Here is a 115,343-nt window from a genome sequence, read left to right on the forward strand (position 1 = left end):
TAAATTACTTAATTCTGTCTAATAGTTCCTTAGGGAGTTTTGGCATAGCACCATTCTGCGTACAGACATACGCACTAACTTCCACTGCCAACTTATGAGCATCGGTGATTGGCATGCCTGCAAGGATGGCTGAAGTGAAAGCACCCGTAAAGGAATCACCTGCCCCCACGGTATCAGCAACCTCAACCGCTGGCGTTTCTTGGAACGACTTGAGGTTTGGCGCAAAGACATACGAACCGTTGACACCACAAGTCAGCACGAGCATATCAAGGTGATACTTTCCTAAAAGCAGCCAACACTTATTCTCTATATCAAGACCTGGATAACCGAAAAGACGACCAATCAACACAAGTTCCTCATCATTAATCTTGAGGATATTGGCATGCTGGAGCGAATTAGTGATAATCTCCTTTGTATAGAAGTTCTGACGAAGATTGATATCGAATATTTTGAGACAATCCTTTGGCGTTGCTTCGAGGAATTTCTGTATTGTCTGGCGGCTTACACTACTACGCTGTGCAAGTGAGCCAAAGCATACAGCACGACAGTTCTTGGCTGCTTCTTCAACCTCGGAAGTAAACGGTATGTTATCCCAAGCTACTCCCTCCTTGATGTCATAAGTAGGTATACCTTCACTGTCGAGTTCTACCTGCACCGTTCCCGTCTGATAATCCACCTCTGGCATCAAGTACTTTACACCTTTTTTACCGAATTCATCGAGGGTTTCCTTACCCAAGACGTCATTTCCGACAGCACTAATAGCCAACGAATCATACCCAAACTGTCCTGTATGATAAGCAAAGTTTGCAGGTGCGCCACCCAGCTTTCTACCCTCAGGAAGACAATCCCACAATGCCTCTCCGAGGCCAACGATCAACTGTTTCATATCTGTTTTATTTATTATTCATTTTTGGAATATACGAAAAAAGGTAGAGTACACCTATCGCCATTACAATAACTGCTCCCACTTGACCGAACCCATCGCTGGCAAATCCCATCAAGAGAGGGAAGATAGTACCACCGAAAAGTCCCATAATCATCAATCCACTCACTTCGTTCTGCTTATCTGGAACACTCTGTAAAGCACGTGCAAAGACCATTGAGAATACATTACTGTTACCATAACCAACAAGAGCAATCGCCACAAACAGTACAGTCTTTGACGTTCCCACAGCCATTCCACACATAGCAAGTGCCATCATCGTAACCGAAATAATAAAGAAAAACTTATTATTCATCACACGAAGGAAGAACGAACCTGTAAGACATCCAATAGTACGGAAGATAAAGTAGAGAGAAGTTGCAAAGGCTGCATCATTCAATGACATACCTAAACGCTCCATCAGAATCTTTGGCGCCGTTGTGTTTGTACCAACATCAATACCAACGTGACACATGATACCAAGGAAACTAAGCAACACAATAGGTTTACCCAATAGGCTGAAACATTCTGCAAAAGAGCTTGCTTTGCCTTCAATAGGTTCTTCTTCTATAGGCGTTGAGAAGAGTAACAGCGTAGCAATTGTACCAATTATCAGATAAATTGGGAAGAGAACGCGCCATCCGAGACCAAAGGCTGGAATGCTTGCCTGCGCTCCCCATATAGCAAGATAAGGTGCCATAAAGGATGCGATAGCCTTAACAAACTGTCCGAAAGTAAGTGTTGAAGCTAAATTTCCACCTTTCATCACCGTTGAAACCAATGGATTTAACGATGTTTGCATCAAAGCATTGCCTATTCCAAGCAATGAGAATGAAACAAGCATCAAACCGTAGGACTCACCGAATATCGGTAAAAGCAGAGAGAACAAGGTAACAATAAGACTAATAAGAACCGTTTTCTTACGTCCAATCTTATTCATCAACATACCAGTCGGTACGGAAAAGATAAGGAACCAAAAGAAAACAAGGGACGGAAAAACATTTGCTGTTGAATCCGACAGTTGCAAATCGTTCTTTACATAATTGGAGGCAATACCCACCAAATCAACGAAGCCCATCGCAAAGAAGCAAAGCATTACGGGCAGTAGTGCGAGTTTATTGGTTTTCGACATAATCTTTAAATTTTTAGTTTGTGTAGTTCTATTATTTTAATTATACTTGCAAAGTTACTTTTTTACGAAGAAAGAAACCTTGAAATTCCGTTCATTAATATCAACAAATATATCTCTAACAAGATTACATATAATTAATAGACAGAATTAGTATTTTTTCTTTTATTACTTTTGACCCTTCAATTCATAAATCTTTACTTTGCATCCCTTTACTATTATCTTATCATAAGGCTTTGACGGAAAAACGAGGTTAGTCATTGCGACTTTACCTTCAGTATCAAATGCTTCAATACTACAACGGTCTATAAATATTTGCATTGATTTAATAATACCATTAGTTGGAGCTACCGTCTTAGCCTTAAAGTCACTATGGAAATCAGTAACACCACTCTCTGTACGATCCATACTGAAAGTAGCATTCTTTCCATCATAAACCATCGTAACTCGTTCTCCCTTGTCATTACTTAACACTATAGAAGCATTACTCTTAATATTGGTCACTTCTATATAAGCAGCAGATTGGAGGCGTCCAGACGGTTTCTTCTCAAAGGCAGCAAAGACTTCAGGTGATGGCTTTACGCTAACATAATCTTCCCCATTGTAACTATAAAGCCCCAAGTCTCTTGGCAAACCATTGGCTGAACGGAACTGCTGTGTAGGTACTTGATTAGCATACTGCCAGTTACTCATCCACGGAAGAACGACAATTCTACCATCAGGAGCGTTACTGAACGATACGGTTGCATAGTGATCTTTTCCATAATCCATCCACTTTGTTACCTCAGGTTTTGATTCGCAAGTGAATTTATGACCATCAAATGAGCCTACAAAGTATTGAGTTGCACTACCACCAAAGGGACCTCCAGGGTTAATATTACAGATAAGCACCCACTTATCGCCCATCTTCAAGAGGTCAGGACACTCCCAAACACCTCCATGATTACCATATCCCTCTCCAAAAGAACTTTCATACTTCCAGTCTTTCAAGTTCTTTGAGCTATATATATTCATCTGCTGTCCTGCTGCAAGAATAAGATTCCATTGCTTCACTTCTTCATTCCAAAAGACATTAGGATCACGGAAGTCAGGTACATCACTTGTAAGAATTGGGTTGTTTACATACTTCTTAAAAGTCTCACCATTATCCGTACTATATGCAATACTTTGTGTTTGCGCTGCTCCTGCAGAAGTGTAAAAAGCAACAACAGCATCCTTTCCAAACCCTGCGGTATTTTCTTTATCAACGACACTACTACCACTGAAAATAGTTCCAAGTGCATCTGGTTGTATCACTTCTCCATGATTTTTCCAGTGTATGAGGTCTGTAGAGGTACTATGCGCCCACGTCATATTCTCCCACTGCGAACCATAAGGGTTATACTGATAGTATAAATGCCATACACCATCTTTGTAGAACATACCATTAGGATCGTTCATCCAGCCATAGACTGGAGTATGGTGATAGATAGAACGGAACTTTTCACGATTCTTGGAATCAAACACATTTGTTGCTTTTATATCTTTCCAGCAAACGAAATTATTGATTAAACCGATACTACGCTTATCTCCTGAGAACTGGATATCAAGCAACACATCACCACCATATTCACTGACATCAAGTGGTACATTATAATCAGTCTTGTTTATAGCAAGCTTACAATTGAATTCTTTTACAACTTGATTATCTTTGATAACGCGAATATGTGCATAACCTTCTTCCTCCTCTACAGGAAGAAGAATATACTTATCTGCAGTTTTCACACGCTTCATAGCATGATTTGAACTTAAGAATGTTTGTGCATGCATAAATGTTGTAGTTATAAAAAGGCAAATAGCCAATAATTTAATCTTTCTACTCATTATAGGTTGATTCATTATATTTTTAGTTTCAGATAGACAAAGATAGACATTTTATTGATAAGTTAGAAAGAGTAGTCGCCCATTCAATGATATTATTTGCGATAATAGGCAATTTCTCACAGAATGAACGACTATATCTTTTATTCTATCTTTAGTAAAGAAAGGGTTTAAATTCTTAATACTGACTTACAGTGAGATTACTGATGGTGATATTACCTCCATAATTATTGATACTCCAACAGTTCTTCTGTACTTCGTAAATACGATTGGTATAGCAACATACATCATTAATATACATTACGGCTATACTGTTGTCCGTATAGATAGTGACATGATAGACATTGTCGGTTGGTCGAGCGAAGTTGTAGCCATCAATACCATTTATGAAACCACGACCCGCAGAACCTTCTTCCTCAAAGTTTATCTTACGTGTCTGTTCATTTTCAGGATTTACCACCAAAGAATAATACTTCTCAGAATCTGTGCCACGTACGAATGAAACACCAAACTTATCCCAGTTATTAGAAGTTGTTATCGTGAAGGAAATTTTATTGTGATAGCCAAGACGATTGAAAAGTAGGTAAGAATCACCAGAAAGCTTATAGCCATCAGTTACATTCTCAACACCATTATCACTCTTTGCCATAACCTTTACTTCTTGTTTTTTGCCGTATTTATCGCTAATCCCTTTTACTTCTCCTAAGGTAAGACTACCATCAGCGTGTTGTATGAGACGGTGGACAACAAGGTTGCCAGCCCACTCAGGTTCATTAGGAGCAGCACCAACAGCAGCATTATCCTTACCTGGACGTGTTGGACACCAGCCCCAGATATAGCGATTCTGACCATCACTCGCAGTTTTACCTGCATAGAAGCCACGACTATCTAAGAATCCCTCATGTCCATCAGGCCATAAACCAGCATCATTCTGTGTACAAGCCTTGAGTTCATTAAGAGTCTTACCTTTGAAATACTGCACACGACGGATAGCTGAATGCTTTTCACTATAAACAAGATACCACCAATCACCCATCTTGAACACATCAGGACATTCATAGAATCGGTCCCACATCATGGTCATAAACGTTCCGGCATGGGTCCACGTCTTAAGATCATCTGATGTAAACTCAGCCAAATGACCTTTACTTCCCTTCAGAGTAGAAACAAGCATATGCCATTTATTATCATCGCCCTTGAAGACAAAGGGATCACGGAAATCATCTTTACTATATCCGTAATCATCACCTTTCAAGCGGAAAACACGATTCTTAGTCCATGTTTTGAAGTCGGATGATGTTGCCATCATCACCATCTCACCATTATTAGTAGAATTTGTTTGATATCTATGACCTGTATAGAAGGTATAATACAACCCATCAGCATCATTATAAACGGTAGAACCTGTACCCAGTGCCGCATCCTGCTCATTGATACCACCACAATGAATCAACTCTCCAAGTGATTGGTAGTTGGCTCCATCAGTTGTTTCAACAGCCCAGATAGGATGATAAGTACCCGCCTGATTAGGACGAAAGTCCTGTAAATACATAACTTTAAAATTCTTTGTTTTAGGGTCAAAGAAAGGCATTGGGTCTCCAACAAATCCAACAGTTGGCTTATAAAAGGTAGCTTGCCCCATTTCATCTGTAGACTTGAAATAAGTTGTTGTATTCCAATCTTTTTCCTCTATCATGGTCTTATCATCGCTACAGCTCGTTAGTGAGACTGATAAAGATGCGATGAGAGCGAGAGAATATATCATAGTTCTCATATCGATTATACTTTATTTAATGATTCATTAGATAGTTGAATGCGTTCTGTGTCATCTTGGCAATGTTATTGTGGTAAAAGGCTGGGACATCATCTACACTGTACCAGTCATAACATCCAGAACCAATACAGAGAATCTTGCCCTTTGTTCCAGTTGCAGGGAATTCCCATGCAACGACAGCACCATCACCACCATAGGCCAAATCTTGTGCTCCAGTCTCTGTACGCCATTTATTTAAGTTATCATATCCACCCCAATCAGTACCAATATGCCATTGAGCAGTTGAATTGGTGATACGGTAATTTGCATCACAAGTATAAATAGCGTTAGGCTCACCACTCTTCATTATAAGATTTTGGAAAAGAGGATGACTCGTATGCCCTTGAATAAAGAAGTTCCAAGGACCACTTACTCTCTCTGCATCAGCTTCATTCTGCCCCCAACAATTATTTGGAGCAGCATTGTTTGCTACTGCACCAATCTCAGCTGGCATGTTTGTTGCATATCGAGTGAAGAGGAAAGAACCACCATTATTATAATAGTCTCTTAAGGCAACTGCTGCATTGACAGCCTCAGGCGCACTTCTTTCGAAAGCTTCTTTTCCATCTACTCCTCCATCCTTATGATAATGCCACCATATCACTTTACACTCGCTAAGATCTACTGTGCCATTTTTAATATCAGTAAATGATGCATATAATGAATTTGGAATATTCTGAAGCATCCACTTACAAGCAGTTAATTCCTCTGAATTGAGTTCATTCATCGAAGCAGGCAAGCTAACAAAGACTGCAGTAGGCTTACCAATAGCTGTTACTTTTACTGTATAGATTGCAGAAGCAGTATTATTAGTGACAGTGAATGTAACTGGATTAGAAAAGTCTGTTGCAATACCATTAGATGGACTAACCGTTGCATTTGTGCTCAAACCTATTGTAGGGATTAGAGAATGGAGGTCAAGTGTATTTGGCACATAGACAGAAATAGTCTTATTCGCTTCATCAATAACACCATTATATGTTCCATTAATCTTAAAAGAAGTGATTTTTGCCTCATCTCTCAACACATTGATAGTCCAATCAAGGAAGACGTCACCATTCTTAACACTGAGCACCTGAGCCGTAAGCATATTAAGTTTGTCACCCTCTTTGATATTACTGATGGCACCAGCACCTACCTTAAGTGTGCTAACAGTCATGTTTGTGACATCGTAAGTCTCAGGGACACGCACAGTGATTGTACGTGAAGCCTGATCTACGACACCTTTATAATTATCCAATACGATAGAATCGACTGAACATAATCCGTTTAATTGCAGACCAGAAATATTATTCTCGTCGCTGCAGCTACCTAATGCAAAGAAAGCAATAAGTGCAATGAATATTGTTGTTATATTTGTTTTCATACTTTACCACTGACCAATATTTTGTTTATAATGTCCGTTTGAAGCTGCTATTTGTGCATATGGAATAGGCAAGTACTCATTCTTATTTTTAGTGAAGTGAGCACTACTATAGATAGAACAGTCATTAGCCTCTTCTGCATAATACTTGTTGAGTACGCGTTCTGCCTCTCCCCATCTTACAAGATCAAAGAATCTTTCAGATTCCATACCCATCTCTATACGACGCTCCATTTTAACAATATCAAGCGCCTCTACCTGACTGTAGGTTCCAGTATATGGCATAACATTCATTCTCACACCATAATCACTCTGATAATTGCTGATAGCACTTGTACTTTGTTTAGCACGATTACGGATTTGATTGATGATATTGATTGCTTCGTTAATACGACCATCGTTTAATTGAATCAAAGCTTCTGCACGCTCAAGCAGAACATCAGCATAACGGAAGACAATACGATTCTCTGATGTACCCCACCATGCACCTTTCTTCAGATAAGGACTTTCTGGGTCTACATTCTGCTTTAAAGTTACATAATAGCCATACAATCCATTACTTCTACTCCATGTAGCAGTCCTATCCATCATGAACTTAGAGTTAAATTCATAAGGTAAACCAGGAATACCAATGGTAAGGAATAGACGTGGGTCTGCATAATCTGTTGCTTTATTATAGTCTTGATTGTTAAATGTACCAATATATGGATGGCCATTAGCATCTGTACGATAAGCATTAACAAGGTTTTGACTTGGCTTATAGAAATCACATCCTCCATCTGTTACACCAGGAATATTTGGAACAATCAGTCCGTAACTCCAGTTGAGATTACCATTCTTAGTTCCATCATTAATGGAATATTGCATTGCCCAAAGACTTTCCTTTCCATTCTCGAACTGTGGTTCTGGTCTAAAGTTATTATGGAAATCACTCTCTAAGCCATAGCCTCCAGCAGCATAAATAGATGGATCACTAAACTGAACAGCTTTCAAAAGATCGTCTTTTGATATACTTGTAACTTCATTCGTGTTCTCATTATCTTGATGATAAGCCTTATACATATATACCTTCGTAAGGAAAGCTGCAGCTGATGCTTTTGTTGGTCGTCCCTTGTCTGCTTGATGAACAGGAAGGTTATTGTAAGATTCCATCAAGTCATCAATAATAACTTGCCAACCTTGATCATTCGTATATTCACGATTAGAAAGCATGTTATATTGCTCTGACTTAAGATTAGGGTCTACAACAAAAGGTATATTCTTATACAAACGCTTTAACAAAAAGTGTCCATATGCACGCAGGAACTTCATCTCAGCCAAACGTTCATCCCTTCGAGGGTAGACAGTACTATTGACTTGTTCAAGAAGAGCTATTGCCGTGTTGGCACGTGATATACAATTGTATAATCTTTGCCACATATCGCTGATATTCCAGTTTGTGGTCAAGACTCCTTGTTCTATTTCAAGTTGATGGAACACATCTCCATCACTTGTTCCGTTACCGCCTTTATAGGCATCATCACTGCGGACATCATAATTCCACATTGAAAACGAAGAATTGATATCTTCTGCTGAAATAAATATGGCATAAGCTGATGTTACGAGTTCATCAACATGATTAGCCTCCTTTACTTGCTCATCACTTAGTGTTGCCTGTGGAGTATGTTCATCCAAGAAGTCTGAACAACTTGTCATACTAAGGGTAGCGAGCACAAGTGCTGAATATATTATTTTTTTCATATTATATAGTCAGATGATAATTGTTAGAATGTAACGTTTATACCGAATGTGATATTGAGTGGAATTGGGTAACCATAGTTTGGATTCTCTGGATCAACACCGGTAAAACTCTTACTATGTATAGTTAATAAGTTCTGCGCACTGAGGTAGAAACGTAAACGCTGCATTGCAAGCCGGTTCGTCATACTCTTTGGCAGATTATATCCTAACTGAATAGTACGTAGTTTTAAGTATGAGCCATTCTCCACCCAATAAGTAGAAACACGCTTCTCATTATTATTATCAGAGAGTGAGAGCGCAGGAATATTACTATTTGGGTTGGTACTACTCCATGCGTCTAACAAGCGTTGACCCTTATTTAGGAAACCAATATTCAAACCAGCCCAAATATCAGTCTGCTTCTTTAAATCAGAGATAATATCTACACCTTGTACACCTTGCCAGAACATTGTGAAATCAAAGTTTTTATATTCAAGATACACATTTAGGCCATAAGAGAAGTCTGGAGTTGGATTATAAATCCAGTCTTGGTCTGCTTCTGTAATGACGTTATTGCCATCCAAGTCTTTCCAACGTATACGTCCAAGTTTTGCACCATCCTGTTTCGCATGATTATCTATTTCATCTTGGCTCTTAAAGATGCCATCAGCAACATAGCCAACTTGTGCACCCATAGGATGACCAATAACACTCTTCACACCATTACCACCAAAGGTACCATTGGCAGCAACTGTTGCTGGTAGAGCTGTTATCTTATTACGATAAGTACTAAAGTTACCAGCTATGTCATAATGAAAACCACCATTGGTTGTCTTGCGATAACCCAAGTTGACTTCAACACCACGATTCTCCATAGCACCAGCATTAATCCACTGTGTGCTACCTTCTCCCATAGCTGCGATACCAGCCATCTGTACGAGAATATCCTTAGTCTTTTTATAATACCAGTCAAAACTTCCATATAATGAAGAGTTGAACATAGAGAAGTCCAGACCAAGATTAGTTTGATAGGTTGTCTCCCATTTGATATCATTATTACCGAGTTGGTCACGTTTAAATCCACTTGGCAATTGACGACCACCATTAGTACCTGCTATATCATATGATGTACCATAACTCTGACCACCATTTTCATTTACTCCATAGTTACTAACATATATGGTGTAACGTGCGATGTTAGAAATCTCTTGATTACCAGTTGCTCCCCACGATGCTCTAAGTTTTAAATCATTCAACCATTGTGCACTCTTTAAAAACTTCTCTTGATTAATGCGCCATCCCAAAGAAACAGAAGGGAATGTTGCATAACGATTGTTCTTACCAAATCGTGATGAGCCATCATAACGAAGAGTGAATGAAGCTAAATACTTGTCAGCATAATTATAATTCAATTTACCAAAATAAGACACCAAAGAGTATCCACTTCCTCCACCATAGGCTTGTGCTGTACCAGTACCAGCATCAGGCCACATGTAGGTAGGATTAAGAATCAGGAAGTCTTCTTTATAACCTGAGAAGTAGTTGTCATCTTCACGATTCAACTCAATACCTGCCATTGCGTCTACACGGTGTAAACCAGCTTGCAAATTATAAGTTGCAACAGCATTCCACATCCACTTTGTCCAATGTTCTTGTTTTGCCTCAACAGCATTCTTTGAATTAGCAACCGTTCCTTCTGTTATAGGGTAAGTAAAGAATCTCTGCTGCTTCTGAGCATAATCCAATCCAAAGGTTGAGCGCAAATTAAATCCCTTAAAAAGATGAAGATTTATGTATGCATCACCAAAAGTACGCCAATAAACATAACGATTATCACTGTTACGATACAGGCGTGCAACAGGGTTCTCACGATCAGGATAACCACCGACTGGACCCGCATAAGTTCCGTTCTCTGTGTAAACAGGAAGTGAAGGATTAAACTGAAGCACATTTTCAAGGAATCCACCAGGTGCTTGAACCTCTGACGTACGGCTTAACGTAAAGTGTTCTCCAACGGTTAAAACATCTTTTATCAACTTATATTCAGTATTCATACGAGCTGAATAACGATCAAAATCTGATGTCTTAATGATACCTAAGTTCTTATAATAACCTAATGAGAAATAAGAAGAATGACGATCTGAACCGCTACTTACCGCTACATTATAGTTCTGAACAACACCTGTACGTGTCGTTTTATCAAACCAGTCTGTATCAGCAGCAGGTGTTGTTCCTGCACCATCAAGATATTTACGCATGCTAATGCCATTCAACACAGGATTTCCTTGTACGTCGTAACTCCAGTCGTAACGATACCCTAAACCATTAGTATTTGGATCCATACCATCGTTAACATAAGCTTGCCACATTACTTGTCCGTATTGCTTCGCATTAAGAACTTTCATCTTATGGGCATACATTGACGCCGCAATAGAAGCGTCAATATCTACGTTTACTCTTCCTTCCTTACCTTTCTTTGTAGTAATAATGATAACACCATTAGCAGCGCGGCTACCATAGATAGAAGCAGAAGAAGCATCTTTCAAAACTTGGATACTTTCTATATCACTACCATTTAACTCATGCATACCAGCCTTAGTCGGTACACCATCTATAATATAAAGAGGATCGTTATTATTCAGAGTTCCAATACCACGAATACGTACCGTAGCAGATCCTGAAGGTGAACCATCTGCAGAGATATTCATACCAGGAACCCTACCTTGTAGCGCCTTCATAGGATTGTTCTCATTCTGCTTAGCTAATTCATCTACGCTTACAACCGAAACAGCTCCTGTAAGATCTGCTTTGCGTTGGGTTGTATAACCCGTAACAACGACTTCGTTTAGTTCACTCGCATTTGTTTGTAGCTGTACCTTTATTCCGACACCAGCCTTTACTTCTACACTTTTATAGCCTACATAGGAGACTACAAGTGTAGCACTTTGTGGAGCCTTAAAGGTGAAATTACCATCAATATCGGTGACAGTACCATTTGATGTACCTTTCTGTACCACCGATGCACCAATAACAGGTTCCCCCTGTTCGTCAATCACTTTACCGCTAACGTCTGCTGTTTGTGCCATAACCCCAGCACAATACATCAGAAGTAACAGACTCATGATTACTCGCAATACTTGTTTCATGACTTTCTGATAGTTAGTAATACTAAATAATATTCTTTTGGTTTTATGGCGCAAAGATAAGAAATGGTGATATCCTTTTTCAATAATAATCGTTCTCCGAATGTAATAAATGTTACATAAAAAAGATATTAATAATAAATGAACGATTTGTCTATTCTCACGAATCTGACAAATCGTTCATTTTCTTAAGTGGGCAACACCTCACCTTACAGGAGATTTACACACCCACAAGTGCCTATATCACTTATTTTAAACAGTTTACATAATCCTATTATCACTTCTTGGGATTCTCCCCAAACTCGTCTTTATAGCATTTTGAGAAATAACTGGGCGTAGAGAAGCCAACAGCATAAGCCACTTCAGACACCGTACGCTCAGTCGTTTGAAGGAGATGACGGGCACGAGTGAGACGGGCTTTACGTACAATTTCTACAGGAGAATATCCCGTAAGAGCCTTTACTTTCCGATAAAGTTGTACACGAGAAAGTCCGATTTCATCGCCAATCTGCTCTACACTTAAGTCACTATTTGCGAGGTTTTCTTGTATTATCTTTCGCAATTGCTTGAGGAAAGATTTATCAATTTCATTCGAAATATTACCGATTTCATCGTCCTCAACGCCTTTTGACCATGTTTGATTCAACTTTTTCCTACTTTCTATGAGATTATCAATACGTGAAAGGAGTAGACGAAGTGAGAATGGTTTGGACAAATAAGCATCTGCGCCATGCTCATACCCCTCAGCGCGTTGCTCATCAAGACTACGTGCTGTTAGTAAAATGACAGGTATATGACTGATAGCTTTATCCGTTTTCAGCTGTTGACAAAACGCTAATCCGTCCATCACAGGCATCATAATGTCCGACAACACTATATCTGGAACTATTTTCCGTGCAAGTTCCAAACCAACTTTTCCATCAGCGGCTTCACTCACATTATACTTTTCGGATAGTACCGACCTTAAATAAGTGCGAATATCGATATTATCATCAATGATTAACACCTCTGGTTTATCTGTTTGATAAGGCTGTATAAGTTCATCTATATGACGAGCTTGATTCGGAACTTCTTCTGCGGATGATGGCTCAACCAATTGTTCTATTTTCTCTGTAGGCTGGTTAGTTACCTCTCCTTTCTGTCTAACAGGAATATGAATAGTAAAGGTACTTCCTTTTCCCTCTATACTTGTAGCACTTACTTCTCCGTGATGCAATTCTGTGAAAGCTTTCACAATAGCCAACCCAATACCCGTACCACGTCCTGCATTCTTTGCTTGATAGAAACGATCAAAAATATAAGGAAGCTCATCACTTGAAATACCACAACCATTATCTGCCACACTAATCATAACACGTCCATTCTCTTCTTTAGCTGTCAGAGAGATTTCCCCTCCTTCAGACGTATATTTTAAGGCATTACTAAGAAGATTATAACAGATTCGCTCTATCTTATCTTGATCTGCTCTGAGCATGATTGTATCAGGGGCATCCATACTAATGGCAATATGCTTCTTCTGTGCAGAGACACTGAAAAGCTTAATCCATTGTTTCATACTTTCCGTAAGATTAAAGTCGGAGAGGCGTAGTTCCATCTTACCATTCTGCACCTTACGGAAGTCAAGAATCTCACTGACCAATTGTGTCAGGACAAGCACATTGCGTTGTACTATCTGTAGCATACTTCGTTGTTGTGAATTAAGGTTATCATCATGGATGATATAGTTCACAGGATCAGCTATCAACGTAAGTGGTGTACGCAATTCATGACTTATATTTGTAAAAAACTGAAGTTTTGCTTTGTTGGCTTCTTCCTCTATTCTTCGCTTCATAAGGATGGTTCGATAGATATAAACCATAATACCTATCAGTAAGAGAAGGATTATGCTAAAAAGCACAATATACATCTTTTGATGATTATATTGCACCAAATAAGTATCTACCTTCCCATGAAGTGCATTGAGACGGGCGGTCTGCTTGTTCATCTCTTCATTTTGCATAAGTAAAACATTAGCGTTTGCCTTTGTTACCAATGCACCTTTTAGATAGTTGTCACGCTTATAAGGCTTCTTCTCAAGGATATTCAACGCGAGTTGCATAACCGAATCGCCTCGGGTAGGATAGATATAAGAAGCTTCTAAATTACCATCACGAACATTCTCCATACCTCCTCCTGGTACAGGAAGAGCATCTATTCCAACTATTTTTATTCCCTTAACCTTATGCTTCTTTATAGATTGCAAAGCACCTAAAGCCATGCGGTCATTTTGTGCAAAGACATATTGGAAAGACTCCTTAGACTGCACAAGTATACTATCCATAGCCGTGACACCACTTTCTTTTATCCAGTCTCCATACCCACGAGCCACTACCTTTATATCAGGATAATTCTTCAAAGCATCCATAAAGCCACGGTTTCGTTCGATAGCAGGAGACGATGCTTGTAATCCACAAATCTCTGCAATATTCCCTTTACCCTCTAACTGCTGCCCGATAAAATAGCCGATTTCGTGTCCTGCCTCATAGTTATCAGCCCCTATAAAGGCTGTATACTTTCTTGAATCGGTCTTACGGTCGAAGAGGATAACAGGGATTCCTGCATCGTATGCTTTATCGATGACCGATGAAATCGTATGAATTTGATTGGGAGAAACAATAAGAAGGTTGACCCCTTCCTTTATAAACTGTTCAATCTGTTGTTTCTGTAACCTGTCATTATCATTAGCTGAAGCAAATTTCAGTGTTACATTATCATGCTGATAGGTACTCATCACAAGTTCGTTGTTGAGCTTATCGCGCCAAATATCTTCAGAGCACTGAGATACTCCTATAACATATTTTTTTACGTTGTTATCCGAACAGGCTGAAAACACCAATGTAAGAAAAACGACATATAGCCATTGTTTCATCTGCATAATTATCAAGTAGATTATATATAATCCCAAAAACAATTGAGATAATACAGGTTTACCGCAACAAAGTTACATTCTTTCTTCTGTATTTGCAAGTATAGAAGTAAGTAATTCTGTATCTACTAAGCCAGCGTTGACTATCTTTTCAACCTTTCCGTTCTTGTCCGTTCTTAATAAAAAAAATAGGGTCTTCAGAATTTTGGAGTGATAATAATCCGCCTAAGCTTAGGTCTTTGGCGAGATGTCACACAGAGGAACGGAGAGTACGGAGGATTATCAAAACAAAGCACTGGTAGGCACGGAGGCACCGTCGGTGCGTAGAGCGACGGAGATAGTTTGCCAATTCTGTCAGCAATTTATATACAAAGCGTTCATACCAAAAGGGTTATCAGAAATCTGTACGCTGCACCTCCGTCGCTCTTTGTGCCATCGGCACCTCCGTGACATTGCCTTTAGCTCCGTCCTCTCCGTCCCTCTGTGTGCCTTATTATATAAGCGTTTTAGTTTATCACTCCATATTTCGGAAGAACCAAAAAACATATATCCACAGCCTTTACTTTAACCCCAAATCGATAATTAGAGCAAAATATGCTTTGATTCTGACTACCGATTAGCGTTAAAAGACTATCTATTAACGCTTCAATATTCCTAACTCGCACACCTTTATGTTTTTAAAGGAGGCTCTATTGCCGTCAGAATAGAACTTTATAGAGGTGTATGGTGCGGTTGGGAAGACAAGGTTGGTCATGGAAATACGACCGCCATCGACGAAGATTTCGACAGAACACTTGTCAACAAAGATGTCCAAGTGGTAGGTGTCGGAGTCGCAAAGGCTCAATGGTGCCCATGTACCGAGTGCAAAGTCGTTCTTATAATTAATGGAGTTCACCTTGCGCTTCTCACCTAAAGCCTTCTGTTCCTGACGGTCGTCATAGTCGGTTTCAATCTTATGAGGTTCTGACTTCTCACCAAACTTAACCTTTCCGCTCTCCGTACGGTCCATAACTAATCGCCCAGCTTTGATATCAAAGTAGATATCTACCTTCTCACCCTTATCATTATAAAGGACTATTCCCGTCTTAGAAGTCTTGTTCGGCGTTACATCCATCTCTACCTCAAAGGCGTTCTCCTTACTTACTGTGACGTTCTCTGCGTCCCTTTCCTTAGCAACCAATAGGTCGGGCAGACGCTTATAGGTTCTTCTTAGGTAGGAAACCTCTGGTGCAATATTAGAAGACATATAGATTTGTCCATCTTTACCTGTGAAGAGTTTCAACTCACGTGGAAGCGTATTGGCGCCACGATACTGACGGATAGGCGTAACGTTAGCATACTGCCAGTTGCTCATCCAGGCAATACCCAACACACGATCTTTGACACCCGAGAAGGTAACCGTAGCATAATGATCCTTACCATAATCGAGGAACTTAGCAACAGAAGGGTCGCTATCGCAGGTGAAGTTCGTCCCATCGAAGTCACCTACAAAGTACTCCGTAGCACTACCACCAAAGAGACAACCCGGATTGATATTCACTATCATCACCCATTTCTTCTTATTTGGATTGCCATCAACAGGAAGTTCGAAGAAGTCTGGGCATTCAAACTGGTTAGGTTGCGCACCATAGCCTGCACCAAAAGCACTCTCATAGGTCCAATCCTTCAAATTAGGTGAAGAATAGAAACGCATTTCTTTGTCGGCAGAAACAATCATATACCATTTCTGCAGTGGCTCATACCAGAAGACCTTTGGGTCGCGGAAGTCTTTCACACCATCAAAAGGCTTCAAAACTGGGTTCTTCTCATACTTATGAAAGGTATAACCGCCATCGGTGCTATAAGCCATACATTGTGTCTGGGCATTCTCCTTACTATCGGAGGTATAAAGGGAGATAACCGCATTCTTACCATAACCAGCCGTACCGTCCTTATCTATTACCGTACTACCTGAGAAGATATGTCCCATAGGGTCACGCTGAAGCGTCGGCTCAACCTCTTTCCAATGGATAAGGTCACGACTGACAGCATGTCCCCAGTGCATATTTCCCCACATGGAGCCGTAAGGGTTATATTGATAACAGAGGTGGTAGACCCCATCTTTATAAAACATTCCAACAGGGTCGTTCATCCATCCGTAAGAAGGAGTGTGATGATAAGAAGGACGATAGTAGTCGGTATTGGTCACATCCCACACGTTTGAAAGTTTCAATTGTCCTTTTTGAAGTGCCAGTGCATCTGCCTTTAGGTTCAGAATCTTGACAACGGAAGTCTTACCCTTATTGAGTTTGAAAGAAACATAATAGTCGGTCTTCCCTTGTGCTAATCTTACATCCATCCATGTATCAGTCTTCTTACCATTGTCGAGTATCACCTGCGCCTCGTCTTTCCCCTCTTCAATCGGAAGGAGAAGATACTTTGGCGACTTTGCTATCTTCACAATCGTTGTGTCACCAGCACGTGTAACGTTCATTGTCTGTGCCGTAGCCGATACGGAAAGAGCTGTCAAGGCTGCATAAAGGAAAAGATTTCTTTTGTTCATTGCTACTTTTAGTTATGGTGTTCCCATTAGGATGCTGCGTAATGGTTGCGCCTGAGTTACAGCAACAAAGATACATCCTTTCTTTTGTATTTGCAAGTAATTTGTCCCTTTATCGTCTATATATAACAATGTGTTTAGCCCTCCGCACCATCCGTGCTAAGCCCCCGCACCATTCGTGCGGAGCCTCAACACGATATGTGCGGAGCAACAATACACCAATTAAAGATAGTAAGAGTAGGACATTACAATCATAAAAATAAATAATAGAAAGTATACCTCAGAATGCGAAGAATACGTTACTAAAAATCAATCATTTGCAAAAACCACTCTCATTATTCCTTTTCAAGATTTATTTTTGAAATATTTTATATCCTTATTAATATTTCGTTTACCGCTAAAATTAAACAATAGCACGCACTTTTAAGTTTTATAGATTGACGATAGAAAAACTTTTTATTTAGATAAAATTTGTTTATTTGAGTATCTTTTATTAACTTTGCACCCACTTTCAGGGTAATAAGGCGATATTACTAACACAAATTAAATTGCAGATTTAAAGGACCTTATTAGCTATAACCACCACAAACATCATAAAACAAACATTTAAGGACACCCAAAAAATTGTATAAATATTAAAAAAATGAAACAAGACAAAGAAAAGAAGGCTTATATAGAGCCTCAAATTTTGACGTTTAGCTTGGCTGGGGATTGCCCAATCTTGGCTGGTAGCCCTCCTGTTAATACAACTCCAACGGTACTTGACCCTGATAAGGACGATGATGATACAAACCTCGTACCAGAGAATTAATTAGGAGATGTAGTCTATTTAAATGTAAAAAAAAACAAATTATCAATTCATGAAGTTTAACAATATTCGCAAGTGCAATGCTGGACGCAAATCAACAGCAGCACTCACATTTGCATGTCTTAGCGGACTAACAGCATTGGGACTGACTGCCTGCTCAGACAACGAACTCGACTCTACAAATATTGGGCAGAATGGTACTGCCGTAAGATTTCAGGTAACTACTGCCGACAAGCAAGCTCAGCAGGCAGCAAAGGCTGATCCTAACTTTGCTATGACGCGTGCAGGATTCGCAGAGCAGTTGAAGACACAGGGATTGACACCTGAAGACCTTGCAACACGCAAGATTGAAATCCCTGGTAACAGTGAGTATTGCCTTATAGAGAGTACTGTCGCTGGCATTGACGACGACTTTACAAACGATAACACAGTGGCTACACGTGCTAAGATTACCACAACAGCTACACTTGGCAAGTTCTCTGCCATCGCTTATCGTGGTAGTTCAGCAACAGGCATCAGCACAACTCCTTGGTTCCATAACGCTGAGGTTAATGCTGACGGTACACTCGCAACGACTCAACTTTGGTCATGGAGTGAGCCATACGCACGTTTCTATGCTGTTTATCCACAAGTAACTACATCATACAGCAAGCTAACATTATCTCCAGCATCTAACACTTCAACTCCATACGTAAACATTGAAGTTGAGCCAGGTGTACAGAATCAGAAGGACTTGATGACTGCTTGCACAGGTACAACACCTATTCACTATGCGACACAGGGTACTGCGCCTGCAGTTCCTTTGCAGTTCCAGCACGCAATGACCGCTATCCGTTTCAAGATTGGCGACCGCTTGTCAGGTACTCATAAGATTACAAAGATTGAGATTGTTGGTGCAAAGAGCAAGGGTAAGTTCACTTTACCTTCATCAGTACAGGCTACTACAGGTGCATCTTTCAACAGTGCATGGTCTGATGTCAGCACTCCTGCAACCTTCACACTCGATGGTATCAGCGTAAACACATCAGGTCATGTCAACGAGACTATCGTTGGTAAGGATAATGATAACTTCACATTCTACATGATTCCACAGAGTGCAGCAGGTATCAAGGTAAAGGTTTACTTTGACAATCAGGCTTCTCCAGCTATCGTAGCACCATTCGCTGGTACTTGGAAGGCTGGTACAACAAAGACATACGCATTATCACAGTCAGCTAATAACCTCAAATATACTCTCGAAGCTACTCCTAATCCAACCGAAGCAGCAAACACAGAAGGTGCAACTACAACATATAAAGTTACATCATACGTAGACGATGATAAGCAGCATCGCCCTGTTAAATGGAAGGTAATTAGCTATGATGCTGACGGAGATGGTACCTTCTCTATGAGTGAGAAGCCTGATTGGCTGACTATTCCAGAAGAAGGTAGAACTACAACGCAAGATGTTGAGCAATATACTGCTACATTCAAAGCCAACCAACGTGACGTTTTGGCTGACTTCAACAATGCAATGAAGACTGCGGATCCTGTTACAAACTACAATCTTGCTAATGCTACAGGTGCAGATGCAATAGAGAATACTGCAAACTGTTACATTATCAGTGCACCTGGTAAATACCGTATTCCATTGGTTTATGGTAATGCTATTAAGAGAGGGGCTACTAACGCTTCTGCATATACAAGTACAGCCCCAGCTACTCACTTACCGAAACCAGGTGGCGGATATTATTCCGAAGACCTCATCTTACATACATTCGTTGATCATAACGATGATCCAATTACTTCTCCATATATCAACATACAGAATGCTTCAGACCAAGCAACAAGTGCAAAAGTTATTTGGGAAGATTGCCAGAACATCGTTACAGCCCCTGCCGTTACAGGAAGTGGCGCAGACTCTTACCTTACCTTTACAATCAAGAAAGAGAACCTGCAGAACGGAAATGCTGTTGTTGCAGTTACAAATGCAACAGGTAAGGTTATGTGGTCATGGCACTTATGGTTTACTCCTAAGAGTTCTCTCAAGAAGATTCCTGTTACCAGTGATGGCTCTGAATATAAGTATATGACTGATAACCTTGGTTGGAAATACACCAAATGGACAGGCGGACTTAAGCGTGAAGTTGTTGTTAAGATAGAACAACAGGCTGAAACAGGCGAAAAGAAGACAGCAACGATTACACTTAAGCAGGCTGCAGGCAATAATGTTCGCGAAGGATATGGAAATCTTTATCAGTGGGGACGTAAGGATCCACTGCCTGGTATCAATACAACAGGCTTCGCCTTCGACAACAGCTATGTAGAGATACCTGCTGATAAGGGAGATGAACCTGCTAATGTAATAAAGATGAAGACCCGTAGTATTGGGCATAGTATTCAAAATCCTGGCATAATGCTTCCAAAAGTTGGTGGTGGTAAATTAAGCTGGCAGTATCAGCAGCTTATTAATCTGTGGTCTGCAAACAACAATAAGTATGATGGTTCTATTCGTAACAATGTTAAAACCATCTATGACCCTTCTCCTGTAGGTTTCAAGGTACCTGATGCACATGCTTTCATGGGCTTTAGTTTGACAGGAGCTGTATGGAGCAATGGTTATACATTCAAAGTTGATAACGATAAGGAAATCTACTTCCAAGCAGGTGGAGCTCGTTATGGTACAAGTGGTGCTTTAACTGCTAATGGTACATCAGCTATTTATTGGACCTCTGACGCTAACTCACAGGGTGGGCAACTTGGTTATGCATATCGAGCAAGTATGTCGAATGGTTCTCTAAATGTTCCTATAACTTCATCAAATGGTTATGGATCATACGGAAATGGTTACGGCGTACGCCCAGTAGCAGAGTAAACTGACTTTTTAAATTATATATTACAGCCTCTCAGACGCGAGTTTGAGGGGCTGTTTTGTTTCACTTATTAGAACAGAAAGTGCTTATCAACTCCTGATTTGGAGTATAGGTATATTATAGAATCCTGATTATAATTATATTATAATAACTGATAAAAAAGACTTATGTCTTCATTTCATTCCTTAACTCCATATAACAGCAAAGGAGCGAAAGGGAAAAACTAATATCTTAACTCCATTTCACTCCTTAACTCCTTTAACTCCTAAAAACAGCAAAGGAATGAAAGGGAAAAGACTATTGCCTTAACTCCATTTCACTCCTTAACTCCTTAACTCCACACAAAGGACACTACTCCGGATAGAACTTCACGCAAACAGGGTGGCTGAGGACAATATCCTGATGAGTATTCTTAAGCAAGCCCGTATCCTTATCACGTGAGTAAACCTGTATAGAGTTATCATCACGACAAGCAACGAGGAGGAAGTTGCCATTTGGTGTGATAGCAAAGTTACGTGGATGTTTACCAGTAAGTTGCGCACCCACACGAGTCAAAGTACCCTTGTTGCCTACACGGAAGATAGTGATACCATCACCCTTCAGACGTGTACTGGCATAAACAAACATACCATCAGGACTGACATGGATATCAGCACCACCACCTGCGTTTGCATTATCAGCAGCGATAGACTGAAGTTCCTTTAACTTACCATCGCTATAACTATAAACAACCACCTTACCAGACAACTCGTTCATAAGATAAGCATATCTACCATTAGGAGAGAAAACAAGATGACGTGGACCAGAGCCTGGTTTTACATGAGCAGCGACACCGTGATCCTCTAACTTCTTATCACGCTTGTTATAAGAGAAACAAAGAATGCGGTCGCCACTGAAGTCGGTTGTAAGGATATAACCATCAGGTGCAAAGATAGCACAATGTGCATGAGGTGTGTTCTGACGTGAACGGTTAGGACCACCCTTCACACTACCCAACTGCAACAAAGACTTATCGAGTGTTCCATTCTTAAGAATTGGGAAGACAGAGATAGTACCACCAGAGTAGTTAGCTGTAAGTGCAATCTTACCATCTGTAGACACATAACAAGGGTCGCCACCATGTGTCAGCTGTGAGTTCTTAAAAGCAAAAGTACCGTTTACAGGGTCGTAACCAATGCTGTTAAGAACAGCTGTCGCATTATTCTTCTCGCTAACAGCATAGATATTACGACCATCCTTACTGAAAGTAAAATAAGAAGGATTGTCAACCTTCAACGAAGTGATACCCGATGCCTTACCTGTAGACTGGTCGAAAGAGAAAGAATACAACCCCTGACTACCAGCATCAGTATAGGTTCCGACAACCATCTTGATATTACTGTCGGCAAAACCGAACACAGGACTAACGGCCAAAGCCGCACCTAATAAAATAGATTTAAAATTCATCTTTGTTTAATCTGTTATATTTGTTTATGTTTTATGTTTCACCTATTATAATATAATAAGCCACGGACTTATGCCCTTCTTTTAAGACATAAGAAGTAGCTTTACAGCGTTGCAAAAATAAATAAAACTATGATAAACCTCTATCTTTTTTACCATTTTTGACTTCCCCGCTTTGTTTTTAAGTTTTTAAAAACATTCACAGGGAGATAAGCCTAATATTTTGACTGTTTAGTAAGGCAGAAGTTCAACCATCAACGACAACGAATATTATAAGGTAAGATGCAAGAACAACATTAGAAAAACCTTTGAGAAACACAATAACAGGCTCAAACGAGCAAGCGTTTTAGTTAAATAATCATAAACTACACATAATCCTACTATCCAAAACAATTATATAAGGTTGAAAATAAGTACCTTTGCAGTCCGATTATTAAGGGGGATTTTCTTAGAACCCCATACGATACGTGTTAATAGTGTTGTCTTTGGCCGGGCAGCATGGTTAGGTCAAGCACAGTCGTAAAAATAGAAAACGTTTTTTAGTAGTAAAATTATTAATTTTTTAGAATGGACACTTTAAGTTACAAGACTATTTCCGTAAACAAGGAAACAGCTAAGAAAGAGTGGGTCGTTATTGACGCGAGCGATCAGGTTGTAGGTCGTCTTTGCTCTAAAGTAGCTAAGCTTCTTCGCGGAAAGTACAAGCCAACTTTCACCCCACACGTAGATTGTGGTGACAACGTAATCATTATCAATGCAGCTAAGGTTGTATTCTCTGGTAAGAAGGAGACTGATAAGGTTTACACACGTTATACTGGTTACCCTGGTGGTCAGCGTTTCAACACACCTGCACAGCTTCGTACTCGTAAGAACGGTATTGACAAGATGATTCGTCATGCTGTTAAGGGTATGTTACCAAAGGGTCCTTTAGGTCGTCATCTGTTGGATAACCTCTATGTTATCGAAGGTACAGAGCTCAACGGTCTCGAGGCACAGAAGCCAAAGGCAATTGATATTAACCAGTATAAATAATAAGGAGAAAGATGGAAGTAATTAATGCAATTGGTCGCCGTAAGAGCGCTGTAGCGCGTGTTTACCTCTCAGAGGGCACCGGTAAGATCACAATCAACAAGAAAGATTTAACTGAATTCTTCCCATCAGCTATCCTGCAGTACGTGGTTAAGCAGCCACTGCAGTTGCTCGGTGTAGAAGGTCAGTATGACATTAAGGCCAACCTCGATGGTGGTGGCTTTACTGGTCAGAGCCAGGCACTGCGTCTTGCTATCGCTCGTGCATTGGTTAAGGTTAACGCTGAAGATAAGAAAGCACTTAAGGACCAGGGATTCCTGACACGCGACAGCCGTACTGTTGAGCGTAAGAAGCCAGGTCAGCCAAAGGCTCGTGCTCACTTCCAGTTCAGTAAGCGTTAATATTTTCTTTGTCTTTGAACAGTTGGCATTGAACATTGAACAATAGCCATTGAACATTGAACTTGGAACATTGAACTTTTTGATATGTTTTGTTCGGTAAAAGAATAAAACGAAGCAGAAAGGTAAAAGTTCAAAGGTAAAAGTTCAAACCTCAAAGTTCAAAGTTCAAAGGTAAAGAAAAGGTTTAGTATCTAAACTGACGCGATTCCTTATCGGGGGACTACCCGTCAGTTGATTCTAACAAAGCGTGGTGAAGCTCATTCGCCAAGAAAGAATTAAAAAGAAAGTAAACAAGTAAAAACAAACAAAATGTCAAGAACAAATTTTGACCAGTTATTGGAGGCAGGATGTCACTTTGGCCACCTCCGTCGTAAGTGGAATCCAGCTATGGCTCCTTACATCTTCATGGAGCGCAATGGTATCCACATCATCGATCTTCACAAGACTGTAGCTAAGGTAGACGAGGCAGCAGAGGCACTCAAGGGTATCGCTAAGAGTGGTAAGAAGATCTTGTTCGTCGCTACTAAAAAACAGGCTAAGGAAGTTGTAGCTGAGAAGGCTGCAGCTGTTAACATGCCATACGTAAACGAGCGTTGGGCTGGCGGTATGCTGACCAACTTCCCAACCATCCGTAAGGCTGTGAAGAAAATGACGAACATCGACAAGTTGATGAACGACGGTACATTCTCTAACCTCTCTAAGCGTGAGCTTCTGCAGATTTCACGTCAGCGTGCTAAGCTCGAGAAGAACCTCGGTTCTATCTCTGACTTGACTCGTTTGCCATCTGCACTCTTCGTTGTAGACGTAATGAAGGAGCACATCGCTGTTAAGGAGGCTAACCGTCTCGGCATTCCTGTATTCGGTATCGTTGATACCAACTCTGATCCAAAGAACATCGATTATATCATTCCAGCTAATGACGATGCTAAGGATTCAGTAGAGGCTATCCTCGCTGCTTGCTGCGGTGCTATCGCAGAGGGTCTTGAGGAGCGTAAGGCTGAGAAGGCTGACGAGAAGGCTGCTGCAGAGCAGGCTGAAGAGGCTGCTGAGGCAAAGCCAAAGCGTGCTGCTCGTAAGGCAGAAGAGGCTCCAAAGGCTGAGAACGAGGCACCAGCTGCTGAGTAATTAAAAGAAACATAGTGGGCGCTGGTGAGTGCTAATGAGCTTCTATCTTATTTATAATAATAGGTGAAGTTTATTATCCCTCATCAACGCCCACAATATTTAATAATATTAGAAAGGAAAACAAAAAAATGGCTGTATCTATTGAAGATATCAAGAAGCTCCGCGCTATGACTGGCGCAGGTCTGGCTGACGTAAAGAAGGCACTCACAGAGGCTGAAGGCGATTACGAAAAAGCAAAGGAATTGATTCGTGAGCGTGGTTTGGCTATCGCTGCTAAGCGTTCTGACCGTGAGACATCAAACGGTTGTGTACTCGTTAAGCAGGTAGATGGCTTTGCTGCTATGGTTGCTATCAAGTGTGAGACAGACTTCGTTGCTAATGGTCAGGACTTCATTGCCCTCGTTCAGGAGATTTTGGACGCTGCTGTTGCTAACAAATGCAAGAGCCTTGATGAGGTTAAGGCACTTAAGCTCGCTAATGGCGAGGATGCTGCTGCTGCAGTTCAGCAGCGCTCTGGTGTTACAGGTGAGAAGATGGAGCTCGACGGCTACAACTTCCTTGAGGGTGAGAACTTGTATGTTTATGACCACATGAACAAGCACACTCTCGCAACTATCGTTCAGCTCAATGAGAACAATGAGGATGCTGGTCACAAGGTAGCTATGCAGGTTGCAGCTATGAAGCCTGTAGCGCTTGACGAGGCATCTATTCCACAGTCTGTTAAGGACGAGGAGTTCAAGGTTGCTGTTGAGAAGACTAAGGAAGAGCAGATTGAGAAGGCTGTTGTTGCTGCTATCAAGAAGGCAGGTATCAACGCTAACCTCGTTGACAGTGAAGACCACATCGAGTCTAACATCAAGAAGGGTTGGTTGACACGTGAGGAGGCTGACAAGGCTATCGAGATTCGCAACACTGTTGCTGCTGAGAAGGCTGCAAACCTCAACGAGGATATGATTCAGAACATCGCTAAGGGTCGTTTGAACAAGTTCTTCAAGGAGAACTGTCTCGTTGACCAGGAGTTCCAGTTTGGTGATGGCGACAAGCAGAGCGTTAGCGAGTGGCTTAAGGCTCAGAGCAAGGATCTTAAGATTGTTGCTTACAAGCGCTTCACTCTCGCTGCAGAGTAATCACAGAGCTTCATTAGAAGAAAGATATGGGAGTTGCAGGATAGCCATTAGGTTCCTGCAACTCTCTTTTATTAGAAGTTAGGGCTTATTAGACTAATTGGGCTAATAAGACTAATTGGGCTAATAAGACTAATTGGGCTAATAAGGCTAATTGGGCTAATTGGGCTAATTGGGCTAATAAGCCCAATAATTTCCTAAAACTACCAACAATGAAAATCTTTGCAGTCGGCATGAATTATGCCGAACATAATAAATCGCTAAACGAAACGTTATCTACAAAGGAAGGACCTGTTATCTTCACTAAGGCAGACTCTGCCCTACTGAAAGATAAAAAGCCTTTCTTCATTCCCGATGACTTGGGAAGGATTGAATATGAAACGGAACTCGTGGTACGTATCTGTCGATTGGGGAAGACCATCTCACAGCGCTTCGCTCATAGATACTACGATGCTGTGACAGTTGGTATTGACTTCACAGCTCGCGAATTACAACAAAAACTAAGAGCGCAAGGACTACCATGGGACCTCTGCAAAGGATTTGATGGTTCGGCTGCTTTAGGCGAATGGGTATCAAAGGATAAATTCCTTGATGTACAACGACTCCGCTTCCACCTTGATATCAATGGACAGACGGTTCAGGAAGGATGTACAACTGACATGCTATATAAAGTAGATGAAATCATCAGTTACATTAGTCGCTACTTTACCCTCAAGACTGGCGACATCATCTATACAGGCTGTCCATCAGGTTGTGGACCTGTACATATCAATGACCATATGGAAGGATACATTGAAGAGAGAAAGGTTCTCGACTTTAATTGCAAGTAAACTAAAGAGAGTAAGTGAAAGACTTCTAAACGATTACAACATAGATTTCTATACTCTCCAATTAAGGAAGTCAAATAATCAACCGAACAGAGGGAATAACTGACAAAAAGACTTAAGAAGGAATACATCAATAAAATGACGAAAGGAATCAACAAGCTGTTAATGAAACGTTCAGCAATACTCTGCCTTATACTTCTGTTGGGTTGCATAAAACTATCAGCTCAACAGCAAAGATTTTTCAACCTAACGGTTCAAGATGTGACAATAGACTCGCTATTGCCACATTTCCGTTATGCTATCCCTGTTGGTGAACAGTACGCTGATTCTACCTATGAATTGGAGATACGCTATCCTGAGTTTATGGACATGAGCAAGGCAGACGTTGAACGCTACAATGCATTGACAAGTGTTGTCCCTCCTGCATTACCAGAGATACATCAGCAGATGACTGTGGAACGTAAGCGTGGTGTATTAGAGATATCTCTAATGCCTATCGTTCAGCGCAATGGAAAGAAGCAGTTCCTCGTCAGTTTCATGATAGCGCTTACATCTCGTCCTAAGAAGACAACGACGAAGAAGACAAAAGGTGTTGAGACTCGTACCGGTGGCATATCGGTATCTACTGTCTCAAATCGCTACGCTGCACATTCCGTTCTTGCAAGTGGTAAGTGGGCAAAGATACGTGTTCCTGCTAATGGTGTCTATCAGTTGACCAATGATCTAATCCGTCGTGCCGGCTTCTCTAATATTGACAAAGTCAAAATCTATGGCTATGGTGGAAACTTGCAGAAGGAGGTTCTTACAGCTGACGACATCACTTCATTTGATGATTTAAAAGAGGTACCAACCTATAATAGTAATGGTAGACGGCTCTTCTATGCACGTGGACCTGTTAGCTGGGAAAGCAACACATCGGTAAAGAGAATCCGCAACCCTTATTCTAACTATGGTTATTACTTCCTAACAGAAGACAACAACAGTGCTCCTGCAACAGTTTCAGATAGCACAACCTTCCTCAATAGTTTCTATCCATCAGCAGGCGACTATCATAGTCTGCATGAGATTGATAATTTCAGTTGGTATCACGGAGGTCAAAACCTCTTTGAAGAGACTCCATTAAAACTGAACGAAGGTAAGGTGTTCACCTTGCCAAACAAAGCACGTGCTACAAGTGCAAAACTAACGGTAGCCGTAACAACAGGTACTTACACTTCAGTTGTAAAGGTAGAAGCAAATGGTCAATATCTTGGCGACATAAGAGTCACACCACAAGAATCCTTTGACAAAGGATATGAAGAAGTAAGAACCTATACCCTCAATACCCTCCATGCAGTTGATAGCATCAAACTGACAACCCTATCTGGTGGTCCAGCACGTCTTGACTATCTCATCATGACCTACCCTACTCCTGCGCCAGCACCTTCTTTGAAGGCTTCTTTCCCTGCCCCAGAGTATGTTTACAACATAACCAATCAAGACCATCATGCTGACGAACCAGTCAACATGGTGATTATCATCCCTACAAGTCAGAAGTTATTAGCCCAGGCAGAACGCTTAGCCGACTTCCATCGTACACACGATAATATTTCTGTGCGTATTGTCCCAGCAGACGAACTCTATAATGAATTCTCCAGTGGGACACCTGATGCAATGGCTTACCGCCGTTATATGAAGATGCTTTACGACCGTGCTACCAGTAACAATCTTCCACAGTCGCTCCTACTCTTTGGCGACTGCGTATGGGACAACCGTATGGTTACCAGTGCTTGTCGTAACCTTAACCCTGATGACTATCTTCTTGCCTACGAGAGTGAAAACTCATTCAGCGAGACCGACTGCTATGTCAATGATGGATGGTTTACGTTGATGGATGATGGAGAAGGTGGAGACTTGTTAAGACGCGACAAAGAAGACCTTGGAGTTGGGCGCTTTCCTGTGACAGAGATATCAGATGCAAAGGTATTAGTCGATAAGACAATCGGCTATGCTGAGAACAAGAATGGCGGAAGTTGGGAGAATGTTATCATGTTCATGGGTGATGATGGAAACAATAATCTCCACATGCACGATGTCAATGAGACCGCAGAAGCCATTATGTCGACCTATCCTGACTATCAAGTAAAGAAGGTGATGTGGGATGCTTACACCCGTGTATCGTCTGCAACTGGTAACACCTACCCTGAGGTAAGTGCTCTTATCAAGCAGCAACAGGCACAAGGTGCACTTATCATGGATTATGCTGGTCACGGAAAGGAAGACCAGATCTCTCATGAAGCAGTACTCCGCCTCAACGACTTTGCCAACTTTACCAACACTAATCTACCGCTTTGGATTACTGCCAGTTGTGATATTATGCCATACGATGGTACTATCCCAACTATCGGTGAAGCAGCAATGCTAAACAAGAAGGGTGGCTCTGTTGCTTTCTGGGGTACTACTCGTACGGTATATGCTTATTATAACAAGGCAATCAATACCGCCTTCCTCAAGCATGTACTTAGCTTTACAAATGGTAAACCAACCACATTGGGCGAAGCACAGCGTTTAGCTAAATGTGAGTTGATTAATTCTAACAGCGACCTCACACCAAATAAACTGCAATATGCTTTATTAGGCGACCCAGCTCTCTCACTGAACCTCCCAACATTAGAGGTAAAAGTGGAGACAATCAATGGACAAACGCCAAGTACGACAGGTTCTGTTGTACTCAAAGGTGGCTCCGTTGTAACTGTCAAAGGTTACATTGCAAAGAATGGTAGTAAGCAAGGTGACTTCAAGGGACTACTCACTGCTACCGTACGTGACACAAAAAAACTTATTACCTGTAAGAAGCAAGAGGATACATCCGCAAGTGCGTTCCAATATTACGATCGACAGAAAGTACTTTACAATGGTACAGACAGTATCAAGAATGGTGAGTTTACATTCACCTTCGCCGTACCACGTGACATCAACTATGCAGCAGGAACAGGCTTGATGAACCTATCTGCCATTAACGACAACCATACCCTCATGGCACAAGGACATGAAGATGGCTTCACGATTGATGGTTCAGAGATTGTATACAACGACTCTATTGGTCCATCAATCTATGCTTATCTCAATTCTCCTTCTTTTGTCAATGGTGGTGAGGTCAATAGTACTCCTTACTTCTTTGCACAAATAACGGATAAAGATGGTATCAACGCTTCTGGTAATGGTATCGGACATGACATGCAGTTGACCATCGACGGCAAGTTGACGCAGACCTATATTCTGAATGATAACTTCCGATATGACTTCGGTAGCTATACATCAGGAACAACGGGCTTTAGCCTGCCAGAGCTTTCCGAGGGACCACACACTCTGCAGTTCCGTGCATGGGACATACAGAACAACCCTTCAACCGTTACATTACAGTTCAAGGTTGTAAAGGGACTGGCGCCAGAAATCTATAGTATCAATGCCTCTAAGAATCCTGCCACGACAGAGACGACATTCATTGTTACGCACAACTATATCGGTTCAGATGTCGATATTGACATTGAAGTATTCGATATGAGCGGCCGCCTCCTATGGCACCGTAGTGAGACTGGTGTTGCATCGGGCAATGCCATTACAGCCAACTGGGACCTTACTGTTGAGAATGCTGGAAGACTTCAAACCGGCGTTTATCTCTATCGAGTACGCCTCAGCAGCAATGGTGCTACAAATGTATCGAAAGCTAAGAAACTGATTATCTTAGACAATAAATAACACAGAAAGAACGTTTCAATCCATATAGCAACATTTAATAAGCAATCCAATTAAAATAGAATGATAAATAAGCTTCGTATAGCCATCCTCTCACTGACGGTATTTGCTTCATCTACCGTTTTCGCTCAGGATAAGAAAGACATTTTTAATCCAGTCAAAGCATCAGTTACCTCACAGACAATCGCTCCTGATGCACGTGCTGCAGGTATGGGTGACGTTGGTGTAGCTACCGACCCAGATGTGAACTCACAGTATTGGAACCCTGCAAAATATCCTTTTAATATTTCTCGTGCGGGTGTTTCACTAAACTACACTCCTTGGCTTCGCCAGTTGGTGAGTGATATCGACTTGGCTTATCTTGCTGGTTACTATCGTATCGGTGATTACAGTGCAGTCTCAGCTTCTATGCGCTACTTCTCTTTGGGTGAAGTACAGATGACTGACGGATCAAACATGACCATTAACCCTTATGAGATGTCAATGGACGTAGCCTACTCTCTGATGTTGAGTGAGCATTTCTCATTAGGTGCGGCTGTACGTTGGATATACTCTGACCTTACCTATAACTATACCGATGATACCGCGCCAGGTTCTGCCTTTGCAGCCGACTTGTCTTGCTATTATCAGAACTATATCAATATCGGTGAGCGTGAGTGCCAGTTGGGCTTAGGTATGAATATATCAAACATCGGTTCAAAGATTACCTTCGGTGGTGATAATCGCTCTGAGTTCATCCCAACCAACCTTCGTTTAGGTGCCTCGTTGATGATTCCTATCGATGAATTCAACCGTTTTACCATTGCTGCTGATGCTAATAAGTTATTAGTTCCTACCTATCCAAAGCGCAAGGCTGATGAAACACAGGTAGACTATGATAACCGTCTTCAGAAGGAATACTATGACGTATCTTCTATCTCTGGTATCTTCAAGAGCTTCGGTGATGCACCTAATGGTGCTTCTGAAGAGTTACAGGAGATTCAGTGGAGCTTAGGTGCTGAATATACTTATAATGATAAGTTCTCACTCCGTGCTGGTTACCACCACGAAAGCGAAAACAAAGGTAACCGCAAGTACTTCACTGTCGGTGCAGGCTTCAAGATGAATGTCTTCTCACTGGATGCCGGATATGTTATTGCAACAGCTAAGAACAACCCACTTGATCAGACCCTCCGTTTCTCTTTATCATTTGACATGGATGGTATAAAAGATTTGTTTAAGAGGAGGTAAAGACCTCCCCCAGCCCCTCCGAAGGAGGAGAGAACCTAATGGGAAACTATTAGAGCAGACTTAGTTATCCGCTTCTTATCTTATTCATTAATTATTTAGCATTAACTCTCAATCAACCTTCTGCTTATCTATTTGTATAGACATCCCCTCCTTTGCAGGGTAACAGGAAGGTTCTCCTTATATAAGAATATGACCAATTCTACCCTATCCATCCCATCTTTCCGTGTCGGAATGGGATACGACGTACACAAACTTGTTGAAGGACGCGACCTATATTTAGGTGGTATCAAAATTGAGCATACCCTTGGACTCCTTGGACACAGTGATGCTGACGTACTCATTCACGCTATCTGTGATGCCCTACTCGGTGCTGCTAATATGCGCGATATTGGTTATCATTTCCCCGACACCTCTGCTGACACACTCGATATGGACTCAAAGGTCATTCTTCGCAAGACCATTGACCTCTTGGCTACAAAGGGTTATCGAGTAGGAAACATCGATGCTACGGTATGTGCCGAGCGTCCAAAGATAAACCCACATATCCCTGCTATGTGCAAATGTCTGTCTGATATCATCGGTTGTGACATCGACGCCGTATCTATCAAGGCTACCACTTCCGAGCGCATGGGCTTCGTTGGTCGTGAAGATGGTATGGCTGCATACGCAGTTTGTATGATTATGAAGGCATGAGATAATTGAAGCATAGTATTTTAGCATTATCCTCATCCTATAGGAAAAGACATAAACACCTAATCATACTATCATCTCTCATTGATAATAAAGACTAAAGGCTGAAATCCTTCATTGGGTTTCAGCCTTTTTTTTAAAACCCAAATCAATCAAGATAGAGCTTTTAACTTCTAATTATAACGGCATTTTTTTATTATAACACCCTTTTCTATTATGATGCGGGTGCCCAGCACATATGGTACGGATGGTAAACACCAATGGTGCGAACACCTCGCACCAGACGAAACGTTAATATGATAGAGGCAATTCATACTTAGATCTAAGAGCATTATATACACAAGTTCGGAATAAGAAAAAGCTTGTAAAAGTGTAGAGACAACCATTGACCAAGCGTACTGGGGATACTAACAGCTTTAGAGGTTAGTGTGTGACGTGTAAAAACATGAAATAAAAGTTGCTGTCAATCCATTAACTCTTGCATATGATTACTTAACAAGAGGTTACGAGAAGTGTTAAAAGTGACAGCAAACTAAATAAAAAAGAAATTAGGTTATTGAGATAGAGATTCTATATCAATAACCTAATTTCTTTATGCCAAAGTATTCTCAGCTTAGCTCATAGAAGATTCATGTCTGATTCTTATAACAAACGCTCAATCTCCTGCTCAAGATTCTTAATCTGTGATGGGTTCTTCACAATATTGTTACCTCTATCAATGAGATAGATGATTGGAACCGTCTGTGCAGGAGCTGTATAAGCTTGACTGATACCGGTATCATCATAGACATTAATCCATGGCAGATTAGCCACCTGCTCTTTCCAGAAATGAGCATTATCGTCTAATGAAACCATATAGATTTCTAATCCGCGGTCATGGTACTTATTGTAAAGTTCGCGCAGTTGCATAATGTATTCTGTAGAACCCTTTGCAGCAAAGACATGGAAGTCGAGTAGAACAACCTTACCTTTCAAATCAGTAAGATGGCGTTCTACACCACGGTTGTCACGTAATGGAAGGTCGACAACACCTAATTCCTTAGCTTCTATCTCCACTGGCTTATTCTGTGCCTTCACAATGCGCTCATCCTTCATACCCTTAATCGTGATATTATGGAGATTCTGCGTACGCTCTGAACCCGGATAATAAGTATCCCAACTGGTTGCAACAGCACCGAACACCTTATTGTCAGCTACGTCTCTTGATGGATCAAATATCAAATGTGCTTGATTACCTATTACAATATACTGGAACAAAGCAAAATAGCTATAGGCACGCATTGGCTCCTTGAAGATATAGTTGCGTGATACATCCTGCTTATAGTCGCTCATCAATACTGTGATAATTGAATCAGCAAGATCAGGACGTTCTGCAAGAATAGACTGGCAACGTGCTTGTAAGTCAATTTGCTTCAGTGCCAATTCCTTGATTTTCTCATTCTCATAGGAACCCTTCACACTATAATCGGTAGCCATCTGCGGATAAGTAGCCTTCACATCGACTGTCTCTGTAGAATCAATACCAATATTGATAATCTGTCCAGCAATGCGAAGTCGATAGAACTCTGGATTATCCACCTTATCACCTGAGAACGAAAAATCGCCCTTTTCATCGAGTTTAACAGAGTCAACAGTAGAAAATCCATTAAGTCCGTTATGCTCAAAATAGAGTAAAGAGTCCTTGGCATTTGCAATAGAACCTGTCACATGGAACTTTTCTCCCGCACAACTTGCCAGTGCAGCGAGTCCAACAATCGCAAAGCCTGCCGCCAAAATGTTTCCGATTTTATGCTTCATTGTTTAATAGATATTACGTTTTTATCTTATCTTCCTTGCAAAGGTAACGTAAAATGATAAAACTGCAAAGCAAATATCGTCAAATATTATCAAATTCACTATACTTAAACAAAACTTCCTCCAGCCACTAAAAAGAGATAACATTGATTACTTATAGCCGTATCTTAAACCCAAATCTACTTTTTAAAGAAACGCTGAGATATATGTGCATAGAGGGCTGAACAGACTATTATTTCATCTCTTTTTGATAAAAATTTATCGATTTCATCGAGATTAATCAAATAAGAGTAACACTTATGAACCAAGTACCTTTATAAATAATTGGATACAAAAAGGGCTTGTATCAAATGATAACATTGATACAAGCCCCTTATATTTTTGTATTCATCTACCCTCTTTCACGATATTATCAACATTTGGTAATTACAATGTAACAGCCTATTTGATGTATAACATCAGGGTTTCAGAATACTTTTCTAACGTAGCAAGATAATCCATAGCTCCATGTTATAGATACCTTACTCGTAGTTTTGTTATCTACTAATTTATTTTACCAGAACCTTCTTACCATTAATAATGTAGATTCCTGGATTTAATTTCCCTTTATCGTTCGCATCTCTTACTTTCATTCCATTGATAGAATAGACAGTACCATCATTTTGATTCGCGGAGTCTATCTTGTCTATAGCAATACCTGTAACAGTGTTATTTGACGTATGACTCGCACCTATAATGTTAACACTACGCAAGTAGTACCCCTGTCCAGTTACCACCAAGCCATTCTGTTTTAACTCTTCGATAACCTTAGGTTCGAGGTCAAGACTATAGGTCTTTTCATCTTTTCCACTATCCAAGTTGATAATACTACCATATTGTGCGCTAAACGAGAACTTAGGTCTTTTTGAATCAGTAGGATTCTTTTTATTCTGGCGTAAGAAAATCTTTCCTCCTGGATTAACATCTCTCACCACAAACTCAAGTTTTTGTCCTTCTCCTAAATTCGCAAACAACTCTGCTGGGATAATTGTTTCACCCCACTGGATTTCTTTGAAGCCACTCCATATAGCATCCTTCTTTGATGAATGACAAATAGTGTATAAACGGATGTTCTCACCTTGCAGTACACAGCCTTCACTCTTTAGTAACTTACTAAGTGCTTCTGTCACAACGAAAGTTACCTGTGCGTCATTCTTAGCAAGCTCTGGCTTAAGCGTTGTGATAGCTTTTCCACTTTTATTAAAGATATCAAGACTTGCTTTTTGATTAGGGTCACAGACCTCAAGGTCCATTACCAACTGATCACCAGGCTTTATGTTAGTAAACTTCTCTTTAGCAAGTTCAAGACTTATCTTCTGATTCTGTCTATATTCTGGTAAGTTTCCAATCCATAGTAATTCATTTGCTCGTTTAAAAACGCGCAACCAGTCAATTTCTGTAACGAACTCCTTAGGGACCTTATTAATATCACCTCCATACTTCGGGTTTAATTCCGGGTAGAGAGTACCACCAAATCCTTCATATGGATACATACTTGGTAGTATTTCTGTATTAGCCTTCCATGCCTTACCACCTACTTGTCCTGTGATAGCAACGTCCCAAACACGGTCCTCTCCATACTTTGAAAGGTTTTGTGCTAAGAGTGCATTATAACGATATGGATACTTCGAGTTTTTTGATTTATATCGATCATCCTTTGTACGGAAAACGGATCTAACTCTTCCATCTAAGAGGAAAGTTACGGCTAAGTGCATTGGATCACCTGGCTCTGGGTCAATCTGTGCGCCATAAACATGGAAATCTTTTCCTGGGTCGAAGTCTATTTCCCTTACACGATCTCCATAGTCATTATGGTTATAAGTATTATTGGGGTATCCGTTTTTCCAACCGGCATCGTAGTCCATTCCATGGGTAGTTTGATGCAGATAAAAGCCTTTCTCTTTCATTGCATCTTTTCTGTCCTCATTAACAAAGAACTCTTGTAAATCAATCTCAAATGTACTTGCTCCATTACAGTGACGGAGCCATAGTGCCATCCAAGTTCCGAACTCATATGGAATCTTAGCCTTCACCTCTATACGTGAGTAAAGAGGGTAGTAAGTTCCATGTTCTAACCCTTTAGCTTTCACCAAGTCTGCTCCGTTAGCATTACGACTGGAGAGTGCACCAGACCACCAACCGTATTTACCAAAGTCATGTTTAGGCTTAAAAGGTGGTTGTACCTTTACGCTGTAATCGGTCCCAGCAGGGTCTTTTTTAGCGTCAGGACGACGTCCTGTTAAAAGAGGTTCACGTGAAGCAGTAATATATGCCACACCATTCTTTACCTTAACCATATCGGCACGATAATACTGAACACCTCCCTGCCCTTCTGTATTACCGTAATCATCAAACTTGTAATTATACTTTGGATCACCATAGACGCCCCATTTAGATTCGTCAATCTTGTTTCCATTAAACTCATCGCCACCATAGTAATTCCAACCAGCCATGGACGGTACGGCGTTCTGTGTTACTTGTGCAGATAGGTTAGAGAAGCCTAAACACAATCCACAAAGTATTAGTCCTGTTGTTTTCATGTTGATTTTGTTTTAAAAGTAGCCTTATGCCACTCATGTTATTTAATTAGATAAAGGTAGCTTGATATTAAACAGGGATACTAAAACATCTTGTAAAGCTATCCTGTTATAATTCTTGAATCTGATCATTAGCTAACCTTCGGCTGCAAAATTACACTATTTACCGCATATTTACATGCTTTGTGGCTCAGGTAGAGTGCAAAATAACTGTAAGGTATTGTAAACGTATTCATTTTTTGTTGAAGAATATGAAATGAACACGTCTATTGTTTATTTATGTTTCTTTTTTATCTCAATGCGTCTCAACGAAATAATCCTTTGAAAAATAGTTACGTATTAAAGACAAATCTCTAAATTTGCTCCATGAATTGCAAACTTAGAGATTCGGGTTAAAAGTCGTCTATATTCTTAATCTCTATATAATCATGGAGTCTACCACGCATCATACCTTTTTCTTGTTGGTCATTTAGCAGGGCAATAAGACTATCCCAAAAGCCCTTCACGTTGACTAAGGTAACCTTCTTATGATGATAACCAATAGAAGCAGAGGCTGCAACAGTGAAAATTTCATCAATTGTTCCAATACCACCTGGTAAAGCATAGAACTCATCAGAGCGTTCCATGATGATTGCCTTGCGATCAGTAAGGTCCTCACAAGGAATCTCTACATCTACATAGTCGCTAACTCTACGTCCTTCCTCTAAGATACGAGGGATAACCCCGATAGTACGTCCACCAGCTTCGTGTACAGCTTTACCAATACACTCCATCAATCCACTGTTGGCTCCACCATAAACGAGCGTATGTCCGTTCTCTCCAATCCATCGTCCCAACTCTTCCGCAGCACGGAAGTAGTCGGAAGCAATGTTATTATTTGCAGAACAAAATACTGCTATATTCATTTTATTCTTCTAAAAGTTTTGCAGCCATTTCGCGTCCTAAGCGATTGCACTCTTCCTTTATTTCAGGTGTCAGTGCCTGCTTCATCTCTACTGGCTCACCCACTTTTTCAAAGTGGAGATGGTTCTCATTCCATTCGCCAATGGCAGCAACAGCCTTTGAAGCCCAAGAGTAAGAACCAAACCAACCAATAAGATGGTTCTTGATATCGCGATTAGCAACCTCCTGCAAGAGTACATCCATCTCGTGATAGAGTCCTGCATTATAAGTAGGAGCACCAACTATCAAGCCACGGAAGCGGAAGACGTCTTGGAGAATATAGCTGTGGTGTGTCTTAGAAACGTTGTACAAACGAATATTCTTCACACCAGCAAGCGATGCTGAACGTGCAATTTGTTCTGCCATACGCTCTGTATTGCCATACATTGTACCATAGCAAATCACCAAACCAGGCTCAGTTTCATACTTAGACATACGGTCATAAAGTCCGATAACTTTATCAACATACTTGTGCCATACTGGTCCGTGAGTAGAGCAGATATAATCGATATGAATACCCGCAAGCTTCTTCAATGCGTTCTGAACAGGTGTTCCGTACTTTCCAACGATGTTAGAATAGTAGCGAACCATCTCTAACCAACACCAATCAGTATCAATCTCTTGATCGATGAGACCGCCATTTAATGCACCAAAACAACCGAATGCATCGCCTGTAAAGAGGTGGCTGACCTCACCTTTGCAGAGTGTCATCATCGTTTCTGGCCAGTGAACCATTGGAGTCATAAAGAACTGTAGGGTATGATTACCTAAGCTCAACTCCTCACCATTCTTAACCTCTAACGTATTATCCTTGACACCATAGAATCCTGACATCATATCAAAGGTTTTCTTGTTACCGATAACTTGGATATTAGGATAATATTTACGCAGCAAACCTATTGAACCAGAGTGGTCAGGCTCCATGTGGTTGATGACTAAGTAATCAATCTGTCGGTCACCCAACACCTCACGAAGTCTCTCAATAAACTGTGTAAAGAAGTCTACTTCTACTGTATCAATAAGGCAAACCTTCTCATCATCAATGAGATAAGAATTGTAGGTAACACCATAAGGCAGTGGCCATAATCCTTCAAAAAGGTTCTTATTACGATCGTTAACTCCTACGTAATAAACTTTATTGGCAATTTCTATCATTTTATTTTTGAATTTATGTAGTTTCTTTTGTTAGCTTATTGGGCTTATTAGGCCAATTAGGCTTATTAGGCTAATAAGGCTTATTACAAAGCCCCCTCCTTCATTTTCTCACCAAAGTCCTTGCTTACATAGTTGAAGATGTCCTTGCAGCAGTCTGCAGAGAACGCCAAGGCATAGTTGATAAGTTTGTCCCATTGCTCTTCTGTCAGTCCTCTTTCGAGGTCGGCACGAGTGATACCATGTTTCAACATACCGAAGATGAAGCCTGCATTAAAGTTGTCACCAGCTCCGATTGTACTGACAACATTCGTGTCGAGAACTGGATATGACTTCTTCAGTTCCTTACCGCTGCGTACTTCAACAGGCTGACTTCCCTGGGTATAGATAAACTGCTTGCAATAAAAAGAAATCTCCGCATTATATACCTTATCGGCATCTTCTTTTTTATAAATCGTTGCGAAATCCTCCAAACTACCACGTACGATATCCGCATAATCAAGATTTTCTATCAGATTAGGGGTAATCTTAATAACATCATCCTTATGTGCAGGACGGAAGTTAACATCGTAGTAGATGATTGCACCACGTGAACGTGCATAATCAAGTAGTCCTACCACCTGCGGACGAATCACCGGATTCACCGCATAGAAGGAACTAAAAAGCACAATATCATCGGGCTGTATATCAGGGAATGTGAAATCTAATTGAACGTGTGGGTGATCTTTATAGAAGATATACTCAGCGTCATTCTTCTCATTAAGGAAAGCGAGTGATACAGGTGACTTAGAATCAGGGAAGGTTGAAATGTTATCAGCATTCACACCATTGTCCTTCAAGAAGTCGATAATATATTTTCCAACATGATCATTACCCGCCTCAGAGATAAACGATGTGTTGACTCCGCAGCGTCCTAACGACGTAATGGCGTTAAAGGTAGAACCACCCGGAACTGCCTCAACTGGTTTATTATCCTTAAAGATGATGTCTAAGACGGTTTCACCGATACCTATAACTTTCCGCATTTTATTGTGAATTATGTTGTTTCTCGCTTTAGTTGTGCAAATATACAGAAATTTAGGCGGAACACAAAATGAATCGAGTTCTTTTTTCTTTGTCTATTAAAGTCTATTAGTTTTCATTCTTTTTTCTTAATTTTGCACCCTATGACAAGATATCAGACTGCAGTCTTAGAGAATGGACTGCGCATCATAGCCCTTTCAACGACCTCACCAGTGGTCTATTGTGGGTATCAACTCAACGTCGGGACAGCTAACGAACTACCTGACGAGGAGGGTATTGCTCATTTCTGCGAACATGTTACCTTCAAAGGAACTACTCGCCGAACAGCAATTGATGTTATTCAATGTCTTGAGCAAGTAGGAGGCGATCTCAATGCTTTCACCACCAAGACCGATACGGTTTATTATTCAGCTATTCTGAAGGACCATCTTCCGAGGGCGATAGACCTACTGACGGATATTGTTTTTCACAGTATTTATCCACAAAAAGAGATTAACAAGGAGGTAGAAGTTATTTGCGATGAAATCGAGTCTTATAACGATAGCCCAGCAGAGTTGATATATGATGAGTTTGAAAATATCATCTTCCGTGGACATCCTTTAGGACATAGTATCCTTGGTACGGCAGAGCGTGTCAGGAAGTTTACTACCGAGGATGCACTTCGTTTCACTCAGAAGCACTACCAACCGATGAATTCGGTGTTTTTTGCCTATGGTGATGTAGATTTTGATAATCTACTCAGCCTTTTAGAGAAGGAAAATCAATCAAAGGTAAGAATAAAGGATGAAACAGAAAAGCCATTAGAAACCCCACTTCCTGCGCTGAGTGAATACCAGCCACAGACTGTTAAGATTGATAAGCATACTCACCAAGCCCACGTAATGATTGGTAATCGTGCCTATAGCATACATGATAAAAGACGTATGGCACTTTATCTACTTAATAATATCTTAGGTGGACCCGGTATGAGTGCCCGGTTGAATCTTGCACTTCGCGAACGTCGTGGACTCGTTTATACGGTAGAAAGCTCTATGGTGAGCTATTCTTTAACGGGTATTTGGAGCATTTACTTTGGCTGCGACGCAGATGATTTGGACGAATGTATGCGCCTTGTACGTGCAGAACTTGACCATTTCATCGACATTCCATTAACAGATGACGAATTATCTGTAGCTAAACAGCAGATTAAAGGACAGATAGGCATAGCTTGTGACAACCGAGAGAACCTTGCTTTAGACTTCGGTAAAGGTTTTCTTCACTATGGTTGGAAGAAAGATATATCAGCACTTTATCGCAATATTGACGCTATCACTGCTGAAGAGGTGCAAGCTGTTGCACGGGAACTCTTCCCAGAAGAACGACTTACAAAACTGATTTATATATAAACGGAATAACTTTTCCCTTAGCAAAGAATACCTCTGGCACGATTTTCTCTGTAAAAAAGAAAAGGAAACAGACATATAAAAGAAAACAAACATAAATAAAAGCAGGATAATGAAAGCAAACATTGAACACACTGACAAAAAGAGAATCGTTATTGTTGGTGGTGGATTAGGAGGTTTGGAATTGGCCTTCAAATTAGTAGACGATGACTATCAAGTAGTATTAATAGATAAGAATAACTATCACCAGTTCCCTCCATTGATTTATCAGGTGGCTTCGGGTGGTCTTGAACCAAGTAGTATCTCTTTTCCTTTCCGTCGACTCTTCCAAGGTAAAAAGGACTTTTTCTTCCGTATGGCAAAGGTAGAGTCGGTGAATACGGATAAAAAGATAATCAATACGACTGTAGGTGAGATAGATTACGACTATCTTGTAATGGCGTTTGGCGCAAAGACAAATTTCTTTGGTAATAAGGATATCGAAGCAACGACCCTCCCGATGAAATCGGTTAGTGAGGCTATGAGACTTCGTAACACTATTCTGCGTAATCTTGAACTTGCTCTAACAGAAGAAGACCCAGCACGCAAACAAGCTTTAATGAATATTGTCGTTGTTGGTGGTGGTGCTTCAGGTGTAGAGATTGCAGGTGCTGTGGCAGAAATGAAGAAGAACATCATTGCTCGTGATTACCCCGACCTTGACTCTTCACAGATGCATATCTACCTTGTAAATGCTGTTGATCGCTTGCTTTCGGCTATGGACCCAGTATCATCAAAGCGAGCAGAACGTGATTTAAAGGAGTTGCATGTTCATATCCGTCAGCCTCAGTTTGCTACAGAATACAAAGATGGTATTCTGAAAACCAGTGCTGGCTTAGAGATTCCTACACAGACCGTTATCTGGGTGAGTGGAATCTGTGCAAACACCGTCGAGGGTTTTCCTGCAGAGAGTATTGGGCATGCTGGTAGGTTCTTAACTGATCGTTTTTGTCGTGTGAAAGGTGTAAAAGATGTCTATGCTATTGGTGATGTGAGTCTTGTCGAGGGTGATGAGGAATATCCACTCGGTCATCCACAGTTAGCGCAGGTTGCTATGCAGCAAGCAAAGACAGTAGCAAAGAACTTTAAAGCAATGTCGAAAGGGAAAGAACTAAAGCCTTTCAAATACAAAAATCTCGGTGTAATGGCAACTATTGGTCGTAACCATGCCGTAGCCGAAATCTCTGGAAAGAAGTTTGGAGGTTTCCCTGCTTGGGCATTGTGGCTCGTTGTTCACCTTCGCTCTATCCTTGGTGTAAAGAATAAGACGTTTATTCTGCTCAACTGGGTATGGAACTATATTAATTATAAGCAAAGCCTCCGTTTGATTTTGAAGGCAAAATAAATATTCAGTTCCCTACTCTTGAGAACTAAATGTATTCCTTTCCCCTATTGATTCGTAGCTATTCGATCAATAGGGGAAGTTCTTTTTATTCACAAAATAGACTATTATTATATTGTTTATAAGTTATTATTATAACTATTCTTTATTAACCCTTCTTCAGTTCACCCTCTTTCTTATCCTAATTTATCTCTATTCCTCGACTTCTTGTCGTGAAAACAATTTGAAACTACTTCTTTAAAAGGGAAAAACCGGATTCAAAATGACGATTAGATGATGTTAAAGCACAATAGAAGGGCTCAATAGAAAGAATTGTAAGTAATGAATACAAACATAGCAAAGACTATCAGCCGCCTATCCTTTTATCATCTTCTGCCATAGAATCCCTTTTCTTTTTAATACTTCAAAAACATAAAATAGACCATGAAAATTCATTACACAATTTCAAATAAAACATCTGAAAACAAAGACAAAAACCCATGTAAAAAGCAGGTTTGTAACCAACAGGAAATCAATTTGTTATAAAGTAGCAAAGTGAAAGGTGCTTAATTGGACTTCAAAAGGGCGTTACTTAGACCTCAAAAGGGCACCTTTTGCAAGTCAATTAGGCGTCTTTTAGAAGCCAAAAGAGCATGTATTAGTTTTGTACTACACAAAAATAGTTTACAAACACATCTTAATAAGGGAATAAGTTGTTTGTAGGAGACGAATAGACATCGTAGCTATTTCCCCTTTCTACATTTCAGCTTACAGTTTATCCGCCTTTGTAAGACCATCTAATTTGGGGAGACTAATACTATACAAGTGTATAAGACTTTATTCTATTTCCAATATATGACCTTAATAGAAGGACTTTAAGAAGACTTAGGACTCACTTACTTATCTCCTAATAAAACATTTTACCCCCAATCAGTCATTAGTAACTTACCCTTCACAGGCAGTGAACGTTACTAATAATCAATTGGGGGTAATACTGAATCAGGGGCTAATTACTTCTTTACCAGTTTCTTTCCTTTATGGATATATATCCCTTTCACAGGATGATCAACCTTAATACCAGACACGGTATAATAATCATCACGTCCGTTATCAATTACATTAGCAATCCCTGCGGTAATAGGAACTAAAGGTAATGACGGCTGCAAAGTTTTTCCTATAGTAGCAGGAAAAGAGAGATAAGCCTCACCTGCTGGCACAGTATTATTAGATGCCTCTTGAAAAGATTCGCCACGAAGAACATAGTTTCGAACCTCTGACGCACTATTATCCACCTTATTGCCATGCTCTACTACAACCATAGTCCAATACTCCAGAGAAGGAAGGGTAAATGTTACCTTACCATTATTCTGCTTGAAAACAACTTCTTGTGGGGCACCACCAAAACAATCTGGACTTGCTAGCCATATACGTGACACAGAAGTAGCATCATCAAGAACTATCTTCTTATTAAGCAAGACATTAGGCTCTGGCATTGTCTCCTTCAAATCACGAACATTAAAGTTGTCTTTTGACACATTATTATAATTAAGTAACTGGATAGCTATCACGTTTCCTTTCTTAGTACTGTAGGTATTCACGCAATAAGGCTTTGGTCCAATCGTCTGATCTACAGCATCTGCAATACTTGGATTAGGATCAGACAAATCCCATGCAGCCACGTTAACACCATCCATTGTCATGTTAACAGTGGTTTCAGCATTGCCATCTCGCAAGTAGTTTTCATAGGCAACAAGGAAGTCATAATAGTGAATGATTGACTTTTGCAACTTGTCCGACATTTTTCGAGCATCATCAGGGAAGTACTCTGTAAACAACATGTGGTCACCACTCAACTCAATACGAGAACCACCAAGTGCGAAGATAGTAGCATTGCCAAACAACGCACTGCTTGTATGGAACTGACCACCATTTCCATTGCGACAGTGTAGATAAGCAGCAAAGACAGTATTAAAAGTATTCTTGCCATTATTACGACGGTTGTCCTGTATAATCTTACGGTAGTTCCACAGATAATCGTCGCCACCCCACATCTCATTATAGCCGAATTCAACGTTCTTTGTACCAACGATTTTGGAACCTCCGAAGGTTGAAACAGCATTCATAACAAGGCTCTTATTATGATTGTCAGCCTTCATACGATTGATGAAATTGGCAAAGTAGCCTTCAAAGTCATGTGTATCACGGCGGTCACCATCAGTATATACTTTCTGACCATTTACCTTCTTACTCTTCAAGTTGACGTAATAAGCATCACGCTGGTGACCTAACTGATCGATATGAAAACCATCGAAGGCAAGGTTATGATAGACCTTATTGATAGAACCAGAAAGATAGTTAACCCAGTTCTGATTACCTGGATTCATCACGTAAATGCTTGGCCAAGCACCAAGAGGATACTGCACCTGACGAAGATCATAGCCACCACCTTTCTTTTCATGCAAGTCTATCCAACCCCAATCACTACTAATACCGTCATGACCATCAAAGTTATCAACTGTTTCAGGCTTACCATTAACCACTCTTCCGGTCACACCATACACTAAGTCATAGAACATACACTTACTTCCTACGCCATGTAACTGGTTAATGTAGTTCTCTATTGACGACTTATAGACATTACGCAAACCAATATCTTTCCACTTTGTAGAGTCCTGAGGAAATGGTATATGATGCTTCCACTGCCAGTCATAGAACTGAATACCAGTCATATGGTAACGATTAAGCATATCCACTTCCTTCTTAATCTGTTCAGGTGTCTTATCAGAACCATAGTGTGAGACGAAACCATAACGTGGGAAACGTCCCCATTCGGTAGAAACATCCACACCGATTGTAGCAAGAGTCTGCTCTGAAGTACCATTATCAACATAGATCTCAGCCATATATCCGGTGAAATTATCTGCTGGTACTTTCCAGTTCCAACGCTGTTTTCCACCGATTTCATCGGTTTTTACGACTGTATTACCATGTAGATAACGTACCTTCGCATTGGCTGGGAGAACATTCTTTGATGTAAAAACAACTGTGTTTCCAGGCTCATAACGTACCTTATCCGTAGTTAATTCCACTGGATTATAGCGCAAAGTCATATCCTCTCTTACCTTTGAAGCAATCGCCTCAACGGTAGTCCCGGTTGATACACGTAGTGCATTATCAGTATATTGAGGACCATCATCAGCCATACGAAGCTGATAGACAGTATTAGGCGTAGCCTCAATGACAAGTCCCGTACCAACACTTGCTTTCGTGATGGTTTTCAAAGCAACTGAGTTCTGCCCATTATTTTCCTTTGCAATATATGCTTTCAAACCAGAAGCTGAACTGAAATCGACAGCAAAAGGACGTGAGAAGGTAGCGTACTTACTACTCTGTTGATAAGAGAAACTATCCTTTACCTTGCCAGAAACATAGGCTATTCCTTGCAAAACAGACAATGCTGATGGCTTTACATAGAAACCAAAAGCATTAGAAACATCGGCAAAAGTGTTTTGACCAAGGCTTGGACAACTGCTGCCTAAGTAATAAACAGCAGACAAATTACGACATCCATTGAAGGTTCTGTCGTTGAAATTCGTAACGGAGGCTGGTATAACAACTGACTCAAGGGCTGAACATGCATAGAAGGCACCCGTCCCTAAGCTTGTTACAGACCGAGGGATTTGCACCGTCTTCAGGCTCTTACAACCCTCAAAAGACCATTCGCCAATCTCCTTTATACCCTCAGGAAGTTCTAAAGAAGCCAAGCCACTATTCTTAAAAGCATGGTCCTTTATATTCTGAATACCTTTGTTAAACTCTACGTTTGTTAGTTGGAGACAATCTTGAAAAGCCTCACCACCAATCTCCTTCACGCTTGCAGGTAAGACAAGACGTGTCAAAGCGGTACCTGCAAAAGAGCGATACCCAATCTTTTGTAGCGTTCCAGATAAGGTTACGGAAGTTAGATTTGAACAATCCGTGTACTCAAAACCTTGCATCTCGGTGACACGTGAGGCATCCATCACACGTCGTAAGCCCTTACAACCATTGAATGCACTGTAGCCAATAGTACTCACCGAACTTGGGATTGTCACAGCAGTAATAGAGTTGTTACCTTCAAAGGCGTTGTGTTCGATGGCTGTAACGGTATAAACATTCTTGTTGTTGCGAACTTCAGAAGGGATAATAATCTCTCCACTCGCACCCTTTCCGTCTACCAAAGTCACCGACTTGTCAGAGGTTGTCGTGTACTTAAGGTTGTCATACACAAAGTTGTCTGCAAAAGAAAAGGCTGCTGACAACAGTGTTACACACAGAATAAGCAATCTTTTTAATCTCATGGTTTTAATTCTTATTGGTTAAAAAATGAGTCTATATAGACCTGTTTCATTCCTTATATCAAAGCAGAAAGGCATTACCACAGTCTGACTTCTTTCAAGTCAAGCCTTGGCAATGCCTTCATTATAAAAGATATTAATAATTATTCATCCCAAAGAGAATGCTTACCAATACTGATGTCACCATTAGATGTTACTCTCAACGCATCATCAGTCTCATCGTCATCAGAATCAAATGTATTCTTCTTTGACAGTGCAGTTCCTGGATCTACAACGGTATCATCGAAAGATAAGTCCAATAAGTGCTGCTCTATCTTAACAGCAACTTGCTCTGTTGCAGGAGCTATATAGTTACGTTTCATCGTATAATAACTTTTTTACCATTCTTAATATATACACCCTTCTCAGTAGGATTGATAACCCTTACACCAGAGAGAGTATAATAAACATTCTCTTCATCAGCCTTCTTGTTCTCAACGCTGTCAATACCGGTTGTATTGTTTTCTTCATTGAGAGCGAAAGAAAGGTAAATACCCTTAGCACCAAAGCTTGTGTCACCATCATTGGTTTCATGAACATAAGCACGACCACTCTTAATAGTTCCATTGCTAACTAAGTGAAGCTTATAATCTGGCTGTAAAACCCAGTTGCTCTTACCATCAGACTCGGTCTGAACAAGTGTTGTATCCTCACGTACACCGATAACACGATTACCAGTATAAAGACCTGGATCAGTCTCTGCAATCTGATAAGTATAAGTTCTTCCAACCTCACCTTTGAGGAGAACACCTTCATTAGCAGCTGTTGAAGTAACCTTAATCATCTTCAAAATCTTCTGAACCTTAGTTGGCTGTGTCACTCTATAAGTGCTTGGGCCAACATATGCCTCCAACGCTTCATGACCATTCTTTGCTACGAAAGAAACAGGGAAATCATGGTCGAAACTTGCATACTTCGTAGCGAGTGTCTGCTCGTAAGTATCCTTAGGACTATAAGCATTCCAAGCTGCATTTGCCTGATAAGCTGAAAGCTTGCTTGGTTTTACATATACACCAGCAGTTGTTGGGAAAGCATTAGCACCCAATGTTGCAGGAGAAGCAGCCAAGATATTTACATACTTCAGACTTGAACAACCATCGAAAGCGTTAGCCTTTATCTCTGTTACAGTAGATGGAAGAGTGATGAAAGGCAGACTTGTACAACCAGCAAACATGCTTTCTGCCACATAAGTCAATGGCTGAGTAGCTGAAGAAGTAGCTGGGAATTCAACATACTTCAAGCTTGTACAGTTCATGAAAGCCTCTTTACCGATAGTCATATCACCCTTGAGGTGAACACAAGTAAGTCCACTCTCTCGGAAAGCATCAGCACCAAGTGTCTTAACAGAACCCTTGAAGAAGAACTTCTTCAATGCACGAGTATACCAGAAAGCACCGTCACCGATAGTTTCAACCTTAGTACCATAGTCTACTGTAGCTAAGTTTATACAGGTACGGAAAGCCTGTGCGTCAATTGTCTTAAGCTCTGCTGGCAACTTAATAGTAGTCAAAGCAGTACACTGATTGAATGCATTTTCACCAATCTTAGTGATGTTATCCCATGCACCAGGCTGACCAGGAATACCCTTGATAGTTGTTAGTTGGCCACAAGCCCAGAATGTTCTTGCAGGAATTTCAGTTACAGCTGCAGGCCATTCAACAGATGTTAAAGGTGTCCCCCAGAACACACCTGTGTCCATCTTCTTGATTTTTGAGAGGTCAACAGACGTCAAAGCAGCACAGTCATAGAAGCATTCATCGCCTAACTCCTCTACAGATTGAGGAATTTGAGACCATGTGATTTTATCGCAATTATAGAACGCGCTGTTGTTTAAACGCTTTGGATTATAACCGTTCCAATTGATAGTAGCTAAGTTCTTACATTCCTTGAAGGTGAAACTTGGCAAGTTTCTTGAAGCATAACTACTTGGGAATGTGAAAGAGGTAAATGATTCGCAACCTTCAAACACACCACCTTCTATAGAATTAGCAGCATCATCGCCTAAGTAAGTTACTGAATTAGGAAGCGCGATAGATGCCAACTTCTTACAGTTTAAGAATGCATGTGAGTCAATCTCCTTCAACTGAGAAGTACCATCAGTAGCACCCTCAATGACAAATTCAGTCATGTTCTCACATTGATCAAAACAACGTGACTCGATGTGCTGGACTGTCTTTGGGATTGTAATCTTGGTAATCTGGCTTGTTACATTAGTATCTGCTGCACGGAAAAGGTTAGCACGAAGCATGATTACCTTATAGGTTGCACTACCTTCTAAATGTCCATTATAAGTAACAGCAGCTGTTACTGTTTCAGGAATAGTAATCTCTCCTACCTTACGAATGGCATTAAACTGCGCATCAGCCAAAGCTTCGTCCTTCTTCGCATCAGTACCCAAATCAGTCTTAGTAGTCCAACCACAGAACTCAACAGTGTTGTCCTGTGAGGAAACACCCGCGAAATTCTGGATACTAAACAGCATACCATTGTACACAAACAGGTTGGCTCTTCGCTCATCATCTGTTGGTTGAGAGTCGGCAAAGCATCCTAACGAGATGAATGCTAACAATAACAAAAGTAATTTTCGTTTCATTTTTTTATTAATAATTAATTTGGTTCATACTATTCAATAGTTCGTACTATATTTTAAGTCTTCTAATTCACACCTTATTATAAGTGGACTACTTGGTTAATTGTGTCGGACTAAGAATTATCCTCTCAATCTTTGTCTTTTCGACATCCCTTAACGCACTCCTTTCTCCGCCTTATTATCCAAAACAAAAGTTATTTTTAGTTTCAAACATCAAACAGAAAAACTGATGCAAAGATATACAAATAAAGTGCTCAATAAACTAATAAAACAAAAAATACAAGTTATTAAAAATAGAATTCATTAATAATCAATAAGTTATAATTTCATCATATACACTACAATACAAACAAAATATAAAGCAAAACAGAACTTTGTCAAATAAAAATCAACCATTAACAATACAGTTATAAAATAATAATTAATTTTATCAATAAGACCTTATTTTTCGATAAAATCGGGATTTTTACAACAAAAATATTCTCAAATTGACCAAAAACTACATATTCTTTGTCATATCCAATACACTTCTTCCGTTACCGATATGAATACTTTTCGTATAGTATTAACCCCAATCGGTCGATAAACCATTATATATATAATTCTTGCTGCAGTAGGGTTTCCGATTTAAATTTGACGGAAAAGCCAAAGTTATTCATTAAACAAAAACATGGATAAGACCGTCAACAGGCTATTCTATTATCACCCCTCAGAATAGAAAACCTTTTCATTTTAAAACATCAAAAGCCCGGATAAGGCGTTGAAAAATCATGACAAAAATTCGAATAAATTATCTATAAACAAGGAGAAAAATACATATAAAAGGCAATCTTATAACCAACAGAAAATCAATTAGTTATAAATCAGCATAAGAATAAGGTGCTTAATTGGACTTCAAAAGGGCGTTAGTAAGAGTCTTAAAGGGCACCTTTTGCAAGCCAATTAGGCGTCTTTTAGAAGCCAAAAGAGCATGTATTGGTTTTGAGTCTCACGAAAATAGTTTACAAAATATCAATTAATAAGGGAATAAGCTGTTTGTAGAAGTTGGGAAAACATGCTTATGAGTAGACATATAATGGCTTCTCACAACAGAAAAGTGAAGAAAAGAAACGTGCGACAAACCAACAAACAAGATGCTGGAATGTCGCACGATGACGATTCTTCGATTTATAAATTAGGGAAAAGGAAATGGTTTCAACTTATAGTTTTTGTACCATTTCATCGAATTTATCAGGGTCAATAGACTTCAAACGCACACGAGAACGGTAAGCATAGACCGTTGCTTTTGAGCAGCGAAGGAAGGAACAGATAAGCTCATTCTCACTTACACCGAGGCGAATGAGTGCAAAGATGCGAAGATCAGTAGAGAGATGCCCTGCTTGTTTAGGAATAATCCTCTCTTCTGGTTTGAGTAATGCGTTGAAATCTTCTACAAAGTTAGGGAAAAGACCAAGGAAGGTTTCATCAAAACTTGAATAGAAAGAATCCAACTCACGGTCGATTACCTCCTGTGACTTCAATGTGTTCAGCAGTTCTGTGCGCTTATTGGCTGTAACAAGACGATAAATCTGTTTACGATAGCTATCGAGTTTGTCGATGTAAGCCGAACACTCACTGAGGAAGCGAGTGATGTATTCATCCTTAATATTATTTGATTCTTTCAGCAATTCGTTTGTGTTAGAAAGGCGCGCACGAATAGCATGCAACTCTACAACACGACGACGCGTATAGACAATCATAACCAACAAGAAGATAGACATAAGACTTATCAACACAAGAGCGGCTGTAAGTTTGAGTGTACGACTCTTAGTTTCACGCTCATGCGACTTTTCTATTGCAGGCCAAACGTCAGCCATAGCAATTGTACGCTGACGTGCATTACAGAATACGGCATCGTTCATAGCGTGGTCCATATAGGCATAAGCGCGTTTTGTATCACCCTCTTCAAAAAGGATCATAGCCAATTGCTGCAGGGCAAGGTATTCCTTTACCGAGTTGCGTATATCAGAGATAGCAGCTGCAATAAGGTATTGCTTTTGAGCCTCCACATTCTTCTCCCTACCATAAATATCAGCAAGCGAGATTGACACAAATGCTGTTTGGCGGTCACCAGGTTTCAAGTGGTGATAGGCATCAAGGAGAATTTTCTTTGCTTGTTCATACTGTTGGCGATTAACAAGCTGTTCAGCACGTGACCAAATGTCGGGAGATTGGTTATTATCTACGACAGAATCGTTACAAAGTTTCTCCATTTGCTTGTATTGCTTCCTCTGCGAAGGGATTAAAGCGGCATCAGCAAGTGTACGATAGAGCGTCTTTCGCGTTGAGAAATAATAGAAAGACAAGTCTTGGTTTATCTCACTTCGAGGAATGGAGTTAATAATATCGCTTGCCTCCTTGAGTTCTCCACCCCTTATCAGGAGGTAGGCAAGATTAAGTTTTGCATCATTTACCTTACTCTGATTGCCCATTGCCTTTGCTATTTTCTGCTTTTCCATAGCATAGACAATAGCAGAGTCCACAGAATAAGATGTGTAAAGATTGAATAGCTTGTCGGATAATTCGCAACGAGCCTTCAAGGTCTTAGCGGCATGAAGTTGCTTCTTTACACTGCGTATAACATCTTCATATTGTTTGTCATACTGGGATGACATGGCTATCTCATGGTCGAGATCGTCAAGTGTTGGTATTTGGGTCTGTGCATTAATAAGTAATGGTGTACATAAAATTACACAGATGATTGCAATTCTTTTCATTTGCTTCATTCTTATTTGGGGACATGAAATCATCTCTTATGTAACGTTACAATTAATGGTTTTAGTATGTAGTAATGTAAGTAAGTAAGACGCTTCGTGTAAGAGATAGAATGTCCGCAGAGAAACGTAGCCATCTTTCAAAGGATATAACCCTTTGATTTTCTGAGTAATCACGCTTCTCTGCGGCACTTCTATCTTATATTATATTGCCATCGGTTAATACCGAAAAACATTAATGGCTTAAAGTGCTTTCAAGCTGATGGCAAAACCACCTCCACGAACCTGCTGAAGCTTGAGAACATCACCCTTCTTGACAGTGCGCTTAGTAATGGTGTAAGCCTTTGGATTCTTCTCGTAATCAGCATCCTTAGCATCTGCGTAGATGGTTGCCTCATACTTACGACCCTTATCAAGGAAGTCGAGTTTGAGAACACTAAGGTGTGGTGCAAGACCTGTCTTTCCTCCTACGAACCAGTTGTTAGTGCCTTTTGCCTTACGAGCAACTGTGATATAACGTGCTGGCTCTGCCTCAAGATAACGGCTATCATCCCAGTCGCAAGCAACATCCTTAATAAACTGGAAGGCATCGTTATACTTCTGATAGTTTTCAGGAAGGTCGGCAGCCATCTGAAGTGGACTATACATCGTTAAATAAAGTGCAAGCTGACCCACGAGAGTTGTGTGTACATAGCTCTTATTATCACACCATGTTGAGAGCTGAGTCTCAAGAATACCAGGGGTATAATCCATTGGTCCGCCCTGAAGACGAGTAAATGGAAGGATAACAGTGTGGTTAGGATCACTACCACCGAATGCTTCATACTCTGTTCCACGTGCTGACTCGTTACCGACAAGGTTAGGCCATGTACGACAAAGACCTGTTGGACGAGTAGCTTCATGTCCATTCACCATAATGTGATGCTTAGCAGCTTCCTTTATAACATGGAGATAATGGTTGTTCATTGACTGTGAATAGTGGTGGTCACCACGTGGAATAATGTCACCCACATAACCAGTCTTCACAGCGTCATAACCATACTTATTCATCAAATTAAAGGCATCTTCCATGTGACGCTCATAGTTCTGTGTACTTGAAGAAGTCTCATGATGCATCATCAACTTAACACCCTTAGAGTGTGCATACTCATTCAAGCCTTTCAAATCAAAGTCTGGATAAGGAGTAACGAAATCGAATACATAGTCTTTCCAGTGACCAAACCAGTCTTCCCAACCGATGTTCCAACCTTCTACCAACACTTGATCTAAGCCGTTAGCAGCAGCAAAGTCGATGTATTTCTTCACATTTGCGGTGTTAGCAGGGTGATGTCCGTTAGGCTTTGCATGGGCATAATCAGTCTGACCAAGCTTCACTGAACTAAATTCATCAGTATAAGCCCAAGACTTACCACCTGCAATCATCTCCCACCAAACGCCACAGTACTTGGTTGGATGAATCCATGACGTGTCTTCAATCTTACAAGGTTCGTTAAGATTGAGGATGAGGTTATTAGCAAGCATATCACGTGCATCATCGCTAACCATCACCGTACGCCAAGGAGTTTCGCAAGGAGTCTGCATGAATCCCTTCAAACCAGTAGCGTCAGGAGTAAGCCATGACTCGAAGGTCATTGTTTTGTCGTCGAGATTCAAGTGCATTGTAGCATAGTTTGCACATGCTGCCTCATGAATATTAATGTACAAGCCATCATTAGACTTCATCTGTAAAGAGGTCTGAACACCCGTGTCTGAGAATACAGAAACAGATGAGTTGTCCCAGTTTACAGCATCGTGGAAACGCTTACGGATTTCAGAAAGCTTTGATTCCTGTGTCTCCTGCTCCTGTGTATCATAGTCTCCAGGAAGCCACCAAGCTGTATGATCGCCAGCCATAGCAAACTGTGTATGCTCATCCTTTATAACAAAGTAGTTCAGTTCTGGCTGTTGTGGGAATTCGTAACGAAGACCCATTCCATCGTCATAAACACGGAAACGGATAACAATGTTACGCTTGCTGCTTGGCTGATTGAGGTCTACTTCCAACTCATTGTAGTGGTTACGAATAGTAGCAGTCTCACCCCAAACAGGCTTCCAAGTCTCATCGAAAGTTGTAGTCTTGGTAGCTGTCTTCTCGAAACCATCCATAAGACTGGTTTCGTTCATGCCCTTGCTGGCATGTTTGTTCTTAGCTAATTCCAAACCTAAGTGCGAAGGCTTTACAACAGCCTTACCCTTATAAGTCATCTCATAAGTAGGCACTCCATTCCCTGTTAATGAGAAAGTAACTGCAACATTACCGTTAGGAGACTTTACAGTCTGCGCATTCGCAATGCTTGCCCACCCCATTAGTAGCCCAATAAGGGCAATATTGGTTTTCTTCATTGTTTTGTTAAAGTATAAAAATGATTATAATTTCTATTTAAAGATTGTAAGAGTAATTATTTGATTTTATGCAAAGATAGTAAAAAAGAGTTGAAGTAACTACCGATAGTAGTACTCAAGTAGATAAAGCTATGTTGTTATTAATTATAAATAACTAATTATCAATATTTTAAATAATAATAATAATTTATTGAAGTAGATGTCCTCTATTTACAAGTAAAGTATTATCTTTGTACTCATTAGTATTTAAACGATGAAAAGAAGCTTATTATATATACTCTTCTTGCTACTGCCAACGACATTATCTGCTGGTAGTAAGACACAACAGCTACGACAAAAGTTAGACAATTTGTTGGAGCAACGCAATGCACTTATCGATAATAAGAATAAAGATATCAACCGACTAAAGAAGAATCTCACAACCAGCGAGAATACGCTTAAACGTCTACAGACCTACGAACAGCTATTTGAAGAATACTATGTCTTCCAATTTGACTCTGCAATGACATACCTAAACAAAGGTATCAAACTTGCAAAAGAGACGCAGAACACCTACTATTACAATAGTAATACCATCAGTAAGGCAGAGCTATTATCCATTGGTGGCTTATATAATGAGGCTATTCATGAAATAGAACAGGTGGACACAACCGTTCTTGACAAGGCACAACACTTTGAATATTACTTCTCTCTCTTCCGTATTCACACCTATTGGGCAGACTTCTGTAACGATAAGACCTATACACCAATACACCGATTAAAGGCGCAAGAGTATCTTAAGAAGGCTATGCCTTTTTGCGATGAAACCGATAAAACTTACGAGTATTACCTCGGTGAATACGCTGTTTTTGTATTGAATAATCCACAAGCAGCACGTGCCCATTACATCAAAGCCATAAAGCAATTACCCCAAAATTCCCGATTCTATGCCATGTCGTGCTTTGCTCTCTCTGGTAGTTACGGCAACGAGGGAAATACAGAAAAGCAAGAAGAGTTCCTTTTATTGTCGAGTATTGCAGATATAGAGAACTGTACGATGGAGAACTTTGCCCTCCAAAACCTTGCAATGTACATCTTTGAACACAACAAAGATGAGCTTGACCTTGCACAACAATATATTCAGACAGCACTCGAGGATGCTCATTTCTATAATAACAGACTCCGCATCATTGAGATATCAAGTAAGCTACCAGTGATTGTAAGTAGCTATCAGCAGACGCTTAACCAGCGCAACAAAGTGCAGATGACAGCCATCATCGTTATCTCGCTACTTCTACTCTTCCTGCTGTCTGCAGTCTTTTATATCGTTAAACAGACCAAACGCCTTAGTCTTCAGCAACAGGAATTGCAAAAGAATAACAACCAACTCTCTGAACTGAACAGACAACAAAAAGAGTTGAATACGCAGCTACACGGCCTTAATGCGTTACTTGTTGATACCAACAGCAAACGCGAGAGATTAGCAAAATTGTATATTGACCTTTGTGCAAAGTATATTGCCCGACTCAAGAAACAACAGACATTGGTTAAAAGAAAGATTAAAGCCAATCAAACCACTGAATTGCTTAGTCAGCTTTCATCAGAACGATTATCTGAAGAAGACGCTGCTACATTCCTCTCTCGCTTTGATAAAGCGTTCCTCGATCTCTATCCAGACTTTACTGAGGACTTAAACAGCCTACTCTTACCAGAAGGGCAGATTCAGAACAAAAGCACCGATGAACTCACAACAGAACAGCGCATTATGGCACTCATCCGATTAGGTGTAAAGGAAAGTGCCGAGATTGCCGACCTGCTGTTCTACTCTCCACAGACCATCTATAACTATCGCTCTGTCCTAAAGGGGAAAGCCATTAACAAAGAAACCTTCGAGGAAGAAGTGATGAAGCTCTGTCGAGTAATTGGTAAATCGACCTCCACACAATTTAAACCCGAATAGGTTATTAGACCACAATACATATTGTTTTTATAACTATAGCATTGTTTCCTAATATTTTTTATTTTCTTATCAATCACCTTATCTGCCTTTTTAACTTAACGTAGCCCGCTACGCCTACGCCCAAAAGACAGCCAATCTGATCGATAATAAAACAAAAAATGTTTAGGCTCTAATAACCGACTCGGGTTTAAATAAGCGTTAACAAAAGCGTTTGTTATGTCAAAAACATTAACTTATCAAGTTAAAAACACCAAACATTCAATATCATAAAATAAAATTATCTCTTAATAAAAATAAGAGTGTTATTTTTGTAGACATGAATTAAACCGCTTAGTAATAATAGATTAATATTCACCAAATAAGCTAATTTGAAAGCTATGAAAACAAAAGGAATCAAGTCTATGGTTGCCCTCTTGCTTGGCGCAACACTCATGAGTTCATGTGTAGGTTCATTTGCTTTATTCAACAAACTTGCAAAGTGGAACAAGCACGCTACAAAGTCTAAGTTTCTCAATGAGATTATCTTCCTCGTAATTTCTCCTGCCTACGCTTTCTGTGGTGCTGCAGATGTACTCGTACTCAACAGTATTGAGTTCTGGACAGGTGATAACCCTGTAGCTAACCGCGTTGGTAAGACTCGCAACATCAAGGGTGACGATGGTTTGATTTATGCTGTAAAGTATCTCGAGAATGGTTACCAGATTACAAAGCCAGATGGTAGCGTATTCTACTTCACTTATAACAAGCAGGAGAACACATGGTACATGAATGCTGAGGGTAAGGAGCAGAAGATTATTCACTTCAATGGTGATGGTTCTGTAAAAGCATTCCTCAACAATGGTTTGACTGCAGACGTTACACTTGATGCAAATGGTGTATACGAGGTTCGCCAGATGCAGGCTGGTACAAGCTTCTTCATGGCAAGAAGATAAGATTCATTCTTGCTACATTGCAATATCAAATAGGGGCACAGACGTGTCCCTATTTTTGTTTCTATAAGGAGTTTCAGCAGTCATATAAAGCGTTTTATGCAGTCTTGATAAGCATCACCCACTGACCAATCATTAGTGGTTTCTATGGAAATATACGACGAGAAAGCATCAATATTCTCATCGTCACCATTCGTGCTAACGCTCCGCACCAATGGTGCGGAGGCTTAGCACACATCGTGCGGAGCATGAACACCAATAGTGCGAAAGCCTAAACACACTCCTATTTATTCTTATAATAAACGCTACATACCATAAGAAAAGAGCCATATAATCAAAGAGAAGTATTCACTACATGATAAAGACGATTCATCCCTACCCTACATAAAAAGGGCTTGCACAAGGTATAAACCCTTGACAAGCCCTTTTATATTAATGTTTTGTTTACAGATTCTTCTTACTTCAACTTCAAGTCGTAGTTCATATCCTTTGTATTTACTGCTGGCTCCTCGAAGTCAGAGTTAACAAGACGAAGTGTAGAATCGTTTACTACGAGGAAGTTGGTCTTGTTGTCCTTACCCAACTCGAACTGGTAGTAAGTATTCTTCTTACCCTTAACGTCCTTCTCTACAACCTGATATTTACCTGTATAGTTGTAAACAGTATCAGTCTCAGAAGCAGACTTCATGTAAGACTCAGATACGCTGAAACCATTTGATGAATCCTTTGCCAAAGCAACACGATACTTGATACCAGCAACATCAGCTGCAGGTGTCAAACCTTCGTAAACAGCAGAGTCGCCAGCAGCAGCTGAATCCTGAACTGCAGAATCTGCACCCTCGTTGTTTGCAGTAGTCTTGCCATTGTTACAAGCTACCATAGCTGCACAAGCAGCTACCAAAAACATAATCTTTTTCATAATCATTTTAGTTTTATATTGTAAACTCTATTTTAACTCTCGCGGTGCAAAGATATTGTATTTAGAATTAAAAACAAGAATGTTTTAACCTTTATTTATCTTTATCGTACAAGTTTTATTTTATTTTTATGGCTATCATACGTAAATCTAATCCACCAATAATAAAACAAAATATGTTTAGCCTCTAATGACTGATTTAGGTTAAAAAGGCAGGAATACACGTGGTATCCCTGCCTATACCTATATAAACGATACGCTTATTATCAAAGAATCTTCACTCCCTTTGCTTATGGAAGATGAATGATATTGGTATAATAAGACATATCACGGTAGCGTTCTGGTCTATTCCCACTTCCACCATCTTTATAATCCACGAATGGTATGAACCTACTATCATAATCATTAAAGGTTCCAAGGAAGTTTAATCCACTTGTTTCTATTGGCATATAATACCATCCCTTTGGATTAAATCCATTATAAGGAGCATTAAAAGGTGTCTCTTTTGAACGAATAAAATCCCTCTCTCCTAAATAATAATTATAATAAAAACCATTGCTGCCATTCAACAAATAGCCCACTTCAACACCAAAATTGTCTACTATATTATTGTTATGGTCTTTCAAATCGATATTCCAACCGTCTTTACAAATATACTTTGAATAGTGTACACCACCCGTAACAGCTGACGGAGTAGACACTCCAGACCCTGTATTAATTACCTGATAAGCCTTATTCTTAGCTACAACTTCTGCATAACCTGTGCCCGCAGCTAAGCAAATAGACTTTCCTGCAGGTATCGATGTTGTTGAGTTTCCAGGCATACCAACACTACTGCTTCCTCGACTCAATACTTTGAGGTCAGTCAGATTAGCGACATATAATGCTCTATAAGGTTCCACATTCCATGGGTTTGGACTCACAAGATAATATCCTTTCAACGATACCGTCTCTCTTGAAGCGTTTGTTATCTCAATCCAACTGTTCTCTCCATTTTGTGCAGAAGAATGGTAATACTCTGTTATCATCAATGCTCCACGTGTCTCTTTCAGACTTGCATTGATACTAAAGTTATACGTATCACCATCTTTGAAGTTTACAATAGCTTTTGCTTCACGGTAGAATCGATTACGCATAGACAAGAAATCAATCTGTGGAGCTACTGCGCCAGTCTTGCTATCAGCCTCACTGCGGAGGATAACTCTTGCCTTTGTCGTACTGGTTGCACCTGGCGTAGCCTTTACCCAGATATAGAATGGCTTGGTATACTTGGTTGTTCCTGCTCCATCAGCATCACCACCAATAGCGAAATTATTAACTCTAATCGTGTCACACTCGTCCAAAACTTTTCCCTGTCGTCTATCTATATTAATTCTGTATGGACTTGGTTTCCATACAGGAGAAGCTTGTGAGAGGTCAAATGTACCATCCATGTGGAGCACGTCAGACTTTAAGGCAATAGAATAAACGTTGCTCTTGTAATACATATCCGACTTTGCTCTGACGCCAATCCAGCTTCCTAACATTAAAAACTGAACTTTAGCATGCTTTGTAGCAGGGTCTACTTTCGTTAACTTCGAATAAAGTGGGATGTTATAATCGTATGAACTTGCATCTATAGCCTTTGGTCCAAAAACTCTCATGACACCATCATAGCCTATACCTATTGTCCATGCACCATTTTCTACACCGTCTTCCTTACCCGTAGCCGATGCCACTTGCAGTTTAGACAAGTCAAAATAGGATGGTACAGAGAATGTAAAGTAACCCTTATGGGCTGAGATAACCTGCAAACCTTTGTCAAGTTTGTAACTTTTTTTGTACTTACCATCAGTGATATAGACAAATAAAGGAATCGTACTACCAACCCGCCAGTTATAAGTCAATGACCCTTGCTTATCGTAAGTAATAGGAGTACGGGTTGCAGCAGGCTGTTCAGCATCCCATACATTTGTCATCTCTTTTGCGTTCACCATATCCTCTACATTCTTGTCTAATGTAACATCAACGGTGAAAGTAATTTCTTCTTTTGCTTTCTGTTGCTCAGTTGAACTGATATCTTCCTGCGAGCAGGCAACAAGTCCAAGTGTTATTGTTGCGTAAATGAATGCTTTTACAATGTAATTCATAATTTCAGTTATTTCAAGATAAGATTGATTTATGTTTAGCTGGAACACTGGGAGTAGCTGGAGTATCCGTTTCATACTCCTCGTCTTCATCATCCACGCTATACCCATCGGAACCTTTAGGGAGATTACCAGTGGCTGAATATAAGATAGAAAGTTCCTCTATGATTGGTATTACAACCATAGTGGGGGAAAGATAATCTTTCTTCATTTTAGTGTTAATTGTTTGGTTAAATTAAAAATAGGTTCTATGCTATCTCACTCGATGCAAGATAGATGTGGTTTTTACCATTTAGGCTATATGGTTTGTACAGTCAGGTAGAATTGGGTTTGTAGTCTACTTGGCTTTGTAGATAGAGAAATAAATCCCCCAGCAAGCTTATAGGCTGCTTCTGGGGGATTATAGTATTATAACAAACGATTAATCGTTGTTCTCAAATTCATTGTTTTCACGACGTGGACGACGATCATCAAAGCGACGCTCACCGTCACGACGTGGACGACGATCACCACGTGGACGACGCTGTGGCTCAACATAACCCTCTGGTTTCTCAAGCAAAACGCGGCGTGAAAGTTTGTATTTACCTGTCTTAGGATCAATCTCGAGGAGTTTAACCTTAATCTTATCGCCTTCCTTGATACCTGCCTCTTCAACAGTCTCAAGACGCTTCCAGTCGATTTCAGAGATGTGAAGCAAGCCGTCCTTACCCGGTAGAATCTCTACGAAGCAGCCATATGGCATGATAGAACGTACTGTACCCTCGTAAACCTCACCAATCTCTGGAACTGCAACGATAGCCTTGATCTTACCCAAAGCAGCGTCGATTGAATCCTTATTAGGTGCAGAAACCTGTACTTTACCAACACCATCAGTCTCCTCGATAGTGATAGTAGCACCTGTTTCCTCCTGCATCTGCTGGATAATCTTACCACCAGGACCGATAACAGCACCGATGAACTCCTTAGGAATCTCCAACTGAACGATACGTGGAACCTGTGGTTTCATCTCAGCACGTGGCTCTGCAATAGTCTCAGTCATGATGTTGAGGATGTGCTCACGAGCAGCCTTTGCCTGCATAAGTGCCTTCTCAAGAATCTCGAATGACAAACCATCACACTTGATATCCATCTGAGTTGCGGTCAAACCGTCCTTTGTACCGGTTGTCTTGAAGTCCATATCGCCCAAGTGGTCCTCATCACCAAGGATGTCACTCAGTACAGCATACTTATCTTCTCCTGGGTTCTTGATAAGACCCATAGCGATACCTGACACTGGTTTCTTCATTGGAACACCTGCATCCATCAATGCAAGTGTACCTGCACATACGGTTGCCATAGAAGAAGAACCATTAGATTCGAGAATCTGACTTACCAAACGAACAGTGTAAGGGAAGTCAGCAGGAATCTGACCCTTCAAACCACGCCATGCAAGATGACCATGACCAATCTCACGACGGCCTACACCACGCTGAGCCTTAGCCTCACCTGTACAGAATGGAGGGAAGTTATAGTGAAGGAGGAAGCGCTGGTAGCTCTTCTCCAAAACGTTATCAACCATCTTCTCGTCCATCTTTGTACCGAGAGTACAAGTAGAGAGAGACATTGTTTCACCACGCTGGAAGAGAGAACTTCCGTGTGGCATTGGTAGTGTATCAATCTCGCACCAAATAGGACGAATCTCATCTGTTGCACGACCGTCCATACGCTTACCCGTATCAAGTACGCTACGGCGCATTGAGTCACGCTGAACATCAGCAAAGTAACGGTCAATAAGAGTGTGTTTTTCTTCGAGGTCGTCTTCTGAAAGGTCTGTGTGAGCTATGTCATAAGCCTCGGTGAAATCAGACTTAATCTTGTCATAAGTCTCCTCACGGTGCTTCTTATCATCGTCACCGCTCTGAGCCTGAGCGTAGCAAGCGTCGTATGTAGCCTTGCGGAGTTCCTCACGCAACTCCTCATCATTGACTTCATCTTCGTATGCACGCTTAACATCTGTACCGCAAGCCTTTGAAAGCTCTTCCTGCATTTCACACATAGGCTTGATTGCCTCGTGTGCAGCCTTCAAAGCACCGATGAGATCCTGCTCAGAAACCTCGTCCATCTCACCCTCTACCATCATGATATTGTCCTTGGTAGCACCAACCATGAGGTCCATATCAGCTTCCTTCATCTGCTCGAAAGTTGGGTTGATAACGTACTCGCCGTTAACACGTGCAACACGAACCTCTGAAGTAGTATGCTCGATTGGAATATCTGAAGCTGCAAGCGCTGCAGAAGCTGCCAAACCAGCAAGTGCATCAGGCTGATCAACGCCGTCAGCAGACAGCAACATTACCTGTACATAAACTTCACAGTGATAATCTGATGGGAAAAGTGGACGAAGAACACGGTCCACAAGGCGTGATGTTAGGATTTCGTCGTCATTGGCTTTGCCTTCGCGCTTGGTGAAACCACCTGGGTAACGACCTGCGGCAGCATACTGCTCGCGATAATCAACTTGCAAAGGCATGAAGTCTGTTCCCGGAACTGCCTCTTTAGCTGCACAAACAGTGGCGAGAAGTACGGTGTTACCCATGCGGAGAACTGCTGCACCATCGGCCTGCTTTGCAACCTTTCCGGTTTCAATTGAGATGGTTCTTCCATCTGGCAATTGAACTGTTTTCGTAATTACGTTCATCTAAAATTTTAAAATACTTATTGTTTTGACCAACATCTTTGGGAACCAAAAGTGGTAACTCTTTATAGACTCGAATGCCTTGACGTTTACCCTCTCACGCGTCCCTAAAAAATTAATCCGTGCAAATTTACCTATTATATATGTAACACCCAAATAAAAACGAATTTATTTTAGGTCTGCTAATTATCAGATGTTAAATCGCTTAACTTGCTTTTCTTTTCCTTTTAATCTCCTTTTATCATTTTTGGAGGTTATTTTCCGTTCAATGTGTAGATTGTACTTCGTATAGTCTTAACGGAAGAAATGAAGTTACTCATTAAACAAACAACATAGCTAAGACGCTCAGCTGTCTATTCTATAATTATCTTCTACCATAGAAAACTCCTTCAGTTTAATACTGCAAAATCACGGATAAGGTGCAGAAAAATCATTACAAAACCTCAAATAAATCAGCTATAAATAACGACAAAAACACGAATAAAAGGCAGATTTATAACCAACAGAAAATCAATTGGTTATAAAACAGTAAAATAAAAGGTGCTTAATAGGACTTCAAAAGGGCGTTAGTAAGGGGCTTAAAGGGCGTCTTTTGCAAGTCAATTAGGCGTCTTTAAGAAGCCAAAAAAGCATATATTGGTTTTGAATCGCATGAAAATAATTTACATACAGCTATAAAGTAAGAATAAGATATTTGAAGATTACGGATAGCGATAATATCGATTTGCATATTATCTTATAGTTTATTCCCCGTGTAAGACCGACTAATTGGAGACATCCACACCATACAAGCGTGTAAACTTTGACTCTATTTCCAATCCATGTATCTAACAGAAGCCGTCTCTTTACATATAGAATAAAAGAAGAAAGGCTTCGCATCACTGCGAAGCCTTTCGTTTAACATCAAACTTACTCACGTAAGTTTTGTGTCCTTGTACTAACTCAAATAATTAACTTTAATAACGACTATTTTTCTATTTGACATTGCAAAGTTACAAAAAAAACACATAAAAAAAATGTAATTCACGAATATTCGATGACACTTTTAGACTTTATAACAGTACAAGTGTTTTCATAGTATTTTTTTAATAGCTGATGATAAAATACTTAAATCTATCAACTTTTTTTTAGATTTCTCATCGCCTCATCTGCGCTCTATCCGCTCTTTTCCTTCCATTCCATTGATTTATAAGAGGTTTTATTTGCTCATCTCAACTTCTTAACGTACCTTTGCAGCCAATTAAAGGTAACATACCACCTGAGAGTCTGCGTACTGACTGGTTGAAGCCCGTCGCAGGCAAGTGTCTTTTTAGTGGGTTCGTTTGGTGGTTAGCTTACCTTTTATATAGGATAATAAATAATAAACAAACGAATTTGAAGACATTTGAAGAGTTAGGTGTGAGCGAAGAGATTCGTCGCGCCATTAGTGAGCTTGGATTTGAACATCCAATGCCTGTACAGGAAGAAGTAATCCCTTATTTACTTGGTAATCGTAACGACGTCATCGCACTGGCACAGACTGGTACGGGTAAGACGGCTGCATTCGGTTTGCCTTTGCTGCAACGTATTGATACAAGCAGCAAGGAGACGCAGGCTATCGTACTTAGTCCTACGCGTGAACTTTGTTTGCAGATTGCTGATGACTTGAAGGAATTCAGCAAGTATATCCCTCATTTGCATATCGCAGCTGTTTATGGCGGTGCGTCTATTGACACACAGATTCGCCAGTTACGCCATGGTGTACAGATTATCGTGGCTACACCGGGCCGACTGATTGACCTTATGCACCGTGGTAAGGCTCGTCTTGACAAGGTTAGAAACGTTGTTTTGGACGAGGCTGACGAGATGTTGAACATGGGTTTCCAAGAGAGTATCACTGAGATATTGACCGGTGTACCTGAAGATCGTAACACTTTATTGTTCTCGGCTACGATGAGTCGTGAGGTAGAGCGTGTTGCAAAGGGTTATCTACATGACTATAAAGAGATTGTAGTGGGTAGCCGTAACGAGGGTGCTGAGAGTGTAAACCATATTTATTATATGGTGAATGCACGCGACAAGTACCTTGCCTTGAAGCGATTGGTTGACTTCTATCCAAAGATTTATGCGATTGTGTTCTGCCGTACAAAGGTTGAGACACAGGAGATTGCTGACAAGTTGATTAAGGACGGATACAATGCAGAGGCGTTGCATGGCGACCTCTCGCAGCAGCAGCGTGACCTTACGATGCAGAAGTTCCGCTCACATCTCACACAGATTCTCGTCGCTACAGACGTTGCAGCACGTGGATTGGATGTGAACGACTTGACACACGTTATCAACTATGGTCTCCCTGATGATATCGAGAACTACACCCACCGTTCTGGCCGTACAGGTCGTGCAGGAAAGAAGGGTACTTCTATCTCGATTATTCACTCACGTGAGAAGTATAAGGTACGTAATATTGAACGCGAAATCAGTAAGGACTTTGTTGACGGAACATTGCCTTCACCAGAGGAAATCTGCAAGAAGCAGCTGTTTAAGACAATGGATGACATCCTAAAGACAGACGTTAATGAGGACCAGATTGCACCTTATATGAAGGATATCAACCGCCAATTCGAGTATATCGATAAGGAGGTTGTCATCAAGAAGATTGTTTCTGCAACCTTCGGTCGCTTCCTTGACTATTATAAGAATGCTCAGGAGATTGAGAAGCCATCGTCACGTAGCGCACGTGAAGATAGCCGTGGCGCAAGAGGTGAAGGCAGAGGAAGCCGCAGCCGTGGTCCACGTAAGGCGGAGAGTGGTTATAAGCGACTCTTTATCAACTTAGGTAAGGCAGATGGTTTCTATCCGGGCGAGGTGATGCAGTTCATCAATAAGAATGTGCATGGTAAGCAGGCTGTAGGACATATCGACCTCCTTGCTAAACAAAGCTACATCGAAGTGCCTGAGCAGGACGCTCAGAAGGTAATGCAATCGCTGGACGGTGCAACCTATAAAGGTCGTAAGGTACGTTGTAACGATGCTGAAGAAGGTGGTCACGGTCGCTCGTCTAATGGTCGTTCAGCCAGTGGCAATGGTCGCTCTGCAGGCGGACGTGGTGGTTACGGTAGCCGTGGCGAAGGTCGTCAGGACACTCGTGAGCGCAAGGGCCGTGGTCGTCGCCAGTATGATGACAATCCTTTCGGAGGACAGCATAAGTTCAAGAAAGATGATTGGAAGGAACTTATGAAGTCCAGTCCAGCTAAGCTAAAGGGCGATGAACCAGACTTCTCTGAAGAGGGATGGGCAAGACGCAGACCAAAGAAGTAAATACCCCACCCCGACCCTCCCCAAAGGGGAGGAAGACTTAGCGTATAACATTGGAGAGGTTTTCGATAAATTGGCTATACATCAATCATATATTGTATAGCGCATTACTATCTTCATGAGTGGTGTTAACCCTCAGCACCATTCGTGCGGAGCATCAGCACGAGTAGTGCGGAGCCACAACACAATAGCTAAAAGGGGAAAGAGAGAAGGCTATTACCGGTATCGTATATCGTGAGGTATCACTCATACGAAAGTTGTTTCTCAGTTTACCAGCAATAACTATGTACAAAATCATAGCCAGTTTATACCGTTTTAATATGAGAGGGGCTAACAGAAGCATTCCTTATTTTGCTACCTTGACAAACCTTCTCGCACTGTTTACACTTTGTTTCTTTATAATAATTGCTTTATTAAATATGCAGAGTGTATTAAAATTTTGGCATACAGGCTCAAAAGGAGGGGATTACCTAATAGGTGCAGTTATTGTCGTTCCCTTATACCTCTTAATGTTTCGTATGTTTCCAGAGCGAAAGATGAAAGAACAAGAGGCATTACTGACAAAGAAAGAATATCAGTTGGGTCTGTTTTCTTATGCATTCTTGGTAATAATATTAATGATTGTCCTTTTCGTTATTATCTAAATAAAAATATAGGATGCTTATAGTAAAAGTCAATAAGCTGATAATATACCCATAAAGATACTACTTTTCAAAAGAAAAATAGGTATGTTCATTCTTGAACATACCTATTTTAATATATTAGGAGTAACCCTTACTGTGGGTTAATTTCCTTCAAGAGGCGGTCAGCGTGACCCCACTTATCCATCAAGTAGAGGACGAAGCGGATGTCAACACCAATACAACGTGCGAGCTTACGATCGAAGTTGATATCACTTGAAAGGCTATCCCAGTTACCATCGAAAGCAAGACCAATAAGGCGACCCTTACCATCAAACATTGGAGAACCTGAGTTACCACCAGTGATATCATTGTTAGTAAGGAAGCAAAGCTGCATCTTACCTGTTGTCTTATCAGCATAACGACCGAAGTCCTTAGCACTCATAAGGTCCATCATGATAGGCTCAACCTTGTAATCCTCAAGTTTCTTACCTAACTTCATCTTCTCAACAAGACTCTCAGCAGTTGTGTAGTAGTTGCTGTCAAAGCCACCAATCATATAACCACCTACCTGACCATAAGACATACGCATCGTGAAGTTAGCGTCACTGTAATGTGGCATATCCATCTCCATCTGTACCTTTGCCTCGCAAAGCTTCTTCTCTTCCTGCTCGATAGCTTCTATCTTGCTAACATAGTTGGTCATAACTTGCTGATAGAGCATCACGAGTTCTACTCCAAGCTGTATACCTGGGTCGTTGAGTGTATTCTCATCATTATAGAACTTATGGTCCTTAACAAGTAGTTTACTATTTGCATAGAGCCAGTCAGTGTACTTCTTATAATTGTTACCGAACTTTGTTTTGATAACATTAAATACTTCTGGACGATACGCAGCAGGTACGTGTTCAGCATAGTTCTTCAACATAGCGGCTGTCATTTCCTTATCAAGGGCTAAGTTCCAGTCGCTACTATTGTCCTTAAACTGTACATACTGTGCTGATTCATCATCCTTAGGACCCTGTGGTTCGATAGCACCACGGGTGATATCAAAGGCTCTCTGAATCAATTCAGACACCTTCCAGAATGACTCGTTCCAGTAAGCTTGAACCAAAGCAGGCTCAGCACTCTCCTTATAAAGGTTGCTTAACTTCTTGAGATCAACATTTACAGTAGGGTCCTTCACGGTCTTTTCATCCAACCATCTCTGTATCTTAGCCTCATATTCAGCCTTCTGACGAATCAAACCGATGGAATCAATACATTTATTCATACCAATAGAGTTCTTCCAGTAGTTAGCTGATGTAACGTACTTGTTCTCATATTGGAGACGAGTCTTCTCGTTCTTATCCATGTACTTCTTCATAATCGCGAGCTTGATATCACGAACTTGTACCTGAACGGTGTTCTCGATGTCTCTACGCTGCTGTATACCGAATGAAGATAGATAACGATTCGTTGAGCCAGGATAGCCGATTGTCATTGCGAAATCTTTATCCTTGTAACCCTCAAGACTTACAGGAGCCCAGTTAGCTGGCTTATAAGGCACATTATCCTTTGAATAGGCAGCTGGTCCGTTGGTCTTAGGATCGGCGTAAATACGGAACACTGAGAAGTCACTTGTCTGTCGTGGCCACATCCAGTTGTCTGTTTCACCACCGAACTTACCCATACTCTTTGGAACTGTGAAGACCAAACGTACGTCCTGGAAGTCCTGATATGTAGTGGCATAATACTTATTTCCCTCGTAGAAAGCATCTACACTGATATGCAAAGTCTTATCGATTGTCTTGATAGAGTCGGTCAAATGATTTGTAAGAGAATCGATAATCGCCTCTGTCTGTTCAGCATTCTTACCTGCAATAAGCTTATTAACACGAGGAGTAATATCCTCCTGCTTCTTCATAAAGGACACAAACAAGTCCTTGCTTGGGAGTTCCTCTGCATAGCTTTTTGCATAGAAACCATCCTTCATATAATCATGTTCAACGGTGGAAAGGGCATTAATTGCGCTGAATCCACAGTGATGATTAGTGAAGACAAGACCATTTGGTGATACAACAACACCTGAGCAGAAGCCAGAGAAGTTGATAACAGAATTGCTAATAGCGTTAGGTGCGCCATAAAGCATGTTGCGTGGCAACTGGAATCCCTCAGCTACCATTTGTTCGTAGACGGCATCTGGCAAGTTATAGAGCGTCCACATACCCTCGTCGGCGTGCATGGATGTACTACCCAATGCGAGAAGTCCGGCAATAAGTAAAGTCGATTTCTTCATAATGATATAATTGATTAAATGATACTTGTTTATTTCTTTGCAAACCGACTGCGTAATTTTTGCAGTGGAAAGTCGTGATAAAGCACATGAGCTATAAAGAGAATGATAACCAATGTATTGATTCCCAAGGCTGCAGGAACAGGAAGATTGGCGTTAGTATAGGTGATAACGGCAAAGAAGAAACCAGCTATCAGAAGATAAACAAAGATACTCTTCAGTGGATAGTTTATCGGATACTTACGCTGACCGACAAGATAAGAGAGCACCATTGCCGTTGCATTACCCATGAAACCTGCCCAAGCACAAGCGATATAACCATATTTTGGTACGAAAATCACGTTGATTCCGATGATTACAGCACATCCAATGCCTGAGAAGTAGGCACCCCAAATCGTTTTATCAATGAGTTTATACCAGAAACTAAGGTTGAAGTAAACACCTGTCATGATACCTCCTGCCATCACGATAGGCACAACCTTCAATCCTACCCAGTAGTCACGACCGATGATATGGCGCAGAATATCCATATACCCCATTACCACCAAGAAGGCAAGAAGCGTAAAGATAATAAAGAACTTCATAGCTCTCGCATAGGTTTCCTTATTGTCTTTGTCGCGTGCCTTACCAAAAACGAATGGCTCATAGGCATAGCGGAAAGCCTGCGTAATCATCGACATAATCATTGCTATCTTACTTGCAGCACCGAAGATACCCAATTGTGTATGCGCATCATTGTCCTTGTAGACGTATGGGAAGATGATATAACCTGCCGTCTGATTAAGAATACCAGCTATACCAAGGAAAAGTATTGGCCAAGTATAGGACAACATCTTCTTTGCCAAAGGCATATCAAGCAACTTACCGCCTGCAAAGAAGCCATCTTTTAGCTCTTTCCAGAAACAGAAGGTGATAGTTGTTGTACATACAAGGTTGATATAGAAGGCATAACCCACCTCATGTCCGTCAAGGATAAGATAGTAAACAAGATTCAAAATGATGTTCAAAGCAATGAATAACAGTTTGAAAGTAGCAAACTTAATTGGGCGTTTCTTGTATCTGAGATAGGCAAAAGGAATAGCCTGAAAGGCATCAATCGCTACCGTGACAGCCATAACCCACACATATGAAGGATGTTCCGAATAACCCATAAAGTCGCAAATAGGCTGCAGGAAGACGAAGACCATTGCTATAAATAGCAGTGAAGAAAGCCCAACCAAAGACAAAGTAGTAGAGTAAACCTTCTTCGGATCTTGGTCAGTCTTATTGGCATAACGGAAGAAAGTCGTCTCCATTCCATAGGTCAAAACGACCAACAGCAACGCAGTATAGGCATAGATGTTTGTGATAACACCATAGCCACCGCTCGCTGCACTAATTTTCGCTGTATAGAGGGGTACAAGAAGGTAGTTTAAGAACCTTCCGATGATACTGCTCATTCCGTAGATAGCAGTGTCTTTTGCAAGTGATTTTAAATTTGCCATTGTTGTATTGTAGTTTAGCTTATTTGCCTTATTAGGCTAATAAGGCTTATAGGGCTAATAGCCCAATAGCTTAATAGATTCAATGATCTCCTAAAAGAAAATATAGCAGATTGCGATTGCGGCAATTACACCAACCAAATCGGCTAATAGTCCACAAGCCAATGCATGGCGTGTATACCTTATACCGATGCTTCCGAAGTAAACCGCTAAGATATAGAAAGTAGTATCTGTTGAACCTTGGAAGATACAACTCAATCTGCCAACGAATGAGTCAACACCAAAAGTTTTCATTGATTCCAACATAAGACCACGTGCGCCACTACCAGAAAGCGGCTTCATAAAAGCAGTTGGGAGTGCATCTACGAATCTTGTGTCAAGTCCGCACTGCTCCACACACCACTTAATTCCCTGTATCAAAAGGTCCATTGCACCCGAAGCACGGAACACTCCTACAGCCACAAGGATAGCTACTAAATAAGGAATGATACGTACTGCAGTTTGGAATCCATCCTTCGCTCCTTCGATGAAAGCGTCATAAACGTTCACTTTCCGTAACAACGCCACAACGATGAAAAGCATGATTATCGACATGACAATCAAGTTAGACGCAACAGATGACACCGTATTCGTCATCTGCTTATCCATCTGTCCGAATCCCCAAATTAACAATCCGACAAAGCCAATAATACCAACAAGTCCCAAGAATAATGTTGGCTGGAAGATATTGATACGCTGCCAAGTTGCCGTAATGAGGATACCAGCAATCGTAGCTACCGTTGTTGCCAACAGAATTGGGATAAACACATCCATAGGTTGTGCTGCACCGTTCATGCTTCGATAGCCAAGAATAGTCGTAGGGATGAGCGTCAGACCCGAAGTATTCAATACTAAGAACATTATCATCGGGTTAGTTGCCGTGTCTTTCTTTGTGTTCAGCTCTTGCATCTGCGCCATCGCCTTCAGTCCTGTAGGCGTAGCTGCATTGTCAAGTCCTAACATGTTCGATGCTATATTCATAAAGATAGAACCCATAACAGGGTGATTCTTAGGAATATCAGGGAAGAGTTTTGAGAAGAAAGGGCTGAGCATACGTGCAAGAACATTGACAACACCAGCTTTCTCACCAATCTTCATGATTCCTAACCACAGTGTCAAGACTCCTGTCAAGCCTATTGATGTCTCAAAGGCATTCTTAGATGAATCAAAGGTAGAGTTCATCATCTTCTCGAATATCGTTGTATCGCCCATCAACAGAGAGATAATTCCGAAGACAAATGCTATTATGAAGAATCCTATCCAAATATAGTTCAGTGCCATTTATCGCTTTTTATAACTGTTTTAATATGTCTGTTATGAATCAGAAGTGGGGACAGACAGCCCCACAATGGCACCATTCTTTCCCAATGCAAAGATAAACATTTCTGTGTGAACCTACAGCATAATAAACTAAAAAGATGTTGTTAGCCTCCGTGTTTCTAACTGTTTTGTCGATAATAAGCTGTAGGATATTTTCGAAAGCACTACCAAAACAACATTTATTAAGCCCCGTTTTTAGATGTTTTATCGATGATTAAACCGATTTGTATGTACAGTTTAGTCTTTTTAACATACGTAATTGTGTTTATGTTGTACGAAGTCTTTATCTTTGCAAACGTCTTTTTGGGATAGAATTTTATCTATTTCCGATTACTTTTATTACATAATTAGTCACTTTGCGAATAAAGATAGTAACAGCAAGACTATATGGGTATATTCGATTTCTTTAACAAGAATAAGCGTAAGGATCAGCAAAATGAACAATGTCTCTTAGATGAAGAAGGGACAGGGGAGGCTGACCTATGGTCGAAGGCTTATGTGGCAGAGCCACAATGTTATGAAAAAGAGGGAAAAGAAAAGCTTTTGAATTTTGTTATAACAGAGGGAGTTAATACCATTCTACCAATGTATCCCAATGAGTTATATAAAAACGAAGAAGAAAACTTCTCTGACATTCGTCTTACATTTGTAAGTACGACAAAGAAAGGTGAGGTGGTTGACTTACCTTTCTTTCATTGTGTACCCGCTTTATCCAACTACGCTGTGGAGTATAGAGAGCCTAACGTCCTGATTAGAGGACTGAATGCTGCGGAAATGGGCTTACTTATCTCTGGCGTTAAACAGTCGTTAAAGCGTATCTAAACGTCTGAAATAGGATTCACAATATCAATCCAAATAAATTCCGATTATGGTTGCAAGAGTTTCTTCCCATAATCGGATTCATCTTTTCACGATCGCTTTTTGTAAACTATTTTCTCACACTTCAATTCCTATACATGCTCTTTTGGCTTCTTAAAGACGCCCAATTGGCTTGCAAAAGGTGCCCTTTAGCAACGTTACTAACGCCCTTTTGAAGTCCAATTAAGCACCTTTTAAATTACCCCTTTATAACAAACTGATTTCCTGTTAGTTATAAACCCGCTTCTTATTCGTGTTATTTTCGTTGTTTATAGATGTTTTACTTGAAATTATGTAATTATTTTTCAAAACCTTATCCATACTTTTGAAGTTATAAAATAAAAACACTTTGTGCGGTATAGTATGCTTACTATTTTTTTATATCATGGTCAGAGCGTCAAAAAGGAACAAAAACAAAAAAGAGGATGTATCTATTTTGGACACATCCTCTTTATATGAGACTTTATATTTTAGAGCGTATACAATACCTGTATGACGGTCTGACCAACTGCTAACAACGTATTCTTATCGATATGTTCCATAGTGTCATTGACTGTATGCCATGTTGGGCCGAAAGAGCTTTGCTGACAATCAGGATAGTAAGGAATGATATCAATAGTAGGAATACCTGCAAACTGGTTCACTGGAACATGATCGTCGGTAACCATGCCACCAACAGCATCAGGGAAGTAAGAGCCGAAACCTGCTCCCTTTGCAGCCTCCCACACACGGTTTACGACATCAGAAGCAAACTGAACAGACATTCCTTCACGATAGAACTGGGCACCTTCGCCTCCTACCATATCGAGAAGAATACCGAACTCAGGCTTAACAGCCGTTGGGAAGTTCTTTGCATAGTATTGTGCACCTAATGCCCAAGAGTCGCCATCGTCTTGATATCGAGTTTCCCAACGTGGTATTCCCCAGTCTTCAGCATCAAAGCATACGAAGTCAACACCTACTTTTAACTTCTTATCAGCCTGCAACTGACGTGCTAACTCAAGCATTACTGCCACTCCACTGGCACCATCATTCGCAGCCATAACAGGCTTCTTGTGGTTAGTAGAGTCTGAATCATTGTCTGCCCAAGGACGACTATCCCAGTGAGCACAGATTAAGATACGCTTCTTTGCTTCTGGATTAAAACGTGCAATGATATTAGTTGACTTCAAGACCGTACCGTCATAGGCTTTTAGATCGGCTTTCTGCTCCTGTACATCACAGCCATACTCCTTGAATTTCTCTACTATCCACTTGCCACACTTATCATGTGCTGCAGAGTTCATCACACGTGGTCCGAAGTCACACTGTGCTGCTGTAAAGGCGTATGCAGAGTCGGCATTAAACGAAGGACCGACCGGTTTTGCTGTAGCTACTGTGTCAGCACCATTATCACTGTTGCTTGCTTTCCCCTTACAGCCGTATGCTACGGTTGCGAGGGACACTGCCAAGAGGCAGCCGAAAATGATTTTTATATTCGTCTTCATTGTTGATTGTTTTCTTATTCTCTCCCACTCTATCCTAAAGAGTTGGTAAGAAACCTTCTTTCTACTTATTTTCTAACGCTCTGTACCTGCGCCATTACACGCAGCCAGTTGCCTCCCCATATCTTTTCAATATCTCTTTCGCTATATTTACGACGCAAAAGATGAAGGGTGAAGTTTATCATTTCGCTCGCATCAGCCATACCGCGTACAGTTCCGTCACCATCAAAGTCGGTTCCAATACCTACATGGTCGATACCCATAATGTTGATAGCATGCTCAAGATGGGCTATTGCATCCATCACTGTTGCTTCACTACCCTTCTTCAAGAAGCCTTGGTACATTGTGATATGCGCCACACCACCCTTCTTTGCCAATGCTCGCATCTGATCATCGGTAAGGTTGCGAGGAACGTCACAGAGTACTTTGCTATTAGAATGACTACATACGATTGGCATCGTACTAATCTCCAACGCATCATAAAAACTCTTCTCTCCGCCGTGGCTTAAGTCGACCATAATACCATTACGGTTCATCTCCTTGATGACCTCTTCGCCAAACTTACTTACTCCTCCGTGGGTGTTGCAACCTCGTGCAGAGTCGCAAATATCGTTATCACCATTGTGACAAAGGGTTATATAGGTCACACCACGCTGTGCAAAGTGCTTTACATTCTCAAGTTTATGCTCCAAAGCAAGACCGTTCTCTATAGCAAACATGATGCTTTTACGTCCCTTGCGCTTATCTTCGTAAAGGTCGGAAGGTGTACGAGCAATACTAATATAGCGTTGATTCTGCTTAACAATTTCCTCTATTTTGTCGAAAATAAGGTTGGCATAGACGGCTGGCGAGAGATGATTCAATGTCTCAACGAGGTGAGGATTATAGCGTTTCAACCCTTCTACATCAATCTTTGACGAGAAAGACTCGCCTATCTTCGGTTGTGGAAGGTAAGCAGCCATCGTCACAGCATCCTGCCTTCCCTCCGTCATCTTATGGAGATCGTAGAGAATACGTGAGTCACGCTGATTGAAGTTGACGCCTTGTGGGAAGAACATAGGCGTATCACAGTGTGTATCAAGCGTCAAGATGCGCTGATGAAGTTGCTTAGCAAGGTAGAAGTTATTAGACTGTCCAACCAGCCACTGGAAGATTTTTCCTCCCTCTTCACCCATCCATTCGGGATGCCATTGCACTCCCATGATAGGCTTGAACTCGCTACTCTCAATAGCTTCAATCACTCCATCAGGCGAAAGTGCCGTCACACGGAAGTGCTTTCCAACATCTTTCACTGCCTGATGGTGGAAGCTATTGACCATAAGATGCTCTTCCTTATAGAGCGCATAGAGGACAGATGACTTGTTAAGGGTCACGCTATGCGTAGCTTCACAGCGTTCAGCGTCCTGTGAATGCTTTAATGTAGCAGCACGATAGGTTGTTACCGTTTTGTCTTTACTCAGTTTCTTTTCAACCGTTTCCTCCTCTCTTATATATTCATCATAGATGTCTTGCTGTATCTTTCCACCTAAAGCGACAGCAAGGGCTTGCGCTCCACGGCAGATACCAAGGATAGGCAACTGACGATTAAACGCCAAACGGATAAGCATCAGTTCGGGTAAATCACGCTCAGCATTGATATTATGAAGTTTGGGAGAAGGCTCCTCGCCAAGCCACAGAGGATTGATATCAGCACCACCTGTAAGGAGAAGACCGTCAAGATGGTCGAGGGTATTAATAAGCACATCCTTATCAGCCACAGGAGGAATAAGCATTGGGACTCCGCCCGCGGCTACCACCTGCTTATAATAGACATTCCTTAACGCCGCATCACCATTCATATAATTGGTAGTGATACCAATTATAGGCTTACGCTTTGCTTCAGGGAAAGTTGAATACACCTTATCGAGATGTGACTGAAGATCGTATTGCATTCTTATTCTTTTTTAAAAGATTGGTTTGTCGTTGACTTCTTTAGAGCAATTCTTCTGCTATAGGTATCTCACGTTTGATACTTTGCTCAAGAGAAATAAGTGTTTCGGTTGATACGACACCTGAGATACCTTGCAACTGATTGTTAAGAAGGTCCATCAACTGCTCGTTGTCTTTTGCATAAAGCTTCACAAGCATTGTATAAGGACCTGTTGTAAAATGACATTCAACCACCTCTGGAATAGCACTGATACGTTCAACAACCTTCTTATACATAGAGCCACGCTCGAGGTTTAGTCCCACATAGGTGCAGGTTGTATAGCCTAAACTCTTAGGATTAACGTCGAAACCACTACCTGTTATGACTCCATTCTCTATGAGATGTTGTACGCGCTGGTGAATAGCAGCACGTGAAACGCCACACTGGGCAGCAACATCTTTAAAAGGCATACGAGCATTCTGTGAGAGGATACCCAATATTTTCTTGTCCAAACGATCTACTTTTTCCATGTTCTACGGTTGATATTATTTATTAATTCTATGTTTCTAAAACTTTAATTGATGACGAGCAAAAGTAGGGAATAATTATGGAACAGACAACAAAATGACATAAAAAATGCGCCACTTGGGCGCATTTTGTTTTTATTTTAAGCAAGAGAACAGTATTTCACTGCTTTTATCTTACTTTTTTACATTCTTCTTTGCCTTCTGAGCAGGAGCCTTCTTGGCTGGAACGAGCTTTGCAGCATCAATTGTCTTTGACTCCTTTTCAGGTGCAGCCTCAATGCCTTTCAACTCAAGAGTGAAGATAAGGGTTGAGAAAGGACCGATGTCACGACCTGCTCCACGCTCACCATAGGCAAGGTTTTGTGGGATAACAATCTCCCACTTTGAGCCTACTGGCATCATCTGCAACGCCTCTGTCCAACCCTTGATGAGTCCACCAACATTGAAGGTATCGAACTCTACGCCATGACGTGAAGTTGCATCGAAAACCTTTCCATCAATGGTCTTACCCTCATAGATAACCTGAACGCGGTCAGCTGCTGTTGGAATAGCTCCATCACCCTTCTTAATGATACGATACTGAAGACCATCAGCTAATGTTACAACACCCTCCTTCTTCTTGTTCTCAGCCAAGTAAGCCTCGTTCTTAGCCTTCATCTCAGCATCTTTCTGTGCTTTTAACTCTACTTCTTTCTTCTCGAAGATTTGCTCAGCAGTAGCCTGCTTGAGGACAGTAGAATCCTTTGCCAAAGCTGCAACAAAGCCCTTATAAAGCAAATCTGGGTTAATTGGAGCCGATGTGCCTTCGAACTTAGATGCAATATTAGGCAACATGGTCTTGTCTACCTGTGAACTGATGAGCAATCCGGCTACATAAGCAGCAAAAGCAGAGTCTTTGCGATTAGCAATACCCTGACGCAAGCCACGCAGGAAGTCTGGCATCTGTGCTGGAGTAACACCAAACTGATTTGCAAGATAGTCGTCCAAACCACGTGTCATAGACATACCTGCAGCATAGCTCAATGTATCAGAAGGTGAAGTCAGTACTACTGCGCCATCTTTACATTCTACAGAACACTTCGCATTCTGCTTTCCTTTCTTCTTACTCTGCGCACTTGCAGTATTAAAGACTGAACCTGCTGCAACGAGCAGAGCCAGCATTAAAAGTTTCTTCATTGTTTTGTCGTTTTTAAAGAACAGGTTTTTCTATATTAAAAGGATGTAGATTCGATGATTACAAAGCTTTATGAAGTATATTACTAAACTTTAAGAAGTATGTATGTGTCTTCCTTTCCTATAAAACAAGAGTATCATTACTGAATTATTCTCATGAAAATAAAGAATTACTTTCATGAGAATAAATATTTATTTTCACGACAATAAATATTTTCTTTCATGAAAATAATTCGTCATCATCGTGAAAATGGATTACAGCTGATGCTCTTCCATATAAGAAAGGAAGACTCATCGAACCATTATCAAGCTTTAGTTGATTACATACCTGGCTTACCCTGTGGCATACCTGACATACCCTGAGGCATACCTGGCTGACCCTCTGGAGCCTTCTCGATACCGAGTAACTCAACAGTAAAGATAAGTGTTGAGAATGGCTTGAGGTCTGGACTTGGCTGCTCAGCACCGTAACCAGCTGTATAAGGAATTGTAATCTCCCACTTAGCACCAACAGGCATCTTTGTCAAAGCCTCTGTGAAACCTGGGATAACACCACCTACAGGCATTGTTGCACCATCACGCTGATCGAAAACCTTACCATCAATAGTCTTACCAACATAGTTAATCTTAACAACATCAGAAGCCTTTGGTGTAGCACCAGAGCCAGCCTTGAGTTCCTTAACCTGTACACCCTGACCGATAGTCTTCACTCCTGGCTTCTTAGCATTGGCAGCCATGTAGGCATCACTCTTCTTCTTGTTAGCGCCATAAGTCTTCTCAGCGGCCTTCATCTGAATAGTCTTTGAAGTCTTCTGCTCAACCTCACGAGCCTGCTCTACAGTCATCTTCTGACCATGACCCTTTGCACTTGCTGCGAAACCAGCGAGGAAGTTAGCCAAAGAAACAGACTTTGTAGAATCTTCACCAAAGATCTGACGGTTGATCTGATTCTTGATAATCATGTTCATCTGCATACCTACGCCGATACCAGCATTGTAAGCAGCACGCTTCTTATCATCAGCATTCTGTGCACCATCGTTCATACCCTTGATAAACTCATCGATGTAAGCTGTATCAATCTGCATCTGCTGGAGATACTGCTTAACACTCTGACCCTGATCAATACCGAAAGCATAGCTCAAAGAGTCAACATCAGACTTCAAATCCTCCTTTGGAGCTGAGTTACCACAAGCTGTGAAGCCTGCAGCTGCGATAGCCATAGCGGCTAAAAAATAAATTTTCTTCATTATTTTAATTGTTTAGTTTCTTAAGCAATATTATTAGAGTAGGAGATGATGGACGTATATATTGCAGTCTATTATCGCCTACACACCTTTCTTACTTTACCTCAATCAACTCTACGTCGAAGACAAGAGTAGCGAATGGAGGTATCTGTGCACCAGCACCACGCTCACCATATGCAAGCTTATAAGGGATGAAGAAGCGATACTTAGCACCTTCTTGCATAAGCTGAACACCCTCCGTCCAACCTGGGATAACCTGATTCAAGCCGAAAGTAGCTGGCTGGTTACGCTGATAAGAACTGTCAAAAACAGTACCATCAATCAGTGTTCCCTCATAATGACATACTACTTGGTCTGTAGCTGAAGGCTTCTTACCGTTACCTTCTTTCAACACCTGATACTGCAAACCAGATGGTAAGGTTACAACACCATCCTTCTTACCGTTCTCAGCAAGGAAAGCCTCACCAGCAGCCTTTGCTGCCTTACCAGCCTCAGCGGCTGCAGCCTGCTGCTTAGCCTCCTGCTCTTGGAAGAAGTTTTGTACGAGAGTCTGTGCTTCTGCATTGTCAACTTTCAGTTCTGAACCTGAAATAACATCCTTGATAGCCTGTGCGAAGTCGTCAATATTCAGTTCCTTTGCGCCCATTCCTGCGAGCTGTGAACCGATACCGATTCCCAGTGCATAGCTTAATTTGTCCATTATCGTTCTTAATATTATTAATAATTAATGTGCAAAGATACTATTTTTAAGGTATAGTTTTGCATTAATCGGATTAAAATTACTAAATTTGTCAAAGAGAATGGAGGATTACTGTGCAAGTTAAAGGTATCGACAAAAAACAAGAAGTAGATTATTAGTACTTCATTTGTCCAAAATTCTATTTGCAAGTGTTTTGAAATTAATGCCTATAACCTCGTCTATCTCCTTCAAGCCTCAACTCATAAAAGACAGACGTATGAAGAAAATCGTATTCTTAACAGGTGCTGGAATGTCCGTAGAGAGTGGCTTCAAGACCTTTCGCGGCAATGATGGATTATGGGAGGATTATCCTGTAGAACAGGTAGCAACGCACGAAGGCTGGGTAGCCAACCCCACACTCGTCAACAACTTCTACAACAATCTACGCAAAAAGCTCTATGCAGCCAAGCCTAACGAGGGTCATCGCCTTATCAAGGAACTTGAAAAAGACTATGATGTGACGGTGATTACGCAAAATGTTGACGACCTTCACGAGAAAGCAGGGTCTTTAAAGGTTATCCATCTACATGGAGAACTGACAAAGGTATGCTCAAGTAAGACTCCTTACGACAGCCGATACATACAGGAACTACCTAAAGACAACTGCGAAGTAGCCCCTGGAGTATTGGCTGAAGACGGTAGTCTATTGCGTCCTTTCATTGTCTTTTTCGGTGAATCAGTCCCAATGATTGAACCAGCTGCAGAAGTTGTGGCACAAGCAGACATCCTTGTTATCATCGGAACATCGCTGGTTGTTTACCCTGCTGCGGGTCTTGTGCAATACACCCGACCAGGAACTCCTATCTATCTGATTGACCCAGACGATACGCCCGCACATGCTTCTGGACGATTAACGCATATAAAAAAGGGTGCAAGCGAAGGTATGAAAGAGTTGATTAAGCTATTGTAAAAAGCTGATTATAGCATCATAAGGAACTGATTACATCGCATTCCCACACAGAAATAAAATCCTATTCATAATAAACAGAGAACATATAAACAACCAAGTTTTCATTCCCTAAATTCTCATAGGGGCAAAAACGAAAGCATATATCAATAAAGAAACAAATGAAGAAACTATTTTCACTCCTCTTCTTAGCCCTCATGACATTGCCAATCATGGCTCAGAAGAATGTTTACAAGTTTAGTGTAAAGGACGGAAACGAGCATACCGTCAAATTGAAGGACTATAAGGGTAAGGTTCTGCTCATCGTTAATACAGCGACAAAATGTGGATTTACACCACAGTATGAGGCATTACAAAAAATCTATGAAACCTATAAGAACCAAGGGCTTGTCATCCTTGACTTCCCTTGTAATCAGTTTGGCGCACAGGCTCCAGGCTCTTTCCATGATATTCACACTTTCTGTACAGGCAACTATGGTACGACTTTCCCACAGTTTGCAAAGATTAATGTCAATGGTCGTAACGAATCACCGCTTTACACTTACCTAAAGGCTCAACAGCCATTCAAGGGCTTTGACATGAATAATAACATCGGTAAGTTCCTCGATGAGAAGTTCCGCGCAGAGAACCCAGACTACGCTAAAGATCCAAGTATCAAATGGAACTTCACAAAGTTCCTCATTGACAGACAGGGACACGTCATCGATCGCTTTGAGCCAACAGCTGATATGAAAGACGTTGAGGCTGGTATCAAGGCGGCACTAAAGATGAAGTAAAAGCTAAGAGAGCAATTAGCCTTATTGGGCTAATAAGCCTTATAAGGCTAATAAAGCAATAAGCCCTATTGGGCTAATAGGCCTTACAAGGCTAATAAGCCCAATCCCCACAAAGCAAAGCCAGCTAACACGCAACCACGTGTCAGCCGGCTTTGTTCTCTTTACTGCTTAGGCAGATTAGTAGCCTTCGGCTTATTCTTATTAGGTGACTTCTTCTTCACCTTAAACTTATCAAATCCCTTACCAAAGACACCCATTACCTGACTCTGTGTTACGAAGGCATCTGGGTCGATATCATCAATCATACGATAGACATATGACGCTTCACGTTGGCGAGTTACTACGATAACAATCTTTATATCGCTACCCGTATAATAGCCCTTTGCATCGATTATCGTACTGGTACGATGGGGTTGGTCTTGCGATATCATATCACAAATCTCCTTATAACGCTCCGAAATGATAAGGAACTGCACCGAACGACGACTGGAGTTGATAACTTGGTCGAGTACAAAAGAGGTGATAATCAAGTTTACATAACCATAGATAACCTGCTCCCAACTACGAAGAACAAGGTAACTTCCCGTTACGATGGTCATATCCACTAATAAGATAACACGCCCAAGAGAAATATCACGATATTTATTGACTATCGCTGCGACGATATCCGAGCCACCAGAGCTACCATTATAGGAGAGTCCAAAAGCTAAACCAACACCACAAAACGATGCACCGATGATTGCTGCCATAAAAGGTTGCCCATGTAAGAGTCCCGGATGAGGAAAGACAGTACCCATAATCTTTGTGATAACCGTCAGCATCACAACGCCATAGATAGTGCGGATACAGAACTTTAAGCCTAAAACCTTCAGTGCAATGGCTAATAGAATTGCGTTTAGGATAAAATAAGTGTTAGCAACAGGGATTCCTTGACCCCAATTCAAAATGGAAGCAAGACCTGCTACGCCACCATTACCGATGTGATTAGGTAGTAGAAAAACCATCCAACCGATAGCGTAGGACAGCATACCTACGGCTATCATTACATAGTCTAAGATTTCCCGATAAAGGACCTTCTTATTAATCTTGTTAATCATACATTTAAGGATATGAGTGAAATGACGCTACAAATTTAGATAAATTTTCCGAAACAAAGCACTTGCACAGAAAAAATAGAGTACCTTTGCAGAAAATAATATATACCCTGAGGGTGTAGAAGAAGAGTCGTAGACGGCAATTCATAGGGAAGCACAACACATATATCCATAAAAGAATGCATTTGACGGATATATTAACCATGTGCAAAGACATTATCTACACACTCTTCCACTTGCATCTTTTTGCAGAAAATTAGCAATATGCCAGAAGATTTTGACATACATGAAGAAAGGCTGAACTCGGTTGAGAAGGATTTCGAAAACGCTCTGCGCCCTCTGAAATTTAATGATTTCAGCGGACAGTCGAAGGTGGTCGAAAACCTCAGCGTCTTTGTTGAAGCCGCTAAGTTCCGTGGCGAACCACTCGACCACACCCTCTTGCACGGTCCTCCGGGATTGGGTAAGACGACGTTGAGCAATATTATCGCTAACGAATTGGGCGTCGGTTTCAAGATTACCTCTGGTCCGGTACTCGACAAACCGGGCGACCTTGCGGGTATCCTCACCTCTTTAGAGCCTAACGACGTCTTGTTTATTGACGAGATACACCGCCTTTCTCCTGTCGTAGAGGAGTATCTTTACTCTGCGATGGAGGACTATCGTATTGACATTATGATTGATAAGGGACCGTCTGCACGTTCTATCCAGATTGATCTCAACCCATTCACACTCGTTGGTGCAACGACACGAAGCGGACTGCTCACAGCTCCTCTCCGTGCTCGCTTTGGTATTAATCTCCATTTGGAATATTATGATCCAGAGACTTTAAAGCGTATTATCAAGCGTTCAGCTGCCCTATTAAAAGTGCCTATCGTGGACGAAGCTGCGAATGAAATAGCGCGTCGCTCACGTGGTACGCCACGTATCTGTAACGCCCTACTCCGCCGTGTACGCGACTTCGCACAGGTGAAGGGTAATGGTACTATCACACCCGAAATCGCTACGATGTCACTACAATCGTTGAACATTGACAAATATGGTTTGGACGAGATAGATAACAAGATTCTACTCACCATTATCGATAAGTTCCGTGGCGGTCCAGTAGGTGTTTCAACCATTGCCACCGCTATCGGTGAGGATTCTGGTACGGTAGAAGAGGTTTACGAACCTTTCCTTATTATGGAAGGTTTCATCAAACGAACCCCTCGTGGACGTGTAGCAACACAGCTTGCCTACGACCATCTCGGACGAAATGCATATCAAGACAATCCTCTACAACCGGGATTATTCGATTAAAAGAGACTCCATTGCAAACGTTCACTATGAACAATGCAATGGAGTTTTTCTTTTATTCGTTCCTTTATGCACTGATATTTGTAAACTATTTTCGTGCAGTTCAAAAACAATACATGCTCTTTTGGCTTCTTAAAGACGCCTAATTGACTTGCAAAAGACGCCCTTTAAGACCCTTACTAACGCCCTTTTGGAGTCCAATTAAGCATCTTTACTTATGCAGTTTTATAACCAACTGATTTACTGCCTATTACAAACTCATCTTTTAAACGTGTTTTTATCATTATTTGTAGGTGTTTTTCTCGGATTTATGTAATGATTTTTCAAACCTTTATCTGTAGATTTTCGAAGTATTAAATGAAGAAGTTTTCTTTGTCAGAGGATGATAATAAATTGCTAACACCTATCAAATCTCGAAATTTAAGAGGCTAATTATTCTTTTACAACTACATCTTTTTGAAGTGTCCTACTAATTTCCTAACTTTGTCGCCATGATTATTCAAATGCATAAACCTAAGGCAAGGATGGAAGAACTGGACTTTCTCAAGTTCGTCTTCATCACGCTGATGATTGCTTTCCACCTTACTTATATTGGCGACACCTACCCTGTTGCTAAAAAGTTGGTCTATACTTTCCACATGCCAGGCTTCCTGTTAGTGTCGGGTTATCTGTTTAATGTGAATAAGTCGTGGGCTGCTTTGGGGAAAACTATGCTTTGGATTTTCATCCCTTACGCAGTGATGGAAAGCGGATACACCTTAATGGCTTCGCTACTCCCTATCCGTGAACATATTGATCATCTAACCGCAGGAGTACTGATTGACCATATCTTCCTTCATCCGATGGGTCCTTATTGGTACTTACATACCTTGATGATTTGCGGTATCTTCTATTATATCGCATTCAAAAAACCTAAAGGACGTTTTTCATCAGTATTGAAACAAGAGAAACCACTGCTGCCTATCAAAATAATAAGTTTGGAAAATCAAGTGCTGTTAGGTAGATTTACACTTCTTGCTCTGTTCCTTTGGTTAATCTCTTACGGCTGCGAATTTCTCTCAATAGCCAATGCAGCCTACTTCCTTGTAGGTGCTATCATACGTCAAGCAGTGGGCAATTTCCGTCAAGCTTTCCCTGCACGTTGGTGGACATTAGGACTTTTAGTAGTATGGTGCATCGACCCAACCCATTACGATAAGGCATCTTTTGCAGGTGCATGTTTGGTGTTTTTAGTTATCGGTTCGCTGTTGTGGATCTATCAGTTAGGGATTCCTCAACCTCTGCGCGACCTCTTTCTCTTTATCGGGCGTAACACTTTACCCCTCTTACTCTTCTCTCCTATCTTCACAATTCTTGCCAAATTCTATCAGCCGTTGCTGCTTCGTGTGGAGCCGACGGGAATGTTCTTCCTTGTGGTCAGTGTGGTATTTGCCATTGCAGGCTCGTTTGGCATAACATGGTTGATGGATGTCACGGGCATCTCAAAGCTATTCTTTGGAAAGAAAGGGCTGATATAAGGAGGGGATTAGATAGTTATTGTTTATTAAGCTAATTGGCCCTATTAGTCCAATAAGGCTAATTAGGCTAATAAGTTTTCCCTAAATTCTTTCCTGCTTTAGCGGTGTTCCGTCAAGCGTATAAGCTGTGAAGACACCATGCTCATAGGTCATGAAGGTAGCCACATTCCCACCTTTTGGGAAAGTGATAGAGCCGAGATTACAAACAAGCGTACCCTCCTGCTGGGTGAGTTCCCAAAGATGTGTATGCCCATAGACAATCGCATCGAAATGACCTTTTGGCATTGTGGATTTGTTATAGATATGTCCATGTGTTAGGAAAATCTTTCGTCCCTCATCAACCAACATCAAATAGTCGGACATCATAGGGAAATCAAGTAGCATCTGATCAACTTCTGCATCACAGTTTCCACGTACTGCCACGATGTTATTAGCACGTTTATTTAGTGCTTCCACTATCCCCTTAGCATCTATTCCCTCTGGGATAGAGTTACGTGGACCATAATTAAGTATGTCTCCAAGTATGCAAAGCATGTCACAACGCTCGCGATCATAGAATTGTAGCACCTTCTCCAGTGCTGGCAGACATCCGTGGATATCTGATACCAATAGATATTTCATATCACCTTGATTGTTTGTTTCTATGGCAAAGGTAATGTTATTTTCTCATATAACCTTTAATTTAACCCAAATCGCTCATTAGAGCCTCAACATATTTTGTTTTATTATCGAACAGATTAGCCTAAAAAAGAAAATATATTTCAATGGAAACAAACTCCTATTAACCATGTAAAAAGATGACATCCGCTCTTAATAGTTTCCTTGTAAGAATAACACTTACAAGCCTAAAAGACATCAAATGTTATTTTTCTTAATTATTTCCACGATTTTATTTGATTGTTTGAAACTTTTAGTTATATTTGCGACATAATTATCTATTACATACAACCTTACTTGAAAATAACATAAAGACCTGCCTTATGAATACGAAAAGACTCTTATTTTCTACCTTATTTATGCTGTCGGCAATCGTCAGCTTTGCCCAACAAGTATTCACTACTTCGGGTGTTGTTGTCGACGAAACAGGTGAAACGATTATCGGTGCAACGGTTCAGGTAGTCGGTGACAGCAAACTGATTACAGCAACAGACATGGACGGTAAGTTTACACTCGCCAATATCAAGCCTGGTGCTAAGTTGGAAGTATCTTATGTCGGTATGAAAACCTTCACTGGTCCTGCCAAACCGACAATGAAGATTACGATGATTAACGACAACTCAGCGTTGGACGAGGTAGTTGTAACTGCCTTCGGTGAACAAAAGCGTTCGGCTTTTACAGGCTCTGCTGCCATTGTTGACTCTAAAAAGATTGAACATAAGCAGGTCAATAACGTAATGAGTAGTTTGAAAGGTGAGGCTGCTGGTGTTCAGATTATAGACAACAGCGGAGAACCTGGTTCAACCCCTTCTATCCGTGTACGTGGCTTTAGTAGTATTAGCGCAGGACAAAGCCCTCTGATTATAGTAGATGGTGCGCCTTACGATGGCGGTTGGAACAATCTTAACCCTGCCGATGTGGCATCTGTAACCGTCTTGAAAGATGCGTCTTCTACCGCACTCTATGGAGCACGAGGAGCCAATGGTGTTATCATGGTGACAACAAAACATGCACAAGTTGGCAATGCGCATATTTCTGTTGATATGAGATGGGGTACGAATAGTCGTATTAAACGCTACTATGAGACTATCGATGATCCTGTTAAATACTATGAGGTTTACTATAATGCATTGTATAATTATCAACTGAAAGGACTCGGATTGACCCCTGCTCAAGCTACTATTGAGGCTAACAAACAACTCGTTGCACCTGGTGCAGCGGGTGGATTGGGATATCCAATATTTACTGTTCCAAACGGAGAACAGCTCATTGGGGAAGATGGTCATATGAATCCACATGCCACTTTAGGACGTGTTATTGAGCATAATGGTAAACGTTATACTATCTTACCAGACGATTGGAAGAGTCTTGCCTTTCGTAACGGATTACGCAAAGAGTATGATGTAAACCTGACTGGAGGTAGCGATAAGATGCAATACTACCTTTCTTTGGGTTACTTAAACAATGAAGGTGTGGCATATCATTCGGACTTTGAACGTATTACCGTTCGTGCCAAAGCGGACTATGAAGCACGCAAATGGTTGAAGGTGGGTACGAACATGAACTTCTCTCGGGCTAAATACCATGTGATACCATCGGATGATAATGGTCTTTTCTATCAGTTGAATAATGTCGCGCCTATCTATCCTGCCTTCATTCGTGATGAGCAAGGGAACATCATGACAGATGAGAATGGACAGATGTATGACTATGGTAATGGTGCTGTTATTGGACTAAGACGTCCTACGTTACCTAACATCAACCCATTACAAGAGAATGCGTTGAATACGAATAGTTCGAAAGTTAATATGTATTCGCTCTATGGTTATGCGAATATCATGCCTCTTGAGGGATTGAAGATTACCCTTAATGGTACGGTGACCGTTAACAACTCACGTGCAACTGAGACGAAACAGCCTTTCTATGGATACAGTCATACGACTTATCCAACGGGTGTTGTGACCAGAACAAGTGATCAGACCTTCTCTTATAACTTCCAACAACTCGTGAATTACAACCATGACTTTGGTCATCATCACATGGAATTGCTCCTTGGTCATGAGTTCTATCGCTACAACTACGAAAGCTTGTGGGGTACAAAACTTGGTATGGCATCCTACTTTACCAACCAAACGCTTGCTGGAGCAATAAAGATGGATAACACAGGAGAGTCTGGTAATAGCGAATATGAGTCTGAAGGCTTCTTCTTCCGTGGGCAATACGACTACGATCAGAAGTACTTTGGAAGTCTTTCTTTCCGTCGTGACGCTTCCAGTCGCTTTGATCCTAATCATCGTTGGGGTAACTTCTACTCCTTTGGTGGTGCTTGGACTATTACGAAAGAGCCTTTCATGAAGCCTTTCAAATGGTTGAACATGTTGAAACTAAAGGCTTCTTTCGGTCAGCAAGGTAATGATAATATTGGTGATTTCCACTATCTTGATACGTATAGTATCGTAAACACGAACAATAAGGTTGGATTAGTTCTCTCTGAAAAGGGCAACCCTAATATTACTTGGGAGACCAATAACAACTTCAATGCAGGCTTCGATTTTGAATTGTTCAATAGCCGTTTGCGCGGTAGTATTGAGTATTTCTATAAGAAAACAACTGACATGCTCTGCTTTGTCTTTGCTCCTTACTCGGCTGGTTACAAAGGAACGTACGACAATATCGGTGATATGACGAACAAGGGTGTGGAGGTTGATCTCTCTGCTACTGTCTTAAAAACTAAAAATATCTCATGGGATGTCAACGTGAATGCAACTACTTACAAGAATGAAATCATCAAACTCGCTGACGTCCTCAAAGCTGATCTCGTTGTAGATGGGCACCCTGGCTATAGTAGTGGTGATAGACTCTATGCCGAGGGACTCCCTATTTACGAGTGGTATATGCCTCGTTATGCTGGTGTTTCTAATGAAGGAAAGGCTATGTGGTACTACACTGACCCTGACGGAACCCTTAAAACGACAGATGTATATGGTAATGCGGGCTATTACTCATGCGGAAGTCCACACCCAGACCTCTATGGTGGCTTTGGAACAACGCTGAATGCGTATGGTTTCGACTTCTCAATCTCCTTCGCTTATTCGTTAGGAGGACTTTCATACGACGGTGGTTACGCAGGTTTTATGGGTCCACCAAGTGGCACCTTAGGAGGAACAACTATCCATAAAGACGTTCTCAACTCTTGGTCAGCAAGTAATCCGACCAGTAATATACCTCGTTGGCAATATGACGATCCAAGTGTCAGTGCTCAATGCGACCGTTTCCTCATCAGCGGTAGCTATCTAAGCTTACAGAATATCAACCTTGGCTACACCCTACCTAAGCTATGGGTAAGCAAGATTGGATTGGAGAATGTACGCATATATGTGGCTGCTGACAACGTATACTTTTGGAGTAAGCGTAAGGGATTCGACCCACGTGGTTCCTTCTCAGGAGGTAGTAGTACATCCATCTATAGCCCAACGAGAACCATCTCTGGTGGTATTAAACTAACATTCTAACCATCTTCTTACATTAATCGTACGTCATTATGAAACGCTTAATATCAAATCACATCATAACGTTGGCTATCGTTGCTATTACCTTTGGCTTTACTTCTTGTATCGATAGCATTGAACCGTCAGAGGTATTAACTTCTGACCAAGTAAGAAAGATGCCTTCTTCACAAGAAGGACTCATCAATGGTATCCTTTCTTATATGATAACCTTTGACTCTTGGGGCTCTGGTGACCCTCTCAACGACTGGGGTTATCCTTGTCAGATGCACTATAGGGATGTCTTAGGAAGTGATTTCCCTGTTTATAGTAGTAACTATAGCTATTGGACGACAGTGGAAAGCGGTGTCAACACCCGTTTCAAGGCTTATTACACCTATCGTTTTTACTACGATTTCATTGCTACCTGTAACAACGTAACAAGTGTAGTAGATCCTGCCACAGCCTCACCAACCTCTAAAAACTACTTAGGTATAGCTCTGGCTTATCGTGCAATGGCTTATCTTGACATAGCTCGTCAGTTCGAATTCAAGAAGACTGGCATTGCAAGTTTGGATGATAAGGCGACAAAAAATGGGATATGGGGGCTCACAGTTCCTATCGTTACCGAAAAGACAACGAAAGAAATGCAACGCCACAATCCACGTGCTCCGTTCTATAAGATGTATCGCTTCATCCTTACTGACCTCAACCATGCCGAGGAGTATCTGGCTAATTATACACGTCCCGACAAGAACTTGCCTAACCTTAGTGTAGTCTATGGACTCAAGGCACGCCTTTGGATGGATATGGCAAGTCGTTTTGATCAGAGCAGTGCAGACCTTAATGCAGCCATAGCAGCAGAAGACTCTGCAAGCATTGAGTATGATAAGTTAGGTATAACCACAGCTCGTGAGTGCTATGAGAAGGCACGTACCTATGCTCGTAAGGCTGCCAGTGGTTACAGTCCTGTTACCGAAGCACAGTGGCATAGCACACAAGACGGCTTTAACAAGGAAAACCAAGCATGGATGTGGAAGTTAGGCTATACCACACGTGAGCAAATTAGCTATATCTACTATACCTTCACCAGCACCATGTCATCAGAAACTACTTGGGGACTTGCTGGCGCATACGGTGCTACTCGTATGATTGGTAGTGCGCTCTATGACAAGATGCCAGAAGGTGACTGGCGCCATTATTCATGGATTGATCCGACCGCTGCAGGTACACATGAGGGTTACGAGAAATATGACTCTATCACCATTGGCACTAAGAAGGAGAGACTTTCCCTCTTAGATGAGGAAGCCTGGAAACAGTTGCCAGCCTATGCTAACATCAAGTTCCGTCCTGCAAAGGGTAATATCACTGATACTCAAGAGGGACAATTCATCAGTCTTCCTTTGATGCGCATGGAAGAAATGGTATTTATCGACATTGAAGCTACAGCCCACCTTGATGGTGTTGCAGCAGGTGTCACGGCTCTGAAAAACTTTATGAACACTTATCGTTACACCGATAACTCTTATCAGGCAAATAATGTCACCACTATGGAGGACTTCATAAAAGAACTGATGGTACAGAAACGCATAGAGTTCTGGGGCGAGGGAATCACGTACTTCGACTATAAACGACTTGCGCTTCAGATTCGCAGAAAGGACAATACCAATTATGAACCATCTGCACAAATCAATTCTAAGGAAGGTTATGTATGCCCATGGATGAACTTCTTCATCCTTGAATACGAGACACATAACAATGTGGCTTGTAAACCAAACCCTGATACATCTGGAAGTTTGACGGTCACAAATCAGTAATAACTGAGGTTGAAAAGGAAAATTATTAAATAAAAAGCAGACGCTAAAAGACGAACCTGTTGTTTCGGCTTTGGCGTCTGCTTTCTTTAATTTTGGAAAGATGGAGATAAGAGACATCTTTATGCTGCGCAAGCAGGGACGTACGGAGGAGGCATACGCTGCCATTCTACCGATGTATGCTGTACACAAGGGACACTACACGACCATAGCTATGTTCTGGGTAGGTGTAGACATGATGAAACTTCGCTATCAACAACGCCAGTTAGAAGAGGCATATAAGATATTCAAGAGTTTGCTAAGACTCTATCCGACGATGGACGACAAGGACCTTAAGGGACAGAGTGCCTTAATGCGTGCCTCATTATTGGTCTTCGATCATCATCCAGGATTCTCTATGCTCGACTTCATCTCACAATGGGATATCACCCGTCTGACAGATGAAGACTGGACAATGGAGCAAGGCAACGGTCATCCTATTCCCTCAATAGGAATGCGTATCGTAGGAAAAGTATTTAAGGAAGTGGAAAGTAAGCCTACTGTTGACATGGCTTTAAAGGCTGCACCAATATTGGCAGAAGCGCTGAAGCATAGTCCTTACAATATGCATAACCAACGTTACAAAGCGATGGTCTATCGGATTATGGGCAAAAAAGATAAGGCAATCAATATTTATACCCATCTTATCAAGAGCCACCGACAGTCCTATCTATATCACGAACTATCAGAACTCCTTGATGACGAACGCTACAAGATTGCACTTCTCTGTAAAGCTATATCCGCACAACGAGAGGAAAAGTTCCGACAACGTATGCGCTTCACCCTTGCTGGTTTACTCTTTAGAAAAGACAAAGCCCGCGCTCGTTACGAATTAGATAAATGTATTGCCATGCGAAAGCAGTTAGGCTATTCCATTACATGGGAGATGCAGAACCTTGCAGCAAGTTTAGAGGAGATTAACCCTGTATCAGAAGCCGACGAAAAAAGCTTTTATAGAGAACAAGAAGTGGTATTAAAAGAACTTGTTAGGTAGGTTTTCTGCATAATCTTATGATTTATCCTTATCTTTGTAGCACATTTTATTGAATGATTAAATCTACCTTATGAAACATTTTTTTCTATCAGCCTTAATACTCTTGGGACTCTCATCATGCCAGATTTCAGGCTTAACTTCTGGCTATTCTCATCTATCGGATGCACAAAAGAAGAGAGTTATAACACTTGAAGAAAACATTGACGATATTCATGACTTCTCAAAAGTATACAAAGTCAGCCTTAATCAGGTAAAACAATATATCGAAACACACGATAAAGTATTGCTATATAATTATACTCCTTTCTGTCATTCTACCTATTGTGTGTCGCCTGCAGCCTTAGTATCTCAATGCAAAGACAAGGGAATTAACATCCTTGTCATATCGAATATATATGATGACATATTCAAACAAAAGCATACTACGTTCCCTATGCTGATGATTGATACAAAGCAGTTCCCGACTAAATGGAGGGCAAAATACCTTGATCTTTTCTATTCACCTTTGACTGGACATACAGATAAGGAACTGAACTACGCAATTTTCCATTACTTTGAGAAAGGGAAGTATGTCAAGAGTTACAAGAACTCAAATGATATTTGATATTCCTATCATGGTAGAATAAAACCTCCGTAATCTCTGACTCCGTCTGAAACTTACACAAAAAAGGAAAGAAATATATTGACAAAATATTCTAAGAAGAGGTAGAAAAATGGCTTAAAAACGGCTTGTTTTAACACCTTCGTAAGTTACTTGTTATCAAATAGTTGCAAAGGTGGATTTTAAAAGGTGCCTAATAAGGCTTCAAAAGGGCGTTAGTTAGACCTCAAAAGGGCATCTTTAGCAAGCCAAAAGGACGTTAATTGCAAGCCATTTGGTGGTCTTTTAAAATTCGATATGTGAAAAATTCGGACAAACACAACATGATTAAGCTCCACAATGAAGGCTCATAAAAAATAGGATTCTCCACGTCTACTTCTTTTTTCAGTATGAAAGAATTGACAAAACATATCTATTAAAGGAAAAGGGAGAATAGAACGCAGTAGTTTTAGACTGTAGAGAACATCTTGTCAGTGGGATATTAGACAACTTCTACAGCCACCATAAAAAGAAAGATGCCATATCCAACGTGTGGATACAGCATCTTCATTATAGTTAGTATGCGAAAAGCAGCTTTTTACTGCTTATCAACACGAACATAAAAAGCTTTTTTACTTTATTCTTGCCTCTGGTGCAAGCATATGCTCTGGTGACAAGATAGCATCAAGTTTCTCCTTAGAGAGCAACTTATGTTCAAGTACAAGGTCATAAACAGAGCCACCTGTTGCAAGAGCTTCCTTAGCAATCTTCGTGCTATTCTTATATCCGATGTATGGGTTGAGTGCTGTAACAATACCGATAGAGTGTTTCACCATTTCAAGACAGCGGTCCTTATTCACCGTAATACCGTCAATACACTTCTCACGCAGCGTATCCATAGCATTTGGTAACCAAGTAAGGTCCTCAATAAGACATTCTGTAATGATTGGCTCCATTACATTCAGCTGCAACTGTCCAGCCTCAGCAGCAATCATAACAGTTGTATCATTACCGATAACCTTGAAACAAGTCTGGTTTGTTACCTCTGGAATAACAGGGTTCACCTTACCAGGCATGATACTTGAACCCGGTGCCATCGGTGGAAGATTAATTTCATTCAAACCGCAACGAGGACCAGAAGCCAACAGACGAAGGTCGTTACAAATCTTAGAAAGTTTAACAGCTAAGCGCTTCAAAGCACTTGAATAGCTTACATAAGCACCTGTATCAGGTGTAGCCTCAACAAGGTCGGCACCTGCAATAAAGTCCATACCAGTCAATTCGCTTAGCTTTTCAGCACAAATCTTTGGGAAGCCAGGAGCAGCGTTCAGACCCGTTCCGATAGCAGTACCACCCATATTGATTTCATGCAAGAGAGCAGCATTACGATTAAGGTTGGCAATCTCTTCTTCCAACGTATTGGCAAAGGCATTAAACTCCTGTCCACTTGTCATAGGGACAGCATCTTGAAGCTGTGTACGACCCATCTTAATAACGTGCTTAAACTCCTCACCCTTTCTACGGAAAGCAGCAATGAGTTCGCTCAAAGAAGCCACAAGTTTCTTATTCAGTAGGATAAGTGTCAGACGAATGGTAGTTGGATAAACATCATTCGTTGACTGACCGCAGTTAGCATGATCGTTAGGAGAGCAGTACTGGAACTCACCTTTCTTGTGACCCATAATCTCACAAGCACGATTGGCAATCACCTCATTGGCATTCATGTTGACAGATGTGCCCGCACCTCCTTGTACCATATCGGTCACAAAGTTCTCGTGCATCTTACCATCAATAAGCTCACGGCATGCTTGTGCCATCGCATCAGCCACTTCATCACTGATTTCACCGAGCTGACGGTTGGTTTCTACAGCAGCCAATTTGACGTAAGCAATCGCAACAACATAGTCTGGATAATCACACATACGTTTGCGTGAAATGTGATAGTTGTTGATGGCACGCTGTGTCTGCACACCATAATAAGCCTCTTCTGGAACTTGAAGCTCACCTAAGAGGTCGCTTTCTACACGAAATTTCTTTTCTTCCATGATTCTATTTTGATAAAGTTAGCGTTGATCTCTTTCACTAACGAGAAGAGAATGATTTATTTTCTTTATTTATTAGGATGTTTCAAAACACTGATTCATGAAGTTTCTACGACAATTATCTGACTTTTCTATCCGACTTATAGTGCGTATACTTACTTCTTTTCGTGAAGAGTTCCAACCCTTCCTACGCCTCTCAGTATCTTTCCTATCCTTTTCTTTTCCTACTTTTAATAAGCTTTGATTCTGTACTTAAAGCCCAACTCGATGCGATTGGTATTATACTTATCCAAGCCAACACCCTCTTTATAAGTAACTTTCCTACCTACATAGGCTAAGAAGATACGCAGGTCCTGCCCCTTAATAGGATAATACTCCACACTACCTACATAGCCATAGCTTTTACGGAAGTCCTTAAAACGGTCAATCTTTGTGACACTTGCCGTCTCATACATACCCTTCAACATCAGATTCCAACGTGGAACAAACTGCCAATTGAGCTTTGTTATAAATGAATTATAATGTATATCACTCATCCACACATTACCAGTATATCCAGAGAATGAACTCCCCAATTCGTTTGTCGCTATGCCCAAACGGTCGATTCCATCGTTTTGAGCCATGTAATCAAAGTAACATTGCAGTCTGTCTAACTGTAGTTTCTGTCCCAAGATGAGAATACGACTATACTTATGTTTCGCCTCTCCTTGTATTCCCCATGACCAACGCGTATGCAATCTATCGTTCAGAAAACTTCCATTCCAGTTCAAACAGTAGGCAAGTGGGTTACGTGGCTTCTCCAACAGTCTACTATATGTACCGTCACCCTCGATGGATACGGCATTATTACCATATACCTCACTGAACTTTTCGTTGTGAGAATTGGTAATACCAAGTACAAACTCTTGTGACGGAACAGGCTTATATACGGCTGTAACACCTGCCATATAACAATCCATAGAGCCCGTCATATCAGAGAACTGATAGATATAGACAGGGTTCTCATCCACTTCAAAACCGCCAAGACTCTGACATACCTTTCCAGCTTCAAGGCGAAACTTATCAGAGAACTTATAACCAATCATCATAATATCGGTTGCCTTAGCAAGATTATCCTCACTTCTCGCCTCTGTTGTATTGTTCAGACGATGACACAAACGATAGTAGAGCTTATCGGTTAGATTACCTTTGATTTCTAAACGGAGGTGCTTATTCGTGAAACCTGTACTCCACTGGTGATCTGCATCCGATACTACCTGCGCATTAGCAGCATAGTTGATGTAGACATTAAACATATCGTTGCTTTTCTTTAAGTGTGCCACCTCTTCTGCAAGTGACTTAAACTGACTGTCGTCTACCCCATATCCATGGTTATCTTGCGCCTGTACACCCAAAGAAAGTGCAAGTAGGCAGCTAAATAGTAGTGTCTTCTTCATCATGATATATGTTTTATTTCGTTCTTTTTTAAGGATAAACTCTGACGATAAAATAAACTGACACAGAATGTAGTCACACTCCTGAAACTTCACGTTACAGGTTAAACCGAAGTAAACCAGCTATAACGGGCGTAATAAACCGCTTCCGTAAGTGTTGTGTTCTGCGCTATGGTTTGCTTCACAAAAGTAGAAAAAATATTGATAGCTTTTACAAATACCCTACATAAATATAAGGCGTTTAACTTTCTTTAGCGTCATAAAGCAAGCTAAAGAAAGGAGTATATGAAATCAAGATGATATAAAGCTGACATTTTGATATGTAAAAGCATAGGATAAGTCCTATAAATACGACAAAAAGTATAGTTTTCTATCCTATCTCATAACCCAAAGATAGTCATGGAGTAGTTGCCTTTATCGGGACTAAAATCAATATATAAAGACAATTAATGAGGGTAAATGACAAATTATTATTAAATTCCTAACACACTTCAGAAATAATCGCTACTTTTGCAGAAAATAAACTGTACCCAACGAGAAGTTGTATTATGAATCAGTTATGAGTAAACGATTGCTTTTCACACTTGGAACGCTACTATTGCTTTCTACAGCTGCAACAGCGCAAGACCATATCAACCCCGAGGATCGTGTGGTAGATATGGACTCTCCGACGTTTGTGCCTATGGTTCACATCGGTAAGGCAAAGGTAGGCGCTGACAGCATTCAATATGTCAGAACGAGCAAGGTTTACGTCTTTCCACCGCTTGAATTCAAGAATAAATCGCAGGAAACAGCCTACTATCGATTGGTTTATAACATCAAAAAGGTACTTCCAATCGCCAAGGAGTGTAACCAGATTATTCTGGAAACGGGTGCTTATCTTGAGACTATTCCTACTAAGAAAGAGCGTGACGAACACATGAAGAAGGTGGAGAAAGAGATTTGGAACACCTATAAGCCACGTATGAAGAAGCTAACATTCACCCAAGGTAAGTTGCTTATCAAGCTTATCGACCGAGAGTGTAATTCGACTTCCTACGAACTGGTACAGGCTTTCCTCGGTCCTGTGCGAGCAGGTTTCTATCAAGCCTTTGCTTGGGCTTTCGGTAGTAGTTTGAAGAAACGCTACGAGCCAAATGGAGCTGACAGACTTGTAGAGCGCATTGTCTTGCAGGTTGAGGCTGGACAGTTATAATCCAAGCTCCCCTCTATTTTGTTTTAAGAAGGTACAAAATAAAACACTGAAAAGGCTAAAAACAAAAGGCGTAGAGCTGTTCTAAGACAACAACTCTACGCCTTTATCGAATTATCTTCATGAAAATAAATATTTTTCTTCATGAAAATAAATATTTCTTTGCACGTAAATAATTTCTTTTTTTCATGGAAATAATTCGCAAAACATACCTTTTAAAGAATTGAGAAGAGAGATAAAAGGCGATTATTACAGCCTAAGAAACACTGCATTTACGATCTCTTATAAGTATAACACACTCTCATTACCCTCGTTGAAAAGCAAATCAAGAATACTAAGGTTAGGCAGGAAGCCAAACTTCTGTTGATAAACTTGATAGTAACGACGAGAAATGAAGTCGCTGTCAACACCCGGATGCTTCGGACGGATTATCTCTCTGAAATCAACGATTCCATCGGGAATATCCATCAGATAGGCATCTGTGCGACGCATACAAGGCATAATGTCGATGAGTTCGCACATTTTCAGCGTTATCTCCCAGTTGAAATCATAGAGATACGTCCATTTTCGCTCGAAGAATGGACGTATATCGTCTTCATAATATTCAAAGAACGGACTCTCACCATAAGACGACAGCAATGCGTTCCAGTGCTGGTGACGCCAGTTATCGTGGTCGCTGATACGCACATCCTTCATCGGACACTTCAGACTCTCAAACTTCTCGACAGGAATAGAGAGGGTTTGTGGACCATTTGCAGAAGCGATTACACAACGATTACGATAGGTCTGCTTAACAAAGTTATCGTGTTGCTCTATCAGACAGCTGTCATAGCGATTCAGTTTCTGATACCATTGAATAGGCGCAAAGTAAGCAGAGGAGAGCAAGACCTCCCCAAGCCCCTCCGAAGGAGGGGATGTCAAGTTACTGATGTTGCTATTATTAGAACTGAATATGTTGTTATTATCAGAATATGCCATAACAGTTTTACGTATAAGATGATTGAACGATGACAAAAAAGGAGGGGATGTGTAACGTTTACCAAACACAGGTAACATGCACATCCCCTCCTTTGGAGGGGCTTGGGGAGGTCCTTTGAGAGACCTACTTTATATTATCAACCCAGTTAAACAGTCTGTGCCAACGGATTCCTCCAAAGCCCTTGCGGTCTGGATCACTTGACCACCAGATGAAGATTGGCTTACCAACGACATGATCCTCTGGCACAAAGCCCCAAAAACGGCTGTCGGCAGAGTTATGACGGTTATCACCCATCATCCAGTAATAGTCCATCTTAAAGGTGTAGCTATTAGATAGTTTACCGTTGATATATATCTTTCCGTTCTTAACCTGCAAGTCGTTGCCCTCATATACCTTGATACAACGCTCATAAACAGGAAGGTTCTCTAATGTCAACTTAATCGACTTGCCCTTTGCTGGAATCCAAATAGGACCATAGTTATCGCGTGTCCAGCCAGTAAAACCATTGAGTGGATAATACGGACCAGAGTAGAGATCCTTATCTGTTACAGGACGGATAGACTGAACAAGACCCTGACGCTTCAGCTCAGCAACGGCTCGTTTTGTCAATGGCATATAACCATCATAAGACAGAATATCCTTATTAAGCACTTTACCTTGGCTCAAGTCATATCCTTTCAGAAGACTGAGCGTCTGTACATCCTCATCACTGATTTCTAAATCCTTACGAAGTTCGTCGTAACGTTCTCCTATGAAATCAGAAACAGTGATGTTTTTAAACTTAATAAAATAGGTATATTCAACTTTCTCTGGCTCTTTATTTGCCTTTCCGTCAATATAAACAATCTTGTTCTTAATCTGCAAGGTCTGTCCAGGAAGACCTACACAACGCTTCACATAGTTCTCACGACGGTCAGTAGGACGCCAATCCAATGCTCCATAGGTACCTACATTTCTCACAATATAAGCTCTACCCGTAGCATATGCCTTATCAAAGAAAGCACGCTGTTGGAGTGTGTTCATCGCCGACAGATTGATATTAGGATTCTGTTGTGCGAGGAAGTTTGTGCCCAATGTATAGACATCATGGTAGTAATCATTGCCCTGATAAGCAGGCTCACTCATGATAGTATCACCTGCAGGGAAGTTGAACACAACGATATCATTGAGCTGTACCTTACCCAAACCCTTCACACGACGATAGTCCCAATGTGGCCAAGAGATATAGCTCTTAGTATTGATAATTGGTAAAGTGTGCTGTGTCAGCGGCATTGTCAATGGTGTCTCAGGAATACGAGGACCATAACTTACCTTCGAAACAAAGAGGTAATCGCCCGTAAGGAGCGACTTCTCAAGGGAAGAAGAAGGAATAACGTAGTTCTGGAAGAAGAACAGATTGATGAAATAGACTGCTACCAATGCAAATACCAGTGCGTCTACCCATCCCATAATGAAGCGGATAGGACCCTCAGAATCCTCCCACCACTTCCAACGAATCTTCTTTGTGATATATACGTCATAGATAAATGGAACGACTAATAATCCCCACCAACTCTTTACCCAGAACAGGAAAAGGAGGTAGAGAACAAGAACACAAATAAACTTTGCCCATTGCTTCTTAGGATTCAGGGCTGCTTTCTCTTTGTCTATCATATTATATATTGAGGTGATAAATGTTGAATAATGAGTTATGTCGGTATGTTTGTTATTAAATATCAGTTGGTAGAAGGGTGTTCGGAAGTATAGTCTCCTCTATTGTGCGTTACTTTCAGCTTTGTTATAAAGTATTATTAGTAACCATCAACACCCAACACCTACCACTTAACACCCAACATTAAAATTTAAATAAATCGCTTGTAGTAAGCAAGCCGGTATGCTCTTTGGTATATTCAGCTGCTAAGACAGCACCCAATGCAAAGCCTTTACGGCTGTGAGCATCGTGAGTAATGGTAATCTTGTCAGCCTCTGAGTCATAACTGATACTATGAATGCCTGGCACTTCATCACGTCGAATAGAGGCAATAGGAAGTTCGTTAGGAGCAACCTTGTTACTGCCTGACTCCGTACCATCGGCAGCGTGTTGGAAGCCTTTAACCCACTTATCTTTCCGATCGAGGTCGTTGATAATCTCTTCTGCAAGGGTTATGGCTGTTCCAGATGGTGCATCGAGTTTGTGAACATGGTGTACCTCCTCCATCTCAACGTTATACTGTGGGAAACCATTCATTATCTTTGCCAAATAACGGTTGACAGCTGAGAAAATAGCAACGCCGATAGAGAAGTTACTTGCCCAGAACAAGGTCTGTCCACCTTCCGTACACATACGCTCAACCTCTGCCTTATGGTCCTGCATCCAGCCCGTAGAGCCACTAACAACCTTCACATTGTGTGCAAAGGCACGCTGATAATTGGCAAAAGCAGCCGTAGGATTCGTAAATTCAATAGCTACATCAGCCGATGCAAATGCAGGAGAATCAAAGTCCTCTATATTGTCTACATCAATAATACTTACGATTTCATGGCCACGCTCAAGGGCTATCTGTTCTATCATATGCCCCATCTTGCCATAGCCTATCAATGCTATTTTCATAATTAATCTGAATTAAAACATTGCAAAGGTAGCTGATTTACGGCATAATACAAAATAAGTTCACGTATTTTTAAATAAGGTATTGACAAGTCAAGGGATGACCTTTACATATAGAGCAATTGGTAAGATTGAACCGTTCTTCTCATTTTCTATCAACGTATTGACGCCCCGCACGTATGGTGCGGAGGCTCAACACCAATAGTGCGAAGGCTTAACACCAATGGTGCGGAGTACTAAGAAGTGAGAAACTGTAGTACGAAATAATAAGAAAAATACATAGATAATACTATTAGTTTTATCATTTTCTTTGTATATTTGCGTACTGTTACAAACCAAGAATCTTTTATGGAACAACTCATCCACTACGTATGGAAACATAAGCTGTTTCCGTTGACAGGGCTTAAAACCACTGACGGACAAGAGGTGGAGGTCATTGACACTGGACTACATAATCACAACGCTGGGCCTGACTTCTTCAATGCAAAGGTGAAGATAGGCGGTACGCTGTGGGTGGGGAATGTGGAGATACACGACCGTGCCTCCGATTGGTTTCTACACAGACACGACCGCGACCCGAACTACAACAATGTTATCCTGCACGTGGCTGAGTCTATCGACGTTGATGTTAAGACACGAAGGGGCGATTATCCGCCACAGATGCGACTACAAGTGCCGACGGCTGTGCGAGAACATTACGAAGAACTACTCACAACAGACGAATATCCGGCTTGTTATCGTATCATTCCGAGTCTTTCAAAACTAATGGTTCATTCGTGGATGAGTGCCTTACAGACTGAAAGGTTGGAACAGAAGACAGAGGCGATAGCCCAACGAGTGAAGGACTGTGACGGCTCTTGGGAAGCAGCCTACTTCGTTACACTTGCCCGCAACTATGGGTTCGGTATCAATGGAGACGCTTTCGAGACATGGGCTAAGCAGATTCCGCTGCAGAGTATAGCTCATCATCGGGACAATCTCATGCAGATTGAAGCCTTCTTCTTGGGTCAGGCTGGATTGTTGGAAACGACTGCTATCCCCGAACGATATCAACAGCAGGCACTGAACGACAGCTATCTCACAGAGTTGAAAAGCGAATATCAGTACTTAGCACATAAGTTCAGTCTACAAGCAATGGATGCCAATCAATGGCGATTCCTCCGCTTACGACCGCAGAACTTTCCGCATATCCGTATCGCACAACTCGCTCACCTCTACTATGAACAGCGGGCTGGATTGTCGCAGTTGTTGGAATGTGAGAGCGTAAAGCAGGTGAGAGATCTATTGGCAACACAGGTAACTCGCTACTGGGAAACGCATTACGTCTTTGGAGAAGAGAGTGCTAAGAGCGAGAAGAAACTATCAGCAGCATCATTAAATCTGCAGATTATCAATACCGTTGCGCCTATCCTCTTCGCATATGGCAAACATAAGAACTCGGAGAAGTACTGTGAACGTGCCTTCGACTTCCTCGAAACCTTGAAAGCAGAGGAGAATCACATCGTTAGAATGTGGAAGGAAGTGGGGCTAATGGTAGAGACTGCGGGCGATTCGCAAGCCCTTATACAACTAAAGAAGGAGTATTGCGACCGAAAAGATTGCCTCCGTTGCAGGATTGGATATGAATATTTGAAGGGAAAATCATCATTAAAGGGTTAGGAAAACGAGGCCTATAAGGCTAATGGGGCATATAAGGCTAATAGGCCTAATAAGCCCAATAAAATCCTAAAAACAAAATAGATTATGGAAAAGAAGAAATACATCTTTGAGACAAGACTGGATGTTCGCGACTATGAGTGCGACATCCAAGGTATCGTTAACAATGCAAACTACCTGCATTACACCGAGCATACACGCCATAGATTCCTCAAATCATTGGGCGTTAGCTTCTCTGAACTTCACGAAAAAGGCGTTGACGCCGTTGTAGCACGTATGCAACTCACTTATAAAGTGCCATTTACCTGCGATGACGAGATTATCTCACGCATGTCATTAAAGAAGAATGGACTGCGCTGGGTGTTCTCTCACGACCTCTTCCGTGCCAGTGACGAACGCCTTTGCTTCCATGCAGATGTAGACCTTGTGACACTCATCAATGGTAGATTGGGCAGTAGCAAGGAATATGACGAAGCGTTTGCAAGAGTATTGTAAAAGTCTATCTACTCCCTAAACCTTCCTCTCTTCTAAGGAAGGTAGGGAGCTACTACTGATCATTACCTACACCATGGAATCCTTAAACTCAATCTTACTAACCCGACTTACTCGCTTTAACCTCAGCGAACTGGCTGAACTTTACAAGCGAGCAGGCTCTGCCACGGCTGTCATAGAACATAAAAGAGACATCAGAGAGATTCTTCCTGAAGCCTCAACGCATCTCATAAAAGCACTGAAAGATGTTGACAGCCTGAGAGAAAGGGCTGAACAAGAATTGGAATACGACCGTCTGCATAACATTGAGCCTATCTGTATGAATGATGAACGCTATCCACAGCGGCTCAAGGAGTGTCCAGATGCTCCTATCCTACTCTATTATCTCGGTAATGCCGACCTTAACAATCGACACGTTATCAATATTATCGGTACACGACACTGCACCACTTATGGGCAAGATATTATCCGTTCGTTTGTCAGAGAACTAAAAGCACTTTGCCCAGATGTACTCATCCTCAGTGGACTGGCTTACGGAGTAGACATCCATGCACATCGAGCTGCCTTGGAGAATGGCTTTGAAACTGTAGGAGTATTGGCTCATGGACTCGATGATATCTACCCTCGTGGACACAGAGATACAGCTTTAAAGATGATTAAACAAGGTGGATTACTGACGGAGTACACCACGCATACGCAGCCCGTTGCCCGCAACTTCGTACAACGTAACCGTATCGTGGCAGGTTGTGCAGATGCAACTATCCTCGTAGAATCGGCTGCGAAGGGTGGAGGACTTATCACCTGCAGTATCGCTCGTAGCTATGGACGGGAAGTATTTGCCTTTCCTGGCGCTGTTCATTCGGATTATAGCGAGGGCTGTAATAACCTTATTCGTGACAATGGTGCCGCTCTCATCACATCAGCAACAGACTTTGTGAAGGCGATGGGATGGGATGATGATATCAAATTGGAGCAGGCACAACAACGAGGAATTGAACGAACGCTTTTCCCTGATTTGTCTTCAGAAGAGGAAGCTATCGTTCGCGTGCTCGCTAAAAACAATGACTTGCAGATTAATCTCTTGTCGATTCAAGCGAATATTCCTATCTCAAGGCTCACAGGAATCCTCTTTACATTAGAAATGAAAGGGGTTATTAGGGCTATGGCTGGCGGTTGTTATCATCTTTTAGCATAGGATCTTAATACCATAAAAGTAACTAATACTGAAAAAAAAGACATTTCTTTGCCACAAATCTGTCCTATCTTCCGTCTTTATAGATGTGAACGAGAACTGAGTCACCAACCTAATTAATTATCAAGACAATGAGAACAACAATCTTTACTATCGCATTCGCTGTAGCTATTCTATGCTCAAGCTGCACCGTAAAAGCCAACCCAACGACGCTCATCGCACAACCAATGAATGATGAGGTAGAGTCTATTATCAAAGAGTTTAAGAGTGGAAACAACGTCACTTACGTCAACTTGCCTAAGACACTCATAAAGCTTGGATTGAAAGCTGCCGACGACGAGACCGCTAATGCACTCGCTGAGCAAATCGACGGACTGCAAATTTTAACTTTCGAGAAGGCTGATCAAAAGATTAAAGACGGCTTATACAACCGTATCAGTAAGTTAGAAACACAGGGATATGAACCTATGGTGAAGGCAAATGAGGACGGCGAAAAGGTCAGAATCTTCATTAAAGGCAACGAGAAGGAAGTACAGAGCCTTGTTGTCTTCGCTATGGACAAAGAAGACTGCTCACTCATCAATATCGTAGGACATATCAATCCTTCTAATATTGATGATGTCGTAAAGTCACAAACCAAGTAAACAAAGACACATTATGAAACGGTTTATCATCATAGGCATCCTTGCTCTCAGTACATTATCAGCCTCAGCGCAGAGCGTAAAAGGGCTGATTGAACAATATAGGCACGAGAAAAACGTTATTCACCTTCATATAACACCTGCTTTAATGTCATTCTTGAAGGTGCTTGCTAAAAGCCATTCGGACGATTCCAAGGCTCTGAGAGCGGTGTCATCCTTTCGTATACTTGTCTTTGACGACTGTGATTCGATTGTAAAAAGTCGTTTTAGAAACACGGTTCAGACCTTCCATCCTAAGGGATATACGCCAATCATCTACAATAAGCAGGCAGATGAGACTAATTATGTTTACCTCAAAGAAAAGAAAGGGTGCATTCGTGAAGTGCTCATCCTTGCTATTGACAAACAAGATGGCGCCATTGTGCGGATTAAGGGTAAGATAAGTCCTAACGATGTCGACTCTGTTGTGAAAGAAAGTACCAACAAGAAGAATCTGAAAAGCTATAAGTTATAGGGTGGACAACCTTACATCATAGCCGATTATTGTCTAAAGCGCACATCTGCCTATGCAAGCAAGCGATTTTAAACAGCTATTCCTACCCTGCCATCGGAAACTCTTTTCGGTGGCATATAGGCTGATGAGCAACGCTCAAGCTGCTGAGGATATGGTGCAAGAAACCTTCTTAAAGCTCTGGATGCAGCGTGATAAGATGGAAAAGGTTGACAATCCCGAGGCTTATAGTATAACAGTTCTACGCCGAATCTTCTATGACAAGATGAGAGCAGGACACCTTCAAGAAGTCGACAAAGACGTGGGAAGTCTGCAAGTAAGCTCCTCACAGAACATAAGTAAGCAATTAGAGGAAGCTGACGAATACCAACGCGTAAGGCAGTTGATTATCCATCTGCCCGAACCACAGGCAAGAATCATGCTGATGCGCGACATAGAAGACCGCAGTTTTGAGGAAATCAGCATCGAAACAGGGCTTACGGAGGTGAATATAAGAAGTATTCTCAGCCGTGCCCGAAAGAAGATTAGAGAACAGATAAAAGCAATGAGATATGATAAAGACTGAAGAAATAAAGCGTTTACTTGACCGATACTACGATGGAATGACCACCGAAGAGGAGGAGAAGGCGCTGCGCACCTACTTCAACGGCAGTGATATCAATGCTAGTTTGACGGAGGAACGCATCTTCTTCACGGCTCTTCAGTCATCAGAATGCCCTACACCAGCAGGGATGGAAGAGCGACTCAGTCGACAGATTAGCCAGTGGAACACCTTAGAAGTCACTAATCGTCGTGCGATAAGGCATATCAACCTGCGCTGGGTAGTAGGGATAGCAGCCAGTTTGTTGCTTCTCTTTGCTGCAGGAGCTATCGTTTACCAAAACGAGAATAAGTCTCCACAAACTGAACAGGATACCTATACTAACGCTAAAGACGCTTACGCCGAAACGTCAAAAGCACTGATGAAATTCTCAAAGACGCTCAATAAGGGTATTGACGCTACCGAGAACATCACTAATAAAACAAGGGATTAGATTATGAAGAGAATTATTTTAACGCTTTGTATGACTATGATAGCCTGTATAACGGCATTTGCCCAAAAGGCATTGTTCGAAAAATACAGCGAAACAGATGGTGTCTCAACTGTCTACATATCACGTAATATGATGCGAATGATGGGTAATGTGAAAGCAGGTAACAAGGATATCAGCAAGGTTGCCAGCCGTCTCGACTATCTGCAGATACTCTCCTGCGAACGTCCTTCACTGATTCCTTCTATCAAGAAGTCTGCCCAAAGTATCTTCAATCAACAAAAGTATTCGATTGTAATGCAAGTCAATGAGGGAGGCGAACATACTACTATCTACGAGCGACATTACCCGAATGGAAAGAATGAGTTTTCCCTACTCGCCATAGAACGCAATGAAATTACAATTATCAACCTACTTGGTAATATCTCGTTACAGGATATTCAAGGAATAGCTGGTGGGAAATAATCCCCCAGCTTTTTTTGGATATATAATAGAAATGAAGTACTTTTGCAGAAAATAATCAAATGAAAATAGGTATATTCGTTGGAAGCTTTGATCCATTTACAATAGGACATGACGCTATTGTACATCGTTCCTTGCCCCTCTTTGACAAGGTTGTGATTGGTGTTGGTATCAATGAGCGGAAGAAGTATATGCTCAGTACGGAGGAACGAACCGAGCGTATAGCACGACTCTATGCTGACGAGCCAAAGATTGAAGTAAAGGCATACAGCGACCTCACCATAGACTTTGCACGAAGAGAGGGAGCCGAATATATCATTAAGGGTGTACGTAGCGTAAAAGACTTTGAATATGAACGCGAACAAGCCGATATCAACCGACGCTTGAGTTCTATTGAAACTATCTTTTTCTACGCTGAACCACAATTTGAAAGTATCAGTTCAAGCGTTGTAAGAGAACTGAAAAACTTTGGAAAAGACATCACTGAGTTCTTGCCAAAGGGATATTAACGATTAGACAGAGGTGCACAAGCCTCATCGATAAAACATAGACACGATGATAACATATAGTGCTGAAGGCGTTAAGATGCCTAAAATCAAGAAACGAGAGATTTCTCGTTGGATTAAAGCTGTTGCTGCAACGCATGGTAGAAAGGTTGGAGAAATTGGTTATATGTTCGTAGATGATGAGAAGATTCTCGAAGTAAACAACGAGTATCTTGGACATGATTACTACACGGACATCATTACTTTCGACTATGATGAGGATGATGTGCTCAATGGCGACCTTGTTATCTCACTTGACACAGTCCGCTCTAATGCCGAACTTTTCAAGAAGTCGTATGAGGACGAGCTTCACCGAGTTATCATTCATGGTATCCTTCACCTCTGTGGTATCAATGACAAGGGTCCTGGAGAGCGTGAGATTATGGAAGAAAACGAGAACAAAGCACTCGCGCTATTAAAGGAGATGAGTGGCGAATAACGGTGGACTTCAACCTAATTCGGTTGATGCTCCCATAAACGAGATTGAAGGGCTGGAATCCTACCTTGGGTTTCAGCCCTTATTGTTTGCCCTCATTTCTCTGCTTACGGATTGTAGGTAGACTGCAGAAGAATTAGTATTCGGGATTAGAATAAAGGTTTATACAATGTTTTAAGACCGTATCACTTATTCCCTTTTTATCTGATATTTGTAAACTATTTTCACTTACCTCAAAACCAACACATGCTCTTTTGGCTTCTAAAAGACGCCCTTTAAGCTTGCAAAAGGTGCCCTTTAAGACCCTTACTAACGCCCTTTTGAAGTCCAATTAAGCACCTTTTCTTACGCAACTTTATAACTAACTGATTGCCTGACGGTTACAAACATACCTTTTACACGTGTTTTTCTCTTTGTTTATAGCTATTTTACCCGAATATATGTAATGATTTTTCAACCCTTTATCTGTGAATTTTCAACCTAATAACATGCCAAGGTTTATGTGTCGAAATAAGCGTAGTCTCTAATGACTGATTGGCTTTAACGAAAGAACAGAATAAGAAAAGGTGCCTAATTGGAGTTCAATTAAGCACCTTTTCTTATTCTGTTCGCCCTATAACGTCAGGTTATAAAACTCTATAGAGTTATGTTACCCAACTTTTCTACTTGCCCGTAGCCAACGCAACAGCCTTATTGACAATGTCACTCTGGGCATTCCACACTCGGAAATACTCGTTCATATCCCAGATGTCACGGGCTGTAAGCGCCTTTATCTGTAGCGCAATATTAGGAAGAGTAGCCTTTAATTCTGCAGCATCTTTTGGCTCAATCTTTTCTTTCTTGCCCTCTGCCACGATTTCATCGAGCAATGACTGTGGTACCACATAACCCTTATTGAACGCGTCAAATGAGCTGTATTGCGCCTTTAAAGCCTGACGATTCGCATCAGCATACTTCAAATAAGCATTGATGATAATACTCTTTGTTGCCAACATACGATGATAACGTGTAAACTTTGTAGTATCAAGTGGGACGAAGTTATCAGGCATAATACCACCGCCACCATAGACAACCCGATGCTTGCGGATGGTGTAATACTTCAAAGAATCTGAGAATTGAATACTATCTGGATTGGTCAACTCGCCATGCTTAAATCTCTTTTCAATATCCATTTCGTAATCCTTCAGGTCGCCTTTTGTATAAGGTTTCTGAATACAACGACCGCTTGGCGTATAGTAATGGGCTATTGTCAGACGAATCATACTACCATCAGGAAGGTCGAACGGACGCTGTACGAGTCCCTTACCAAAGGTTCTGCGGCCCACAACTGTTCCACGATCATTATCTTGAATAGCACCAGTAACAATCTCTGCAGCCGAAGCCGAGAGTTCGTTTACCAATACATAAACCTTTACATCCTGCAATCGTCCGTTGCCAATTGCCTTAAAATTCTGGCGACGAGCGCGTCGTCCTTCGGTGTAAACAATCATGTCATTGTTCTTGAGGAACTCATTTGAGATCTGAACAGCCGACTGAAGATAACCGCCACCATTGTCTTGTAGGTCGAGAAGGAGGGTCTTCATGCCTTTCTTCTTCAGTGAATCAACAGCCGACATGAACTCGTCATGGGTCTTCATACCGAAGCTCTCGATTCGGATATAGCCCACATTAGGACGAATCATATAAGAGGCATTGATAGTATGAACTGGTATCTTAGCACGTGTAACGACAAAGGTCAACACCCCTTTCACACCACGGCGTACAACACCCAACTTCACTTTCGTACCCTTCTTACCACGAAGCATCTTCATGATATCAATACGTGCCATCTTCACACCAGCGATAGTAGAGTCGTTCACACTGACGATACGGTCACCAGCAAGGATTCCCACCTTCTGAGATGGTCCGTTGACAACAGGCTGGATAACGACAAGTGTATCTTCAATCATATTGAACTGCACACCAATACCCTCAAAGTCGCCCTGCAATGGTTCGTTCATCGCTTTGGTTTCCTTTGCATCGGTGTAGGTAGAATGGGGGTCGAGTTTCTCGAGCATACCCCTAATACCATCCTCAACTAACTTCTGCTCGTTCACAGAGTCCACATAGAAGTTCTTAATTGCCATCTCTGCCAACTGCAACTTCCGTAAAGGAGAGTCATTACCCTGCTGCGCCAACAAAGGTAAAAAGGTAAAAAGGTAAAAAAGTAAAAGACAAATATACTTTCTCATATCCTAATTTTATGTTTTAATAGTTTTGTTATATGCTTGAAGAAAGCAATAAAAAGCCCCTTTAAAAACAGCCTTTTGCTCTTCAATTTTATTTATTTTATTCACAGATGTACCAACAATCGTACGGACATCATTTGGAAATTCTATCCCTTTTACCGACTTTCTTTATTATTCTTCCACGTCAGGAAGGTCCTCTTCTATAACGAGGTTGTCAATAATAAAGTTCTGACGTTCCATCGTGTTCTTACCCATATAATACTCCAAGAGCTTAGCTACCTGGTCATTCTTATGTAAAGTAACCTGTTCCAGACGCATATCTGGACCGATGAAATGGACAAATTCGTCAGGAGAAATCTCACCAAGACCTTTGAATCGAGTGATTTCTGGGTCTGGACCAAGTTCGTTGATAGCTGCTACACGCTCCTCCTCAGAGTAACAATAACGTGTAATAAAGTCGTTCTTTTTCTCTCCTTTCACACGACGAGCGTCTGCTTCGGCAATCACCTCTTTGTTCTTTATCTTTGTTCGACGGTTACGAACACGGAAAAGTGGAGTCTGAAGGACATATACGTGTCCTTTCTTTATAAGCTCTGGGAAGAACTGAAGGAAGAAGGTGATTATCAATAAGCGGATATGCATACCATCGACATCGGCATCCGTTGCCACTATCACCTTGTTATATCTGAGTGAATCGAGTCCGTCTTCAATGTCGAGTGCAGCCTGAAGGAGGTTGAACTCTTCATTCTCATACACTACTTTCTTTGTCAATCCAAAGCAGTTAAGCGGCTTTCCACGCAATGAGAAGACAGCTTGTGTGTTGACATCACGACTCTTAGTAATACTTCCGCTGGCTGAATCTCCCTCTGTTATGAAGATAGAACTCTCCTCCTTTCGATCGTTCTTCACGTCACAATAGTGTACACGACAGTCACGCAACTTACGGTTATGGAGGTTGGCTTTCTTCGCTCTCTCACGTGCTAACTTCGTTACACCAGCCATTGCTTTACGCTCTCGCTCGGTCTCCTTGATTTTATTCTCAAGTATATCGGTGAAGTCTTCTTTATGAATATGAAGGTAGTTGTCAACGTTTGTCTTGATAAAGTCGCCCACATACTTATTGATAGACTCACCATCAGGTGACATCTGTGTGGAACCTAACTTAATCTTTGTTTGTGATTCGAATACTGGCTCTTCAACGTTTATAGCGATAGCGGCCACTAATCCGTTACGAATGTCACCATACTCATACTTGCCGAAGAACTCTTTTATTGTCTTGGCAATATGCTCCTTGAAGGCTGTCTGGTGCGTACCGCCCTGCGTTGTATGCTGACCATTCACGAAGGAGTAGTACTCCTCGCCATATTGATTGGTGTGTGTGAAAGCAATCTCAATATCCTCTCCCTTCATGTGAACGATAGGATACAATGGATCAACAGTCATATTATCAGTCAAAAGGTCCTTCAAACCATGTCGACTAAGTATACGACGACCATTGTACATAATCGTCAATCCGGTGTTTAGATAGGTATAGTTACGGAGCATCTCCTCTACTATATCATCATGGAAGCTATAATGCTTGAAGAGCGTTGCATCTGGTTCAAAGTAGATATAGGTACCATTCTCGTCCGCAGACTTCTTTGTTTTGTCGCTTTGGAGGTTACCTTTCTCAAACGATAGTTCACGCACCTTACCGTCGCGGAAGCTCTTTACCTCGAAATGAGCACTCAATGCATTAACAGCTTTCACGCCGACACCATTCAAACCAACACTCTTCTTAAACGCTTTAGAGTCATACTTACCACCCGTATTCAGTACAGACACAGCCTCAACAAGCTTTCCCTGTGGAATACCACGCCCATAGTCGCGCACACTAACACGTAGATTATCCTCCACATCAATCTCAATACGGTCACCAGCATTCATCTTAAACTCGTCAATAGAGTTATCAATTACCTCCTTCAAGAGTACATATATACCATCTTCAGGCAACTTTCCATCGCCCAAACGACCAATATACATACCCGGACGGGTACGCACGTGCTCCATATCCGATAGGTGTCGGATATTATCGTCGGTGTAAGAAACGGGTGTTGAGGATTGAGGGTTGGTTGCTGTTGATTTATCCATGTGCTGGGTTATTGACTGTGAATGATTGGTTATTGAGGGTTAATTATTAGGTAATAAGGGCTTGACTATTTAATGATATAGAGTGTTCATTAATGAGTAATTAGGTGTTGAAATAGAAGAAACACGTGAAAATAAGAAAGAACACATGATAAAACTATTCATCAACACCCAACACTCATCACCCATCACCCGATAGCTTTTCTATAGCATCTGCGCTTCTTGTGCATAGTTGGGTCTAATGGACCCCACTGACTCTGTACGCTTTCGTTGGTTTCCATCTCCACGTGCGTTTCACCCCACTTGAAGCCGTACTTCACATAACGTGGAATGAGGTCAGCAAAGACAAGGGAATTAGCTCCCTTTGAGCGATACTCTGGTAGGACACCAATAAGGAGAAGGTCTACAACCTCCGTCTTATGGAACTTTATAGCACGTAGTAAATGCCACCATCCGAATGGGAAAAGACGTCCACGGTGACACTTCTGCAAGGCACGTGTTAGTGATGGGATTGTGATAGCAAGACCAACTAACTGGTTATCCTTATTGCCATCCTCTACAACAGTTATCAAATCGAGGTCGGCAAGTGGGAAGTACATTTTTACATACTGGTTTATCTGACGTTCACTCAACTCTGAGAAGCCATAGAGATGAGAGTAAGTAACATTGATCAAATCAAAGAGTTTCTTACCATAACCACCCTCGAAGATTTCCTTCTTGGTCAGCTTACGCGCATGGAGATTATATCGTTTCTCCACCATCTCTGCAATCTTTGTGTATTTCTCTGGAGCTGTTTCTGGAACATCAAGACGATACTCTACATAGTCATTATCCTTCTCCCAGCCACCAAGTTTCTCCATGTGCTTTGGATAATAATCGTAGTTATAGATAGTTGCCATTGTACCGAGCTGATCAAAGCCCCATGTCAACATACCCTCTGGGTCCATATCTGTGAAACCGAGTGGACCAACAACAGAGGTCATACCCTTCTCTCTACCGTAGTCTTCAACAGCTTTCAACAGAGCTTTAGACACTTCTATATCGTCAATGAAGTCTATCCAGCCGAAGCGAACATCCTTCTTGTCCCACTTTTCGTTTGCTTTATTATTGATGATGGCAGCTACACGCCCCACCACTTTTCCCTCCTTCAAGGCGAGAAAATACTCAGCTTCGCAGAAGTCAAAAGCAGCATTCTTGTCTTTTGACAACGTATTCAACTCATCGCTATAGAGGTTTGGGGCATCATACTGATTACCCTCGTAGAGGTCATAATGACACTCGATGAAAGCCTTAAGGTCTTTCTTCGTCTCTACTCTCTTTATCTGAACTGATGACATTTAGAATCTTTTAATTTCGTTATTTTCCTAATCTTAAACGTGCAAAAGTACTAAAAAAAAGGTAGATTGGCAAATTTACGCTCCTTTTTATTGACTATCACTACCCTACTACTCAGTCATAAGGACTCGTGTTAGGCGTCCGCACCATATGTGCTGAGCGTCCGCACCACACGTGCTGACCATGCGCACCATACGTGTCTGACGTCAACAGAAAAGTTGTTCAGCCTTATCAAAGGCTGCAAGATACTATCATTCGACCATTAAAAAAGGCTTCATAATCCCTTTTTCACAAGGAATTATGAAGCCATTTATTATCAATAACTTCGCTTATTATTCTGAATTATTTATCTCACAACAAACTTCTTACCACCACGGATATAGATACCAGGAGCGAGTTGTGCATCAGCTGGCATACGAACACCCTGCAAGTTATAAACAGCCTCATCAGTGGTTGTTACGGTCCATACGGTTCCTATTCCCGCTGTCGTATCCTCTACATAGAGCATTGGATAGATTCCATTAGCCGAAACTGGCTTATATGCACCAAATGACTTATATTTGGTATCATACTGAAGTACATGACCCGTAGAAGAGGTGATTGTGAATGTACCATCAGACTTTGGCTCTAATGTCCACTCTACCGCCTTATCTTTAGTCACAAACTGAACGGTCTTGTACTTATCCTCCTGTCCGAAATACTTGTCGTTAGCATCCTTGATATAGAAACCTGTTGTTCCCTGCTCCAAAGTAAGAACCGAC

Annotated in this window: 80 protein-coding genes (1 of these 80 running past the window's edge); 36 read left to right on the forward strand and 44 right to left on the reverse strand. The window is 41.2% G+C overall.

Annotated elements, in window-relative coordinates; translation table 11 throughout:
* Positions 1-4: 4 nt before the first annotated feature.
* The 9 genes from HMPREF1505_RS02025 to HMPREF1505_RS02065 form a co-directional block, all read right to left on the reverse strand.
* Positions 5-886 carry a carbohydrate kinase gene (locus HMPREF1505_RS02025; protein WP_036921720.1) on the reverse strand — a complete coding sequence of 294 codons (882 nt, stop codon included), beginning with the start codon at positions 884-886 and terminating at the stop codon, positions 5-7.
* Positions 887-893: 7 nt separating this feature from the next.
* A complete protein-coding gene (locus HMPREF1505_RS02030; protein WP_036921723.1) occupies positions 894-2,054 on the reverse strand; it encodes an MFS transporter in 1,161 nt (386 codons plus the stop codon).
* Between the two features lie 165 nt (positions 2,055-2,219).
* On the reverse strand, positions 2,220-3,914 hold the full coding sequence (locus HMPREF1505_RS02035) for a DUF4980 domain-containing protein (RefSeq protein WP_036921981.1): 1,695 nt from the start codon (positions 3,912-3,914) through the stop codon (positions 2,220-2,222).
* Positions 3,915-4,089: 175 nt separating this feature from the next.
* Positions 4,090-5,685 (reverse strand): glycoside hydrolase family 32 protein, encoded by a 1,596-nt coding sequence (locus HMPREF1505_RS02040; RefSeq protein WP_036921726.1) that lies wholly within the window; start codon positions 5,683-5,685, stop codon positions 4,090-4,092.
* 16 nt (positions 5,686-5,701) lie between these two features.
* A complete protein-coding gene (locus tag HMPREF1505_RS02045; RefSeq protein WP_036921728.1) occupies positions 5,702-7,090 on the reverse strand; it encodes a DUF4960 domain-containing protein in 1,389 nt (462 codons plus the stop codon).
* 3 nt (positions 7,091-7,093) lie between these two features.
* Complete coding sequence (locus HMPREF1505_RS02050; RefSeq protein WP_036921732.1) at positions 7,094-8,827, reverse strand: RagB/SusD family nutrient uptake outer membrane protein; 1,734 nt, start codon at positions 8,825-8,827, stop codon at positions 7,094-7,096.
* 23 nt (positions 8,828-8,850) lie between these two features.
* Positions 8,851-11,952, reverse strand: coding sequence for a TonB-dependent receptor (locus HMPREF1505_RS02055; RefSeq protein WP_036921735.1), 3,102 nt, complete (start codon positions 11,950-11,952; stop codon positions 8,851-8,853).
* Positions 11,953-12,226: 274 nt separating this feature from the next.
* On the reverse strand, positions 12,227-14,863 hold the full coding sequence (locus tag HMPREF1505_RS02060; protein WP_036921739.1) for a substrate-binding domain-containing protein: 2,637 nt from the start codon (positions 14,861-14,863) through the stop codon (positions 12,227-12,229).
* A 628-nt stretch (positions 14,864-15,491) separates the two neighbouring features.
* Complete coding sequence (locus HMPREF1505_RS02065) at positions 15,492-17,396, reverse strand: GH32 C-terminal domain-containing protein (protein ID WP_036921742.1); 1,905 nt, start codon at positions 17,394-17,396, stop codon at positions 15,492-15,494.
* Between the two features lie 640 nt (positions 17,397-18,036).
* Between HMPREF1505_RS02065 and HMPREF1505_RS13255 the strand changes: the two genes are divergently transcribed.
* Positions 18,037-18,204 carry a hypothetical protein gene (locus HMPREF1505_RS13255; RefSeq protein WP_197017488.1) on the forward strand — a complete coding sequence of 56 codons (168 nt, stop codon included), beginning with the start codon at positions 18,037-18,039 and terminating at the stop codon, positions 18,202-18,204.
* Positions 18,205-18,253: 49 nt separating this feature from the next.
* Entirely contained in the window at positions 18,254-21,055 is a 2,802-nt protein-coding gene (locus HMPREF1505_RS02070) for a fimbrillin family protein (RefSeq protein ID WP_036921745.1), read from the forward strand.
* Between the two features lie 349 nt (positions 21,056-21,404).
* Here HMPREF1505_RS02070 and HMPREF1505_RS02075 read toward each other — a convergent pair whose 3' ends face one another.
* The gene (locus HMPREF1505_RS02075; RefSeq protein WP_036921748.1) at positions 21,405-22,499 is read right to left on the reverse strand and encodes a lactonase family protein; all 1,095 of its coding nucleotides are present in this window, start codon (positions 22,497-22,499) and stop codon (positions 21,405-21,407) included.
* A 564-nt stretch (positions 22,500-23,063) separates the two neighbouring features.
* Between HMPREF1505_RS02075 and rplM the strand changes: the two genes are divergently transcribed.
* The 8 genes from rplM to ispF all read left to right on the forward strand — a co-directional run bounded on the left by rplM (position 23,064) and on the right by ispF (position 32,660).
* A complete protein-coding gene (rplM, locus tag HMPREF1505_RS02080; RefSeq protein WP_004358787.1) occupies positions 23,064-23,528 on the forward strand; it encodes a 50S ribosomal protein L13 in 465 nt (154 codons plus the stop codon).
* A gap of 11 nt (positions 23,529-23,539) precedes the next feature.
* The gene (rpsI, locus tag HMPREF1505_RS02085) at positions 23,540-23,926 is read left to right on the forward strand and encodes a 30S ribosomal protein S9 (RefSeq protein WP_004358788.1); all 387 of its coding nucleotides are present in this window, start codon (positions 23,540-23,542) and stop codon (positions 23,924-23,926) included.
* A 309-nt stretch (positions 23,927-24,235) separates the two neighbouring features.
* Positions 24,236-25,051, forward strand: a complete 816-nt coding sequence (gene rpsB / locus HMPREF1505_RS02090) for a 30S ribosomal protein S2 (RefSeq protein ID WP_036864172.1) — start codon at positions 24,236-24,238, stop codon at positions 25,049-25,051.
* A gap of 128 nt (positions 25,052-25,179) precedes the next feature.
* The gene (gene tsf / locus HMPREF1505_RS02095; RefSeq protein ID WP_036921752.1) at positions 25,180-26,178 is read left to right on the forward strand and encodes a translation elongation factor Ts; all 999 of its coding nucleotides are present in this window, start codon (positions 25,180-25,182) and stop codon (positions 26,176-26,178) included.
* Positions 26,179-26,387: 209 nt separating this feature from the next.
* Positions 26,388-27,005, forward strand: a complete 618-nt coding sequence (locus HMPREF1505_RS02100) for a fumarylacetoacetate hydrolase family protein (protein WP_036921755.1) — start codon at positions 26,388-26,390, stop codon at positions 27,003-27,005.
* A gap of 162 nt (positions 27,006-27,167) precedes the next feature.
* Positions 27,168-30,740, forward strand: coding sequence for a type IX secretion system sortase PorU (gene porU / locus HMPREF1505_RS02105; RefSeq protein WP_036921984.1), 3,573 nt, complete (start codon positions 27,168-27,170; stop codon positions 30,738-30,740).
* 60 nt (positions 30,741-30,800) lie between these two features.
* Positions 30,801-31,967, forward strand: a complete 1,167-nt coding sequence (gene porV / locus HMPREF1505_RS02110; protein WP_036921758.1) for a type IX secretion system outer membrane channel protein PorV — start codon at positions 30,801-30,803, stop codon at positions 31,965-31,967.
* A 189-nt stretch (positions 31,968-32,156) separates the two neighbouring features.
* The gene (gene ispF, locus HMPREF1505_RS02115) at positions 32,157-32,660 is read left to right on the forward strand and encodes a 2-C-methyl-D-erythritol 2,4-cyclodiphosphate synthase (protein WP_036921761.1); all 504 of its coding nucleotides are present in this window, start codon (positions 32,157-32,159) and stop codon (positions 32,658-32,660) included.
* Positions 32,661-33,299: 639 nt separating this feature from the next.
* On the opposite strand, the gene HMPREF1505_RS02120 is transcribed toward ispF, so the two are convergent.
* The 5 genes from HMPREF1505_RS02120 to HMPREF1505_RS02140 all read right to left on the reverse strand — a co-directional run bounded on the left by HMPREF1505_RS02120 (position 33,300) and on the right by HMPREF1505_RS02140 (position 40,146).
* On the reverse strand, positions 33,300-34,454 hold the full coding sequence (locus HMPREF1505_RS02120) for a TlpA disulfide reductase family protein (protein WP_036921764.1): 1,155 nt from the start codon (positions 34,452-34,454) through the stop codon (positions 33,300-33,302).
* Positions 34,455-34,999: 545 nt separating this feature from the next.
* Positions 35,000-37,030, reverse strand: a complete 2,031-nt coding sequence (locus HMPREF1505_RS02125; RefSeq protein WP_036921765.1) for a family 16 glycosylhydrolase — start codon at positions 37,028-37,030, stop codon at positions 35,000-35,002.
* A gap of 389 nt (positions 37,031-37,419) precedes the next feature.
* Positions 37,420-37,932, reverse strand: a complete 513-nt coding sequence (locus tag HMPREF1505_RS02130) for a TIGR00730 family Rossman fold protein (protein WP_036921768.1) — start codon at positions 37,930-37,932, stop codon at positions 37,420-37,422.
* 1 nt (position 37,933) lies between these two features.
* Positions 37,934-39,124: an FprA family A-type flavoprotein gene (locus tag HMPREF1505_RS02135; RefSeq protein ID WP_036921771.1), complete on the reverse strand. Its 1,191-nt coding sequence runs from the start codon at positions 39,122-39,124 to the stop codon at positions 37,934-37,936.
* A gap of 83 nt (positions 39,125-39,207) precedes the next feature.
* A complete protein-coding gene (locus HMPREF1505_RS02140) occupies positions 39,208-40,146 on the reverse strand; it encodes a carbohydrate kinase (RefSeq protein WP_036921774.1) in 939 nt (312 codons plus the stop codon).
* Between the two features lie 141 nt (positions 40,147-40,287).
* Here HMPREF1505_RS02140 and HMPREF1505_RS02145 point away from each other — a divergent pair, with 141 nt between their 5' ends.
* The gene (locus HMPREF1505_RS02145) at positions 40,288-41,529 is read left to right on the forward strand and encodes a pitrilysin family protein (protein WP_036921986.1); all 1,242 of its coding nucleotides are present in this window, start codon (positions 40,288-40,290) and stop codon (positions 41,527-41,529) included.
* A 109-nt stretch (positions 41,530-41,638) separates the two neighbouring features.
* Positions 41,639-42,910, forward strand: coding sequence for an NAD(P)/FAD-dependent oxidoreductase (locus tag HMPREF1505_RS02150; protein WP_036921777.1), 1,272 nt, complete (start codon positions 41,639-41,641; stop codon positions 42,908-42,910).
* 986 nt (positions 42,911-43,896) lie between these two features.
* On the opposite strand, the gene HMPREF1505_RS02155 is transcribed toward HMPREF1505_RS02150, so the two are convergent.
* The 5 genes from HMPREF1505_RS02155 to HMPREF1505_RS02175 all read right to left on the reverse strand — a co-directional run bounded on the left by HMPREF1505_RS02155 (position 43,897) and on the right by HMPREF1505_RS02175 (position 54,987).
* Complete coding sequence (locus HMPREF1505_RS02155) at positions 43,897-47,226, reverse strand: glycoside hydrolase family 66 protein (protein ID WP_036921782.1); 3,330 nt, start codon at positions 47,224-47,226, stop codon at positions 43,897-43,899.
* A gap of 140 nt (positions 47,227-47,366) precedes the next feature.
* Complete coding sequence (locus tag HMPREF1505_RS02160; protein ID WP_036921785.1) at positions 47,367-47,585, reverse strand: hypothetical protein; 219 nt, start codon at positions 47,583-47,585, stop codon at positions 47,367-47,369.
* Positions 47,582-49,855 (reverse strand): leucine-rich repeat domain-containing protein, encoded by a 2,274-nt coding sequence (locus HMPREF1505_RS02165; RefSeq protein ID WP_036921790.1) that lies wholly within the window; start codon positions 49,853-49,855, stop codon positions 47,582-47,584. The genes HMPREF1505_RS02160 and HMPREF1505_RS02165 overlap by 4 nt, the downstream gene beginning before the upstream one ends.
* 1,196 nt (positions 49,856-51,051) lie before the next feature.
* A complete protein-coding gene (locus HMPREF1505_RS02170; RefSeq protein ID WP_036921990.1) occupies positions 51,052-52,608 on the reverse strand; it encodes a DUF6377 domain-containing protein in 1,557 nt (518 codons plus the stop codon).
* A gap of 240 nt (positions 52,609-52,848) precedes the next feature.
* On the reverse strand, positions 52,849-54,987 hold the full coding sequence (locus HMPREF1505_RS02175; protein ID WP_036921792.1) for a glycoside hydrolase family 97 protein: 2,139 nt from the start codon (positions 54,985-54,987) through the stop codon (positions 52,849-52,851).
* Between the two features lie 253 nt (positions 54,988-55,240).
* Between HMPREF1505_RS02175 and HMPREF1505_RS02180 the strand changes: the two genes are divergently transcribed.
* Together HMPREF1505_RS02180 and HMPREF1505_RS02185 are read left to right on the forward strand one after the other, a co-directional pair.
* Positions 55,241-56,926 (forward strand): DUF6377 domain-containing protein, encoded by a 1,686-nt coding sequence (locus tag HMPREF1505_RS02180; protein WP_036921797.1) that lies wholly within the window; start codon positions 55,241-55,243, stop codon positions 56,924-56,926.
* Positions 56,927-57,303: 377 nt separating this feature from the next.
* The gene (locus HMPREF1505_RS02185; RefSeq protein ID WP_036921800.1) at positions 57,304-57,858 is read left to right on the forward strand and encodes a DUF3332 domain-containing protein; all 555 of its coding nucleotides are present in this window, start codon (positions 57,304-57,306) and stop codon (positions 57,856-57,858) included.
* Between the two features lie 454 nt (positions 57,859-58,312).
* On the opposite strand, the gene HMPREF1505_RS02190 is transcribed toward HMPREF1505_RS02185, so the two are convergent.
* The 4 genes from HMPREF1505_RS02190 to pnp all read right to left on the reverse strand — a co-directional run bounded on the left by HMPREF1505_RS02190 (position 58,313) and on the right by pnp (position 63,574).
* Positions 58,313-58,774: a copper resistance protein NlpE N-terminal domain-containing protein gene (locus HMPREF1505_RS02190; RefSeq protein ID WP_036921994.1), complete on the reverse strand. Its 462-nt coding sequence runs from the start codon at positions 58,772-58,774 to the stop codon at positions 58,313-58,315.
* 287 nt (positions 58,775-59,061) lie between these two features.
* Entirely contained in the window at positions 59,062-60,900 is a 1,839-nt protein-coding gene (locus tag HMPREF1505_RS02195; protein ID WP_036921803.1) for a lamin tail domain-containing protein, read from the reverse strand.
* A gap of 13 nt (positions 60,901-60,913) precedes the next feature.
* Positions 60,914-61,081 (reverse strand): hypothetical protein, encoded by a 168-nt coding sequence (locus HMPREF1505_RS02200; protein WP_155948904.1) that lies wholly within the window; start codon positions 61,079-61,081, stop codon positions 60,914-60,916.
* 237 nt (positions 61,082-61,318) lie between these two features.
* The gene (gene pnp / locus HMPREF1505_RS02205) at positions 61,319-63,574 is read right to left on the reverse strand and encodes a polyribonucleotide nucleotidyltransferase (protein ID WP_036921810.1); all 2,256 of its coding nucleotides are present in this window, start codon (positions 63,572-63,574) and stop codon (positions 61,319-61,321) included.
* Between the two features lie 1,371 nt (positions 63,575-64,945).
* Between pnp and HMPREF1505_RS02210 the strand changes: the two genes are divergently transcribed.
* Complete coding sequence (locus tag HMPREF1505_RS02210; RefSeq protein ID WP_036921813.1) at positions 64,946-66,868, forward strand: DEAD/DEAH box helicase; 1,923 nt, start codon at positions 64,946-64,948, stop codon at positions 66,866-66,868.
* A 281-nt stretch (positions 66,869-67,149) separates the two neighbouring features.
* On the forward strand, positions 67,150-67,509 hold the full coding sequence (locus HMPREF1505_RS02215) for a hypothetical protein (RefSeq protein WP_036921816.1): 360 nt from the start codon (positions 67,150-67,152) through the stop codon (positions 67,507-67,509).
* A 130-nt stretch (positions 67,510-67,639) separates the two neighbouring features.
* On the opposite strand, the gene HMPREF1505_RS02220 is transcribed toward HMPREF1505_RS02215, so the two are convergent.
* The 3 genes from HMPREF1505_RS02220 to HMPREF1505_RS02230 all read right to left on the reverse strand — a co-directional run bounded on the left by HMPREF1505_RS02220 (position 67,640) and on the right by HMPREF1505_RS02230 (position 72,561).
* A complete protein-coding gene (locus HMPREF1505_RS02220) occupies positions 67,640-69,763 on the reverse strand; it encodes a S46 family peptidase (protein WP_036921820.1) in 2,124 nt (707 codons plus the stop codon).
* A 29-nt stretch (positions 69,764-69,792) separates the two neighbouring features.
* Positions 69,793-71,244, reverse strand: coding sequence for a lipopolysaccharide biosynthesis protein (locus HMPREF1505_RS02225; protein WP_013263834.1), 1,452 nt, complete (start codon positions 71,242-71,244; stop codon positions 69,793-69,795).
* A 90-nt stretch (positions 71,245-71,334) separates the two neighbouring features.
* Positions 71,335-72,561, reverse strand: coding sequence for a nucleoside recognition domain-containing protein (locus HMPREF1505_RS02230; protein WP_036921825.1), 1,227 nt, complete (start codon positions 72,559-72,561; stop codon positions 71,335-71,337).
* 426 nt (positions 72,562-72,987) lie between these two features.
* Here HMPREF1505_RS02230 and HMPREF1505_RS02235 point away from each other — a divergent pair, with 426 nt between their 5' ends.
* Positions 72,988-73,422, forward strand: coding sequence for a hypothetical protein (locus HMPREF1505_RS02235; RefSeq protein ID WP_036921828.1), 435 nt, complete (start codon positions 72,988-72,990; stop codon positions 73,420-73,422).
* Between the two features lie 506 nt (positions 73,423-73,928).
* On the opposite strand, the gene HMPREF1505_RS02240 is transcribed toward HMPREF1505_RS02235, so the two are convergent.
* The 6 genes from HMPREF1505_RS02240 to HMPREF1505_RS02265 form a co-directional block, all read right to left on the reverse strand.
* Complete coding sequence (locus HMPREF1505_RS02240; protein WP_036921831.1) at positions 73,929-74,945, reverse strand: M28 family peptidase; 1,017 nt, start codon at positions 74,943-74,945, stop codon at positions 73,929-73,931.
* Between the two features lie 65 nt (positions 74,946-75,010).
* On the reverse strand, positions 75,011-76,873 hold the full coding sequence (locus HMPREF1505_RS02245) for a gamma-glutamyl-gamma-aminobutyrate hydrolase family protein (RefSeq protein WP_036921835.1): 1,863 nt from the start codon (positions 76,871-76,873) through the stop codon (positions 75,011-75,013).
* 40 nt (positions 76,874-76,913) lie between these two features.
* The gene (locus HMPREF1505_RS02250; protein ID WP_013264439.1) at positions 76,914-77,381 is read right to left on the reverse strand and encodes an Lrp/AsnC family transcriptional regulator; all 468 of its coding nucleotides are present in this window, start codon (positions 77,379-77,381) and stop codon (positions 76,914-76,916) included.
* Between the two features lie 171 nt (positions 77,382-77,552).
* Positions 77,553-78,554, reverse strand: coding sequence for an FKBP-type peptidyl-prolyl cis-trans isomerase (locus HMPREF1505_RS02255; RefSeq protein ID WP_036921840.1), 1,002 nt, complete (start codon positions 78,552-78,554; stop codon positions 77,553-77,555).
* 317 nt (positions 78,555-78,871) lie between these two features.
* Positions 78,872-79,798 carry an FKBP-type peptidyl-prolyl cis-trans isomerase gene (locus HMPREF1505_RS02260; RefSeq protein ID WP_036921841.1) on the reverse strand — a complete coding sequence of 309 codons (927 nt, stop codon included), beginning with the start codon at positions 79,796-79,798 and terminating at the stop codon, positions 78,872-78,874.
* Between the two features lie 91 nt (positions 79,799-79,889).
* Entirely contained in the window at positions 79,890-80,495 is a 606-nt protein-coding gene (locus HMPREF1505_RS02265) for an FKBP-type peptidyl-prolyl cis-trans isomerase (protein ID WP_036921844.1), read from the reverse strand.
* 256 nt (positions 80,496-80,751) lie between these two features.
* On the opposite strand from HMPREF1505_RS02265, the gene HMPREF1505_RS02270 reads away from it, so the two are divergent.
* Positions 80,752-81,444, forward strand: a complete 693-nt coding sequence (locus HMPREF1505_RS02270) for an NAD-dependent deacylase (protein WP_036921847.1) — start codon at positions 80,752-80,754, stop codon at positions 81,442-81,444.
* Between the two features lie 158 nt (positions 81,445-81,602).
* Positions 81,603-82,217: a glutathione peroxidase gene (locus HMPREF1505_RS02275; protein WP_036921850.1), complete on the forward strand. Its 615-nt coding sequence runs from the start codon at positions 81,603-81,605 to the stop codon at positions 82,215-82,217.
* 161 nt (positions 82,218-82,378) lie between these two features.
* Here HMPREF1505_RS02275 and HMPREF1505_RS02280 read toward each other — a convergent pair whose 3' ends face one another.
* Positions 82,379-83,314, reverse strand: coding sequence for a YitT family protein (locus HMPREF1505_RS02280; protein WP_036921853.1), 936 nt, complete (start codon positions 83,312-83,314; stop codon positions 82,379-82,381).
* 261 nt (positions 83,315-83,575) lie between these two features.
* Between HMPREF1505_RS02280 and ruvB the strand changes: the two genes are divergently transcribed.
* Positions 83,576-84,610, forward strand: a complete 1,035-nt coding sequence (ruvB, locus tag HMPREF1505_RS02285) for a Holliday junction branch migration DNA helicase RuvB (RefSeq protein WP_036921855.1) — start codon at positions 83,576-83,578, stop codon at positions 84,608-84,610.
* Between the two features lie 521 nt (positions 84,611-85,131).
* Complete coding sequence (locus tag HMPREF1505_RS02290; protein ID WP_231480322.1) at positions 85,132-86,124, forward strand: acyltransferase family protein; 993 nt, start codon at positions 85,132-85,134, stop codon at positions 86,122-86,124.
* Between the two features lie 81 nt (positions 86,125-86,205).
* Here the strand turns inward: HMPREF1505_RS02290 and yfcE are convergent, their stop codons facing one another.
* Complete coding sequence (gene yfcE, locus HMPREF1505_RS02295; protein WP_036921861.1) at positions 86,206-86,745, reverse strand: phosphodiesterase; 540 nt, start codon at positions 86,743-86,745, stop codon at positions 86,206-86,208.
* 359 nt (positions 86,746-87,104) lie between these two features.
* Between yfcE and HMPREF1505_RS02300 the strand changes: the two genes are divergently transcribed.
* The 4 genes from HMPREF1505_RS02300 to HMPREF1505_RS02315 all read left to right on the forward strand — a co-directional run bounded on the left by HMPREF1505_RS02300 (position 87,105) and on the right by HMPREF1505_RS02315 (position 93,717).
* A complete protein-coding gene (locus HMPREF1505_RS02300) occupies positions 87,105-90,293 on the forward strand; it encodes a TonB-dependent receptor (protein WP_036921864.1) in 3,189 nt (1,062 codons plus the stop codon).
* A gap of 29 nt (positions 90,294-90,322) precedes the next feature.
* The gene (locus HMPREF1505_RS02305) at positions 90,323-92,083 is read left to right on the forward strand and encodes a RagB/SusD family nutrient uptake outer membrane protein (RefSeq protein ID WP_036921867.1); all 1,761 of its coding nucleotides are present in this window, start codon (positions 90,323-90,325) and stop codon (positions 92,081-92,083) included.
* A gap of 100 nt (positions 92,084-92,183) precedes the next feature.
* Positions 92,184-93,113, forward strand: a complete 930-nt coding sequence (locus HMPREF1505_RS02310) for a hypothetical protein (RefSeq protein WP_036921996.1) — start codon at positions 92,184-92,186, stop codon at positions 93,111-93,113.
* 70 nt (positions 93,114-93,183) lie between these two features.
* Positions 93,184-93,717, forward strand: coding sequence for a hypothetical protein (locus HMPREF1505_RS02315; RefSeq protein ID WP_036921871.1), 534 nt, complete (start codon positions 93,184-93,186; stop codon positions 93,715-93,717).
* A gap of 608 nt (positions 93,718-94,325) precedes the next feature.
* Here HMPREF1505_RS02315 and aspA read toward each other — a convergent pair.
* Positions 94,326-95,738 carry an aspartate ammonia-lyase gene (aspA, locus tag HMPREF1505_RS02320; RefSeq protein WP_013264234.1) on the reverse strand — a complete coding sequence of 471 codons (1,413 nt, stop codon included), beginning with the start codon at positions 95,736-95,738 and terminating at the stop codon, positions 94,326-94,328.
* A gap of 227 nt (positions 95,739-95,965) precedes the next feature.
* Positions 95,966-97,171: a porin gene (locus HMPREF1505_RS02325; RefSeq protein WP_036922000.1), complete on the reverse strand. Its 1,206-nt coding sequence runs from the start codon at positions 97,169-97,171 to the stop codon at positions 95,966-95,968.
* 556 nt (positions 97,172-97,727) lie between these two features.
* Between HMPREF1505_RS02325 and HMPREF1505_RS02330 the strand changes: the two genes are divergently transcribed.
* Positions 97,728-98,363, forward strand: coding sequence for a DUF4294 domain-containing protein (locus HMPREF1505_RS02330; RefSeq protein ID WP_013264107.1), 636 nt, complete (start codon positions 97,728-97,730; stop codon positions 98,361-98,363).
* A 279-nt stretch (positions 98,364-98,642) separates the two neighbouring features.
* On the opposite strand, the gene HMPREF1505_RS02335 is transcribed toward HMPREF1505_RS02330, so the two are convergent.
* From HMPREF1505_RS02335 to dapB, 3 genes are all read right to left on the reverse strand, one after another.
* Positions 98,643-99,338: a WbqC family protein gene (locus HMPREF1505_RS02335; RefSeq protein ID WP_081722911.1), complete on the reverse strand. Its 696-nt coding sequence runs from the start codon at positions 99,336-99,338 to the stop codon at positions 98,643-98,645.
* A 124-nt stretch (positions 99,339-99,462) separates the two neighbouring features.
* Positions 99,463-100,992 (reverse strand): S26 family signal peptidase, encoded by a 1,530-nt coding sequence (locus HMPREF1505_RS02340; protein ID WP_036921874.1) that lies wholly within the window; start codon positions 100,990-100,992, stop codon positions 99,463-99,465.
* 181 nt (positions 100,993-101,173) lie between these two features.
* Positions 101,174-101,929 carry a 4-hydroxy-tetrahydrodipicolinate reductase gene (gene dapB, locus HMPREF1505_RS02345; protein ID WP_013264574.1) on the reverse strand — a complete coding sequence of 252 codons (756 nt, stop codon included), beginning with the start codon at positions 101,927-101,929 and terminating at the stop codon, positions 101,174-101,176.
* Positions 101,930-102,274: 345 nt separating this feature from the next.
* On the opposite strand from dapB, the gene HMPREF1505_RS02350 reads away from it, so the two are divergent.
* From HMPREF1505_RS02350 to ybeY, 10 genes are all read left to right on the forward strand, one after another.
* Entirely contained in the window at positions 102,275-103,585 is a 1,311-nt protein-coding gene (locus HMPREF1505_RS02350) for a DUF2851 family protein (protein WP_036921878.1), read from the forward strand.
* 84 nt (positions 103,586-103,669) lie between these two features.
* Entirely contained in the window at positions 103,670-104,077 is a 408-nt protein-coding gene (locus tag HMPREF1505_RS02355; RefSeq protein ID WP_004358870.1) for a thioesterase family protein, read from the forward strand.
* A gap of 73 nt (positions 104,078-104,150) precedes the next feature.
* Positions 104,151-105,269, forward strand: a complete 1,119-nt coding sequence (gene dprA / locus HMPREF1505_RS02360; RefSeq protein WP_036921883.1) for a DNA-processing protein DprA — start codon at positions 104,151-104,153, stop codon at positions 105,267-105,269.
* Positions 105,270-105,397: 128 nt separating this feature from the next.
* Positions 105,398-105,910: a DUF4252 domain-containing protein gene (locus HMPREF1505_RS02365; RefSeq protein ID WP_036921886.1), complete on the forward strand. Its 513-nt coding sequence runs from the start codon at positions 105,398-105,400 to the stop codon at positions 105,908-105,910.
* Positions 105,911-105,923: 13 nt separating this feature from the next.
* Positions 105,924-106,421 (forward strand): DUF4252 domain-containing protein, encoded by a 498-nt coding sequence (locus HMPREF1505_RS02370; RefSeq protein WP_036921889.1) that lies wholly within the window; start codon positions 105,924-105,926, stop codon positions 106,419-106,421.
* A 52-nt stretch (positions 106,422-106,473) separates the two neighbouring features.
* The gene (locus HMPREF1505_RS02375; protein ID WP_036921892.1) at positions 106,474-106,983 is read left to right on the forward strand and encodes an RNA polymerase sigma factor; all 510 of its coding nucleotides are present in this window, start codon (positions 106,474-106,476) and stop codon (positions 106,981-106,983) included.
* Positions 106,970-107,452: a hypothetical protein gene (locus HMPREF1505_RS02380; protein WP_036921895.1), complete on the forward strand. Its 483-nt coding sequence runs from the start codon at positions 106,970-106,972 to the stop codon at positions 107,450-107,452. Before HMPREF1505_RS02375 ends, HMPREF1505_RS02380 begins: the two co-directional genes overlap by 14 nt.
* Positions 107,453-107,455: 3 nt before the next feature.
* Positions 107,456-107,914: a DUF4252 domain-containing protein gene (locus HMPREF1505_RS02385; RefSeq protein ID WP_036921898.1), complete on the forward strand. Its 459-nt coding sequence runs from the start codon at positions 107,456-107,458 to the stop codon at positions 107,912-107,914.
* Positions 107,915-107,973: 59 nt separating this feature from the next.
* On the forward strand, positions 107,974-108,420 hold the full coding sequence (coaD, locus tag HMPREF1505_RS02390) for a pantetheine-phosphate adenylyltransferase (protein WP_036921901.1): 447 nt from the start codon (positions 107,974-107,976) through the stop codon (positions 108,418-108,420).
* A gap of 46 nt (positions 108,421-108,466) precedes the next feature.
* A complete protein-coding gene (gene ybeY, locus HMPREF1505_RS02395; RefSeq protein ID WP_036921905.1) occupies positions 108,467-108,895 on the forward strand; it encodes an rRNA maturation RNase YbeY in 429 nt (142 codons plus the stop codon).
* A gap of 659 nt (positions 108,896-109,554) precedes the next feature.
* Here ybeY and HMPREF1505_RS02400 read toward each other — a convergent pair.
* The 4 genes from HMPREF1505_RS02400 to HMPREF1505_RS02415 form a co-directional block, all read right to left on the reverse strand.
* A complete protein-coding gene (locus tag HMPREF1505_RS02400) occupies positions 109,555-111,123 on the reverse strand; it encodes a S41 family peptidase (protein WP_036921908.1) in 1,569 nt (522 codons plus the stop codon).
* A 168-nt stretch (positions 111,124-111,291) separates the two neighbouring features.
* The gene (locus HMPREF1505_RS02405) at positions 111,292-113,250 is read right to left on the reverse strand and encodes a DNA topoisomerase IV subunit B (protein WP_036921912.1); all 1,959 of its coding nucleotides are present in this window, start codon (positions 113,248-113,250) and stop codon (positions 111,292-111,294) included.
* Positions 113,251-113,435: 185 nt separating this feature from the next.
* A complete protein-coding gene (locus tag HMPREF1505_RS02410) occupies positions 113,436-114,584 on the reverse strand; it encodes a hypothetical protein (protein ID WP_036921916.1) in 1,149 nt (382 codons plus the stop codon).
* Between the two features lie 344 nt (positions 114,585-114,928).
* Positions 114,929-115,343, reverse strand: the 3' end of a protein-coding gene (locus HMPREF1505_RS02415) for an endonuclease I family protein (protein WP_231480323.1). The gene runs 1,109 nt beyond the window's last position; 415 of the gene's 1,524 nt are visible here — the last part of the coding sequence; its start codon lies beyond the right edge, outside the window — the gene reads right to left on this strand; its stop codon occupies positions 114,929-114,931.

This window comes from Prevotella sp. ICM33, from assembly GCF_000517825.1.
Taxonomy (GTDB): Bacteria; Bacteroidota; Bacteroidia; order Bacteroidales; family Bacteroidaceae; genus Prevotella; species Prevotella melaninogenica.

Bases quoted from the DNA above. Each gene is read 5' to 3' on its own strand.
- HMPREF1505_RS02355 (WP_004358870.1), top strand. From the start codon at position 103,670: ATGGAAAAGAAGAAATACATCTTTGAGACAAGACTGGATGTTCGCGAC.
- HMPREF1505_RS02230 (WP_036921825.1), bottom strand. From the start codon at position 72,561: ATGGCACTGAACTATATTTGGATAGGATTCTTCATAATAGCATTTGTC.
- rpsI (WP_004358788.1), top strand. From the start codon at position 23,540: ATGGAAGTAATTAATGCAATTGGTCGCCGTAAGAGCGCTGTAGCGCGT.
- HMPREF1505_RS02280 (WP_036921853.1), bottom strand. From the start codon at position 83,314: ATGATTAACAAGATTAATAAGAAGGTCCTTTATCGGGAAATCTTAGAC.
- HMPREF1505_RS02175 (WP_036921792.1), bottom strand. From the start codon at position 54,987: ATGAAGAAAACCAATATTGCCCTTATTGGGCTACTAATGGGGTGGGCA.
- HMPREF1505_RS02045 (WP_036921728.1), bottom strand. From the start codon at position 7,090: ATGAAAACAAATATAACAACAATATTCATTGCACTTATTGCTTTCTTT.
- HMPREF1505_RS02340 (WP_036921874.1), bottom strand. From the start codon at position 100,992: ATGATAGACAAAGAGAAAGCAGCCCTGAATCCTAAGAAGCAATGGGCA.
- HMPREF1505_RS02160 (WP_036921785.1), bottom strand. From the start codon at position 47,585: ATGAAACGTAACTATATAGCTCCTGCAACAGAGCAAGTTGCTGTTAAG.
- porV (WP_036921758.1), top strand. From the start codon at position 30,801: ATGATAAATAAGCTTCGTATAGCCATCCTCTCACTGACGGTATTTGCT.
- rpsB (WP_036864172.1), top strand. From the start codon at position 24,236: ATGTCAAGAACAAATTTTGACCAGTTATTGGAGGCAGGATGTCACTTT.
- HMPREF1505_RS02370 (WP_036921889.1), top strand. From the start codon at position 105,924: ATGAAACGGTTTATCATCATAGGCATCCTTGCTCTCAGTACATTATCA.
- HMPREF1505_RS02060 (WP_036921739.1), bottom strand. From the start codon at position 14,863: ATGCAGATGAAACAATGGCTATATGTCGTTTTTCTTACATTGGTGTTT.
- HMPREF1505_RS02380 (WP_036921895.1), top strand. From the start codon at position 106,970: ATGATAAAGACTGAAGAAATAAAGCGTTTACTTGACCGATACTACGAT.
- HMPREF1505_RS02405 (WP_036921912.1), bottom strand. From the start codon at position 113,250: ATGGATAAATCAACAGCAACCAACCCTCAATCCTCAACACCCGTTTCT.
- HMPREF1505_RS02330 (WP_013264107.1), top strand. From the start codon at position 97,728: ATGAGTAAACGATTGCTTTTCACACTTGGAACGCTACTATTGCTTTCT.
- HMPREF1505_RS02245 (WP_036921835.1), bottom strand. From the start codon at position 76,873: ATGCAATACGATCTTCAGTCACATCTCGATAAGGTGTATTCAACTTTC.
- ispF (WP_036921761.1), top strand. From the start codon at position 32,157: ATGACCAATTCTACCCTATCCATCCCATCTTTCCGTGTCGGAATGGGA.
- HMPREF1505_RS02225 (WP_013263834.1), bottom strand. From the start codon at position 71,244: ATGGCAAATTTAAAATCACTTGCAAAAGACACTGCTATCTACGGAATG.
- HMPREF1505_RS02140 (WP_036921774.1), bottom strand. From the start codon at position 40,146: ATGCGGAAAGTTATAGGTATCGGTGAAACCGTCTTAGACATCATCTTT.
- HMPREF1505_RS02240 (WP_036921831.1), bottom strand. From the start codon at position 74,945: ATGAAGACGAATATAAAAATCATTTTCGGCTGCCTCTTGGCAGTGTCC.
- HMPREF1505_RS02170 (WP_036921990.1), bottom strand. From the start codon at position 52,608: ATGAAAAGAATTGCAATCATCTGTGTAATTTTATGTACACCATTACTT.
- dapB (WP_013264574.1), bottom strand. From the start codon at position 101,929: ATGAAAATAGCATTGATAGGCTATGGCAAGATGGGGCATATGATAGAA.
- HMPREF1505_RS02310 (WP_036921996.1), top strand. From the start codon at position 92,184: ATGGAGATAAGAGACATCTTTATGCTGCGCAAGCAGGGACGTACGGAG.
- HMPREF1505_RS02215 (WP_036921816.1), top strand. From the start codon at position 67,150: ATGTACAAAATCATAGCCAGTTTATACCGTTTTAATATGAGAGGGGCT.
- HMPREF1505_RS02180 (WP_036921797.1), top strand. From the start codon at position 55,241: ATGAAAAGAAGCTTATTATATATACTCTTCTTGCTACTGCCAACGACA.
- HMPREF1505_RS02185 (WP_036921800.1), top strand. From the start codon at position 57,304: ATGAAAACAAAAGGAATCAAGTCTATGGTTGCCCTCTTGCTTGGCGCA.
- HMPREF1505_RS02165 (WP_036921790.1), bottom strand. From the start codon at position 49,855: ATGAAACGAAAATTACTTTTGTTATTGTTAGCATTCATCTCGTTAGGA.
- HMPREF1505_RS02270 (WP_036921847.1), top strand. From the start codon at position 80,752: ATGAAGAAAATCGTATTCTTAACAGGTGCTGGAATGTCCGTAGAGAGT.
- HMPREF1505_RS02070 (WP_036921745.1), top strand. From the start codon at position 18,254: ATGAAGTTTAACAATATTCGCAAGTGCAATGCTGGACGCAAATCAACA.
- HMPREF1505_RS02235 (WP_036921828.1), top strand. From the start codon at position 72,988: ATGGGTATATTCGATTTCTTTAACAAGAATAAGCGTAAGGATCAGCAA.
- HMPREF1505_RS02385 (WP_036921898.1), top strand. From the start codon at position 107,456: ATGAAGAGAATTATTTTAACGCTTTGTATGACTATGATAGCCTGTATA.
- tsf (WP_036921752.1), top strand. From the start codon at position 25,180: ATGGCTGTATCTATTGAAGATATCAAGAAGCTCCGCGCTATGACTGGC.
- HMPREF1505_RS02065 (WP_036921742.1), bottom strand. From the start codon at position 17,396: ATGAACAAAAGAAATCTTTTCCTTTATGCAGCCTTGACAGCTCTTTCC.
- ybeY (WP_036921905.1), top strand. From the start codon at position 108,467: ATGATAACATATAGTGCTGAAGGCGTTAAGATGCCTAAAATCAAGAAA.
- HMPREF1505_RS02125 (WP_036921765.1), bottom strand. From the start codon at position 37,030: ATGAAAACAACAGGACTAATACTTTGTGGATTGTGTTTAGGCTTCTCT.
- HMPREF1505_RS02400 (WP_036921908.1), bottom strand. From the start codon at position 111,123: ATGAGAAAGTATATTTGTCTTTTACTTTTTTACCTTTTTACCTTTTTA.
- aspA (WP_013264234.1), bottom strand. From the start codon at position 95,738: ATGGAAGAAAAGAAATTTCGTGTAGAAAGCGACCTCTTAGGTGAGCTT.
- rplM (WP_004358787.1), top strand. From the start codon at position 23,064: ATGGACACTTTAAGTTACAAGACTATTTCCGTAAACAAGGAAACAGCT.
- HMPREF1505_RS02260 (WP_036921841.1), bottom strand. From the start codon at position 79,798: ATGAAGAAAATTTATTTTTTAGCCGCTATGGCTATCGCAGCTGCAGGC.
- HMPREF1505_RS02130 (WP_036921768.1), bottom strand. From the start codon at position 37,932: ATGAATATAGCAGTATTTTGTTCTGCAAATAATAACATTGCTTCCGAC.
- HMPREF1505_RS02050 (WP_036921732.1), bottom strand. From the start codon at position 8,827: ATGAAAAAAATAATATATTCAGCACTTGTGCTCGCTACCCTTAGTATG.
- HMPREF1505_RS02195 (WP_036921803.1), bottom strand. From the start codon at position 60,900: ATGAATTACATTGTAAAAGCATTCATTTACGCAACAATAACACTTGGA.
- HMPREF1505_RS02325 (WP_036922000.1), bottom strand. From the start codon at position 97,171: ATGAAGAAGACACTACTATTTAGCTGCCTACTTGCACTTTCTTTGGGT.
- HMPREF1505_RS02030 (WP_036921723.1), bottom strand. From the start codon at position 2,054: ATGTCGAAAACCAATAAACTCGCACTACTGCCCGTAATGCTTTGCTTC.
- HMPREF1505_RS02150 (WP_036921777.1), top strand. From the start codon at position 41,639: ATGAAAGCAAACATTGAACACACTGACAAAAAGAGAATCGTTATTGTT.
- HMPREF1505_RS02350 (WP_036921878.1), top strand. From the start codon at position 102,275: ATGGAACAACTCATCCACTACGTATGGAAACATAAGCTGTTTCCGTTG.
- HMPREF1505_RS02305 (WP_036921867.1), top strand. From the start codon at position 90,323: ATGAAACGCTTAATATCAAATCACATCATAACGTTGGCTATCGTTGCT.
- HMPREF1505_RS02035 (WP_036921981.1), bottom strand. From the start codon at position 3,914: ATGAGTAGAAAGATTAAATTATTGGCTATTTGCCTTTTTATAACTACA.
- HMPREF1505_RS02335 (WP_081722911.1), bottom strand. From the start codon at position 99,338: ATGGCATATTCTGATAATAACAACATATTCAGTTCTAATAATAGCAAC.
- HMPREF1505_RS02145 (WP_036921986.1), top strand. From the start codon at position 40,288: ATGACAAGATATCAGACTGCAGTCTTAGAGAATGGACTGCGCATCATA.
- dprA (WP_036921883.1), top strand. From the start codon at position 104,151: ATGGAATCCTTAAACTCAATCTTACTAACCCGACTTACTCGCTTTAAC.
- HMPREF1505_RS02315 (WP_036921871.1), top strand. From the start codon at position 93,184: ATGAAACATTTTTTTCTATCAGCCTTAATACTCTTGGGACTCTCATCA.
- HMPREF1505_RS02290 (WP_231480322.1), top strand. From the start codon at position 85,132: ATGGAAGAACTGGACTTTCTCAAGTTCGTCTTCATCACGCTGATGATT.
- HMPREF1505_RS02300 (WP_036921864.1), top strand. From the start codon at position 87,105: ATGAATACGAAAAGACTCTTATTTTCTACCTTATTTATGCTGTCGGCA.
- HMPREF1505_RS02365 (WP_036921886.1), top strand. From the start codon at position 105,398: ATGAGAACAACAATCTTTACTATCGCATTCGCTGTAGCTATTCTATGC.
- HMPREF1505_RS02135 (WP_036921771.1), bottom strand. From the start codon at position 39,124: ATGATAGAAATTGCCAATAAAGTTTATTACGTAGGAGTTAACGATCGT.
- HMPREF1505_RS02200 (WP_155948904.1), bottom strand. From the start codon at position 61,081: ATGGTTGTAATACCAATCATAGAGGAACTTTCTATCTTATATTCAGCC.
- porU (WP_036921984.1), top strand. From the start codon at position 27,168: ATGAAACGTTCAGCAATACTCTGCCTTATACTTCTGTTGGGTTGCATA.
- HMPREF1505_RS02040 (WP_036921726.1), bottom strand. From the start codon at position 5,685: ATGAGAACTATGATATATTCTCTCGCTCTCATCGCATCTTTATCAGTC.
- pnp (WP_036921810.1), bottom strand. From the start codon at position 63,574: ATGAACGTAATTACGAAAACAGTTCAATTGCCAGATGGAAGAACCATC.
- HMPREF1505_RS02250 (WP_013264439.1), bottom strand. From the start codon at position 77,381: ATGGAAAAAGTAGATCGTTTGGACAAGAAAATATTGGGTATCCTCTCA.
- HMPREF1505_RS02120 (WP_036921764.1), bottom strand. From the start codon at position 34,454: ATGAAGCATAAAATCGGAAACATTTTGGCGGCAGGCTTTGCGATTGTT.
- HMPREF1505_RS02375 (WP_036921892.1), top strand. From the start codon at position 106,474: ATGCAAGCAAGCGATTTTAAACAGCTATTCCTACCCTGCCATCGGAAA.
- HMPREF1505_RS02075 (WP_036921748.1), bottom strand. From the start codon at position 22,499: ATGAATTTTAAATCTATTTTATTAGGTGCGGCTTTGGCCGTTAGTCCT.
- ruvB (WP_036921855.1), top strand. From the start codon at position 83,576: ATGCCAGAAGATTTTGACATACATGAAGAAAGGCTGAACTCGGTTGAG.
- HMPREF1505_RS02265 (WP_036921844.1), bottom strand. From the start codon at position 80,495: ATGGACAAATTAAGCTATGCACTGGGAATCGGTATCGGTTCACAGCTC.
- HMPREF1505_RS02100 (WP_036921755.1), top strand. From the start codon at position 26,388: ATGAAAATCTTTGCAGTCGGCATGAATTATGCCGAACATAATAAATCG.
- coaD (WP_036921901.1), top strand. From the start codon at position 107,974: ATGAAAATAGGTATATTCGTTGGAAGCTTTGATCCATTTACAATAGGA.
- HMPREF1505_RS02190 (WP_036921994.1), bottom strand. From the start codon at position 58,774: ATGAAAAAGATTATGTTTTTGGTAGCTGCTTGTGCAGCTATGGTAGCT.
- HMPREF1505_RS02025 (WP_036921720.1), bottom strand. From the start codon at position 886: ATGAAACAGTTGATCGTTGGCCTCGGAGAGGCATTGTGGGATTGTCTT.
- HMPREF1505_RS02255 (WP_036921840.1), bottom strand. From the start codon at position 78,554: ATGAAGAAACTTTTAATGCTGGCTCTGCTCGTTGCAGCAGGTTCAGTC.
- HMPREF1505_RS02055 (WP_036921735.1), bottom strand. From the start codon at position 11,952: ATGAAACAAGTATTGCGAGTAATCATGAGTCTGTTACTTCTGATGTAT.
- HMPREF1505_RS02220 (WP_036921820.1), bottom strand. From the start codon at position 69,763: ATGAAGAAATCGACTTTACTTATTGCCGGACTTCTCGCATTGGGTAGT.
- HMPREF1505_RS02275 (WP_036921850.1), top strand. From the start codon at position 81,603: ATGAAGAAACTATTTTCACTCCTCTTCTTAGCCCTCATGACATTGCCA.
- HMPREF1505_RS13255 (WP_197017488.1), top strand. From the start codon at position 18,037: ATGAAACAAGACAAAGAAAAGAAGGCTTATATAGAGCCTCAAATTTTG.
- yfcE (WP_036921861.1), bottom strand. From the start codon at position 86,745: ATGAAATATCTATTGGTATCAGATATCCACGGATGTCTGCCAGCACTG.
- HMPREF1505_RS02155 (WP_036921782.1), bottom strand. From the start codon at position 47,226: ATGAGATTAAAAAGATTGCTTATTCTGTGTGTAACACTGTTGTCAGCA.
- HMPREF1505_RS02410 (WP_036921916.1), bottom strand. From the start codon at position 114,584: ATGTCATCAGTTCAGATAAAGAGAGTAGAGACGAAGAAAGACCTTAAG.